Origin of the sequence: Criblamydia sequanensis CRIB-18 (assembly GCF_000750955.1) — a bacterium.
Classification (GTDB): domain Bacteria; phylum Chlamydiota; class Chlamydiia; order Chlamydiales; family Criblamydiaceae; genus Criblamydia; species Criblamydia sequanensis.
In genome coordinates this window covers 57672-173014 of sequence record NZ_CCEJ010000008.1, presented here as the reverse complement: position 1 = coordinate 173014, position 115343 = coordinate 57672, and the positions used below count along the sequence as shown (strand labels likewise).

Annotated in this window: 82 protein-coding genes and 2 tRNA genes (2 of these 84 cut by a window edge); 41 read left to right on the top strand and 43 right to left on the bottom strand. The window is 38.2% G+C overall.

The features are described 5' to 3' along the window. On the bottom strand, positions 1-723 hold the start of the coding sequence (locus tag CSEC_RS08715) for a TrkH family potassium uptake protein (RefSeq protein ID WP_041018053.1). It extends 924 nt beyond the left edge of the window; 723 of the gene's 1647 nt are visible here — the first part of the coding sequence; the start codon lies at positions 721-723; its stop codon lies beyond the left edge, outside the window. A 14-nt stretch (positions 724-737) separates the two neighbouring features. Then, entirely contained in the window at positions 738-2111 is a 1374-nt protein-coding gene (gene trkA / locus CSEC_RS08710; protein ID WP_041018052.1) for a Trk system potassium transporter TrkA, read from the bottom strand. 182 nt (positions 2112-2293) lie between these two features. Between trkA and CSEC_RS08705 the strand changes: the two genes are divergently transcribed. The 4 genes from CSEC_RS08705 to CSEC_RS08690 all read left to right on the top strand — a co-directional run bounded on the left by CSEC_RS08705 (position 2294) and on the right by CSEC_RS08690 (position 8852). After that, positions 2294-7372, top strand: a complete 5079-nt coding sequence (locus CSEC_RS08705; RefSeq protein ID WP_041018051.1) for an RHS repeat-associated core domain-containing protein — start codon at positions 2294-2296, stop codon at positions 7370-7372. Positions 7373-7461: 89 nt separating this feature from the next. Beyond that, a tRNA-Arg gene (locus tag CSEC_RS08700) sits at positions 7462-7535 on the top strand. Continuing rightward, positions 7536-8174 carry an MBL fold metallo-hydrolase gene (locus CSEC_RS08695; protein ID WP_041018172.1) on the top strand — a complete coding sequence of 213 codons (639 nt, stop codon included), beginning with the start codon at positions 7536-7538 and terminating at the stop codon, positions 8172-8174. 90 nt (positions 8175-8264) lie between these two features. Next, entirely contained in the window at positions 8265-8852 is a 588-nt protein-coding gene (locus CSEC_RS08690; RefSeq protein WP_041018050.1) for a peroxiredoxin, read from the top strand. Between the two features lie 46 nt (positions 8853-8898). On the opposite strand, the gene CSEC_RS08685 is transcribed toward CSEC_RS08690, so the two are convergent. The 6 genes from CSEC_RS08685 to CSEC_RS08660 all read right to left on the bottom strand — a co-directional run bounded on the left by CSEC_RS08685 (position 8899) and on the right by CSEC_RS08660 (position 14773). Continuing rightward, the gene (locus CSEC_RS08685) at positions 8899-9300 is read right to left on the bottom strand and encodes a hypothetical protein (protein WP_041018171.1); all 402 of its coding nucleotides are present in this window, start codon (positions 9298-9300) and stop codon (positions 8899-8901) included. Between the two features lie 150 nt (positions 9301-9450). Beyond that, a complete protein-coding gene (locus CSEC_RS08680; RefSeq protein ID WP_041018049.1) occupies positions 9451-10143 on the bottom strand; it encodes a hypothetical protein in 693 nt (230 codons plus the stop codon). Positions 10144-10211: 68 nt separating this feature from the next. Then, entirely contained in the window at positions 10212-11504 is a 1293-nt protein-coding gene (gene eno / locus CSEC_RS08675; RefSeq protein ID WP_041018048.1) for a phosphopyruvate hydratase, read from the bottom strand. 143 nt (positions 11505-11647) lie between these two features. Then, on the bottom strand, positions 11648-12775 hold the full coding sequence (rsgA, locus tag CSEC_RS08670; RefSeq protein ID WP_053331940.1) for a ribosome small subunit-dependent GTPase A: 1128 nt from the start codon (positions 12773-12775) through the stop codon (positions 11648-11650). A 4-nt stretch (positions 12776-12779) separates the two neighbouring features. Continuing rightward, positions 12780-13544 (bottom strand): TrmH family RNA methyltransferase, encoded by a 765-nt coding sequence (locus CSEC_RS08665; protein WP_041018047.1) that lies wholly within the window; start codon positions 13542-13544, stop codon positions 12780-12782. Continuing rightward, positions 13520-14773, bottom strand: a complete 1254-nt coding sequence (locus CSEC_RS08660) for a CCA tRNA nucleotidyltransferase (protein WP_041018046.1) — start codon at positions 14771-14773, stop codon at positions 13520-13522. The genes CSEC_RS08665 and CSEC_RS08660 overlap by 25 nt, the downstream gene beginning before the upstream one ends. A 197-nt stretch (positions 14774-14970) precedes the next feature. On the opposite strand from CSEC_RS08660, the gene mutL reads away from it, so the two are divergent. The 5 genes from mutL to CSEC_RS08635 all read left to right on the top strand — a co-directional run bounded on the left by mutL (position 14971) and on the right by CSEC_RS08635 (position 21293). Further along, positions 14971-16794, top strand: coding sequence for a DNA mismatch repair endonuclease MutL (gene mutL, locus CSEC_RS12785; protein WP_053331939.1), 1824 nt, complete (start codon positions 14971-14973; stop codon positions 16792-16794). 7 nt (positions 16795-16801) lie between these two features. Then, positions 16802-17875: a M24 family metallopeptidase gene (locus CSEC_RS08650; RefSeq protein WP_079978031.1), complete on the top strand. Its 1074-nt coding sequence runs from the start codon at positions 16802-16804 to the stop codon at positions 17873-17875. A 146-nt stretch (positions 17876-18021) separates the two neighbouring features. Beyond that, a complete protein-coding gene (locus CSEC_RS08645; RefSeq protein ID WP_041018045.1) occupies positions 18022-19224 on the top strand; it encodes a hypothetical protein in 1203 nt (400 codons plus the stop codon). A gap of 102 nt (positions 19225-19326) precedes the next feature. Then, entirely contained in the window at positions 19327-20151 is an 825-nt protein-coding gene (locus CSEC_RS08640; protein WP_041018044.1) for a hypothetical protein, read from the top strand. An 86-nt stretch (positions 20152-20237) separates the two neighbouring features. Beyond that, positions 20238-21293 carry a hypothetical protein gene (locus tag CSEC_RS08635; RefSeq protein WP_041018043.1) on the top strand — a complete coding sequence of 352 codons (1056 nt, stop codon included), beginning with the start codon at positions 20238-20240 and terminating at the stop codon, positions 21291-21293. Positions 21294-21295: 2 nt separating this feature from the next. Here the strand turns inward: CSEC_RS08635 and CSEC_RS08630 are convergent, their stop codons facing one another. Together CSEC_RS08630 and CSEC_RS08625 are read right to left on the bottom strand one after the other, a co-directional pair. After that, a complete protein-coding gene (locus CSEC_RS08630) occupies positions 21296-23464 on the bottom strand; it encodes an ATP-dependent helicase (protein ID WP_237559230.1) in 2169 nt (722 codons plus the stop codon). A 35-nt stretch (positions 23465-23499) separates the two neighbouring features. Next, positions 23500-27165 carry a bifunctional proline dehydrogenase/L-glutamate gamma-semialdehyde dehydrogenase gene (locus tag CSEC_RS08625; RefSeq protein WP_053331937.1) on the bottom strand — a complete coding sequence of 1222 codons (3666 nt, stop codon included), beginning with the start codon at positions 27163-27165 and terminating at the stop codon, positions 23500-23502. Positions 27166-27297: 132 nt separating this feature from the next. On the opposite strand from CSEC_RS08625, the gene CSEC_RS08620 reads away from it, so the two are divergent. The 4 genes from CSEC_RS08620 (at position 27298) to CSEC_RS12780 (ending at position 31199) form a co-directional block, all read left to right on the top strand. Continuing rightward, positions 27298-28551, top strand: a complete 1254-nt coding sequence (locus CSEC_RS08620) for an exo-beta-N-acetylmuramidase NamZ family protein (RefSeq protein ID WP_041018041.1) — start codon at positions 27298-27300, stop codon at positions 28549-28551. Positions 28552-28771: 220 nt separating this feature from the next. Beyond that, positions 28772-29065: a co-chaperone GroES gene (locus CSEC_RS08615; protein ID WP_041018040.1), complete on the top strand. Its 294-nt coding sequence runs from the start codon at positions 28772-28774 to the stop codon at positions 29063-29065. A gap of 34 nt (positions 29066-29099) precedes the next feature. Then, on the top strand, positions 29100-30818 hold the full coding sequence (groL, locus tag CSEC_RS08610) for a chaperonin GroEL (RefSeq protein WP_041018039.1): 1719 nt from the start codon (positions 29100-29102) through the stop codon (positions 30816-30818). A gap of 87 nt (positions 30819-30905) precedes the next feature. Beyond that, complete coding sequence (locus CSEC_RS12780) at positions 30906-31199, top strand: FmdB family zinc ribbon protein (RefSeq protein WP_053331936.1); 294 nt, start codon at positions 30906-30908, stop codon at positions 31197-31199. Positions 31200-31204: 5 nt separating this feature from the next. On the opposite strand, the gene CSEC_RS08600 is transcribed toward CSEC_RS12780, so the two are convergent. Then, positions 31205-32029 carry a 50S ribosomal protein L11 methyltransferase gene (locus CSEC_RS08600; RefSeq protein ID WP_053331935.1) on the bottom strand — a complete coding sequence of 275 codons (825 nt, stop codon included), beginning with the start codon at positions 32027-32029 and terminating at the stop codon, positions 31205-31207. Between the two features lie 175 nt (positions 32030-32204). On the opposite strand from CSEC_RS08600, the gene CSEC_RS08595 reads away from it, so the two are divergent. Continuing rightward, entirely contained in the window at positions 32205-33587 is a 1383-nt protein-coding gene (locus tag CSEC_RS08595; protein ID WP_041018038.1) for a Na(+)-translocating NADH-quinone reductase subunit A, read from the top strand. Between the two features lie 145 nt (positions 33588-33732). Further along, on the top strand, positions 33733-35886 hold the full coding sequence (locus CSEC_RS08590) for a YjbH domain-containing protein (RefSeq protein WP_041018037.1): 2154 nt from the start codon (positions 33733-33735) through the stop codon (positions 35884-35886). Between the two features lie 57 nt (positions 35887-35943). On the opposite strand, the gene CSEC_RS08585 is transcribed toward CSEC_RS08590, so the two are convergent. Further along, a complete protein-coding gene (locus tag CSEC_RS08585) occupies positions 35944-45291 on the bottom strand; it encodes a DUF3638 domain-containing protein (RefSeq protein WP_041018036.1) in 9348 nt (3115 codons plus the stop codon). A gap of 109 nt (positions 45292-45400) precedes the next feature. Here CSEC_RS08585 and CSEC_RS08580 point away from each other — a divergent pair, with 109 nt between their 5' ends. After that, positions 45401-46189 (top strand): glycosyltransferase family 2 protein, encoded by a 789-nt coding sequence (locus CSEC_RS08580; RefSeq protein ID WP_041018035.1) that lies wholly within the window; start codon positions 45401-45403, stop codon positions 46187-46189. Here the strand turns inward: CSEC_RS08580 and CSEC_RS08575 are convergent. Both CSEC_RS08575 and mutY read right to left on the bottom strand, forming a co-directional pair. Then, positions 46175-55420 (bottom strand): DUF3638 domain-containing protein, encoded by a 9246-nt coding sequence (locus CSEC_RS08575; protein ID WP_041018034.1) that lies wholly within the window; start codon positions 55418-55420, stop codon positions 46175-46177. The two genes, CSEC_RS08580 and CSEC_RS08575, sit on opposite strands and share 15 nt — an antisense overlap. Before the next feature lie 92 nt (positions 55421-55512). Next, the gene (mutY, locus tag CSEC_RS08570; protein ID WP_041018033.1) at positions 55513-56556 is read right to left on the bottom strand and encodes an A/G-specific adenine glycosylase; all 1044 of its coding nucleotides are present in this window, start codon (positions 56554-56556) and stop codon (positions 55513-55515) included. Between the two features lie 64 nt (positions 56557-56620). Here mutY and CSEC_RS08565 point away from each other — a divergent pair, with 64 nt between their 5' ends. Further along, positions 56621-57037: a hypothetical protein gene (locus tag CSEC_RS08565; protein WP_041018032.1), complete on the top strand. Its 417-nt coding sequence runs from the start codon at positions 56621-56623 to the stop codon at positions 57035-57037. A gap of 27 nt (positions 57038-57064) precedes the next feature. Here the strand turns inward: CSEC_RS08565 and CSEC_RS08560 are convergent, their stop codons facing one another. Both CSEC_RS08560 and CSEC_RS08555 read right to left on the bottom strand, forming a co-directional pair. Then, a complete protein-coding gene (locus CSEC_RS08560) occupies positions 57065-58255 on the bottom strand; it encodes a glycosyltransferase family protein (protein ID WP_053331934.1) in 1191 nt (396 codons plus the stop codon). Between the two features lie 119 nt (positions 58256-58374). Beyond that, positions 58375-58875: a hypothetical protein gene (locus tag CSEC_RS08555; protein WP_041018031.1), complete on the bottom strand. Its 501-nt coding sequence runs from the start codon at positions 58873-58875 to the stop codon at positions 58375-58377. A gap of 524 nt (positions 58876-59399) precedes the next feature. Here CSEC_RS08555 and CSEC_RS08550 point away from each other — a divergent pair. From CSEC_RS08550 to CSEC_RS13030, 3 genes are read left to right on the top strand one after another with little or no spacing between them, the layout of a single operon-like run. Then, positions 59400-61574 carry a GreA/GreB family elongation factor gene (locus CSEC_RS08550; protein ID WP_041018030.1) on the top strand — a complete coding sequence of 725 codons (2175 nt, stop codon included), beginning with the start codon at positions 59400-59402 and terminating at the stop codon, positions 61572-61574. Positions 61575-61598: 24 nt separating this feature from the next. Then, positions 61599-62219 (top strand): RdgB/HAM1 family non-canonical purine NTP pyrophosphatase, encoded by a 621-nt coding sequence (gene rdgB / locus CSEC_RS08545; protein ID WP_041018029.1) that lies wholly within the window; start codon positions 61599-61601, stop codon positions 62217-62219. Beyond that, entirely contained in the window at positions 62207-62872 is a 666-nt protein-coding gene (locus tag CSEC_RS13030; RefSeq protein ID WP_079978021.1) for an NYN domain-containing protein, read from the top strand. The genes rdgB and CSEC_RS13030 overlap by 13 nt, the downstream gene beginning before the upstream one ends. On the opposite strand, the gene CSEC_RS08540 is transcribed toward CSEC_RS13030, so the two are convergent. Then, a tRNA-Ala gene (locus CSEC_RS08540) sits at positions 62863-62935 on the bottom strand. The two genes, CSEC_RS13030 and CSEC_RS08540, sit on opposite strands and share 10 nt — an antisense overlap. A 160-nt stretch (positions 62936-63095) precedes the next feature. Between CSEC_RS08540 and CSEC_RS08535 the strand changes: the two genes are divergently transcribed. The 7 genes from CSEC_RS08535 (at position 63096) to CSEC_RS08505 (ending at position 69877) form a co-directional block, all read left to right on the top strand. Next, positions 63096-64295: an aromatic amino acid transaminase gene (locus tag CSEC_RS08535; protein WP_053331933.1), complete on the top strand. Its 1200-nt coding sequence runs from the start codon at positions 63096-63098 to the stop codon at positions 64293-64295. After that, entirely contained in the window at positions 64292-65422 is a 1131-nt protein-coding gene (locus tag CSEC_RS08530; protein ID WP_053331932.1) for a rod shape-determining protein MreC, read from the top strand. The genes CSEC_RS08535 and CSEC_RS08530 overlap by 4 nt, the downstream gene beginning before the upstream one ends. A 121-nt stretch (positions 65423-65543) precedes the next feature. Continuing rightward, a complete protein-coding gene (locus CSEC_RS08525; protein ID WP_053331931.1) occupies positions 65544-66398 on the top strand; it encodes a sugar phosphate nucleotidyltransferase in 855 nt (284 codons plus the stop codon). Then, positions 66395-67498, top strand: a complete 1104-nt coding sequence (gene rfbG, locus CSEC_RS08520) for a CDP-glucose 4,6-dehydratase (RefSeq protein ID WP_041018028.1) — start codon at positions 66395-66397, stop codon at positions 67496-67498. Before CSEC_RS08525 ends, rfbG begins: the two co-directional genes overlap by 4 nt. Before the next feature lie 8 nt (positions 67499-67506). Then, positions 67507-68052 (top strand): dTDP-4-dehydrorhamnose 3,5-epimerase, encoded by a 546-nt coding sequence (gene rfbC / locus CSEC_RS08515; protein ID WP_041018027.1) that lies wholly within the window; start codon positions 67507-67509, stop codon positions 68050-68052. Beyond that, complete coding sequence (locus tag CSEC_RS08510) at positions 68049-68972, top strand: NAD-dependent epimerase/dehydratase family protein (protein WP_041018026.1); 924 nt, start codon at positions 68049-68051, stop codon at positions 68970-68972. Before rfbC ends, CSEC_RS08510 begins: the two co-directional genes overlap by 4 nt. Before the next feature lie 11 nt (positions 68973-68983). Next, the gene (locus CSEC_RS08505; RefSeq protein ID WP_053331930.1) at positions 68984-69877 is read left to right on the top strand and encodes a glycosyltransferase family 2 protein; all 894 of its coding nucleotides are present in this window, start codon (positions 68984-68986) and stop codon (positions 69875-69877) included. Here CSEC_RS08505 and CSEC_RS08500 read toward each other — a convergent pair. Next, entirely contained in the window at positions 69874-71790 is a 1917-nt protein-coding gene (locus CSEC_RS08500; RefSeq protein ID WP_237559228.1) for an acyl-CoA dehydrogenase family protein, read from the bottom strand. The two genes, CSEC_RS08505 and CSEC_RS08500, sit on opposite strands and share 4 nt — an antisense overlap. A gap of 195 nt (positions 71791-71985) precedes the next feature. On the opposite strand from CSEC_RS08500, the gene CSEC_RS08495 reads away from it, so the two are divergent. Further along, a complete protein-coding gene (locus CSEC_RS08495) occupies positions 71986-72606 on the top strand; it encodes a hypothetical protein (protein ID WP_041018025.1) in 621 nt (206 codons plus the stop codon). 50 nt (positions 72607-72656) lie between these two features. Next, positions 72657-74021, top strand: a complete 1365-nt coding sequence (locus CSEC_RS08490; protein ID WP_041018024.1) for an NFACT RNA binding domain-containing protein — start codon at positions 72657-72659, stop codon at positions 74019-74021. Here CSEC_RS08490 and CSEC_RS08485 read toward each other — a convergent pair. Beyond that, entirely contained in the window at positions 74018-74707 is a 690-nt protein-coding gene (locus CSEC_RS08485; RefSeq protein ID WP_041018023.1) for a response regulator transcription factor, read from the bottom strand. The two genes, CSEC_RS08490 and CSEC_RS08485, sit on opposite strands and share 4 nt — an antisense overlap. 437 nt (positions 74708-75144) lie before the next feature. Here CSEC_RS08485 and CSEC_RS08480 point away from each other — a divergent pair, with 437 nt between their 5' ends. The 3 genes from CSEC_RS08480 to CSEC_RS08470 are packed head-to-tail and all read left to right on the top strand — an operon-like array spanning position 75145 to position 79440. Further along, positions 75145-77886 (top strand): bifunctional acetate--CoA ligase family protein/GNAT family N-acetyltransferase, encoded by a 2742-nt coding sequence (locus CSEC_RS08480; RefSeq protein ID WP_041018022.1) that lies wholly within the window; start codon positions 75145-75147, stop codon positions 77884-77886. 14 nt (positions 77887-77900) lie between these two features. After that, on the top strand, positions 77901-79151 hold the full coding sequence (locus tag CSEC_RS08475; RefSeq protein ID WP_041018021.1) for a tetratricopeptide repeat protein: 1251 nt from the start codon (positions 77901-77903) through the stop codon (positions 79149-79151). Next, positions 79144-79440 (top strand): hypothetical protein, encoded by a 297-nt coding sequence (locus CSEC_RS08470; RefSeq protein WP_041018020.1) that lies wholly within the window; start codon positions 79144-79146, stop codon positions 79438-79440. Before CSEC_RS08475 ends, CSEC_RS08470 begins: the two co-directional genes overlap by 8 nt. A gap of 1 nt (position 79441) precedes the next feature. Here CSEC_RS08470 and rsmD read toward each other — a convergent pair whose 3' ends face one another. The 7 genes from rsmD to CSEC_RS08435 all read right to left on the bottom strand — a co-directional run bounded on the left by rsmD (position 79442) and on the right by CSEC_RS08435 (position 87250). After that, on the bottom strand, positions 79442-80023 hold the full coding sequence (gene rsmD / locus CSEC_RS08465) for a 16S rRNA (guanine(966)-N(2))-methyltransferase RsmD (RefSeq protein WP_041018019.1): 582 nt from the start codon (positions 80021-80023) through the stop codon (positions 79442-79444). A 12-nt stretch (positions 80024-80035) separates the two neighbouring features. Further along, positions 80036-80560, bottom strand: coding sequence for a DUF4864 domain-containing protein (locus CSEC_RS08460; RefSeq protein ID WP_041018018.1), 525 nt, complete (start codon positions 80558-80560; stop codon positions 80036-80038). A gap of 320 nt (positions 80561-80880) precedes the next feature. Continuing rightward, entirely contained in the window at positions 80881-82719 is a 1839-nt protein-coding gene (locus CSEC_RS08455) for a DUF4864 domain-containing protein (RefSeq protein WP_041018017.1), read from the bottom strand. 385 nt (positions 82720-83104) lie between these two features. Further along, on the bottom strand, positions 83105-84148 hold the full coding sequence (locus CSEC_RS08450; RefSeq protein WP_041018016.1) for a tetratricopeptide repeat protein: 1044 nt from the start codon (positions 84146-84148) through the stop codon (positions 83105-83107). Positions 84149-84460: 312 nt separating this feature from the next. Continuing rightward, the gene (locus CSEC_RS08445) at positions 84461-85393 is read right to left on the bottom strand and encodes a DMT family transporter (protein WP_237559227.1); all 933 of its coding nucleotides are present in this window, start codon (positions 85391-85393) and stop codon (positions 84461-84463) included. Between the two features lie 109 nt (positions 85394-85502). Then, complete coding sequence (locus tag CSEC_RS08440; RefSeq protein WP_053331929.1) at positions 85503-86708, bottom strand: MFS transporter; 1206 nt, start codon at positions 86706-86708, stop codon at positions 85503-85505. 92 nt (positions 86709-86800) lie between these two features. After that, positions 86801-87250: a DUF2059 domain-containing protein gene (locus CSEC_RS08435; protein WP_041018015.1), complete on the bottom strand. Its 450-nt coding sequence runs from the start codon at positions 87248-87250 to the stop codon at positions 86801-86803. Positions 87251-87653: 403 nt separating this feature from the next. On the opposite strand from CSEC_RS08435, the gene CSEC_RS08430 reads away from it, so the two are divergent. The 5 genes from CSEC_RS08430 to CSEC_RS08410 all read left to right on the top strand — a co-directional run bounded on the left by CSEC_RS08430 (position 87654) and on the right by CSEC_RS08410 (position 92138). Further along, entirely contained in the window at positions 87654-88373 is a 720-nt protein-coding gene (locus tag CSEC_RS08430; protein ID WP_041018014.1) for a hypothetical protein, read from the top strand. An 83-nt stretch (positions 88374-88456) separates the two neighbouring features. Beyond that, positions 88457-88915 carry a hypothetical protein gene (locus CSEC_RS08425; RefSeq protein ID WP_041018013.1) on the top strand — a complete coding sequence of 153 codons (459 nt, stop codon included), beginning with the start codon at positions 88457-88459 and terminating at the stop codon, positions 88913-88915. Between the two features lie 171 nt (positions 88916-89086). Then, positions 89087-89986 (top strand): MNIO family bufferin maturase, encoded by a 900-nt coding sequence (bufB, locus tag CSEC_RS08420; protein ID WP_053331928.1) that lies wholly within the window; start codon positions 89087-89089, stop codon positions 89984-89986. Beyond that, on the top strand, positions 89961-90857 hold the full coding sequence (locus CSEC_RS08415) for an HvfC/BufC N-terminal domain-containing protein (RefSeq protein ID WP_041018012.1): 897 nt from the start codon (positions 89961-89963) through the stop codon (positions 90855-90857). Before bufB ends, CSEC_RS08415 begins: the two co-directional genes overlap by 26 nt. Continuing rightward, on the top strand, positions 90858-92138 hold the full coding sequence (locus CSEC_RS08410) for an MFS transporter (RefSeq protein ID WP_053331927.1): 1281 nt from the start codon (positions 90858-90860) through the stop codon (positions 92136-92138). A gap of 39 nt (positions 92139-92177) precedes the next feature. Here the strand turns inward: CSEC_RS08410 and CSEC_RS08405 are convergent, their stop codons facing one another. The 11 genes from CSEC_RS08405 to CSEC_RS08355 form a co-directional block, all read right to left on the bottom strand. Next, positions 92178-93641 (bottom strand): hypothetical protein, encoded by a 1464-nt coding sequence (locus CSEC_RS08405; RefSeq protein WP_041018011.1) that lies wholly within the window; start codon positions 93639-93641, stop codon positions 92178-92180. A gap of 403 nt (positions 93642-94044) precedes the next feature. Continuing rightward, on the bottom strand, positions 94045-97005 hold the full coding sequence (locus CSEC_RS08400; RefSeq protein WP_041018154.1) for a hypothetical protein: 2961 nt from the start codon (positions 97003-97005) through the stop codon (positions 94045-94047). Positions 97006-97089: 84 nt separating this feature from the next. After that, on the bottom strand, positions 97090-97497 hold the full coding sequence (locus CSEC_RS08395) for a hypothetical protein (protein ID WP_053331925.1): 408 nt from the start codon (positions 97495-97497) through the stop codon (positions 97090-97092). 138 nt (positions 97498-97635) lie between these two features. Then, on the bottom strand, positions 97636-98556 hold the full coding sequence (gene tatC, locus CSEC_RS08390) for a twin-arginine translocase subunit TatC (RefSeq protein ID WP_041018010.1): 921 nt from the start codon (positions 98554-98556) through the stop codon (positions 97636-97638). After that, the gene (locus tag CSEC_RS08385) at positions 98525-98707 is read right to left on the bottom strand and encodes a Sec-independent protein translocase subunit TatA/TatB (RefSeq protein ID WP_041018009.1); all 183 of its coding nucleotides are present in this window, start codon (positions 98705-98707) and stop codon (positions 98525-98527) included. The genes tatC and CSEC_RS08385 overlap by 32 nt, the downstream gene beginning before the upstream one ends. Positions 98708-98755: 48 nt before the next feature. Continuing rightward, entirely contained in the window at positions 98756-99493 is a 738-nt protein-coding gene (locus CSEC_RS08380) for a CT583 family protein (RefSeq protein WP_041018008.1), read from the bottom strand. Between the two features lie 33 nt (positions 99494-99526). Continuing rightward, positions 99527-100294 (bottom strand): ParA family protein, encoded by a 768-nt coding sequence (locus CSEC_RS08375; protein ID WP_041018007.1) that lies wholly within the window; start codon positions 100292-100294, stop codon positions 99527-99529. Positions 100295-100403: 109 nt separating this feature from the next. After that, a complete protein-coding gene (thrS, locus tag CSEC_RS08370; protein WP_419761213.1) occupies positions 100404-102317 on the bottom strand; it encodes a threonine--tRNA ligase in 1914 nt (637 codons plus the stop codon). Between the two features lie 123 nt (positions 102318-102440). Beyond that, on the bottom strand, positions 102441-103292 hold the full coding sequence (locus CSEC_RS08365) for a GNAT family N-acetyltransferase (protein ID WP_041018005.1): 852 nt from the start codon (positions 103290-103292) through the stop codon (positions 102441-102443). Between the two features lie 5 nt (positions 103293-103297). Then, positions 103298-104518, bottom strand: a complete 1221-nt coding sequence (locus CSEC_RS08360; RefSeq protein WP_041018004.1) for an MFS transporter — start codon at positions 104516-104518, stop codon at positions 103298-103300. Positions 104519-104592: 74 nt separating this feature from the next. Next, positions 104593-105708, bottom strand: coding sequence for a nucleotidyltransferase domain-containing protein (locus tag CSEC_RS08355; protein ID WP_041018003.1), 1116 nt, complete (start codon positions 105706-105708; stop codon positions 104593-104595). Positions 105709-105787: 79 nt separating this feature from the next. On the opposite strand from CSEC_RS08355, the gene CSEC_RS08350 reads away from it, so the two are divergent. The 4 genes from CSEC_RS08350 to CSEC_RS08335 all read left to right on the top strand — a co-directional run bounded on the left by CSEC_RS08350 (position 105788) and on the right by CSEC_RS08335 (position 109649). Then, on the top strand, positions 105788-106234 hold the full coding sequence (locus tag CSEC_RS08350) for a PqqD family protein (protein ID WP_041018002.1): 447 nt from the start codon (positions 105788-105790) through the stop codon (positions 106232-106234). After that, complete coding sequence (locus tag CSEC_RS08345) at positions 106225-107223, top strand: phosphoenolpyruvate carboxykinase (ATP) (protein WP_041018001.1); 999 nt, start codon at positions 106225-106227, stop codon at positions 107221-107223. Before CSEC_RS08350 ends, CSEC_RS08345 begins: the two co-directional genes overlap by 10 nt. Next, entirely contained in the window at positions 107213-107866 is a 654-nt protein-coding gene (locus CSEC_RS08340; RefSeq protein WP_053331924.1) for a glycosyltransferase family 2 protein, read from the top strand. The genes CSEC_RS08345 and CSEC_RS08340 overlap by 11 nt, the downstream gene beginning before the upstream one ends. 91 nt (positions 107867-107957) lie before the next feature. Beyond that, positions 107958-109649: a glutamine--tRNA ligase/YqeY domain fusion protein gene (locus tag CSEC_RS08335; protein ID WP_041018151.1), complete on the top strand. Its 1692-nt coding sequence runs from the start codon at positions 107958-107960 to the stop codon at positions 109647-109649. 63 nt (positions 109650-109712) lie between these two features. Here the strand turns inward: CSEC_RS08335 and CSEC_RS08330 are convergent, their stop codons facing one another. The 6 genes from CSEC_RS08330 to CSEC_RS08295 form a co-directional block, all read right to left on the bottom strand. Next, entirely contained in the window at positions 109713-110210 is a 498-nt protein-coding gene (locus tag CSEC_RS08330) for a ClbS/DfsB family four-helix bundle protein (protein ID WP_041018000.1), read from the bottom strand. A 208-nt stretch (positions 110211-110418) separates the two neighbouring features. Then, on the bottom strand, positions 110419-111216 hold the full coding sequence (locus tag CSEC_RS13235) for a nucleoside deaminase (RefSeq protein ID WP_161780978.1): 798 nt from the start codon (positions 111214-111216) through the stop codon (positions 110419-110421). A 578-nt stretch (positions 111217-111794) separates the two neighbouring features. After that, positions 111795-112337: a hypothetical protein gene (locus CSEC_RS08315; protein WP_041017999.1), complete on the bottom strand. Its 543-nt coding sequence runs from the start codon at positions 112335-112337 to the stop codon at positions 111795-111797. Between the two features lie 188 nt (positions 112338-112525). Then, a complete protein-coding gene (locus CSEC_RS08310) occupies positions 112526-113110 on the bottom strand; it encodes a hypothetical protein (protein ID WP_041017998.1) in 585 nt (194 codons plus the stop codon). A 122-nt stretch (positions 113111-113232) separates the two neighbouring features. Next, the gene (locus CSEC_RS08305) at positions 113233-113766 is read right to left on the bottom strand and encodes a hypothetical protein (protein WP_041017997.1); all 534 of its coding nucleotides are present in this window, start codon (positions 113764-113766) and stop codon (positions 113233-113235) included. A 571-nt stretch (positions 113767-114337) separates the two neighbouring features. Then, positions 114338-115343, bottom strand: the 3' end of a protein-coding gene (locus CSEC_RS08295) for an RHS repeat-associated core domain-containing protein (RefSeq protein WP_041017995.1). It continues 4424 nt past the right edge of the window; only the last 1006 of its 5430 coding nucleotides appear in the window; its start codon lies beyond the right edge, outside the window — the gene reads right to left on this strand; its stop codon occupies positions 114338-114340.

The following is a 115343-nucleotide window of genomic DNA, read 5'->3' as shown; positions in this document are numbered from 1 at the left end:
TTTCCATAAGTTTAAAGCAGTTTCTTTAATCCGAGGGGTCAATGAATCTTTTACAGGCCCAGGCATTTCAGCATGGATAAGCTGTCTTCCACCAAAGCCAAGGGCTGGCAAAACCGCAACAAACAAGACAATTATTCCCATGCCCCCAAGCCATTGGGTGAAGCTTCTCCAAAAAAGGATGGCTTTACTCACAGCTTCAACTCCTGTGAATAGGACTGCCCCGGTTTCCTTCTCAATAACCGGATCAATAGTGCCATAAAAACGGTAAGTCGTATCGTGAACCCCTTTTACCGTGTACTCAATAAGCTCTTCCTGGCCGGTTGCTAAATTAATTTTTTTTGGAAAAAAAGTGGTGGCGCCTGTCGTTGTAAAGCCTGAGACGCTTTCAAAGTAAGCTTGAAGGGGGTCTCTAAGAGTCCCGCTTAAAAGATAAGGAAGGCTTGCGGCAGCGGGTATTAATACCCAGACCGCAACCACCGTGAAAATGGCTTCCCTTCGGTAGAGATTCCCTTCAGACTTTCTTCCTATAAAATAAAATATATAACCAATAGCGAGACAAACCGCAAGCGAGCCAAGAAAAGCGAAGGTTGCGTGAGGCTGCGGGTGGCTTTTCGCTTCTGCATAAAATTGATAGTAAATGGAAAGCAAAAGGGGAAAAATAAGTGAAATGGCAAAAAAGAAAAATATAATGCCGACTATTTTAAAAATATCTTTATAATACATAACAATAAGATCTTTTAAAAAATTTTTTCAATTTCCCCAATGTGCTTTGGACTTGTTATCACAATGACCGTATCTCCGGCCGAGATAATCCTGTTTCCGTTAGCTATCATAATTCTCCCTCTATTTTGAATCATAGCAATCAAAAAGTCCGAGGGCAATAAAGGTCCAAGCTCTGATAGAGGGATGCCGACAATTGGCGAATCAATCGACACGTTGACTTCCATAATTTCCGCTTGATTTTCATATAAAGAAACAAGGGATCTTACCGTGCCTGATAAGATTTTAGAAAGAATGTGGTTTGAAGCCGATATTTTGGGCGAGACGATGTGATTGATGCCAAGTTCGGAGGCCAATGCGCTATAACTTGTATTGGCAAACAAGGCTATGACATTATTGCATCCAATCTCTTTTGCAAGAAGGCTTACCATCAAATTAATTTCATCACTATGAGTCAAGCTTGCAAAAACATCTTGGCTCCCAATTTTTTCAGCCTTTAAAAAACTAATATCTGTGGCATCATGATGGATAATGGCCGCATCGGGAAGTAAATTTGCCGCCTTTTCACACTTTTCTTTGGATTTATCGATAATCAAGACATCAATGTTTTGTTCCTGAAGAAGCTTGCCAAGATAGATTGCAGATTCTGAAGCCCCGGCGATGGCAATGGATTGAATGGATTTTGAAGATATCCCGAAAAAATGATGAATTTCCGAGATAGCGCCCCTTTCGCCAATGAGAGTCACCTCGTCACCCGGCAAAATAAAATCGCTTCCGTGGGGGAAAATAACTTTTTTGGACCCGACTGATAAACCGCTTTGCCTCTCTTTAACTTCTCTTTCGATCAATCCAACAATAACGTTTTCAGGAAGCCTAAGCTCGCTTAAGGGTATATTTTGTTTTTTAAATTTATCCGGGACAACAAGAGTTCTTAATTGAACGGCGCCATGGGCAAAATTTTCTACTAAAACAGAACCCGGCGTCATTAAATATTTTAATATATCCTGAGCTACCAAAAGTTCGCCGCAAATAAAATAATCAACTTCAAAAATACGGCCAAAATCAAGACGGGTTCGGTTCAAAAACCTGGCATCTTTAACCCTTGCAATGGTTCTTGGGTAACCGAGTTGTTTTGCAATAGCTGAGGAAACAAGATTCACTTCATCTTTATCTGTAACGGCAATAAAAAGACTTGGATCCAATTCAAAAAGTTCTTCGAGTAATTGCCAATCTGTTGCTGATCCATGCCTTACGGAAATATCGGATTGTTCCTGTACAGCTTCTGATCGGGCAAGGTCATTTTCGATCAAAATAACATTATGCTCTTCTTTAGAAAGAATATTTGCAATGTAGCTTCCAAGCTCTCCTGCACCCGCAATAACAATGTTCATTTAATTAACCTTTAGACATTACGCAAGAGAAAAGTCCTTAAAAATTACCTATCGCCCTTTAAAATAATCAGGTTTGTAATCAAAAGCTATAATTTTTTTTGCAAAAATAGCACACCTTGCGGATATTAACAATTTCTTATATGATTTTAGTTTCTGATTAATAGTTACTAAGAAATTTGATCATGATAAAAGCTAATAATAAATCTTATTTATACTTACTTATCTCTTTTTTCTTTCTTATGTTTGCCTCCAGGGTAAAAGCAAGTGAGGGAAATCAAGAATTTGTCGGTAGCATTAATCTTATCACAGGCGACTATCTTGAAGCTGAAGCCGATATTTCTCTTAAAGGGCCTTTTCCTTTAGAGCTAAAAAGATTTTTTTTAAATGATTTAAAGGAGACCGCTTCGACCTCTTGGCGCTTCAACCACCCTAACCTTTTTAATGAAGACTCTCTAAACCCGGCAACTGAATCGGGGCCTTTTAAATATGAATTCGAAGAGACAAATAAATTAAAAAAAATCAGCTCTTTTTCAAAAGACTCCTGCTTTAATGAAATAAAATTTCACTATGAGAACGAAGATTGCCTCATAGCCACAGACACTATAGGAAGAATTGTCACCTATCATTTTATTAAAGGCGAGAACGCAAGAACAAGCGATAGCCGGCTCATAAGTAAAGTGGTTTATCCTGACGGTACTTGGATCAAATATCAATATCGAAAGCACCCCAATGAAAGAAAAAATTTGATCACCCGGAAAGAATTTTCCGATGGTCGCTTCATTGAAACAGAATACTATGATGAAAAATACAATACCGTCGGAGAAGATACTGTCTATATCAGTAATCTCGCACGTGATTTTCGAATCGGCCGCGTGAAGCTTCAAAAAGGCCCTGTTGGCACAAATGGAAAAACCGCCATTCTCTCCCGTTTTATATACGAAGAAGACAAAACGATTGTTTATGACGCCATGAATCAAAAAACCGTTTATAGCTATAACTCACATGGCAACATAACAAAAATTGAATCTTTCGGAAGTAAGAAAGAAGAAGTAAACCCTTTAAAACGAAAAATTTTTAATTGGGTCTACGACGATAAGGGAAATGCCAGGCTTGGGAGTTTAATCACAGAAAATGAAAGTGATAGGGTTGTAGACGCTAAAATTTTTAAGCATGACGCTTTTGGCAATGTAATTGAAGAAATAGCTTATGGCAATTTTTCCGGAAAAGTGTCCCTTCCAATTAAGCTTGAAAATGGCATGCCAATTGAAAATGGCATCGAAAAACGCATTAAAAAATGGCGTTATCTAAAGTCAAACGGGAGCGAGCCTCCCCTTCTTGCAGAGGAGATAGATGTCAACGGCATTTCAAAGAAATATTTTTATGATCCAACCCAAAAGTCGTTGATAGCCACTTTTCTTGAAAAAGAAAACGAAGTGCTCATAAGGCAATTCTATAAATATGACGAAGAAGGCCTTCTTATTGAAACTATAACCGATGATGGCAAAAGCGAAAGCTCCTCTGACCTTACAGGCGCAACTGAAAGGCATCTTGTTAAAATAACACCTAAAAAAAGCCATCCCTCTAAAGGGATGCCTGAAGAAATACAAGAATTCGGATTTGATTTTTCAAAAGGGCAGGAAGTTTTCATAAAGAAGACATGCTGCCGATACTCAGAATCCTCTGAATTAGTCTGGCAAGGTGTTTTTAACGACAAAAGCGAGCTTCTTTTGGAATCTTATAAGGAATATGATGCCAATGGAAAGCTTCAAAAAGTCAAACAGCCTGACGGCAAAGAACTTGTCTATGTTTATGATGATTCCGGAAGGCTTCTTTCTGAAACCACAGCAGAGTTGAGCGAGTTTAAAGCTGAGGTAAAAAACCACTACGATGCTGCCGGCAAACTTATTTTATCCTATGAAGTGGATGAAACAGGCGATGTTGTGTCAACCTCTTTTAATTACGATTCATTAGGCCGTAAAATCGAAAGCATCGACACTTACGGGAACAAGACATCTTACTCCTATAACAACCTTGGCTACCTGCAAGAAATTAAACACCCTCCTGTGCCTAATGAAAAAGGAGAGTTGGAGGAGCCGAAAGTTATCCATCACTATGATTGCCTTGGAAATATACTACTGACGATCGATCCGAAAGGCTTTGAAACAAGGACCCGCTATAACTCCTTAAATAAGCCGGTTGAAATTGTTCACCCGGACGGTACAAGAGAATATTTTAGCTATAACCTTGAGGGCCATCTTGTTTCTCAAACAGATAAAACAGGCATCAAAATCTTCACGGAAAGAGATTATTTCGGGAGGCCTACAAGAACTTACTCCGAGACAAGGGCGGGGGTCATTTTTAATGAAAAGCATCATTTTTATAATAGTTTTCATCTTTTAAAAGAAGAAAGTGAAGAGGGAACCAAAGAATATTTTTACGACTTTGCAGGAAGGTTATCGCAAGAGAAAAAAACTCTAAAAAGCGGTGAAATTCTAACCAAAGACTATGTCTATAACCCGCTTGGTAAAATTGTAGAACTTTTAGAGCAATCCAGTGCCGATGAATCTCTTTTTTTAAAAACCTGCTTTGAAAGAGATTTATTTGGAAATGTAACTAAAAAAACCTTTCTTAATCGCTTTTCGGAAGTCATTAAAGAGGAGATCGAAAAAAAACCTGTCAAAAATCAAACCTCTAAGCTTTCTGCAAGAAATCTGCAAGGCCAAAAAACCGGTAAAGAAACTTTTGTCGATGCAACAGGTTCGATCATTTCAAAATCTTTTGATGCCATAGGGAGACTCGAAGAAATTGTAAAAAGAAATTTTGAAGGCAAGGAGATTGAAAAAATCATTTATCGGTACGATCTTTCCGGTAATAAAGTTTTAGAAGAACATGCTTTTTTAGAGTCCGCCAAAAAATTTGTCATACAATTCGAATATGGGCCTTGCAACCGTTTAGAATCTTTAAAAGAGGGAAGTTATGAAAAATACCGCAAAACTTCCTATATCTATAACTCGGAAGGTTTGCTGGAAACTCTCGTTAAACCTGACGGTGTGACGCTGCATTACAGCTACGATGATAAAAATAACCTATGCGAGTTATCTTCATCTGATGGAACCGTTTTGCAGTCTTATCTTTATGATGACGAAAACAAGCTTTACAAAGCGGAAGATCAATCCACCTCTTGCGGTTTTTTAAGAACTTATAATGAAAAGGGAGAGCTTTTAAGAGAAGACTTCTCAACCGGTTTATTCATCAGCCATCAGTATGATTTGGCACGTCGAAAAAAGAAAACGAGCTTCTTTGACGGCACATCTGTCCGATATGACTACGAAAACATTTTTTTAAAAAAGGTAACGCGTCTTGGCAAAAAAGAAGAAGAACAATACATTCATATCTATAACGAGCGATCAAAAGAGGGTTTAATCACGGAAGAAACTTTGCCAAATGGACTTGGCAAACAGGCTTTCGATTATAATGAAAAAGGTCAGCTTTCTAAAATCTCCTCTCCTTTTTTCTCCCAAGAATATAACTATGAAGCCGACTGTCCAACTAGGAAAACAAAAGATTCCTTTGGAGAAACCTACTCCAACTATCAATATGATGCTGAAAAACGCCTGCTATCCCATGAGTGTAAAGAAAAAAAAGAGACCTACAGCTATGACCTTTTTGGCAATTTAATCAAATCAAATGACGCCGAATTTTTGATCAATGAGCTCAATGAACTCTATTCGGATGGAGAGAATCGCTATGAGTATGACCTCAATGGCAATCTCATAAAAATTTCAAATAAAAATGAAGTAAAGCAATTAACCTATGATGCGCTTGACAGGTTAACAAGTATTACACTAAATGAAACAAAAAAATTAAGTTATAGCTACGACCCTTTAAGCCGCCGTTTAAAGACGACCACTTATATTTTTGATGGTTCTTCATGGAACAAAGTAGACACTAAGCTTTACTATTATGACAGCTCGCAAGATATCGGTTTTTGCAACGAGAAAAAAGAAATTAAAGAGCTTTGCATCTTAGGTTTGAACTTCAATCAGGAACAAACCCCTATCGCCATTGAAATCAACGGACAGCCCTTTTTAGCTCTATATGACGAGGTTCTTTCTCTTAGGAATTTAGTCTCCCTCAAAGATAAAACACATACCCAATCTTATAGATACTCCTCCTTTGGCGAACGCATCGTTTATAATGAAGATGGCGTTGAGGATGAACCCCTTACCACCATCGGGTTTCAAGGAAAGCGTCATGATAGCGAATCCGGCTTTATTTTTTATGGCAGACGCTATTACTACCCCAAGATAAAACGTTGGATACACTTAGACCCATCGGGGTTTCAAGATGGATCGAACCGCTACCTTTTTGTTAAAAACGACCCTATAAGGAATAGAGACCATCAAGGCTTATATTCATGGGGTGAATTCTTTAGCGATATTTTCACAGGGATTGCCAACCTATTTACCAAGCTTTTTAGCATAGGGAAAAATATAGCCGAAACCATTCAGACGGAAACCGCTTATTTGCAGCACATGCAGCCTAGTATCACAAACGCTTGTGAACAATTTTTAGGCAAAGGGTTTCTATCGCTTTCAGGCTTCTATGAGCATCCTCCCGAGCTTGGCTCTTTTGGGCATAAAGAAGCTTCAGACAAAGTAAGAATCACTCTTTTAAATGGGATATCGAACATAAGATCCTATTTTAAAGAATCCTTAGAGTTAATCAGCAGCGCCCATGGCGGAACCAATGTCCATTACATCTTCCGGCCGACAGAAGGTTGGTGCTGGGATATGATGAAGGCTCTTTTAATCAAATTCGGATACGTTTCTCCTTACGCAAGAGCTCTTGCTAATACTTGGAAAGAGTTGATTCAGGAGATGGGCGGGGTTGAAAACGGCGGTCTTATTATCCATTATTGCCATAGTTTAGGGGGCGCAGACACAGCCACAGCCGCAAGCCTGCTTACGCCTGAAGAGAAAAAAATGGTAAGGGTTATTTCCTTTGGATCTGCCACAAGAATCTCAGACACCCTTGGATTTGAGAGTGCGACAAACTATATGAGCGTTAGGGACGGGGTCGCTTTTTTTGACCCGATCGGCTGGTTCACAGGGTTTGTCTCACAAGATAAAGATGTTGTTTTTATCGGCTCTTTTTTAGGGATTCCTTTAATTGATCACTCCTTCGGCTCTCCAACCTATCAAAGCGTCATGATCAATTTAGGGGCGGTCTTCATGAAAATGTATGCCTACTCCGGATGACAGCAGCTAACTTATGCAAAAACCCTTAATCAAACTAAGGATTTTGTTGAAAATAAATAAAAAAAAAGCGATCATCAATGATCTTTCACGCACCGGTAGCTCAATTGGATAGAGTACCCGGCTACGAACCGGGCGGTTAGAGGTTCAAATCCTCTCCGGTGCAATGTTTATAGAAACTTTTCCCTCAGGACCCTTTGAAACCAACGCTTATGTTGTAGGCTGTCCGAAAACAAAAGAAGCGGTTATAATAGACCCTGCTCCCGGTTCTGAAAAATCTATTTCCCATTACTTAAAGCAAAACTCCCTAATTCCCAAAGAGATATGGCTCACCCATACCCATTGGGACCATATCGGAGACGTCAAAAAGCTTAAAGCCCTTTATGGGTTGCCTGTTAGAGTCCATAAGCAAGATGCCCCTAACTTAAGAAAACCGGGTGCGGACGGCCTCCCTTTATTTTTTGCAATCGAAGGGGTGGAACCTGATTTTTTTCTTGAAGAAGGCGAAATCCTAACACTCGGCGACATGAAGTGGGAAGTGATCCACACCCCGGGCCATTCCCCCGGCAGCGTTTGTTTTTACTCTAAAGAATCCAAAACGCTCCTTAGCGGAGATACCCTTTTTAAAGGCAGCATCGGCAATCTTTCTTTCCCGACGTCGGATGCCCCCTCTATGTGGAACTCTTTAAAAAAACTGGAAAATCTTCCCAAGGACACAAGATTTTTTCCGGGCCACGGAGAACCTTCAACCATCGAGAGGGAATCCTGGCTAAAAGACGCCCCTCAAATCTTTGGAAACCATTAAACAAAACGGTCGTTCGTCCCTTGCGATTTTTAACTCTTTTCGCTACTCTTTGAACCTAAACATACAAAAAATTTTTAAAGGAGATTCCTCATGTCACTTGTCGGAAAAGCCGCCCCAAAATTCAAAGCGAAAGCTGTCATAGATCATAGAATCGTAGAAGATTTTTCCTTAGAGGATTATAAAGGAAAATACATTGTCTTTTTCTTTTACCCTTTAGATTTCACTTTTGTTTGTCCAACTGAACTCCATGCTTTTCAAGAAGCTGCAAGCGAGTTTGAATCTAGAAATTGTCAAATAATAGCTTGTTCTGTAGACAGCGTCTATTCGCATCATGCTTGGCTTTCTACCCCTAAACAAAAAGGCGGAATCCAAGGGGTTGAATACCCTATAGTTTCAGATATCAGTAAATCCATTTCAAGAGATTGGGAAGTTTTAATGCCGGAAGAAGGCATCACTTATCGAGGCCTTTTTCTTATCGATCGCGAAGGGATAGTAAGACATCAAGTCATTAATGACCTTCCCCTTGGCAGATCTGTAAGTGAAACTCTAAGGATGTTGGACGCTTTAAGACATGTTGAAAAACATGGTGAAGTGTGTCCTGCTAACTGGAATCCGGGATGTGCCAGCATGAAGGCTAGCAAAGAAGGCCTTGAAACCTATTACTGCACCCCTGTCTAGTAGGAAAATTCTTAACCTCTAGTAGGCTTCTTTCATCAGAAGCCTGCTAATTATTTCGAAAGTAATAGGTGAGATAATCATAAAGATCCGATTCGCTGGTAATCATTAAAGAATGGTAAAGAAAACAAAGCTTTGATGCGGCATCCAGCACCCCGACATCTCCCACTCCCGGCAGACAAAAAGCTGTAATTTTTTCAAATTCCTTTTGATTTTCAAGCAGCTTCAGGCCGTAAAAATAATCCTGCAAGCTAAAGCCTTCCTCTTTGACCCTAAAAAATATTAGCTCGTGTTTATAAAGAAGGGCTTGCACAGCAAAATAAAGCCCGATGCTATCCTTGGGAGGGTTTCCTAAAAGTTTCGCAAGGTCATGCAAGCTTTTTAAATAGTAAGCGGTTTTGAAATCACCTTTTTCAGCTTCGCCAAATAAAGCAATCGGTTGAACGGTCATATAAAAACCTTCCTCATCTAATTGAATATTAATTAGATGCAAAACAATCCTAATCTTATTATAACAATAACCTTATTAAATGAAAATTTTACATAAAAAAAAGACAAGTTTTTGAAAAAAACACAAAAACTTGTCTTAGTCCGTTTTAAATTAAGAAACTGCAGGCGCTTCTTCGTTTATTAAGCAAAAGCCCTTAACAAATTCTTCCATATCTTTTTTCAGCTGATCGGCAAGCTCTTTTGTCGTGTAGGTATAAACTTGAACGGTGCCCTTTTCACCTGAATAAACAAGGCCTAGATAAACAATTTTAGCATTGATGGGCTCAAAGGTACCTTCCCATTCTATAAATAAGACATCATTTCCATTAATGTTTTTCATTTCCTGCTTGACGATAGCCGCATCTTTCATACCGGCTTTCTCAGCGTTGAATTTAATCACTTCCGGCATATGCTGCAATTGAACCGGAGTCGTTTCCGGAATGATTAAACCAAAAGCATCTTTGCCCTTTAGTTTTAAAAGGAATTCGGCGTTTGGATTAATTTTATTTTCAAGGATTTCCCACTTATCCTTATTGTAGCTTAAGCAGTATTTGACGTTTTTCCCCTTAAGCACATCTTTTGAGCCTGCTTCATCTTTTGAGAGGTCTTCTTGGAAGACTTCTTTTTTGGGAGCCGGAACAACCTCATTAACTGCAGGCAAAGGCTCAACCGGGATCACTTTTTCATCTGAGGGCTGAACTTTGGTTTCAACTTTTAAAGTTTGCACCTCATCTCCGCTTACCTTAAAGGAAAGGGTAAGCACGAAAAGAAAAACGAAAGCCACTATAAATTTCTTTATCTTCATATGACCACCTTTGGTTTTCGGTAAATCATCTTCTTTATAAGCAAAATTTATGCCATGACTAAATTTTTCTAGTAACGGTTTCCATCCGAGTAAATGGCGCTCTCTCCAAGTTCAGCTTCAATTTCAAGTAAACGGTTATACTTCGAGATTCTTTCTCCGCGAGAAAGAGACCCGGTTTTAATCTGTCTTGTTCCTAAGCCGACGGCTAAATCCGAGATAAAAGTATCGTCTGTTTCCCCTGACCTATGAGAAACAATGGCTCCATAACCATTTTGAAAGGCAAGTTCAATAGCCTCCATTGTTTCTGTCAAAGTACCAATCTGATTCACTTTAATTAAAATGGCATTGGCAGCCATAAGTTCGATCCCTTTTTTTAAAAAGGCTGTGTTTGTGACAAAAAGATCATCACCGACAATCTGGATTTTACTCCCGAGCCTTTTATTTAAAAGGGTCCAGCCTTCCCAATCTTCCTCTGCAAGGCCATCTTCAATGGAATCGATAGGGTATCTATCAACAAGAGATTCCAAATAGCTTACCTGTTCTTCGGCAGTTCTTTGGATAAAGGTTTGATTTTGGTTTTTCTTTTTTTTCTCAAGATACTTTTTAGTTTTTGCATCGTAAAATTCTGAAGCGGCGCAATCTAAAGCAAGCGTCACTTGGGTTTTCGGCTGATAGCCTGCCTTTTTAATTGCTTCTAAAATAAGCTCTAAAGCCTCTTCATTTGATTTTAAATTGGGAGCAAAGCCTCCCTCATCCCCGACCGATGTAATCTCTTTTCTCTCTTTAAGAATCATTTTTAAAGCATGAAAAATCTCGCTTCCCATGCGAATCGCTTCGCTAAAAGTGGCTGCCCCTATAGGGCGTATCATGAATTCTTGAAAATCTAGAGAATTATCCGCATGCGCGCCGCCATTTATAATATTCATCATGGGGCATGGAAGATAACGCGCTCTTAATCCTCCAAGGTAACTATATAAGGGCCTCCCGGAAGCTTTAGCTGCAGCTCTTGCAACACTTAGGGAAACCCCCAAAATGGCATTAGCTCCAAAACGCTCTTTATTTTCAGTGCCATCTTCTTGGATCATCATTCTATCTATCTTCTCTTGCGAAAAAAGCGATTCTCCATTTAATAACTCGGATAGCGGGCCATTAACAATCTTAACGGCTTCTTGAACCCCTTTTCCTAAGTAACGGGTTCCGCCGTCTCTTTTTTCTATGGCTTCATGAGACCCTGTAGATGCACCTGACGGAACAGAAGCTTCTGAAATGTTTCCATTACTTGACTTAAGAATAACTTTTAAGGTTGGATTCCCCCTGGAATCCAGTATCTCGAGCGCCCGTATCGATTCTATATATTCCATATTCTCTTTGGTAAACCTTTATCAAGTTATTAAAAAACTTTACATGTTCATTATGTATTATAATTAATTTTTAAAAATATTTATGTAAATTTATTACAATAAATTAATACATTGACTATAAGAGAGTTATATCCTACTTAAGTTTACCGTCTCTCGTGTTTTTCATCGCAAGACTGAATAAGAGACACATAGGAATCATAGCGAATCGGAGACACTTTCCCTTCTTCTAGAGCTTGAATAACCGCGCAATTAGCTTCATGGGTGTGGGTGCAATCAGGGAATTTGCAAAGATGAGCGAGTTCTTGAATTTCATTAAAATAAGCTTGTATCTCATGACTTTTTAAAGACCAAAGGCCAAAACTTTTAATTCCTGGAGTATCTATAACAAAACCTCCTTCTTCCAAAGGAAGAAGGGTCGCTTGGGTTGTAGTATGCCCGCCTTTTTTAGTCTTCAAAACAGGTTCTCCGACAGGTAAAAAAAGCCCTGTCACCTGATTGATCAAGGAGGACTTCCCAACCCCGGATTGTCCTGAAAAAACAGAGGTTTTGTCCTTCATTACCTTTTTTAAAAGAGAAAGCCCCTCTTGCGTGGCAGCGCTAACAGCGATAAGGGGGATTTTAGCTTTCTCATAAGCTTCCTTAAGAAGCTCAAAAAATTCTTTTTCCCCCTCGTTTTCTTCTTTTTCCAGGAGATCAATTTTGTTTACGACAATAATCGGTTTCATGCCGCCTTTTTCAGAAGCAATGATATAGCGGTCAATGATGGCGGATTTTAAAGGCGGAAGCACGACTGAAACTGTAATTAAGACCTGGTCCACGTTTGATGCAATAATTTGCTCTTTTCTTCTTGAAAGGTTATCTGCCCTTGAAAGAATGGTTTTTCTAGGCTCAATCGAAAGGATGCTTCCTTCATCAGGAGAACTAAGCTCGAATCGAACTAAATCACCGACTGCCACTAAATTTTTAAGCGGTTCGTTATCTTTTTTTAAGCTTCCTCGAAGCTTGCAGCGAAAAAGCTTACCTTCAACATCTACGTCAACCTCTTGAGAGCGAATCGAGAGTACCCGGCCTAAGTGAAATTCTTCCAGAGATTTCATCCTGGCCTCTTGACCTCTCTCTTTACTTTTTTTAAGCTGATCTTGATCGGTTTTTTTAAACTTTGAACGATCTTTCAAAGACATTCTTTTCTTCTCTTGACGCTCTTTTTTTGGCTCTTTGCCAAAATAAAGCTCCTCAGGATCGATCTCATCCATAGGTTTACGCTCTTTCATAGGTTCAAATTTTCCTTAAAGAATACATTAAAATAGCTCCGGCGGCGGCGGCATTTAAAGATTCGACGGCTCTTGAAATGGGGATGGTCACTTGTTTAAAAAGTTTTCGGAGGGTGGGCGCGACCCCTTGCGCTTCATTTCCTAGAACCAGGGCCAACGGTTCTTGGCTACTTAAGGATATGTCCTCAGGGGAAATTCCATTAAAATCCGCTATATAAACCGTAAACTTTTGTTTCTCCAAAAAATCTAAAAGCTCGCTTAAAGATCCTGAAATAAGAGGCATATTAAAAACAGCCCCTTTACTCGCCCTCAACGCCTTATCGTTGAAAGGATCGCAGCTGCCTGTTAACAAAAAGACCGCATCCCAATTTAAACCGGCAGCGGTTCTTATAAGAGCTCCCATATTGCCGGGGTCGCTTACGCGGTCTAAGATAAGAAGCCTTTGGCAGTTAGCGGATGGCATAACTTCATCTAATTGAACTTCAGCCAGGATCCCTTCCGGGGTAATGGTCTGGCTTATTTTTTTAAGGATGGCCTGAGTGATAAGGTAGCAATGACCCTCAAAGTTTTTAGGAAGATCCTCCTCATTTGCGATCATTAAGGATTTGATTTTCCCTTTTTCCAAAAGCTCAAGAACAAGCTTTTTTCCTTCAACCACAACCGCTTTCTCTTTTTTTCTATAAGCATTATCGCGGATTAGCTTGGCGTAGCGCTTGACTTGTTCGTGGTTTAAGCTTGTAATTTCTAAAGGTTTCTTGCTTCTTGCCATATGGGGGTTTTCTTTAGTTGAATCATGACTTTTTCTAAATCTTCGGTTTCTTCAGTAATCGCAATTTTTTCAGCTTCTTTAATCAAATCCCCCATTAAACGACCCGGACGAATCCCTTCGCTTTTAAGCCTTTCTCCTGTTAGCAGGGTTTGATTTTTAGAAGCTCTCAAAATAGGAGCTTTTAATCTTTCTTTAGCTTCTGTGTACTTTTCAAGGGCTTTTTCTCTTTCGCTTTCTTCTTCAAAAGTTAATAAAAAAGAGATAAAAGCCATTTCAGCCTTTTCTTTAGAGAGAAACTCTACCCAAGAAAATAAATCAATCGTTTCTTTATTTTTTATTTTTTGTAAAAGTTCTTTGGCTTTCAAATAACTTTGAAGTGCAAGTAGTGAATCTTTGCCGCATTTTAAATAAAAAACAAGGTCCTCAAATTCTTTTAACGAATAATCCGGAAAAAGATGAGCCAAATAGAGAATAACCGGCATATTTTTTGGCATAAGTGGAAAAGGCTTTACGCGTTTTTTTATTTCCTGTAAGTGAACTTGGCCAAGCGAGGGAAAAATAACCGGTAAAAGCATCAATCGATGCATTTCTATTAAAGCCCAATCAAACCTTGCCGATTTAGCCATTTTTGAAAATTCTTGAAAGATCCGCTCCATCGCAACTGAAGGAAAGAGCCTCTCGGCATTGGCAAGTATTGCCTCTTGCGTTTTGGAGTCTATAGTAAAACCAAATCTTGCAGCGAATCTAAAGGCTCGCACCATGCGGAGCCTATCTTCAAAAAAGCGATCATAAGGGTCGCCGATTGTCTTTATAATGCTTTTTTTTATATCCTCCATGCCGCCGACATAGTCATAGATCTTATGTTCCGATGGGTCATAAAACATACCGTTGATAGTGAAATCCCGTCTGATGGCATCTTCTTTGGGGCTACTAAAAACAATGCTATCAGGCTTTCTTCCATCTGAACCGACATCTGTTCTAAAGGTCGCGACTTCAAAGGGATGGCCTTCTATGATAACTATAACCACCCCAAAAGAGAGTCCTATCACAAGTGTTCTTGGAAAAAGGTCTAGAATCTTTTTTGGAGGGGCATCTGTTGCAATATCAATATCATCCGATTCTTTACCCATGACGTGATCACGAACCCAGCCGCCGGCAAAATAGGCTATGAAGCCTGCCGCATGCAGCTTCTCAATAATTTGAAGTGCAAGGTCGTAGGTGGATGTCATGAATTAAGGCCTTCTATAAAAAACAGTTTATTAAACATCCATAATATCGAAATGATCTCATAAAAGCTTCTCAATTTTCAAAAGAATGAGATGAATTCAAAATCGATTGAAAAATAACAAGTATGTTATTCTTTTCCTTTTTTTTGGCACATCTTATAACTTAACCTTATTCTAATAGTAAAAAAAAATTATTTTTTATGACGCGCGTTAAAATCCTAGATGACACGACTATCAATCAAATTGCAGCAGGCGAAGTTATTGAAAATCCGGCTTCTGTTGTAAAAGAACTCGTTGAAAACTCAATTGATGCGGGTGCAAGCGAAATTATTGTCGAGATCGAAGGGGGCGGAAGAGATCTTATCAGAGTTAGCGACAATGGGTTCGGCATGAATTCAGAGGATGCCCATCTTTCCCTTAAAAGACATGCCACCTCAAAAATAAGAACCATCGATGATTTATTTTTGACTTTAACTATGGGTTTTAGAGGGGAAGCTCTTCCATCGATTGCTTCTATTTCAAAGTTTTCACTTTTGACCAAAACGGACGGCGAACCGGCTTGCTTCATAAGAGTTGAAGGCGGCCATTTAATTCATAGCGCACCTTCCCATAGGGATAGAGGGACAACGATTGAAGTAAGGGATCTTTTTTTCAATGTCCCAGTAAGAAAAAAATTTCAGCGATCTACAAGTTATGACGCTTTGGATATTTCCCGGATTCTGACTAAGCTTTCCTTAGCGCATCCCTCTGTTAATTTTGAATTAAAAAATAATCATAAATTAGAGTTTCGCACTCGTCTAGCTAAAAATGGACAAGAAAAAGATCCCTTAATTCTTCTTGAGGAAAGAGCCAAGCAGGTTTTAAAAGAAGAATTTATAAAAAACAGCCTTTTATTTTCCTATAGAAATGATGACTTATCTTGTTTTGGGTTGCTTGGAAAACCCGAGGATGCAAGATCGACCAAAGGATCGCAATACCTGATCATCAATTCAAGGCCTGTTTATGCTGTCTCATTGTCAGAATGCATTAAGAATGCTTATGGCACTTTGATTGAACATCAAAAACATCCCTCATTTTTAATTCATCTTAATCTTCCGGCCTCTTACCTTGATGTGAATGTCCACCCGCAAAAAAGAGAAGTTCGCATCCGTCTTTTAGACAAAATAAAAGAAGAATTAACAAGGGCTTTTGTATCAAAGCTCCATGGCACAAAACTTGAAAAGGAAGAGCTAAACTATTTTAATAAACAGGAACGTTTCGAAGCTGAAATTGAAAACCTTAAATATGAATTCAAGCCATCTTTTTTAAGCCACGTTCATGAAAATCGAAATAGCAACCAAGAATCCTATGATTGTTTTCAAATAAGCAGCCTCTCCTCGGATGAAGCCCATCTTCCAAAAGAGGATGAAAACTTCGAGTTCAAATTTCCAATAGATCAAAAACTCTCCATCCTTACCCTCTACCCCGGATTTATTGTTTTAGAAGGGGTTTACAAAAACGGCGAAAAAAAAGAAGACAAGGGAATCACAATTGTAGATCAGAAATCTGCGATAGAAAGGCTCTTCTATTTCGCTTTTGAAAATAAAAAACCGCTTGAATCTCAACTTTTTTTAATCCCCCCTATCTTTCATCTGACAAACGAAGAGTGTGTGCTTTTAGAAGAAATTTCTGAGGAGCTTGCCCTTTTGGGGATGACTTTCAATAAACTTGGAAATAATCGGTTTGCTATGGAATCGTTTCCCTCTCTTCTAAAAGAAACCGATTTGAATGATTTTTTAAGAAAGCTTCTTGAAGAAATGGGACAAGGTGAAAAAAACACCCTAAACGATAAATGGACTAAAAAACTAACATGCGAAACTGTAAAATTTTCCAAAATCAATGAAAAAATTTTAACGAAACCGGAAGCTTTATTTATAGTTTCAAAATGTCTTGAACATAGCTTTAATTTCTCGCCCTCAGGAGATTCCATTTTTTTTCCTCTTGGATCTAATGAAACCAAAACTTTCTTTAATTTAAAAAAGTAGAGTGCCAGTGTCTAGGTTCTTCAATAGAATAGAAAAAGCAAGAGAGTTGATCAGCTTTTTAAAAACGGATCTTTTACTTATCGAAGACCCGATAAACCTATATTATCTTACAGGACTTAGCCTTTCTAAGGGTCAATTATTAATTTCAAAAAATAAAACTATCCTTATTGTTGATAATAGATACTTTCTGAATGCTAAAAAGAACTTTCCTTTCGATGTTAGGCTCTCCGAAGAGATAAATTTCAGCCAAACAATTTTAGACACGTTTAAAAAAACAAAAACTATTGGATTTGAAGCGCCCTTAACTTCCTACTCGCATTTTTTAGAGCTAAAAAAAGCTATAAAATCGATGGATAAAACACTTAAACCACTTCCGAATGTGATTTTAGAAAACTTACGATGTCTAAAAGAAGAAGAAGAAATTAAGAAAATAAAAGAAGCCTCTAAGCTAACAGATGAAGGCTTTGATCTTGCGAAAGCTCTTTTGAAAGAAGGCATAAAAGAACATGAGCTCGTGAATGAACTTTTAACTTTTTGGCTTTCCAGGGGAGCTGAAAAAGCTTTTAATCCCATCTTTGCTTTTGGAGAAAATAGCGCTTCCCCTCATCACTTAAGTAAAGACAAGCGATTAAAAAAAGGCGATCTTGTCCTTATAGACATTGGAGCTAAAAAAGATGGGTATTGTTCTGATATGACACGCGTCCTCTTTTTTGGAGAGCCTAAAAAAAAATTGATTTCCGTTTATAACTCTGTCTTGCGCGCCCAAGAAAAAGGGCTATCCTTAGCTAGGCCAAAATACCCCCTTAGGGATTTAAACCAAAATGTAAGAGATGAGCTTGAAAAAGACGGCTATGTAAAATACTTTACGCATAGCTTAGGGCATGGAGTGGGCCTTGAAATCCATGAGTGTCCCTCATTTTCAAGTAAACTTGCTTTAAAAGAAGGGATGGTTCTGACTATTGAACCGGGCGTTTATATTCCGGGTCTTGGAGGCGTTCGTATCGAAGACACGGTTTTGGTTCAAAAGAAAGGAATCCAAACCTTAACTAAATCGTCTAAAGAACTTTGTATTATCGATTAACTTTTTTATAAAAAATATATTTGACAAAAGCTATGCGATAAGACAATTTGTGGTAAATGACACAAGCGAGCGCTAAAGTTTTCGAACTCTCATCAGACAAAGCCTTTTTTGCTTTTTAAGTGAATAAATTTAGGTAGCGTTAAACGATGAAGCTTACTATAACCTTAGGCCTTCTTTTCTTAACCGTTTTCACAGCATCGTTTTTTGTAAAAAGCGAAAAATCATCTTTTAAAAGCCAAGAGATTGCTTCAAGCGATGATTTATTTAGAGATGATGTTTTTGAAAACCATCCTTTGCAAGAAGCGCCTCTTCAGGAAAAGCCCCTTCAGGAAGACCCTCTTCAAGAAAAACCCCTTCAGGAAGATCCTCTTCAAGAAGCTCCATTGCAAGAAGATCCTTTGCAAGAACTTAGAGATGATGGCCCTATGAATAGCGGAAGGCCTCTTCAAGAAGACCCGCTTCAAGAAGCGCCTTTGCAAGAAGCCCCTTTACAAGAACGCCCCATCGCTTCTCTTTTTCCGCATCCCCTAAAAGCTTTTCTTTTTTTTCCAATTACTCTTGAGATCTTTTCTCTTTTTACCCTCTGTGTTGGAACCTATAGACTAGGGAAGCTCCTTTTTTCTCGAAGGACAGGAAAGCTTGCAAGCGTTATCGTTCTCCTTTTTCCGGCCTTTATTCTAAACAAAGACCCTTATATGACTCTAAGCGCTTCCCTAATCACTTGGGGCTTTGTGTTATCATTTAAATCGATGATGCAAAGAAAAGGAGCCTATTCAAGACTTGGGCTCGCTTCCCTTCTCTTTGGATTTGCGAATGCCTTATCTTTAGCCGTTTTTTTTTCACCGCTAACTCTCCTTTTTTTAAAAAAATTCACTAAGCTTTCCCCAAGAAATTTTTTTTGCAAAATGGCCTTTTTAGTCAGCGTATCTTTTTCGATTTTCTTTCTGATCGAAATGTTCGGCTTAAAGAACCATCCCTTTATTGACTCCGGAGATAGAAATATGCTCGTTTTCTTAATAAAACGATTTTTTCTAACCCTCCAGGAGATCGCTTGGCCTATTAGCTTCTCACTTCCTACCCTTAAAAATGAACCTTTTAGAGCGGCAGTCGACTTATTATCTTGGTTGAGCTTCCTTTCCCTAATTCTTGTGACTTTGTACCAAAAGATCATGAAAGCTAAATTAAACCACCCCTTTGATGGGTTTATTGAATCCTTGCTGCTCTGTCTTTTTGTTGGAATCCTTATTTTTCCCCATGAATCTTATCACCTCTTTTTGAGCGTCCCTTTCTTTAGTCTTTACCTAGTCAAAACCTCCTTCTTTAAAGCCCACGCTCTCATTCGTCCCTAATTTTAATTTTTCAAAAATTAGTTTATTACAATTAACTCAATTTAATTGACTTTATTCAATTTAATATCTATGATATTTTTTAAAAAATAACTGGGTAATAAAATGAATAATAACTTAATTAATACCAACATAATTAAAGTAATTCCCATCGATCCTAATACCCCAGGTTTAGAGGTTACCCTCTCTTCCAAAAAAAGAACGATGTACTTATCTATCGATTTTAATAATAACGTTCACGTTCCCCAAGGCGAAGCCGATAGAAAAATCAATGAAGCTCGTATTCAATTGCAAGCTGTTCTTCAGGATGAAATAAATGTAAGAGGTAGAGAGCTTATCTGGAAAAAAGGGGCTAATACAAGTAAAACTGTTCTAACAGACTCTCTTTTCAAGCTTAGACTTAGTGGAAAAGATTACACCCCGCTTACTAAAGATCTTCAAGTCCTTACTCTTAGAAAAGGGCATGCCTTTGGCTTAAGCCCCATAACAAGTCCATTAAGGCTAACAAACGATAAAGTGATCGAAGTCTTAGATAGGATTCAAAGAGTTGGGCTGAGTAAAAGGTACGAAGAAGTTCTAAAAAAGGGACAGCAAACAGAAAAAAGAGATATGAATCTTGGAAATAAATCTGTCTCATTAGTGAATGAGAATGAAGCGGCAGAGGCCCTGGGAGTAAATTTACAAGGAAATCAAGCAGAAGCTCCCAAAAATTGGTTTCTTGGACTCATTGGCCGTATCGGGTCTTTTATAAAGGGTGTTTTTTGTAAAATTGCCGATTTCTTTAAAAGCTTTTTTAAGAAAAATGAAATAAAAGAAGAAAAAACTACACTTCCGGGTCAAATCGATCAGGAAAACCCTTCTGCTGAGGAAGATGCGCCTCCTGAAGGAGAAAATGATAATGATGGTTTTAATACTTTTGTTAAGCATTAACAACCCTTACTAAAGTAAATAAAAAACCCACGTAAATTAAAAAAAGAATTATAATTAAGTAAGTTTTATTTTACGTGAGGTTTCTCATGCAAACCCCTTCTTCTTCCACCCCATTACCTAAACCGCATCCGGTTCCTCTGCATCCTCATCCGATAGACCCGGCCAGGGTCTCTTCCGATGTCAAAAAAACGGCGGCGGCCGAACCCGGACACCTTGGAAAACATTCAGCCATTCCTATTGATTCTGATATCGCAAAAGAACTTGGCAGCCCTATCCCAGCTCACGGCGGACAACTTGATCCGGCCTCTCTTAAGGAAAAAAAGAAAGAGCTTGAGGAAGCAGAAGAAGAGCTTGAAGAGCCAGGCGTTGAAGGTGAGAGGGAAATGTCTACCTTTGAGGTCGCAAAAGCCCTCCTTGCCATGGCTTGGAAATCAGAAACTGTAAAAGCAATTGTCTTTAGCGCAATTACCTTAATTGCCGGAACCGCTTTACTTACAGCTGTTGCCGTCACCCCCTTTACTTTTGGGATCTCAGGCGCTATTGCCGCCATCATTGTTTCAACTGCCTTGATTGGCATCGGGGTTTGCTGTCTCTCCTATGGCATGGTCGCACCAAACTTTGAGGGTGAGCAGGAAATGGACCCTAAAATGGCTGAGAAATTAGATGCCATGCAAAAAACCATTTGGGGAGATATTAATGAGCTAAAAGCTAAAAAAGACGCCGCCCCCTCTTTCAAAAGGCTTTATGATGCTCATCAAGAGATACTTGGTTTAGCTGATGCCCCGGATGAATTTAGCAAAGGGCTTAAATCCCTTGCCGCAAGACAAGAGGAGCTTGATAAAAAAGTCCTTCAAAATAACCCTGAAAAAGAAACTGAACGGCTTGAAAATGAACTTCTAGAACTTCAAAAACGTCAGCTTGAAATCAAAGATCAAGCGGAAGAAAAAGAACTTGATGCTCAAGTTAAAAAAGAAAAGCTAGATGAACAAGCTCGTCTAGAAAGAATCATAGAAGCCCATAAGCAAAAAATCGATCTTCTAAAAGACAAAGCTCAAGATAATGAGTTGGCTGAAAGATATGCAGAAGAAGCAAAAAAAATAGATGCCGATTACAAAGCTCTTTTACTGCCGCACGCTAAATAACTTTATAATTTTTTTAGTTTTGCATACTTAGCCACAAGACTTTTAGGCCGGTTTTCTTTGGCAAATAAAACCTTGTAAGTAAGGCCAAGAGTGCTTTCATAAGACTCCTGAACAATCCCGACGCCAAAATCCTTATGGAAAACAGAATCTCCCGGTTTCAAATCTTCTAAATAAGCTTCTTCAATTTCCTCTACTTGATTTGTCCTCTCATAACTATAAGAAGCCCCTCCTCGGGTAAGGTACATTTTTGGAATTTCCCGGATAAAGCGGCTCGCTCTCTGAGTTCTTAATGAACCGAATAAATAGCGATAAAGAGCGTGAGTCAAGTATAGAGTGTCTTTGGCCCTTGTCATACCTACGTAGAGAAGCCTTCTCTCCTCTTCTAATTCATCATCGCTCTCTCGAGAATTGGCGTGCGGCAATAAATCTTCCTCAAGCCCGATGATAAAAACATGGCTAAACTCAAGGCCCTTACTATTATGAAGGGTCATTAATTTAACTTTTTCTTCTTCAGAAGAGGTTTCATCAAGAGAGGATTTTAAAGTGAGTTCTTCTAAAAAATGTTCTAAAGTTCCGGCTTCATGCATCTCATCCCATTCAATCGCTTTTCCAAGAAGAGCATCCAAGTTTTCTTTTCGATCATCATAAGTCTCTCGCTCTTCCCGTAAATGCTCTAGATAGCGGCCTTCATGAATTGCTGCTCCAACAAGATCCTCCATAGACCTTGTCTTAGCGGTTTCCCTAAGTTTTAAAATAAAATCAAGGTATTCCCTGATCCCGCTTATCTGCTTAGGCGACAATTTAAGGCTTGAATCTTCTCCTTGGAGAGCTCTATGGCAGCTTTCTAAAATGCTGACCTGATTTAATTCAGCAAAAGACTTTAACTTATCTAAAGTCGCCTGGCCTATTCCGCGTTTCGGTAAATTAATCGTTCGGGAAAATGCGATAAAATCGTGATCCGAGGCGGCCATTTTTAAGTAAGCGATCAAATCCTTGATTTCTCGTCTTTGATAAAAGGATAGCCCCCCGACAATAGTATAGGGAATAGCTCTTGATAAAAATTCGTCTTCAAGGGCTCTTGACTGAAAGTTTGTTCTATAGAAAACAGCCATCTCGCCATAGGATTTATCTTCGCTCCGATGAAGTTTTTTCAGCATATCGGCAACAAAGCTTGCTTCTTCCCTCTCATGGTCAGCTGTAAAGAGTTGTATAGGCTCCCCTTTTCCTCGAACCCCTTTGAGCCTTTTGTCATAACGATGGCTATTTTGCAAAATAAGGGCATTCGCAGCTTCTAAAATAGTTTCATAGCTTCTATAATTCTCTTCGATGCGAACCACTTTAGCGCCCGGAAAATCTTCCTCAAAGGAAAGAATGTGGCGCATTGTAGCCCCTCTCCAAGAATAAATCGCTTGGTCGGGGTCGCCCACAACAAAAATATTTTTATGCCTTTCCGCCAAAAGCTTGATGAGCTGGTACTGCGCATTATTCGTATCTTGATACTCATCCACCAAAAGAAATTGAAAGCGTTCCTGATACCTTTCTAAAATAGCCGCATTTTCCATAAACAATTTAACGGGTAGATAGATTAAATCATCAAAATCAACGGCGTTAAAAGATCTCAATCTTTCATCGTATAGCTTCCACACTTTTGATAAATGATCTAAAAGATCCTTATCGCCGGATGGATCTATCGTCTCATAAGAAGACATATTGTTTTTTTCACGGGAAATGGCCGATTTAAAAGCCTTGCTATCATAGCGTTTATCTTCAAGGCCCAAGTCTTTTAAACAAGATTTTAAAACCTTGTCTGAATCCTCTTCATCATAGATGGAAAAATGCTTTGATAGCCCCAAAAGATCTATCGATTCTCTTAAAATGCGAACCCCCAACCTATGAAACGTACTAATCCAAACATGTCTTTTGGTTAGTTTTGTCACGCGGTCTTTCATTTCTTCAGCCGCTTTATTGGTAAAGGTAAGCCCAAGGATTTGACTTTCCGGAACCCCAAGTGAAAGAAGATAGGAAATACGATAAGTTACAGTTCTTGTTTTCCCCGAGCCTGCCCCTGCAAGAACAAGCATGGGGCCTTCGATATGCTTAACGGCAAAAAGCTGCTCTTCATTTAGTTCTTCATCAAAATTGATTTCCATCGGGTCTACACAAACAGTCATTTAAAATTTCTCTTCTTTACTAGAAAGCCCTTAATCTAATCGTTGCAGCATTTTTTCTCGGGGCAATTTTTACAATCCTCGGGCTCAAATGAGGGTTTTTTAAGGTCTCTTCTTTGCTCCGACTCCCGTCTTCCAAGATTCCCGTATCTATGATAATCGACGCTGAGCGCGATTTCCCTTAAATAATTTAGAAGCTCGATTCGTCCGTTGCAAAGAGGTTTTCGAATGAGTATATCAAGCTCTCTATTTTGTAAAAATGTAAGAAAATTATTTATTGGATTTGAAAAAAAGCGCACTTGTTTAAACCCTTTTGCCCTTTTAAGAAAAGAGGCCTCATCTTCAAAGAAAAGATCTCGATTCAAAAATTCATTAAGAGGAAGAATTTTCTGAATAGATCCAAGCATTGATGCCGGCAAGCTGAAAGGCACTTTAGAGTTGCAGCTAAGTTTAGCTCCAAAAGCTAAGAGAAAATCCACCAAGGAATCGCCTTCTAATACTCTAATAATTTGATCTTCCTTAGCGTTATAACGAAGCCAATTATCTTGGCCCCGAAGGTTTGCAGGGTCATGGTCATAGTCAAAATAATAGTTCCAAAAAAAGGAATAGCTTTCAAAAGCAGCTTTAATTTTTTCCTTATCCTCCTTTGAAAAAAAAGACCAGTCGATGCCTTCAAAAAAAGATTTGCAAAGGCCTGTCATTTCTAAACCTTCTTCCGGAAGAGAAGTTTCCTTAATGTGAGCCAGAACAGTTAAAAAATTAGGCCCCCCGGCCTTTATCCCAGGTCCAAAGCTGCTATCTTTAAAACCGCCAAAAGGCTGTCTTTCAACGATAGCCCCGGTGATTCCTCGATTTACGTAAAGATTTCCTGCTTGAATTTTTGAAACCCATTCTGTTTGCTCTCGAATATCCAGACTTTGAAGTCCGGAAGTTAAACCGTAAGAGGTGCTGTTTGCAATTTCTAGAGCTTCTTTAAAATCTTTTACTCTAACAAGTGAAAGAATGGGTCCAAAGAGCTCTGTTTTAAAACTAAAACTATCTTTTTTAACCCCCATTTTTATCCCAGGACTTATAAGCCTTGGATTATCTTTATCTTGAAATGGTTCTAAAACCCACGATTCTCCTTCCTCAAGGGTATGCATAGCTTTTAAAAACTTTTCGCTCGGCTCATTAATGAGGGGGTTGATTTTAGTCGAGGGATTATGAGCGCTTCCAACCGTCAAGCTTTTTACGGCATCTTTAAGCTGACGGATAAAGTTGGGATCGTCATAAACTTCAGCTTCTAGCAAGACAAGGCTGCAAGCGCTGCATTTTTGGCCGGAAAATGAAAAAGCGGACTGGATAATATTCTTTATAGCCAAATCCCTATCGGCAAGCGAGGAAACAATAATCGCATTTTTCCCGCCGGTCTCAGCTATAAGATCCAAACCCGGCCTTAATTTCATAAATAGCTTAGCCGTTTCTGTCGATCCGGTTAAAAGAATAGTGTTTAAATTAGGATCGCGAATTAATTGGGTGCCAACCGGGTCGTCTTCGCAAGCAATGAATTGAAGTACATCCTTTGGAACCCCCGCATCCCAAAATAGTTTGGCAATTTCATAACCCACTAAAATAGCTTCAGGTGCAGGTTTAAACAAAACAGCATTTCTCACAATTAAAGCTGCTGCTATCCCGCCAACTGGAATCGAGCAGGGAAAGTTCCAGGGAGAAGCAATAAGAACATTTCCCTTGGGAAGATACTCGACTCCTTTTAAGCTCATCCACTGCGATCGATTTTTTTGATAATACTCTAAAAAATCGATCGCTTCTGAAACCTCAGCATCGCCTTCAGGAATTGGTTTTGCGGTATCGATAAGCATGGCGGCAATAAGCCGCCCTCTTCTTTTTTTAAATAAATTGGCAGCGGTATGCATGATGACACGAACCCTTTCATCCTCTAAGTTCGCCCATTTTTTTTGAGCCTCTTTAGCAATTAAAAGAGCTTCTTTTACATTTTCCTCATTTGCCAAAGCATAGCTATAAGCTGTCATTGAGGGCATAGAGGGATCTATTCCCTGATTTTGCTTTCGCCCGTCAAAGAGCTCTTTACCCCCGATGACATTGGGAATAGACACGGGAAGATCCTTCTTAAATTTTTCTATTTCTTCTTTTATCCAATCCCTATTTTCACTTACGACCCAATCTACATTTGGTTCATTTATAAAAGGGGCATTTAAGGGTAAAGAATGAATATTGTTTGCCTTATCATCTCTTCTAACCCTATTTGAAAGAAACTCTATAAATTTGTAAGATTCGCGAAAAGAGCCCTCTTGAGCAACCCAGTCTCTATTACCGGCTTTCAAATCAAACAGATGCGTTAAAAAATTGTCAGGGGCTGTATTTTCATCGAGCCTTCTTACAAGGTAGGCTAAAGCATTGACAAAATCCTCTTCTTTTGCAGCCGGGCAATAAAGCAGAATCTCTCCTGCAAGCTTAGAAAGGCTTCTTCTTAACGGGTCTGCCATACCCTCTAGCATTTCAAAGCCTGAAAATTCTTCTGTGCCATTTTCTGCTCTTAAAACAAGGCCTAGGGCAATATCAAAAAGATTATGGCTTCCTATTCCTAAGTGGGCATAAGGGGCATTTTCTCGGCTTAAACCAAGACGCATCATTTTTTTATAATTGGCATCCACTTCTTTTTTGGAAGAATAAGGAGCTTTTGGAAAGCCTTCAATCGCGGATTCTAATTCCTCAAGAGCCATATTAGCCCCTTTTACAAGCCTGATTTTTATAGGAGCGCCTCCTTTTTTAACCCTATTTTTTGCAAAATCGATTAATTCTTCATGAAGGGCATAAGAGTCAGGAAGATAGCTTTGTAAAACTATGCCGGCGGATAAATCTAAAAATTCTTTTTGAGAAAGCACCTCTTTAAAAAGAGCCACCGTCAGATGAAGATCTTTATACTCTTCCATATCGAGATAAACAAATTTATATTTTGTAGATCCATCGGGTAGGATAATTTTATTTTTTTTAGCTTCTGAATAAAGAGCGCTTAAATTTTCTCTTAATACAGCAAGTGTTTTATCCCAGTCTAAGAGGTTGATCTGGCTGTAAATGCTAGATATTTTGATAGAAACACACTCTACTTCTTTTTTCTTAAGATCCTCTAAGTAAGTCGATAAACGTTTTTTAGCTTCTTCCTCGCCTAAAATGGCTTCGCCCAAGTGATTTAAATTGATTTTCACATTTTCTTGTTTTCGAATCCCGATATGCCTTAGAAGAGGCTTTTCTTCACCCGGTAAAATGACCGTTTTTGTTTCTTGTCTTAGCTTTTTTTTGAATAGAGATAGGAAAAAAGAAGGAAAGGTTTTTCCAAAATGGCGAATGACCTGAAGCCCAATTCGTTTGCCAAAATTAAGAAAATTCGGTTGATCAAAACGATCGAGTAAAAAAAGAAGTTGATCAAGAGCTCTTTTATCATTTTTAGATCTAAAAACTTGATCTGTGATTTGCATGACCATCGTTTTCGAAGCTCGGTCTTTGACCATTTTATGAAGCTCTTCTTCTCTTTTTCTTTCACAGTCTGTTTTTAACTCTTCTGAATAAGCTAAGATTTCTTTAGCTAAGGTGACTGCATGATCCATCCTCTCTTCGTCATTTAAGGGCTTTAAATGCAAAAAGTTTAAAAGTTCTCTTGCATGTTTTAAACCGGTATTATTGATCATGATAGCCCTAAAATATAAACCTTTCGTAAACTCTTAGTTGACGGGAATATTAAAAAAGAGCACCTTTTAAACCCAACTTGGTTTAAGCCCGCAACCTCATCCAAAGTCTAATTTAAATAAATAATTTAAAAAATGATTAAAAAAATCACGCTTACGTTTCTTTTATTCACCTTCTTACAACTCAACCGGCCGCTTGAAGCCAAGGCTCATGTCAAACCCGGGATCGAAGTTCTTTTAAAAGAACCCTATATTCAAGAGCTTAAGGGAAAAAAAATTGGGCTCATCACAAATCATACGGCTATCTCCTCAACTCTTGAACACACCCTGGATTTACTAAAGGCCCGCGAAAATGCGATAGGTTTTAAAATACTTGCCTTATTCGCCCCCGAACACGGCCTTGACGGGAACTGTTATGCGTATGAGGATGTGAAAGATTCTTGCAAAATGGAGATCCCGACTTTCAGCTTGCATGGCAAAACAAGAAGACCGACAGAAGAGATGCTTAAAGGGCTTGATCTTCTCATCTATGACATCCAAGATATCGGGAGTAGATCCTACACTTATACAACTACTCTTTTCTACGTCATGGAGGAAGCGGCAAAAAAAAATATTAAAGTCTTAGTTTTAGATAGGCCTAATCCCTTGGGGGGAGAATTAATCGATGGACCCATGCTCGACGAAAACTTAAGATCCATGGTGGGTTATGTTAATGTCCCTTACTGCCATGGGATGACAATCGGTGAGCTGGCTTACTTTTTTAATGAAGAATACCGTATTCACTGCCCTTTAAAAATAATCCCTATGGATGGGTGGAAAAGGTCCATGAGTTTTGAAGATACCGGGCTTACCTGGATTCCGACAAGCCCTCAAATTCCGGAACCTACAACCGTTTTTTATTACCCGACCACAGGAATGCTAGGGGAGCTATCCCTCTCAAGCATAGGCATCGGCTACACCCTTCCTTTTAAAATCGTCGGAGCTCCTTGGATTGAAGCCAAAGCTTTTGCAAAAGCCTTAAACGGGCACCATTTTAAAGGAGTTCGCTTTGAACCTTTTTATTTTAGACCTTTCTTTGGAAAATTCGCTCATCAAAATTGCGAAGGGGTTTTAATCTGCATTACCGATAAAAAAATGTATAAGCCGGTATCCACTCAATTTTTAATTGCCGGAACCTTGAAAAGTCTATATCCCGAACAGTTTAAAGAAGCTCTCTTGGCAAGCCAAAAGAAAAAAGATATTTTTGAAAAAGTATGCGGAAGTAAAGAAATTTATCAAATCATAAGTGAAAAACCCTATATCATTTGGCCTTTAATCACATTCCATGAAAATGAAAAAAAGATTTTCTTAGAAAAAAGAAAAAAATATTTAAACCCGAATTACACTTAAATCCCTTGATGCGAACTCTTTTACCCCTTTAACACTGATAATTTTAAAAGGGAATCTCGCAAGGTTAAATTTTCTAATATCTGATTTGGCACTCTCATCTAATGTTTGCTAAAAGTGCATGGCAAGTTCTTGACATAAAAGGAGCCCCTCTCATAGAATGCCTTCTTAACTTCTCTACTTAATTACAGGATCAAACTTTTACATTTTAAGGAGTCAAGACATGACACATATTAAACCTCTTGGCGATCGCGTACTAATTAAGCGCTCCAAAGCAAAACAAACAAAAGGCGGCATTTTTTTGCCTGACTCTGCTCAGGAAAAACCAAAAGAAGGGGTCGTCGTTGAAGTCGGGCCCGGAAAAATGAATGAAGATGGAAAGCGTGAACCTTTAGTTTTAAAAAAGGGTGATCGAGTCCTCATTTCTCCATATGGCGGAACTGAAGTAAAACAGCCCTCCGATGATGAAGAATATTTGATTATGCGTGAAGAAGATGTTCTTGGAATCTTGAGCTAATCTAATCCCTTAAAAATTAACAGGAGTTTTCCGCATGGCCGCAAAAATGCTACAATTTCGTGATGAGGCTTTAAAATCAATTGCTAAAGGACTTAAAACTTTAGCTAAAGCTGTAAAAGTCACACTTGGCCCAAAGGGTCGAAACGTCGTTATTAAAAAGGGTTTTGGCACACCAACCTCGACAAAAGACGGTGTAACCGTGGCAAAAGAGATTGCCTTAAAAGATAAATTTGAAAATATGGGAGCGCAGCTTGTAAAAGAGATCGCTTCTAAGACCTCTGAGGTGGCAGGCGATGGCACAACCACAGCCATTGTTTTAGCTGAAGCCCTTTTTCAAGCAGGAGCTAAAAACGTTGCCACAGGCGCAAACCCCATTTTAGTTAAAAGAGGCATCGATAAAGCGGTTGATACTCTTTGCGATGCCCTCTCAAAGCTTGCAAAACCTGTCCATTCGTCAGAAGAAATAAAGCAAATCGCAACGATTTCTGCAAATAACGACCTCGAAATCGGTTCTTTAATTTCTGAAGCTATGGAAAAAGTTGGAAAAGACGGGATTATCACCGTTTCAGAAGCAAAAGGCATTGATACAACACTTGATGTAGTAGAAGGCTTGCAGTTTGATAAGGGCTATCTTTCTCCTTATTTCATCACCAATCCCGAGAACATGAGTGTTGAGATGGAAAATGCTTTTATCCTCTTAACAGACAAAAAAATTTCAACAGCAAAAGATTTAATCCCAATTCTTGAACAAATCGGGGAAAAAGGCGGAAAGCTTTTAATTATTGCAGAAGATGTGGATGGGGAAGCCTTGGCTACTTTAGTTGTCAACAAGCTAAAAGGCGGCATGCAGCTTGCAGCTGTTAAAGCGCCGGGTTTTGGAGACAAGCGTAAAGCCATGCTTCAAGACATTGCCATCTTGACAGGCGCGACTGTGATCACAGAAGAGCTTGGCATGAAGCTTGATGAGACCGATTTAAACTCCCTTGGAAAAGCGAAGACTATTAAAGTCACTAAAGAAGAAACCACCATCATTGATGGCATGGGTGAAGAGAAAGCGGTTCAAAATCGCATCCGTGAAATTAAATCACTTATCTCCAATACGACATCCGATTATGAAAGAGAACAACTTGAAACTCGCCTTGCGAAACTTGCAGGCGGTGTCGCAGTAGTTTACGTTGGAGCCGCAACAGAGACTGAGCTTAAAGAGAAAAAAGCTCGGGTTGAAGATGCGCTTCATGCTACAAGAGCCGCCGTCGCAGAAGGGGTGGTTCCTGGCGGTGGAGTAGCTCTTTTAAGAGCTGTAAAATCTCTTGAAGACCTTAATCTTACAGGCGATGAAGCGATCGGGAATGCGATCGTTAAAAAAGCCTGCTTTGCTCCGGCTAGCGCGATTGCTTCCAACTGCGGAAAAGAAGGAAACCTAATCGCAGAAAAAATCTACGAAGGCAAAGGGAACTTTGGCTATAACGGCTTGACGGATGAATTTACAGATCTTCTTAAAGCCGGGGTCATTGATCCGGTACTTGTCACAAAAAGCGCTATTAGAAATGCAGCTTCGATTTCAGGGCTATTACTAACAACCGCTTGCATCATCACTGAAAAACCAAAACCTAAATCCAAATCTCCAAGCATGGCCGGAATGGGTGGTATGGGCGGCATGGGCGGCATGGGTGGTATGGGAGGAATGGGCGGCATGGGCATGGGTGGCATGGGCATGGGCGGCATGGGAATGGGAATGGATGACATGATGTAAAATCAATCCCTTATCACTTTCTTCTTACAAGAAGGCCCTCTAAAAAAGGGTCTTCTTTTATTTAACTACTAAATCCTAGGTGTTAAAATGCCGACTTATGACTACACTTGCGAAAATTGCGGACACAGACTGGAAGCCTTCCAGAAGATAACCTCAGATCCTCTTACCACTTGTCCAAAATGCCATAAAGAGGCTTTAAGACGAGGACCGGGCGGCGGGATCGGCCTTTCGTTTAAAGGAAGCGGCTTTTATATCACTGACTATAAGTCCCCGCCTAAAAGCGACAGCAAAGATTCCTCACCTAAAAAAGAGCCGCAAAGTAAAAATGATTCCCCTAAAGGATGCTGCCCATGCGGAAAAAATAAAAAAGAGTGTTCTTAAAGTTTTTAATTCTTAAAAACGCAAGCCACCCATCCCTCTTTTTCAAGGCTTTCTTGCAGCCTAAAGCCGGCTTTTATTTGCTTTTGAATATATTTCGTCTTATCTTTTTCAAGGATACCTGACGTCACAAGATATATCTCCACCCCCTTAAGCTTTTCTATTTGCGTTTGATGGAAAGCTGTCTTTTGCTCGCTTTCAATCATGTTCATAAACACAAAAAGTGTTTTCTGATTAAGAAGACTATCTAGAAGCCCCTCAAAAGGGGTTAAATGAGCTTCTATGATTGAGTCAAAGTGGTTTAACTTGGCATTTTCCTTAGTGTGAGAAACAGCTTCAGGGTCAATATCAAGAGCGATTACTTTTTTCGCACCCCAGGAAGCTGCAGCAATTGACAAAATGCCGCTTCCCGATCCTATATCTATGCAAAAAGCTTCTTTTAAAGGAAGCTTAGACATAAGTTTTAAGGTAAGCTCTGTCGTCATATGGGAAAGGTCCCCAAATCCGGGCCCGGGAAGCATACTAATTTCGCGGCCGCTTTTTCCAAAATCAATGGGTTGAATTTTTAAAAAGCCGTCTTGATAATATTTAGAATGGGCTTGCCACTCCGATTCCCAATCCACAACCCCGGTTCCCAAAGCTTCTGCTTTAAAAGGATTAAATTTCTCTTTAAGCTCGTTTAATTCAACCTCTTCATTTCTTTCAAAAGCGGTAAATATTTCAACTTCACCTTCTGTTTCAACAACTGCAAAAACAGGCAAATTTTTTGATTCTAAATAAGAAATAATAACGTTCTCGTTTTCAATTGGGATAATTAGTTTATAATGCAACAAAATCAACTTCTCTTTTTAATAAGTTAAGAAAATTTAATCCCGTAATTTTAGCAAGTCAGAGTTAAGGAAGCCATCACGAAATCAAAAAAGGTGGCCTTAAAGCTTCTCTTATTTGCTAAAAAATTCCTTTCTAGATAAGGTTTTTATAGATTTATTTAATCAAAGGGAAGAGTCAATGCATATCAAAATAAAAAAAGGTCTTGATATCCCAATTATTGGAAAACCAGAAGGCTCCATACAAAAACTTCAACCTTCCGGACAATCTTCAACAATTGAGCATTTCAACCATATTGCCCTTGATTTCTCTCCCTTTGACACCCAGTTTGTTCTCTTAAAAAAAATAGGGGACACAGTCAGCATTGGCGAACCTGTAGCTTTCGACAAGAAAAATGATTACCGAAAGTTTGTATCCCCGGCAAGCGGTGTGATCAAGGCTCTTCATAGAGGTCTTAAAAGACGCCTCTTAACCATGGTAATTGAAGTTAAACAGCACGAAGATATTTTCGAACACCCTCCTTTAAATCCAAACCATGCAACAAAAGAAGAGCTTTTAGACCGCCTTTATGAAGGCGGCGCTATGTTTTTTATTCAGGAAAGGCCTTTTTGTCTTCTCCCCTCTAAAGAAAAAAAACCTTCTGCCATTTTTATTAAAGCCTTGGAATCAGCTCCCTTTGTACCCCCTGCAGAATATCAACTTGAGGGCTATGAATCCGAATTTAAACTAGGTTTGGAAGTTTTAAAAAAATTAACAGACGGCAAGGTTCACCTTGTCAGGGCTATGAATGCCGTCCACCCTCTTTTGATCGGTCAAGAAGGCATTACGTACCACACAGCGGAAGGCCCCCATCCCATTTCCAATCCCTCGCTTCATATTCAAAATATTTCCCCTATTAGGTCTGCTGAAGATGTGGTTTGGACTTTAAATGTGCGGGATGTCATTACAGTGGGTTCTCTTGTTGGAAAAGGGAAATATCCAATTGATCGAGTCATTGGAATCGGCGGCCCCGGTATTTTAGAAGGTAAAAGGGGTTACTTTAGAGTTAGAGAAGGCATTCCTGTATCTGCTCTTATTGCAGGCAGGCTCATTAAGCAGCCGATGCGACTTATTTCAGGAGATCCTTTAATGGGTCATAAAGTGGAGCCGGATGGTTTTTTAGGCATTTTAGACTATGCTTTTTCCGCCATCCCCGAAAATAGACAACGTGAGTTTTTACACTTTTTTAGACTTGGGCTAGATAAATACTCCTTTAGCCGAGCCTATGCTTCCGGGCATATGAACCCTGAAAAAACAGAATTTGACTTTACGACAAACATGCACGGGGAACATAGGGCCTTTATTGACTCAACCCTTTATCAAAAAGTTCAACCCCTTAGAATTCCAACCATGCAGCTTGTCAAAGCCGTCATGGCAGAAGATTTTGATCTTGCGGAAGAACTAGGCCTCCTGGAAGTCGCCCCTGAAGATTTCGCGCTTACAACCTTTGTTTGCCCATCCAAAATCGAAATGGTTGAAATCATTAAAGATGGTTTGAGAAAATATTCCAAGGAAATGTCATAAACTTTAGAACGCTTGTAAAAATAAGCTCTCGATTTTTACAAATTGAGAGCCTTTGTCAAAAAGCTTTTCGCTTAAATTTTGCAAACCCTTATTCTGTCCCCTTTTAAAAGGCATTCTTCATTAGACTTCTTTTTCTTAAAGACACATGACAGATAACCGAAGCATAAAATTCATTTTCTGCTTTTTAATTTTAGTCTCTACTTTCTCTTTCTGTAGAGCTGATTTGGAAAGACGAAACTTATTTGATGACTTAACTATAGTTGAGAGCATTAATAAGAGATTATGCTACCGAGTCCCTTTGCACTATAACCATCTTCTGATGGGAGGCTATATCAATATGCCTTCCGCTCGTATAGGGAATGAAGGGGAGCTTGGCGCAGGGTTTGCTTACGTTTCTCCCTATCATATCTATAGCGCTCGCTGCGAATTAAATTACTGGCTTGAAGTTTCTTTAAACTACCGCGTTTTTAAAGGCGTCGATGACCCCGTCCTAACCCCCTTTGGCTTTGGGGATATGTCAGACAAAGGGGCAAATATTAAACTTGCCATTTTGCATCCTGAAGACTCTGATTATGTCCTTCCCGGAATCGCCGTCGGGCTTGAAGACTTTCTTGGCACTAAAAGCTTTGAAGCAAGCTATGTCGCTTTAACAAAAGTATTTGCCAAAGAAGCGATGGAATTGACGCTCGGGTATGGCGGAAAAAGAATAAGAGGTTTTTTTGGCGGTTTTTCCTGGATGCCCTTTAAAAATTATGAGGAATCCTGGATTTATCCGCTCTTTCTTGTAGCCGAGTATGACGCCACACCCTATAAAGACAAAAATATAGAGCCTCACCCCGATGGCAGAGAGAAAAAAAGCGCGATCAATTTAGGGCTTAAATGGCGCGTTTTTGATACTTTTGACCTTTCAGCAAGCTACATTCGCGGCTGCGCTTTTGCTTTTAGCTTATCCACTTTTTATAATTTCGGAATGACGAAAGGCTTTGTGCCGAAAGTGGAAGACCCTCTTCCTTATAGAGCGCCTGTTGTTCATGAACCCATCTCGCAATTAAGACCGGAGGAAGCTTTTAGCCAAGAGCTTGCATATGTATTAAAGTCTCAAGGGTTTATGCTTTTAAAAGTTTCTCTTACACAAGAGCCGCTTGGCCTTGCCACTCTTCGAATTCATGCGGAAAATTTAGCTTATAGCGAGGAAGAGGAAGTAAGAAGGCGCATTTCCTATATTATGGCAAGCTTAGTGCCGGATGGCATCCAAGCCATTACAGTGGTTATAGAAGGCGATGGTTTTGAAGCTCAGGAATACCACTTTCTTTCAGCTTGGCTTAAAGCTTTTCAGTTAGGCGGCATGGGGTTTTACGAGCTTAAAATTCATTCCCCCCTTTTGGATTATAAAGCCCTTCCTCCTTATGCTGAAACTGTAATATTTAAGGCGAATAGGCCCGCCATTTCTTTTTTTGTGCTGCCGGATTTTCACTCCTTTTTTGGAAGCGCTAAAGGAAAATTTAAATATGCCTTTGGAGCAGCCCCCGGAATAGAGGGCTATCTTTCCAACGCTATTTACTATACAGCCCGGGTCGGCTTTCTTTTCGTTTCTGACATCGATAATTTAAAAGATGTCGATCGTTTAAACCCCTCTCAGCTATTAAACGTTCGAAGCGACATCATCAACTACTATAAGCAAAGAGGTTTAACTTTTCAGGAACTCTATTTTCGTAAAATCTGGAATTTGGGAAACGCTTTCTTTTCAAAATTATCTTGGGGTTGGCTTGAAAGAATGTATGGAGGGGTGGCAGGTGAAATTCTCTATTATCCGGTGAACAGCTGTTTTGCCTTAGGGATTGAGGGAGCGGTAGTCAAAAAAAGAACTACGACAGGGTTTGGATTTGAAAAAAAAATAAGGCGCTTAAGAGGTTTTACTCCGACCTACGTCAACTTTATAGGAAATCAAGCTTTTTTCAATCTATATTATGATTGGAAAGGCCCGGATCTTGAATTTAGGATTAAAGTCGGACAGTTTCTGGCAAGGGATTTTGGGGTTCGCTATGAAGTGTCGCGCTATTTTGAAAGCGGTTTAAGAGTAACTTTTTGGTATACAAGAACAAATGGCCATGATGAGATTAATGGGTCCACCTATTATGATAAAGGGGCGATGATTTCCATGCCTTTAGACATCTTCTACACGCAATCTTCAAGAAAACGCTTTTACTATGGAATGTCAGCCTGGTTAAGGGATGTCGGTCAATTTGCAAACACAGGCGGAAACCTATATGACCTCATTAATGACTTACGAGAGTATTAAATAAGCGTTTGAATCATCGGATTTAAATCCGATGATTCAAACTTAAATAAGGACTTTTTAAACAGTGACCATGTGATGGATTAAACTCTGATTAAAGAGCTTTTTCCTCTCGCTTTTCCATGTGAGCGCTTTTCTTATCAAAGCAGCCGCTTTTTCTTTTTCCTCATCATTAGAAAGCAGCTTATCTAATATTTTTTCTTCTTCATGAGTGTAATTTAAATCGCCGTTAAAGATTTTCACTTTAACAATCAGCTCCAGGAAGGCCTCGTTTTTATTTAACTCATCTTCATTAAAACAGTTCTTGCCATCTGCAACAATCCCGAGGTTAAGGTCATAAAGACAGACCTTTCTAGTCCTTTTCGAAGCATCTTGAGATAAGAGAGAATCCAAATAAAGCGCTTGTCTAAAAAAGCGTGCGTCCGTCGACTGATCCCCCATAATGATCGAATAGGTCTTATGGCCATTGGCATCGGTGTCTTCAATGACGACCACTTCATGACAGGTTCTTTGCTCTTTTCCAAAAGGCGGCATATTAGGCAACTCTACAGAACTTTCTTGCCTTTTGAGAAAGTTATTGGTCATTAGTATCGACCCTGATTTGCTCCTTAATAAAGCAGATAACTTCGAAGCATCCTCAAAAGAGCCGCTTCTTACTACCTCGCTTGCTTCAAATAAAGGCACAGGAGATGAGCTTTTATTAAATAACACCCCTGTAACTTTTCCAATAAGAAGCGGTATAGATGCAATTAAAGCAAGGGATAGTGATAAGGCCGCTACAACGCTTCCGATGGCAAGAAGAGCTGCCAAATTAACAAGCCCTGCCGTTAGCATTATGGTTCCCTTAGCCAACCCGGATATTAATCCTCTCGGAGCTCCTAGTTTATTTGCAATAAACCGAATGGGCGCAAGTAGTGCAAGCGGCAACGATTTAAGGAATGAAAAGATACTTTTTACAAAGCGCGAAATATTGTAAAGCACCATGGAAGAAGGGTTTGCCCAGGTGCCGGCAAATGGGTCGAAAGAGTTGCCCCAAAGATCCGGCTTTCTCTTAAAAAGACCGTTTCTATCATAAACTAGAGTATCTTCTTCAACATTCATTTCTTGCTGGACTTGCTGTTGAATCTCGGATTCAGTGCCAAGTATCGTGTTTGAAATTTTCACTTTTTCCGGAAACTTTTCCTTTAAATCTAGAGCTTTTTGTTTATAGGACTCTAAAGCTTCTTTAAGGCTTGTTTTTTCATGAGCGGAAAGAGAGGTGAATTCATCTACCTGTTTAATTAATTGCTTTCTTTCAAGTTTTAGGGCCTTAAGAGTTCGAACTTCCTCTTGAGGGCTTCCATAAAGTTCAATCGCTGAAGTCGGGTTTTTCTCAACAAGAAATTTTCTAAAATCCCTATAGAGAGCGATGACTTGCCTAAATGATCCGGCATAAATGAGCTTGATCATCAACTTTAAGCGAATCTCATTTCTCATTTGCTGGCGAAAAGATCTATAAAGGTCATCAGATTCCCTCTCAGCTTGGTTTTTTAGAGAATGGTTCCTTAAATCAACAAAGGAAAGCTCATCTTTGGTGATTAGATTTTTAGCTTCTTTTGTAATCGCCCACTCAACGCTTTGACCTTTGGTCAGCTCGCGAAGCCTTCCCACCCCTTGAAGCATATCGTCTAGATCCACATGCCGATCATAGGTGCAAAGACCAATCGCTTGCGGGTACTGTCTAATATCCGCCCCAAACATGTGCTTGTTGTCGCAGTAAGTAAAGCGCTCTTTCGGTTTAAGCAAGCTTCTTTCAAAAGGAATAAGCTTAGTTCCGCCTTGAGGGTTAATTTCAAGAGACATTAACTCGTCGTCTTTGAAGAAAACGACCCCTTTTATCTCAGGATTGGTGCTTTTAAAATGCTCGAGAAGCTTAGAGGCTAGCTGTTCATTGCTGATCCCCTTGAAAAGGGAGCCGATATCAATAAGCATTCTGATAAGGGTCTCTTTAGGCAATAAGTCTTTAATGATTTCATCTAGAATTTGTCCGGGCTGATTCGCATTAAGTTCATGAATCGATTTATTATCTTTGCATTTTTGAGAAAGCGTATCTAAAACAAGCTCATCACTTCCTTTATCTGTTCTAAACTCGGCATCCGCTCCATAAATTTCTTTAGGGCCGGGTGTTGCGCTCATCGCTATAATATTTTTAAAGCAGCTTTTTAAGTTTTGAGGGTCGCTCTTTAATTTTTCCGGATACTGCTGGATAGAAGGAGCCACATGCTTTTTAATGTAATAAAAAATAAAGTCGTCATTTTTATTAATTTTTGACAGCCATTTATCAACATCGCTCTTTGTTAAGACAAAAAGTCCCGGCATTCCTTTAGGGAAGTACTTCTCAAAATCCCTATAGGCTTCTGTATCTTTTGGATCTTTTCGCTTTTGCTTGGCTTCATCAACGCCTGCTTTTTGCCAAGAGTCAATGGTACGCCATACTTGATCAAGACACAGCCTGCGGTTAAGATAAGTCTGATAGGTTTTATTAAGGGTTTCATGAGCATTATCATACTCTGAAAGCTCAACGCAAGAATCATTGGCGTCATAAGGCTTCGCATACTCAATGTCAGAGTTAAGTTTGCTTAAACCATAGTGAACTGCTGTCGACTTGGAGAGAGTTTCAACTAGTAAAAGGGTAAGCTCCCCTCTTAGAACTGCAATTTCTTCCTTTTTAGGATGGGCTGCAAGCCAAGGCGGCATGGCGCTTTCTTTTTCCGTCACATACTTGATATACGAATCTTTTTGTTCTTCAGTAATCACCATATAAGGCATTAAGGAAATCGCAAGCTTTTCTTTTTGCGCATGATCAAAAGTCTCTTTCTCAAGGAGGGATTGGAAATTTGTTAGATTAACCACTCCCTTAAATTCTCGAAGAAGTGTTTTATAAATCATCTCAATGGCTTCGACATGCTTTTCGCTAACAGGTTTCGGATCGCCCAAAGTAAAGTTAACCTCATGTCTTGGAGACAAATTGACGTGCCCTTCATCAATATGGGTTTCCGATGCCCTGAAAGTTTTTAAAAGCTCTTGGAAGCAATGAATGATCTCCTCTTCTTGGAGCTCATTTTTATCTATAAGCTCGAGCGCCTCTAAAAATTTAAGCTCGGCAGATTGAATGTTTTCAGGACGGGCATTGACTTGTCTTGTTTCTAGAGCGGCTTGTCTAAGCTCTCGAAGAGTAAAACGAATGTGGTCAAGTGTTAGAGGGCTATTACGGCCATATTCAAAACTATCCGATACCTGTCCAAAGCTTGGACCGACCTGGCCTTTGGTATCATTCGCATTAACCATATAAAGAGGAGACGGCCATAGGTTCACAATTAAGGGAGAGACACCTCTTCTTATCAGCTGCATAAGCTGTGCCAAAATTTTTGACTTTCCGCTGCCTGTGCCAAGCATAGCTATAAGCTGGAGGGCTTTTTCATCGCTATAATTAGCAAAGTCATTTAAAATAGCCACTTGCTTAGCTCTAAGCAAAAGGCCATTTTTTCCTTCGAAAGCAAGATAGAGCCTTTGCAGTTTTGTAGAGCCTTCTCCCAAGTACCCCCTTTGAATGGAAAGGTCTTCAGCAAGTCTATGAATGGCAAGTTCTCTTTCGCCATTCATGTCTTTGGAATCTTTGAGTTTTTCAAGGTTCTCAAGACAATTGGCCCCTTGCGCCACCCTTGATTTCAACGCCAAATAAGTCCCCATTTCAAGATCCAGGTCTTTCGGCAATTTCCCCATAAGGAATAAATTTACCCCTCCATCAAGGGTCACTTTAGGGATTTCTTTACCAAGTAGGGCTAAGTGTCTAAAAGCTCCCTCTTCATTAGAAAGGGTATTGAGAGCTTTTAAAAGCCTCTCTTCTCTTTTTTTAAGATCTTTCTTAAAGCTTTTGATTGTCCCTTCCAGAGTCTTTTGCAAAGTATCCAAGGACGTTTTATTTCTAAGTTTATAAAAAACCTCTTCTTTTGGTTTAGTCGCATAGTAAGCTTCCATCATCTTTTTAACTTCAGCGCTTCTCGCTTTGACAAGAGGATTTTCTTCCAACTCATCAAATTCAAGGGGCGGCGGTGAACATTGGAAGTCCTTTTTGAAAAACTTTCTTATAAGCTTTTCAAAATAAGGGTCTATAGCCCCTTTATCCAAATCCCTAATGGCAGGTGGCAAAGGCTCTTGACTAATAGTTAAGGAAAGCTTCAAAAAGTCTTGAAGAGTTGGTATTTCATTATGAAGAATTTCTTCAGCTTCATTTCCTGTTGAAAAAAGAACTGCGTTAAAAAGAGCGCCTAAATTAGCAAAATTAAAAATACTATTGCCGCCCCGATCTGTTAATTTAACAAGCCTTTGAAATAGCGCTTCTTTTTTCTTGTCAAAATCATCTTTTTTCTGCCAGTAATCAGTTTTATTTCGATCATAAACAAACTCTTTGTAGGCAAGAAGTTCACTTACGGGAGGAAAGCTGCTCGGACTATCCCTTAAAGCTTTTAATAAATTAAAAAAGGCTTTTTGGCTTGAACCCTCTTCTTTTAGAAGGAGGCTTGAGCCTTCCATCAACTTAAGAAGTTTGTGAAGACGCTCTTTATCTTCAGTCGATCCCGACTTTAATATTCCATAGAAAGTCGAAAACCAAACTCTAAAATCTTCTCTTGAGAGCGATAGAGGTTTATTGAACTGGTGTAAAGGTTTTGTAGGCTCTGCTATAAGACTAAAAAAGTCACCTCTATAAACATCGCTTAATAGAGCTTCTTTTTTAGGCTCTAGAGACTGCATCTGATTTTGCAAATCTATTTCTTCAAGTTCGTTTTCCTTGCCGGCAAGTTCACGAAGACGAGATTGCAAAGTTGGAAAAATCTTTAATTGCTGATTCTTTAAGATATCTTTTATAAAAGCCGGGATCTCAAAATCATCGAGCTTTTGTAATTGCTTTTTAAACTCGGCAAGGAGGGTTCTGAGAATGTTTTTTTCTTCTTGAACGGTTAAAAAGCAGTGAGTCTCGTTATTTTTGTTGGCAACATAGTTTTGATAACTTGTTAAAAGCGCTAGAACTTCTTCTTTTTTAGGTTCTTGAATATCGTTAGAAGCGTGTTTTTTTCTATTGATTTCTCCCATATTAACAAGACGAAGAAGTAGGGCCTTTGCTGAAGGATGACCATCTTTTGCAAGCGTCATCGTAATATTTTTGATAAGCTCTTGTTCATTCTCTGTATATCTTGAAAGGCTGTGGGATTGGTTTAGATAATAAGAAGCTTTACTATATTTTTTATTCAAGACCATAAGATAAACGGCGTAAAGACCTTCATGAGCGGAAACAGCTTTTAATCTATCACCCTTTGCAGTTTCTTCAACATCATAGCAAAGGTATTTATTGGTCCCAGTCTCGTGAATTTGAATAGGGCTAAAGGATTGTTCAAAACCAAGCGCCTTAAAGACCCTGCTCTTTTCAGGGATCAAAAACTTTTTCTGACCACTTGCATTTTCTAATACCAGCGCATAAGGCATGAACTCATACGGCTTGCAATTTTGATTGGAAGAAACAAAAAAGCCTGGGATATCTTCAGAAAAAGCCCTTGTCACACCGTCTACTGTCCTAACATTAAAACCGAGTTTTAAACTAGAAAACTCAAAGCGCGCTAGCTGATTTTTTACTTTTGGACTCGCGTAAAACCGTGTGTTTTTTAACGGTTCAAATCTTGTAAAGTCAGGAGCTATAGTTTTTGAGGGTTCAATAAGTTCAAGGTCTTCCTTCGTGATCTTTGTCATATTGAAAACATCAGAAGACCCTTCATAATGGAGGTAAAAAACTTCCCCGTTCTTTTTCTCAACCCTAAAGTGACCTTCTTTATTATCCCTAAAACCCAGGGATTTGGAAAAAAAACCTCGAGTGCTTTGCTGGGGTTTTACGTGGCTCCAGATAATATCATCCGGTTCTAAAAGCTCGCATGGAAGGGTCTCATTAATATGTAAAAGCTTTGAGGTTTCAATAGATAAATAAGTGACTCCCTCTATCTCTCTTTCAATCAAGATCCCATTATCATTTTTGTTTACCCAAACCTTTGAAGTTTTTTCACCTTCATGAATTACAAAATAAGGACTTTCCTTTGAGTAGCTAGAGTGCTTGCGCTTCTCTGAATTTTTATTGTAGCTAACGCCAGTAATCCCTTTAAAAATGGTCTTAAAGAGATTATTATCCGCAATCTTATTTGGAAGATAGGTTAAGAGCTCATCATTTTCATAGATGCACCCTGCTTGAAAGTCAATTTTTAGACCTTGGCTTGGGTCTTCATAGATGGCAGCATCGCCTAATTTCGACCAATTCGCATTTTTCTCTATAAAACGTTCTATGATCGCGTTTAAAATCTCATCTCGTTTTGAATTGGATTTGTTCAGATAGTCAAATAGGGAATCTTTCATGAGAAGCAAAAGATTTTTCGACTCTACAGGGTAGGGGTATTTGTTGCTGAGGGTGGGCAAAATTAAAGAGGTCAGCAAGTCGATTGCAAGCGTATTCGCCTCCTCTCCCCCGTATTTTAACTTAGCTAAAAGATCTTTAGTTGAAAAGAGAGCATGGAGATTGGCAAGCTGCATATAAACTTCGGATTTTTCGACAAACGAATCCGCAAGGGGTAAAATTTCTTCTAAAAGCTCTTCTCGATAGTCTCTTAAAAAGTTAAGGTTTTCAATCCCTACTTCTGTAAAGCGGGGGCCATGCTTAGAATGGCAGTTTTTTACCTCTTCTGCTACCGTAGCAGCTAGATTAACAAAGAATAACGCCGCTTTCAGATTTTTCTTGGTTTTAAAGAAATCAATTTTCTGATGAAGAAAATGAATGACCTTTTTAGCAACTCTCGGGTCATGAAAAAAAGTGGTATTAAGCCTTCCGGGCCTAAAAAAGTGGCAAGCGAAAAGCGCTCTATTTTTCTCATCTTCAAAAAAACCGGGTAGATTATTCTCTGCATGCGCAATAGCTCTAACCACTTCATCCGGTCCGGAAACTGAAATAAGGGCCATTTCCCGTTCAGCTTCCTTAATAAAGTCATACATAAGAGAATTTTGATCCCTTGTGGAGAAGGAATCCTGAATATTTTTTCTTAACTCTCTATCTCCAGTCCACTCGGGATTGCTATAGCCGCTCACGAAACCTGCATCAATTTTTAATGTAAAGCTTGTATAGACCTCATCCCGGTATTTAGTTACTGTTTTTTTATAGAAGAATTCTTCAGCAATTCTGTCGGGAGAGGTTGTAATTGATTTAGAGAATTCAGAAGCGAAAAATATTTGCCTAAAATAATGATAGCTTCTTGGAAGAAGGCGAGGTTTGTCCTGCAAGCGATCGCTTAATAACGCGTGCATTTTTTCTTCTAAGGACGCATTTTGAAGCCCGGCTTTCTTTAGGTTTGCAATGACAATAGGGTTGCTTAACGCTTTTCTTAAGAATCGGCTATAGGCGTTATCCACTTTTTCAAAGTCACTCACTTGAGTGACGTCATGAACTCCATAGTCTTTTGGTATAAAAAGAGATTTTTTCAAGTTTTCAGTAAAAACTGTCGTATCAACAGGAGCCGTTAAATCATATTGATCATTGCAGTAAGATCGAATTTTCTCGATCCGCTCTCTTGCAGTTGGACTTATAAGCAAAACTTGAGGGTTTTGATAAAACTCAATGAAAGATTCAACCGGAACCCTTTCTTGATTTATATTTAAATCATTTTTTTTGAAGCATAATCTTTGAGAAATCGCAAATAGAGCATGAAGTTCAACTTGAGCCTCGGCCGTTAACGTTTTACCATCTGTAGTCTGAGTCGAAAGAAAAATTCTTGAAATTTTGTAAAGGGCTTCTAAGCAGTCATCTATTTCCTCATCCGGCATTTCCCAAAAAGCATCGGCCTTGCTTGGTATTGGAAGGGAGCGTACAGTCGCAATCAAAGCTTGCAATACCACTTCAACCTGTTCTTGAGTCGGGTTGGAAAGTAAAATTGTCTGAAAAGTGTTGTATTGCTTTAAAAGAAAATCTTTTACATCCGATGAAGAAGTTAAATTAACTTCGGATGTTTTCAATATTTTTTTTACACTTAAAGACGGACAACTTGCTTTTCGGGGGCGATCCACAAAATCGTAAGGGGGAACCGGCTCTTTAAATGTAAAAGCTGAAGAAGCAGATCTTGAGTCTTTGTAGCTATAATCATATTTTTCAGCTCTTTTGCCCAAGGATTTTTTTGCTAACCCTTTTGCGCTTTTAAGACCCTCTTTAATATGAATTAGAGTCGCTTCCGTCCTTTGCAGGGTCTGTTTGGTTAGAACTCCTTCTTTAAAGAGCTTTCTTGCTGATCTTGCCTGTTTTTCGGCAATTTCTTTAATAAAAATAGCCTGGCTCTTGCAAAAATGGCTCGTTGAAAAGTCATAACAGGCATCTCTTAAACTATTTGCCGTATAGAAAAATTTAATCCTTTTATAGGTTTTAAGACCTTCCTCAAAAGAAGTCCCCTTCCTTATGCAGTCTTGCCTTAAGCTTGTAAAAAGAGCCTTCATTAAAGAAGTTGTCTCAGACTTTTGCTTTCCCTGATAAAATTCAGGAAAATTTCTAGGGTCGATTTTTCTAGGCTCGGATCCTTTTAAATAGGGAAAGAGGCCTTTATAAATATTGTCAGCGTGGGTGGTTTTATAATACCAATCAAAGGAAAGCTGCATCTCCAAAAGTGATTCGATAAATTCATTTTGGCAAATATCTACTTCGAGAATATTTTCTTTAGTTAAATGCGTTTGAAATTTTGCTTTGCCATGAAAGACAAACCCCGGGTGGTTTTCTATTCCTTCTCCCGTGTTAACCACAGTAAAAGCAAACTTGCCGTTTTTTTGCTTCTCGATGACATAGATCATTTCTTGGGTCATCTTATCAGTCTTAAATCCTCCGGGAAGCCAAAGGGACTGACCGGGTTTTAGAGCTTTTAAGTCTGCAATCGTTTGTTTAGTTAAGTTTTTTAGTTTTGTATTATTGTGTACATCCCTCTTTAGATCGGAAATCAGATCCACATAGCGCTGAAATTGTTCAATATTTGAGAAATCGTAAGCTTCGTCGCTTTCTTGATCCCCCAAATTTTTTAAGGCAGCCTTTAAACAGCTAGTAAATCGGCTAATCTGCTCAGAAGGGGTTGGACAAAAACCCATCTCCAAGTCGCGAATTAGAAAATCCGCCGATTCTAAGGCAAATAATTTCTTATCATAAGTTGCAAAGCTTTCGCCGGGAGTATATTTTATTTCGGAAAGCGATTCTATTTCGGAATCTTGGACTCTAGGAGTTGGATCATTACTTAAGAGGAATTTTTTCTTAGCGGGCTCCATTGAAAGGGGTGTTGGGAAATTGTTTGAAGAAATGAAGCCATCGAACTGCATAAAATTCCTAAAGTTAGAAAAAAATGGATTAATAGTAAACTATATGAATATAAAAAAAATCAAATAATAATCCCTTTTTATTAAGAAATTATAAAACTGGAATGGAATAATGGATTTCAAAAATATTTCTTTTACAATACTAACTAAAAATTCCGAAAAAACAATCAAGGCAACTCTTGAAAGTTTGCAAGACTTTGAGGAAGTGCTGATCTATGACAACGGTTCGACGGATGAAACGATAAAAATCGCCAAAACTTATAATAACACTAAAGTTTTTGAAGGCGTCTTTGAGGGGTTTGGGAAAACTCATAATACTGCAAGCTCCCTTGCAAAAAACGACTGGATTTTCTCAATTGATAGCGATGAAATCTTGTCGCCCGGCTTAATCCAGGAATTACTCAGACTTAAATTAGAAGAAAATACCGTTTACGCGGTATCCAGAAAAAATTTTTATAACGGAAAGTGGATCCATTCCTGCGGCTGGCATCCCGATTTTCAATACAGGCTCTATAATCGAAGAAAAACTTGTTTTACTAACGCCGAGGTTCATGAGCAAATAAAAGTAAACCTTGCCCAAATAAAGTACTTAAGCCAGCCCCTTTTTCATACCTCCTACCAGAACCTGTCTGACTTTCTTAGCAAAATGCAGCATTACTCTGAGCTTTTCGCTAAAGAAAATGCAGGAAGAAAGAGAAGCTCCCCTTGGAAGGCTCTTTTGCATGGCTCTTTTGCCTTTTTTAAAAGCTATTTTTTAAAAAATGGTGTGACAAATGGTTATGAGGGCTTTGTCATCTCTTCTTATAACGGAATAACGGCCTTTTACAAGTACTTAAAACTTTTTGAAAAAAATCAATCCCTTAAGGAAGCTTCTAAAAAAAGCGTTTTAAGCAAAGATTAATTCGTTTAAATGGCTTTGAGTAAATTGATTTCTTCTTTCCGGCTTCCAAACAAGCGATTTTTTAATAATGGCAGCGGCTTGTTTTTTTACAGTCTCATCTTCTAGCATTTTATAGAGGACCTTTTCCTCTTCAAGGCTATAGTTGACATCTCCATTAAAAATTTTAGTTTTTACGATAAGTTCTAGAAAACCGTTATCTCTTCTTAGCTCTTCTTCATCTATAAAATTTTTGCTATCTGCGACAACGCCAAGCCTTAAATCATAAAGAAAGACTTTTCGAGTCCTCTTATTTGCTTCTTCTGCAGTCGTTGTAAGAGCATCTTTCATGAGCTCTTTTCTAAAGAATCTAGCATCGGTTGATTGATCCCCTAAAATAACGGTATAGGCTTTAACTCCATTTTGGTTCGTATCTTGAACCACAATCACCTCATGGCAAATCCTTTGATCCTTACCTAAAACTTCCATGATCGGTTTATCGGCATTCGGCTCAATAAGGGTGACAAAATTATTGGTCATAAGAATCTTATGATTTTTGGTGCCTTTCATAAGTTCCTTTGAGACTTCCAACTCTTTTGAAACGCCAAGGACTTTTTCAGCTTCGAAAAGAGGGACTGAATAATTCGCTAAAGATACCCTTCTAAAGGTATGCCCGGTAAGATTCAGGATAGCGACCCCTCCAGCTAACGCAAGAGCTGGCAGAGCAATTGTCGCGGCAAAAACTAAAAATGCCGCCGCATTTATGCAAGCTGCGATGATATAGATAGGGATCTTAGCAAGCTTCATTAAACCTCTAGAGCCGCTTAAATCTTCAACCATCGCTGCAATTGGCGAAAACGATTCAAAAACAACCGTTTTTAAGAAAGAAAAGATGTTGCCAATAAATCTTGCTATATTAAAAGTCACGGAAGTCGTTTTTGTCCAATTACTATTATAAAGGTCAAAAGAATTCCATCTATAAGACCGTCTCTTGACTCTGCCGGTATTAGTTGCAGTCACATTTTCGATGAAGGCTTCCATCTCAAGAGAAATCTCATCTTGAATTTCGTTTTCTGTTTCTAATAAGGAAGCTCCAAGCTTAACTTTAGAGGGTAGTCTGGATTCAAGTTCAATTATTTTTTGTTTATATGCCTTAAGAGATTTACATAAGTATTCTTTTTCATCCGGACTAAAGGAGTTTATTCCTAAAGCAATTTCCTTGAGCTTTTTTCTTTCTATCGTTAAAGCAAAGAGGGCGCTAACCTCTTCTTGAGCCCCTCCATAAAGCTCAAGGCCTGTAGTCGGTTTTTTTTCTACTAAAAAGCTTCTAAAATCATTATATAAGGCTATCACCTCTTTTTCATCTTCAGCATAGATAAGCTTTAAGATCATAAGATTTCGAATTTCGTTTTTCATCTGTTGTTTTAAAGATCGAAAGAGATCATCTGCTTCTTTTTCGGCTTGATTTTTTATAGATAGATTTCTTAAATCCACGAAAGTTAAAGGTTTTTCACTTATGACATCCTTAACTTCCTTTGTTAAAACCCACTCGACACTTTGATTTTGAGTAAGCTCTCGAAGCCTTCCGACTCCTTGGAGCATTAAATCTAAATCGACATCGCGATCATAAGTGCAAAGACCGATCGCTTCAGGGTCTTGTTTTATGTCAGAGCCAAAGACATGCTTATTGTCACAATAAGTAAAGCGCTCATTAAGTTTTAATTGACTTCTCTCAATGTGAAGACATTGGATATGACCCTTAGCATCCTTTTCAAGGGACATTAAATGATCCTCATGGAAGAAAACAACCCCTTTAAAACTAAGCTGATTCTTCTCAAAATGATCAAGAAGCTTAATGGCAAACTCTTTATTTCCAATTCCCTTAAAAAGAGAGCCCATGTCAATGATCATTCGGATCGGAGTATTTGGAGGAAGAAGCTTCCTAAGAAGCTCTTCCAAAATATCCCTCGGCTGGCTTGAATCTAAAACATGAATTGTTGATGGGTCCGCGCATTTCCTTGACAAGGTGTCTAAAATAAGCTCGTCACTACCTTTATCGGGTCTATAAACAACCTCCTTGCCATAAATTTCTTTAGCTCCGGGCGTTGCGCTCATGCCAATGACAGATCCAAAGCAGCTCTTAAGATTCTGAGCATCGCTTTTAAATTTTTCTTTATATTGCACGATAGTGGGTGCTACGACCTTCCTCACGTAGTAAAAAATTAATTCGTTATTTTTATTAATTTTAGCTAAATGGGTTTTTACATCTTCTTTCGTTAAGGAAAATAAGCGCGGAACTTTTTTAGGAAAGATTTCCTCAAATTCAGCATAAGCGGCTGTTTCTTTTGGATCAGAGCCTCTTTTCCTTGCTTGATCAAGACCCTGTTTTTGTAGTGACGCCACGAGTTTCCATATTTGATCCTCTGTCAATCTTCGGCAAAGGTAATATTGATAGGTTTTATTTAAGGTCTCATGGGGATTGTCATATTCAGCAGTTTCTACGCATGCATCATTCCCTTCATAAGGCTTTATATACTCAATAGTAGGATCGATTTTGCTTAAGCCATAATTAACAGAAGTTGCTTTAGAGAGAGTTTCAGCAAGTAAGAAAGTAATTTCTCCTCTAACTGTTGTGATTTCTTCTCGTTTTGGATGTAGAGACAGCCAATCCGGATCTTCGCACTCTCTTTTTGTCACGTAATTAAGGTACGATTCTTTCTCTTCCTCTTTGATTTCAAGATACCTCGCTAAGGATTCCGCTAATTTTAACTTTACTTCCTGGGTAAAGTCTTCTTTTTTAAGAAGAGCTTTAAAACTATTAAGTTTAACAAGTTCGTTAAAATGCTCTATCAGGGTTCTATAAACCATTTCAATGGCATTGACATGGTTAGCATCAATAGATTCCGGCTCGCCGATGGTAAAGTTTAATTCTTTTTTAGGTGAGGAAGTAATATGCGTTTCGTCCATATGGGCTTCAGACGCTCTAAAAGTTTTTAAAATTTCTTGGAAAAGATTTATGACCCCTTCTTCTTTTAATTTTTCTTTAGAGTAAAGGTCTAAAATTTCTAAAAACTTAAGCTCAAAGCTTTGTATATCGTTTGACTTGGTGTTTAACTGTCTTGCTTGAGAAGGGGCTTCCCTAAGCTCTCTTAACATAAAACGAAGCCGTTCTTTGGATGTATTAATGCTTCTATCAAACTCAAAAGTATCAGCTCTTTGCCCGTTGCTTTTTTCAACTTGAGACTTTGTATCAAGCGTATTTACATTGTAAAGAGGCGAAGGCCATAAATTTAATACAAGAGGTGTCATCTCTCTTCTTAATAACTGCATAAGCTGTGCTAAAATCTTGGATTTACCGCTTCCTGTTCCAAGCATCGCGATGAGCTCTTTTGCTTCATTTTTATACTCAGCAAAATAATTTAAAATATCTACTTGTTTAGGTCTTAATAAAAGACCGTTTTTCGCTTCAAATACAAGATAGAGCCTTTCTAGTTTGTGATGCTTTAAAGAATTGTAGGCTCTTTTCTGAGAAAGGCCTTGAGCAAGCCCATGAAGAGCAAGCTCCTTTTCATTTAGAGACTCTTCGGATTTAGCAATTTTTTGTGCGGCTTTTAGACAGGCTTCTGCTTGGGCATGCCTTGCTTTCATAGCAAGATAGATCCCCATTTCTTTATCTAATTCAGGAGGCAATTTCCCTAGGATATAAAGAGTCATTCCATCCTCTAAAGTCACTTTAGGAACTTCTTTTCCAAGAACATGCAAATGCCGATACGCACATTCATCTATAGATAACGTGTTAAGGCCTTTTGTTAACAAATCTTCTTTTTGTTTCAACTTACGTCTATATTTAACTACAAGCCCGCCTAATTTTTTTTCTAATTTTTCTAAAGAAGCGCCGCTTTTTAAAGTGTAAAGAACTTGATTATCTTTTTTTGCTGCATAGTAAACGTCCATTCGATGCTTCAGCTCTTCAGACTTAGTTTTTGTCAGTTCATCCTCTCCAAAAGGATCAAATGAAAAAGACTCTTGAGGCGCTACTCTATCTTGATCAAAGAAATTTTTCACATACTTATCAAAGATAGGGTCTATCACTTCTGTATCGATATCAAAAGCGCTTTCTTTAATCTCAGCGGGGCTGACTTTAAAAGAAAGCTCAAGAAATTCTTCAAGCTTTGGTACTTCGTTAATTAAAGTTTCCAAGTCATCAGTTTTTTTCAAAGTGGAAACGGCGTTTACTAAAGATTGTTTTTTCGGTCCTGGTAAATGTTTAGAAAGAGCATCCAGTTTCATTAAAAAGCTATCACCGTTGCTTTTCCCAGCCCATTTTTGACAGGGATCTAAACCGTTATATTCAATAAACTCCTTTATCTGTGAAAGAGGAGGAAATTTTGAGGGATAGTCTCGAACTTGTTTCAAAAAGTAAAAAAAATGAAAATGCTTTTCATGTTTTTTAGAGCAAAAAGAAGATCCTTCCATGAGAGTTAAAATCTTGGAAACCTTATTTGCTTTCTCAACATTTTCTTTGGTGTTATTTTGGTATGCTTCAACCAAAATATTATAAAAAGTGGGAACCCAAGTCCTAAATTCACTCCCGGATATGGTTAAAGTCTCATTGAAGTCTTCCAAAGGTTTAAGGTAATTCCCAAACACTTTAAAAAAGTCTCCTTTAATTTTCGAAAAGGAACCTTTTACAGGTGTATTTAAATATTGAGAAAAAAGCTCAATGTTTGGGTCTGAAAAAGGCTCTTCTGCCCTTGTTGTGAGTTCGCGCAATCTAGATTTTAGACAGGATACAATCCCAATTATGCCTTTCAAAATTTTTCCGGAATCAGCCATCTTACTATGACTATCAAAAAAGAGCCTAAGAAGCGATTTCTCCTCGCTTAAGCTTAATCTGCAAGCAGTTTCATTTCGCCTGAGCTTTAGCCATTCTGAATAGCAGCTTCCAACTTCTAAAAGATCCTCCTGACTTATTTTCCCAAGATCATTAGGAGTATATTTTTGAGTATTTTCTCGTTGAATCAAAAATATTCTTAAATATAAAACTCTGGCGCTCGGATGACCATCACTCTTAAGCTTACTCAAAAAGGTTTTTATTAACTCCAATTCTTCTTTCGTATAAGCTTTTACAGTTAAGGCTTTGTTTATATAATAAAGGGATTGCCCGTAATGTTTTTGTAATGCCATTAAATAGGCCGCATAAAGGGCATCATAACTGCTTAAAGGCTTTAATCGATCTCCGGAAGAAGTGGTTTCAATATCATAAGCTAAGGCTCTTGTCCCTTTTTCAGAAGGCAATTCTAAGATGTCAAAAGGCTTTCCTTTCACAGCTCTAAAGTCTCTTTTATTGTTTGGGAGGATAAATTTTCTCTGTCCTTCAGAATTTTCTAATATGAGTCCTAAATTAGAGAGGCCGCAAAAACTTTTGTTTTGATCCGGAGCAATATAAAAACCTGGAAATTCTTTAGAGAATGCAAATCTTTGACCCTTTACATCCCTCACATCAAAGCTAAGGTTTAGTCTCAGGTATTCTATTTGCTTTAAATGGCCATTTTTTGGGTTTACTAAACATAAAATTTGACTCAAGTTTTCTATACCCATCTTATTCAAAACGGGAAAGTGATACGCATCGACTATTTGATAAGGAGAATCATTTCTTGTGATACCTGTTACATTGAAAGTTTTTTCACTATCTTCGGTAAAGTGGATAAGGAAAAAATCCCCATTTTTTCTCTCAATCCTAAAATAACCCTTACCATCCTTAAGAGAGGATTTCCAAACCACATCCTCTTCATCAAGAATATCAACTTTAAGGACGTCACGTAATTTTTGTTTTAATTCCTTAGCATTTACTGAAATACACTTTCTGTTATCGATTGTTTTATAAATAATTATGTCTTTGACTCTTCCTTTTTGAATTTCTAAAAAAACCTTAGACTCTTCCTTACCCTCATAGATGATAAAATTACTAATAACTCCCTTCTGATCGCTATATGGGACAATGTCCGTCACATTTTTGAATACTTTAAGAAAAAGAGGGTGTTCGGAAACAGCTCTTGGAATAGGAAACAAAAAACGATTGTTATTTATAAGATAGCCTGTTGAAAAATCTATTTTTAATAAACCATTATTTGCAGAAAAACAAGTATCTGAAAGAGGATTCCAATCGTGTTCGCCCTCTATAAACCGATTTAGCAGCTTATTTAAGATTGAATCTTTTTTATCAGAGTTAAGAAACTCAAAAAGCCTTTTTTCCAATATAATTTGAGCCTTTTCAGAATCAACCGTGAAAGGGTACGCACTTTGGTCTTCAGGTAAAATTCTTTCAGTCAATAGGTCTAAAGCAAGCAATTCCTTTGTTTCTTCATCTAAAGTTCCTGCTAAAAACGCTTCAATAACTTCACTATTGGAACCCCTTATGTAAGCAATTTGACGATAGACTTCAATTTTCGCCTCAAGCGTTTTAGATAGAGGCAAGACATGATTTTGCAACTCATCTCTGTAGTCTCTAATGAACATTAAGTTTTTTAAACCAAGTTCCTCAAAGCGATTTCTATGTGTTTTGAAAAGGTGGTAAATATGGGGTGTTATAGCCGAAGCTAAATTTACAAAAAATAAAACTGCCTCAATATTATTTTTACTCTTAAAGTAATCAATTTTTTGATGAAGAAAATTAAAAATTTTTACAGCCACTCTAGGATCACTTGTGATCGCATTTTTAAGCCTAAGAGGTCTAAAAAAGTGACTTGCTAAACGAGCTCTTTTAGCTTCATTTTCATATTCAGAAATAGGAAGGGTTTCGTAAAAATCTATTGCTCTTATGATCTCATCGGGTCCGGAAACTGAGATAAGGCCTTCTTCTTGCTGGGCTTCCATTTCTCTTTGAAACATGAGTTTATTTTGAGATAAGCCGGCAAATTCTAGTTTGTTAGAAGGAATTAGCTCGATATTATGAAAAGACCATTTTTCAGCTCTTTTAGATTCAATCCTTTTGGGAGTATTATTATCCCCTTTCATTTTACAATAGTAGTATTTTCCTCGCTGGATGAACTCCATAAATTCTCCTGCGGAAGCTTTAGAGTTAGGAACCCTAAGTTCTGTAGCCAAGAAAATCTGTCTTAGATAGTGATGGCTCTTTGGTAAAAGCCTATCCATATCGTTTATCTCTAACCGATCTTCATGCAGTTTTTTAATTTTTTTCTTTTCAGGTAAAGAATCAAGCCGGTGTTTTTTTAACTGTCTTTGTATTCCAGAGTCGCTTAAACATTTTTTTAAGTATTTTCCATACTTATTCTGCTGCAAATCGCTACGCCAAAAACCATTGGCTAGTTCCCCTTGGTAATACTTGTCAGTAAAATAAAAAAGCGAATTTTTATAGGAAGCTGCAAAATTTCTTTCAGTTTTAGTTAAATCATAAGGGTTTTTTCGACATTCTAAAATTTCTTGTAAACGATCATGTGCCAGAGGGTCCTTTAAATGGACGCCGGCTTTTTGATAAAAGACAATTAAACCTTCGATTGGAAGGACTTCTTTACTTATGTTTAGGTCATTTTTTTTAAAGCATAAAAATTCGGCTATTGCAGTCAATGCATGCAATTCTAAATACGCCTCTGGAGATAGTCCCTCTTTTAAGCAGGTTGAAACAGATAAAAATAGGCGGCTTATTTTATAGAGTGATTCTAAACAAGTTTCTATCTTTTCATCGGGTAGACTATCCCAATAAGGTTTATTTTTATTAGGAATGGGCAAGCTTTTGGTAAGCTTAATTAAAATCTCTTGAAGTAATTTTGAATCCTTTTCATTTGCCCGTTTTAACAACCCCTCTAAAACATCGGTTGCATTTTTTAGGTAGACATCTACGCTATTAATGGGAGGCGCTTCTTGAATCTCTATAAGAAGATTCGCTCTATCCAACTTAAGTGTGGCTTCTGAGGACTTATTGTTTGTAGCCAAACTGCTAAAACTAGGCTGATTTAAGCAATTGAAAGTTTCTATAATAGGTCTTGGTAAAACGTCTGCAAATTGAATGGGAGGCTTAGAAGTTGCTTTTTTCTCTAATTTTTTTCTTTCTTCAAGCCTTCTATTGATTTCTGTAATTAGATTCTCTATTTCCTTTAATTCATGAGAACTAATAAGCCCTTTGTTAAAGAGTTTAAGAGCGGCTCTCGCTTGATTTTGAGCCAAATTTTTTATGAGAGTAGGTTTCGTTCTTAAGCGTTCATTAAAATTTACATTAAGTCTAGATTTCGTCCTTAAGTGTTCATTAAGGTTTACTACAAAGTAATCATAACAGGCGTCTAAGAGGGCGTTATTTTTATAATGAAATTTAATTGTTTTATAAAAATTAAGTCCTTCTTCTTTAGTTGGAAATCCGGTAAGGCATTTTTGCCTTAAGCTTGCAAAAAGAGATTTAAAAGTACAAGTGCCTGCGTTTTGCGAAGTCTCAAAAAATTCAGGGAAAAGATTAAAATCTAATTTCTCAACAGTTCCTCTTAAAGACGAGAAAATTCCTTGGTAGATATTTTTTTCTGAGGCTTCATTTTTAATTTTCCAAATAGGGTAAATTTGAGGCTCGATTAGACTAGAAATAAAATCATTATTTAAAAGGTCCGCTTCCTCTATATCCCTTTTTTTTAGATGGGTTTGATAATACCTTTTTCCATTTTTAAAATAACTTGGATGGTTTTCTAAACCAGCCCCGGTATTTACGATTGTAAAGCTGAATTTCCCATTATTTTGCCTTTCAACGATATAAATCATTGCGTGACCCGGGCGTCCATACCATCCTCCGGGAAAGTAAAAGGATTCACCTTTTTGTAAATCCGCAAATCTATCGGAAAGCTTATCAACTAATTTCTTGTAATTTTTTAAACTATAAGAAAGAGCTACATCCTCTAATTCTAAACTAACCTCTTTTATTTGATTCAAGCATTGCAAATTAAAAGAAGGAACGGTGTTGCCTCTTCTTGCCAATTGTTCAAATACGCTTTCTAATACGTTTGAAAATCTATCAATCGCTTTATGAAAACTCGTACCCTCTAGGGAAGTATCCTTTATAAGAGAATCACTTGTTTCGTTGGCAAAAAGCTTTAAATCAAAGGTTTCAAAACTCTTTGGCTTGTCGTTAAAGGAGACTTCCTCTCTTTCAATGCGAGCCGGGGCGTCTTCTTTAAGAGCCTCCTCATTTCGCTTATATAAATCCGTTGGAAAAAATGAAGGGGACCCTTTAGGAAGAGCACGAGCATCAAAAAACATAAAAACCTTAATAATTTATTAATTTTTAATTTAATAGTTTATCAAATTTTTCTATTTTTTGTAACAATTCTCTATTTAACTTAAAAAATTAATTAATTCTTAATAAAACTTAACAGAACTTTGCGATGTCCTGAAGAAAAGGGTAGTAAGGTTAGTTTTTCAATTTTTTCAAAAACATAATCTTTTGGAAGCTTTTCATAGCTTTTTAAGGTGAAAACTTGGGGGAAAAGAGTGACTTGATGGACGGTAAAAGAATGCTTTTCCTTGGGGAGTACTTTTTTAAAGGCAGCTTTAAAAAAGTACGTGTCTTGAACATACTTTTCAATTTTTGAAGGCAACGTTTCACCTTCAAAGTAGGGAAACTCATAAAGACCGCTCATTATTTCTCCTTCCTTGCAGCGTCGAATGAGAAGGTAGTCTTGCCAAATGAAAAGAAGAGGATGCCTTACAAGCCTTACACTCTTTAATTTCTTCACCTTTACCGGAAAACTTTCTTCACGCCCTTCTCTTCTTGATTGACATCCCGTTTGAAGAGGACAGAGAAGGCATCTAGGTTTTTTCTGGCAAATGGTGGCTCCAAGCTCGATCAGCGCTTCAACAAGAACCTCCGGCTCTTTATCGGGGAGGATATCAAAAGCGAGTTTCTGAAATTTTTTTTGAGTAGTGCCCTTGGAAATATCCTCCTCTATGGCAAAAAAACGGGAAAGGACTCGAAGAGTATTGCCGTCAACTGCGGCGGCTTTCTTTTTAAAGGCGAAGGAGAGGATCGCACCCAATGTATACTCCCCTATTCCTTTAATTTTACAAAGCTCTTCACGAGTATTCGGAAGCTCTCCCCTATAGGCCTCAACTAATAGCTTAGCTCCCTGATGTAAATTACGAGCTCGCGAGTAATACCCAAGCCCCTCCCACTCCTTGATCACTTCTTGCTCGCTTGCATCCGCAAGAGCCTTTGGATTTGGAAACCTCTTCATCCACCGGTTAAAGTAAGGAATTACAGTTATCGCTTGCGTCTGCTGCAGCATCACCTCGGATACCCAAACGGAATACGGGCTCATATTTTCTCTCCAGGGGAGATCTCGCTTATGAGTCTTAAACCATTGAATGAGGGAACTTACGGGAAAAGAATAGGGCATGTCTGGCACGTTTTTTGCTTGATATCTTGATATTAGGAAACAAAACTAAACAAAGTTATAAATCATGGTTGCTAAATCGCTTGCTATTAGAAAATTAAAACATGAGCTCTCTTTTTTAGAAATAGAACTTCGTGAACTTTATCTTCTTTTATTAAAAAAAAATAAGGCTTTAAAGGGAAATGATCTGGAAGAGCTTCACAAAATTCAAACCGAAGAGTCCTCTGTTAGGGAAAATCTTAGGGCCAGACTTAGAGAAGCCGCTTTTCTTTTTATTGAGCTGCTTTATTTTAAACTAAGCGATAAGGCCGAAGGGAAACACTTAAATATTACAGATCTTCTTCATCTTTTACAAAACCCCCTCCTGGAAGAGGATTTTTTAGGAAATTTAGAAAAACCGATCCGCCTATTCAAAGAAAGAATAGATATCATGGAAGCTTGGAATCAAGAGCTTGCCTTAGAAAAAAATATCCCCATTCAATAATTAAGCCATTTGCCCGATGATCGGCAATCAAGGGGTTTTCTTTTGCATAGACTCTAAAATGGGGTCAAGTTCCCTGATAAGGGTTTTAGCTCGATGATCCCAAGTGTGGGCGCGCATGACAGAGTCTCTTCCTTTATGAACGATTTCCTCTCTTTTTTTATGATTGGAAAGGTATTCATTAACAAGGTCATTGACGGTTTCAAAATCCTTATAGGGATATAGAATTAAATCCTTGCCGGATTGAAAGTTGTTCCTTAAGAATTCATTGGAGTCTGTGATCACAAGCGCTTCTGAGGCCATGCTGGATAAAACACGCTCATGAGACCCGTTTCTAATCCAAGGAGATGCATTTAAAATTATTTTACTCTGCTTAAAGATATCAAGCGCTTGTACATAGGGAACAGGTTCATGAACCTGAATATTAGGAAGATTCCCTCCAAGATAATCACTCCATGATTTAGCATCGCCCGGCGACCCAAAGAGATGAACCTTGGCATCCTTGATAGACTTTATTAGATCGACCCGGCTTTTACCTTTTATATACATTTCCATGTCATCAAGAATGGAGATAAAATCAATTTTGCTTGGATCGATAGCTCCTTTTAATTCCATTTGCCGATCTAAGCTATTAACAAGGGCTTGGACATACCACACATCATCTCCAAGCAAGGTCTCTTCAATGGCTTCATCTATGGCATCCCGTATCACTTTAGGAAATCTTTCTTTCCATCTCGTTCTGATATCTTCATAGTCAACAAGCGAAGTTAAAATAGTGACATCATAAGTCCGGTTAGCCTCAAGATCCGGGCTGAGCTCTCTTTCCACTCCATGCGGGACGAAAATCACATTCCGGCATTTGATGCCTCTAAAAAAATCGCGCGAATATTGATCTGTTGTGACAACTATCGTGTTAGGGCTTTGAACGAGAGGAAAAAATTGGTTTTGGGAGTCTACAAGATAAGCCACATGGGGAATTCCGATAAGATCGCAGAAAAAACGCCCCTCATCATCCGGTAACAGCCCATTAAAAGAGAGAGTGCAATCCGGCTTTCTCGTAAATATTTTTTCAAGAAAGGGCTTTGGATTATTCCACTCAGCTTCCAAGACCTCTGTATCCACCCCCTGCCTTACTAAAGCTTCGGCAAGCTTTAAGGTGAAGTGGTGCAATACCCCATATTGGCTTCTTGGCGGCATGAAAAGATCAATCTTTTTAACCATATTATGTCCCTGTATGACTTATTGTCACTCTGCCTTTGGAAAGGGTTATTTTTCAACCCTTTCTCCAAGCAAAACTTTTTTTAGTCTTTTAGACTTCCTTCCGATTTTCAAAAAGAAGTCTATTGCATGGAAATCCAACCGCGCTTCCCTCTTAATTTTTGCGATTTCCGCCCTCTCTTATCTTCATTTTTCTGAGATTTTTTTTCGAGAGGCTCAATTTTTTTTGAAGGGGTCACAATGGTATTGATATGGTTTACAAGCTCGTTTGTCTTTTCAATTAATTGCTCTTGATATTTTTCAGGCATTTTATACATATCTTGAAGCATAGAAGCAAAAGGCTCAGGGATTTGATCTTTAAATTTAAGCAACTGGTCAATCTTGGAATCTAGGTCTTCCCTTAATTTTTTTGCCCTCTCTAAAATTTTTGCTATATCCTCATCAGGCTTAAGCTCTTCTTGCTGAACTTGGGGCAAAACATCAGGCTTAAGCTCTTCTTGAGATTCTTCCGGCTTTTTTCTATCGCTTGTTGCTTTTTTTTTGCGTAAGAGATCTTTTTTACGCTGTTTATCAGCGATTTTTTTGGCTTCATCAAAAATATTTGGCTTATTTTCGTCTTCCACTAAAGCCTCGGGTTCCTCGAAAAGATTTGAGAATGATAAAGGACATAAGAATTCTTAAGCTTAAACCATAAAGCAGCCTTCTCTAATTATAAATAATTTCTTTAAAATCTTCAATTACCCTTCTCTTTTGCTCTCCTATTTTGCCCAAAAAAAGGAGTATTTTTTTCTTTAAGGTAAGTTTTAAATAAGGATTTGAAATTAATAACTATCAGCTGTATAGTTCTTTACGCAAGGTTAAAAAAAAATCAAGAAATTACTCAATGGCGTATTCTTTAGAGAAATTTCTTTTCTTTGATTTATTTTGACCCATTACAATCAATTTGGGGAAACGCGTGGGAAGCCATAAAGCTGCTTCTAAAACTTTTTTTGCTAATAGTCAGCCACTTCCGCTCGCCGTAATCCCTCTTCATCAATCAAATAATAATCTAGTCATTATCGAAAAACGAAACATTCAGAGAATTGAATGTTTCAAATGGTTTCGCTCATGTCTAATAAGATGCATTTAAGACAAGGAAAAGAGAAGAATGGGGTATATTAAGGAATTCGAAAATCAAATCGCCAAACGCGATTTTAATAAAATACTACAGCTTTGGGAAGAGTATTGCGCGTCAGATACTCCCGATTCAGAAGAATTAATCGAAATTTTAAACCTCATCGAAAAAAGTGAGTTTGCCAAAACCTTTGGCAAATTTGCTGAAATGGGTCTTTTTTTATTAGAAAATATAAAAAATGAAGAAGAACACTATAATGCCTTAAAAAAACTTATAGACCTTCAAAATACTAATAGTGAGGCTCTCGCTAAAGTTACCTCCCAAGCTTTAGAGAAGAAATATGGCAGCGATCCTAAGTATCAAGAAAATTTACGCCTTGTCGGCATGCGAGGCAAAACAGACTTCCAAGGCGCCCTTTCAAACTATGACCTTTTAGCTCATATGAAAAAGGGGAACTGCGTTTATCATAACGGCGGATGGGGAACCGGTGAAATCATCGAAGTTTCAGAACTTAGAGAGCAGCTTTCAGTTGAATTCGAATATGTGGCCGGAAAAAAACATATCACCTTCACGAATGCCTTTAAAAGCTTAATTCCGCTTCCCTCAACTCATTTTTTAACAAAACGATTTATGAATCCCGAGGAGCTTGAAAAAGAAGCAAAAGAAGATCCTGTAGGCATCATAAAAATCCTTTTAAGGGATTTAGGGCCAAGAACCGCTGCCGAGATTAAAGATGACCTTTGCGACATCGTCATCCCGGAAAAAGACTGGCAGAGATTCTGGCAAACCGCTAGAGCCAAACTTAAAAAAGATACCCTAATTAATACTCCGACCCAATTAAAAGACTCTTTTAGACTTAGAACTAAAGAGCTTACACATGAGGATAGGCTCCAAAACGAGATTCAAGCCAGGGGAAACATTGAGGATGTCATTCAAACCTCTTACAACTTCGTAAGAGATTTTCCAAATATGTTAAAAAAAGAAGATGTGAAGTCTTCGATTATTGATAACCTGAAAACGCTGCTAACAAACCCCGGTTTAAAACGTTCTCAAGAACTTGAAATCTACATTTTCTTAGAGCAGCTTTTCGGCGAAGACCTGACAGGTTTTAAAACAGTAAAAAACTTCATCAAAGAGCTAAAAGACCCTTTCACGATCCTTGATGGCATAAATATCATTGCATTTAAAAAAAGAATGCTGACAGTTATCCGTGAGGTAAGGGAAGACTGGCAAGACATTTTCTTAGACCTTTTATTTACCCCTCAGCAAGCCCTTATTCGCGACTACATGGCAAAAGAACTTTGCCAAGCAGAAGCTCGGGAAAAATTTAAAGAGCGTTTAGAAGCTCTTCTTGCTAACCCTCTTGAAAGCCCTGAAACCTTCGTATGGTATTTCCAAAAGATTTTAAATAAAGAAATCGAAAATCTCCCCTTCCAAAATAAAGAAGGCGAGGGTCGATTCCTGGAATCTTTCTTGACCCTTCTACACAGAATCGAATCAAGGCCTGAGTACAAAGATCTTACCAAAAAGATGATCGTCATTCTTTCCGGAAAACGTTATGAAACCGTTAGAAAGATTCTAGAAGGAACCTCCATTGAATTTGTTAAGGAATTTTTACTATTAACTTCAAAATGCCACTCTTTTGGGGATCACGACCAAAAAACTTTAAGGTCGCTTGCACATGTAGTGCATCCTAGCTTGTCTACTCACAAAAAAAAGAAAGACCGTGTTTTATTGGATGGCCGTATTGTTTGGACGACAGAAGAAGGTTACAAAAAAACAAGAGATCGTGCAGAGTTAATCGGAACGGTTGAGATCATTGAAAATGCAAGAGAAGTCGAAGCCGCAAGAGCGCTTGGAGATTTGAGAGAAAACTCCGAATATAAATTTGCGGTTGAAAGACGGCGCCACCTTCAATCAGAACTTAAAAGGCTTGGCGATTTGTTAAACCGTGCACGTATTATCTCACCTCAAGATGTTGAAAATGAAGAGGTCGGAATCGGAAATGTCGTGGAGATCGAAAATTCCAAAAACGAAAGGCTCATTTTTACTATTTTAGGTCCTTGGGATGCCGACGCTGATAACAATATCATCTCCTTCCAGTCCAAACTTGCGCAAGCGATGTGCGGAAAAAAACCGGGAGAAACTTTTCATTTTAGAGAAGATGATTTTAAGGTATTAAATATTTCAAGCTTTCTTGAAAAATAACCTTTTTTTAAAAGATATACGTTTATGAAAATTATCCTTGCGACATCGAATTTACATAAAATCCGTGAGTTTAGGGAAATGTTCGCCAATCTATCCGAGATAGATTGGCTTTCTCTTCTTAATTATCCAAATTATAAACTTCCCGAAGAAACGGGAAGCACCTTTGAGGAAAATTCGGCTATCAAGGCGCTCCATGGGGCCTCCCATCTTAATGAATGGGTCTTGGCAGACGATTCAGGGCTTGTTGTCCCCTCTCTTGGAAAAGAGCCCGGCATTTTCTCCAAGAGATATGCTGGTTTGAACGCAAATGATAATGAAAACCGAAAAAAACTCCTTGAAAAGCTAAGCGAGAAAAAAGACATAGAAAGAAATGCTTATTTTCAATGCTCTCTTACTCTTGCTAATAAAGAAGGCGTAAAAAAAACGGTGACGTCAATTGTTGAGGGTTACATAGCTCATGAAGAGAAAGGACGAAACGGATTTGGCTATGATTCGCTTTTTATTAAGCATGATTATAATCAAACCTTTGGAGAGCTTGATCCAAAAGTAAAATCCCGGATCTCCCATAGAAGGAAAGCTTTTGAAAAGCTTCTTCCGACTCTTCATGCGATTCTTCGAAGCGAAAGCGTATCATGCTCGTCTTAATTGATGGCTATAATCTCCTATTCCAGCTCTTAAGTTCCGGTGAAAATTTAAAAGAGGAACGCGAAAAACTAATTGAATTTTTAAGTCAAAGACTCAGCCAATTTTCCTTCAAATCGGTTGTTGTCTTTGATTCCCACTATCGGCCGGGCGAAGCAAGTAAAGCCTACCTTGGCTCCCTTGAAATAATTTTTACAGATGAAAAGGAAACTGCCGATGAGGCTATTCTAGAATTAATAAAGAGGGAAAAGTCGCCTAAAAATTGCCTTGTCGTCACCTCTGATAAAAGGCTTGCATGGAGAGCTAAGGCTTGCCTTGCTAAAACAGAATCTGTTCATTCTTTTTTAAAAAAAATATCCCGCCCAAGAAAATCCGTCCCTAAGAACGAAAAAAAAGAGCCTCTTTTTCTCTCTTTAAAAAAAGAACCCGAGCCTTCACCAAAAAGCGATGAAGAAGCCCTTTTTGACCGCTATCTGAAGGTTTTTGAAGAAGCTTACAAGATGCTTGAAATAAAGACGCCTTCAAGAGCTCAGCGCAAACTCCCTGAGGGAAAAATTAAAAAAAAGAGAGAAATCAAAAAGACATCAGGTGAAATAAATGAAAGTGATTTTGATAGGTGGCTTAGAGAATTTCAGAAAAAAATAAATGGAGCGTAACGGAGTCGAACCGTTGGCCTCAACAATGCCATTGTTGCGCTCTACCAACTGAGCTAACGCCCCAATTTTTTCTCATATATAATAGCTATTTCACACAATTTTAGCAAACTTTCTCTTTCATCTCTTTTTTCTCTTCATGATATTTAGATTTTTCTTGCCAAGAGCAAAAATTTAAGGAAAATAGAGCTCTTTATCTGTTCTATCAAGGGATAGCTTCACATTTATGAAAAAAATCAAACACTTCTCTGAGTTGCCGCGATTGGAAGAAGACCCGATATTAGGCTTGCAAATTTTATTCGATAGGGACTTGAGGAAAGAAAAAGTTAACCTTAGCATTGGCGTTTATAAAGACGATGAAGGAAAGCTTGTCCTCTTGGATTCCATTGCAAAAGCTGAAAAAGCAATTCAACCGAAGCCTAAAAAATATTTGCCGATAGATGGCGACCCTGAATTCAATCATCTTTTCCTGGAATTTTTATGGGGATCAAAAGATGAGGTTGTTCAAAGCCAAAGAGCTTTTGCAATCGAGACTTTAGGAGGTACGGGGGCTTTAAGCTTAATGATAGAGCTTCTCAAAGTCCAAGGCTATAAAGAAATTGCCATCCCAACACCCACTTGGCCGAATCACTGCCTGATTGTTTCAAAATCTAATATTTCCATAAAAAACATTCCCTACTATGACCAAGAAAAATCCGAAATCGATAAAAACTTTTTGACCTCCCTTTCAACTCTAGACGATGAAACTCCTCTTCTTCTGCAAGTGTCTTGCCACAATCCAACAGGGGTTGATCTCGAGGAAAAGCACTGGAAAGAGGTTTTAAGCCTAGTGAAAAAAAAACGGTTATTTCCTTTTTTTGATTTAGCCTATCATGGTTTTAAGCATTCTCTAAAAGAGGATCTTAATCCTCTTAAACCATTTATTGAAGCTAAAATACCCCTTGCTATTGCCTATTCCTTTTCTAAAAATATGGGTCTTTATGGAGATCGTGTAGGCGCTCTTTTTGTGGCAGCAGAAAATGAAGAAGGAAAGCTTAATGCTTTAAGCCAAATTAAAAGATTGATTCGAACGACCTATTCAACCCCGCCCATTCATGGCGGCGAACTTGTTAAATCCTTATTTAAAGAAGATACGCTTAAAACCCTTTGGTTTCAAGAGCTTGAAAAAATGAAATCAAGAATTCAAGCCATGCGGACAACTTTTAAAAAAGCTCTAGAAAATGAAAACCTCCATTCTCTTGCACGCTTTGAAAAGACAGCCGGCATGTTTTTGCTTCTTGACCTAACTCCTGAAGAAGTCCTTTCCCTAAGAGATCGGTTTGCCATTTATTTACCTGAAAACGGCCGCATCAACCTTGCTGCTTTGACAGATAAAAATATGAATTACGTAGTTCAATCGTTAAAAGCCATTAAAAGTGTCTCATGAAAAGAAGACGTCTCTCAAAAGGCCTTTTAGTGCCCTTTATTCTTTTTTTTATGCTTTTGGCCCTGCCAAAAAGCGTAACTTTGAAAATTAAAGATTTCGCATCTTCCGTTGCAAACCCGATTTGGAGCTTGCTTGTCCCTTTGAAACCCACCCTTTCTCAACAGGAGATTGAAAAACTAAAGCTGCAGGAAGAAAATGTCTATCTAAAAAACGAGGTTCAAAAATTAAAGACGATTTTGAGCCATGAAGTAAAAATTCTAAAGCAGCTTTCTTCAAAAAATGAGGGAAACGATTCCCCAAGGGGGATAATCCTCGAAAAAAAAATTGAAGAGGCCCTTTCCTCAATACCGGCTAAAGTATTATTTAGATCGCCCAATTCATGGGGAAGCTCTATTTGGGTGGATGTCGGTGAAGAAGATAATAAAGCTTTCAAAAAGCCTGTTATCTGCCGAAATAGCCCGGTGGTCTCAGGAGAAGCTCTTGTTGGAGTGATCGATTACGTAGGGAACAGACAATCAAGAGTTCGTTTAATAACGGATGCCGGTCTCTCACCTTCAGTAAGAGTGGCAAGAGGGGAGCTAAAAAAACAAATGCTCTTTAATCTTCTTAGCGGCTTTTCCGCTATTTTATTAAGCAAGGAGTGGCCTGATGATTCGGATCAAAGCGAACTTGCTAAATCCATTAAAACAATAAAAGACGCTATTGGTAAAGAGGTCTCAAAAAACACTCTTCTTGCCAAAGGCATTATCAATGGGAGGAGCCTGCCTCTTTGGCGATCGCCCGGGCAAAAATTAAAAGGGTTCGGGTTTAATTACGATTTTAGCGATGAAGAAGGGGAAGCTTTGGATCTTTTTAATGGAAGACTTATTGACGAACCAACAGCTCTTGCTAACGGGTCTATTGTTGAAGCCGGCGATCTATTAATCACAACCGGTTATGACGGTGTTTTTCCGGCCAATCTAAAAGTTGGCATCGTAGATCATGTTTCCAAATTAAAAGAGGGAGATTATTTCTATGAAATTAGCGCTATCCCCTCAGCTTTTGATTTAGACCACCTTGATCTCGTTTTTGTTTTGCCGCCGCAAGGTTTTGATCCGGAAGATCTCCCTCCATTGATAGGGCGTTAGATTTCTTTGAGATAAAGTTTTCAAAAAACAATAGGAAAAAACTCGGTGAGAAAGCCATAATCGCAACCTACGATGAATCTTCTTGGATTCACTACGTAATAAAGTTAACACTGGATTTTCTATGATTGATCTCGCTTCGATACCTGTATTTATCCTCTGCGGCGGACTCGGCACAAGAATTAAAGAGGAAACTGAGTTCAGGCCAAAACCTATGGTTCCGATTGGCTCCCATCCAATTCTCTGGCATATTATGCATCTTTATAGGCGATCCGGTTTTAAGCATTTTGTTTTATGCACGGGTTTTAAATCAGAAGTCATCAAATCCTATTTTATCAACTATTCTTCGATGCATAGCGACTTTACAGTGGATCTGTCGAATAACCATCTCACTATCCATTCAACCCATCATAAAGAAGATTGGAAGGTCACTGTAGCCTATACGGGCGAAGATACCATGACAGGAGCAAGGCTTGCCATGGCAGCTGAAAAATATATAGGTAATGCCCCCTTAGCTGCCGTCACCTATGGAGATGGCTTATGCAACGCAGATCTGAAGCATGAATTAAGCTTCCATGAAAGCCACGGAAAAATTGGCACTCTTTTAGGAGTCCATCCCCCTTCAAGGTTCGGGGAACTAAAGCTTGAGGAAAGTCAAGTCATAGAATTTGATGAAAAGCCGGAATTTAAAGAAAAATGGATCAATGGAGGGTTTTTCTTTTTTAACAAGAATTTTTTCTCCGATTATCTCTCCAAGAATCCCGATTGTATTTTGGAAAGAGAACCTTTGATTCGGCTCTCTCAAAAAGGCGAGCTTTGCATTTATAAACATAATGGATTCTGGGCCTGCATGGATACTCAAAGGGATCGGGACGAACTTAATAAACTTTGGAATCTTGGAAAAGCTCCCTGGGCGCCTTCTTTTCCTTTTATCCAGCAAGAATTTCAATTTAAAGTTGCAAGCGGTGCAGTGTCATGATAGAAGAGATACGTTCATTCTACAAAGGAAAAAAAGTTCTTGTAACAGGTCATACCGGCTTTAAGGGCTCATGGCTCACTTTATGGTTAACCTTGCTAAAAGCTGACGTAACCGGCTTTTCGTTAGGAAATTTAGAAGAACCAAATCTCTTTAGTCTTCTGAAACTTGAAAAAAAAATAGATCATCGAGTCGGAGATATTACTCATTTAGCAGAGCTTGAAAAATTAATCCAAAGCGTTAAACCGGATATCGTTTTTCATCTGGCAGCTGAAGCCCTTGTATTTCCCTCTTTTCAAGACCCTGTAAAAGCTTTTAACGTCAATGCTATGGGCTCTATTAATTTATTGCAGGCATTAAAAGGGTCTGACTCAAAAGCCGCCCTTTTTATCACAACCGATAAAGTCTATGAAAATAAAAATTGGGATTATGGCTATAGAGAAATTGACTCTTTAGGTGGAAAAGATCCTTATAGCGCAAGCAAAGCCATGTCAGAGCTTGCCGTAAGAGCCTATAGAGAAAGTTTTAAAGAATCAATGCCGGCCCTTGCTACAGCAAGAGCCGGAAATATCATTGGAGGGGGAGATTTCTCAAAATATCGCCTTCTTCCCGATTGCTTTAGATCCCTTTCAAGAAAGGAGCCTATTTTAATTAGATCTCCAAATAGTGTAAGGCCTTGGCTTTATGTTTTAGATGCCTTATTTGGCTATCTTTTACTTGGAAAAAAACTAATAGAGCAGCCAAATTCCTTTTCCGATAGTTTTAATTTTGGGCCTTTAGAAATTAAAGGGGTGACAGCAAAAGAGCTTGCTCAAACAGTGATCAACTTGTGGGGAAACGGCTCTTGGATTCAAGACCCTTCATTTAAAGAAAATACAAAAGAGATGAAAACCTTAAGGCTTTCTTTTGATAAAGCGGCTGAGAAATTATCCTGGAAGCCTAGTTTTAGCTGGATCGATGCCGTAAAAGAAACCACACGCTGGTACCGCGAGTTTTATGATAAGGGTGATGTGGAAGAAGTTTCTATAAGTCAAATAGAAAGCTTTTATGAGCAAGCCGCTGAAATTGATTTATCATTTGCAAGAAGCGTGCTTTTAAAATAGGAATTTTTATGATTTTTGAGTCTTTGCCTCTAGAAGGAGCCTTCCTTATTAAGGATCAGCCAAAACTTGATGAGCGTGGTTTTTTCTCCAGAATTTTTTGTTCCGAAGAGTTTAAAAAAAAGGGGCTGCAAGGCAATTTTATTCAAGCAAACCATTCGCAAAGCAAAAAAAAAGCCACCCTAAGAGGTTTGCATTATCAATTACCCCCCTATAGTGAGGAAAAATTGGTTCGCTGCATCAAAGGCAGCATTTATGATGTCATCCTTGATATAAGGCCTGATTCCTTAACTTTTGGAAAAAGCTTTGGAGCCTCCTTATCGCCTTCTAATAATCTAATGATGTATGTTCCTAAAGGGTTCGCTCATGGCTTTTTAACCCTTGAAGAAGATACTGAAATCCTATACCTCGTTTCAATGCATTATTCTAAAGAAAAAGAAAGAGGGATTCGATGGAATGACCCTGCGTTTTCTATTGCTTGGCCCTTTCAACCAAAAGTTGTCTCGGAAAGGGATAGCTCTCATCATGATTTTTCTTCGGACACACATCTGAAATGAAGATTTTATTTACCGGCGGAAGCTCTTTTACGGGGTACTGGTTTATCAAAGCGTTGCAGGAGAAAGGCCATACGGTAGTTGCCCCGCTCTTAAGGCCTCTAGAAGAATACCAAGGACAGCGCCTTGTAAGAGTTAAAAAACTTCAAGATTTTGCGGACGTTCGGACCCATATCCCTTTTGGCAGCCCCTCTTTTAACCAATTAATCGAGGAAGCCGGGCCTTGGGATTTATTTTGCCATCATGGCGCTTTTGTAAATAATTACAAATGCCCTCTTTTCAACTACTCTCATGCTATGGAACAAAATACTAAGAACTTAGAAGAAGTTCTTCGAAAGTTGAAAGAATTTAGCTGTAAACGATGTATTTTGACCGGTACTGTTTTTGAAGCTGATGAAGGGTTAGGAGAAAAAACAAAAGAAGCATTTTCACCCTATGGACTATCTAAAGGGCTAACCTGGCAAATTTTTAGATTCCTATGCAAAAAAATAGGCTTGCCCCTTTCTAAATTTGTAATAGCAAATCCTTTTGGGCCCTATGAAGAAGATCGTTTTACAACCTATTTAATTAAAACCTGGGCAAAAAATGAAGTGGCGGCAGTAAAAACCCCTTTTTATATCCGTGATAATGTTCCGGTCTCTCTTCTATCGCTTTCCTACGCTTATTTTGCTGAAAATAAAAAACACAAATTATCTCCAAGTGCTTATGCGGAACCTCAAAGCGCTTTCGCTTTAAGGTTTGCTTCTGAAATGAAAAAAAGACTTCCCCTCTCATGTCTTCTCACTTTTGCTGAAAAACAAACTTTCGAAGAGCCAAAGAAAAGAATTGCATGCCATAAGGTCATGGATTACAACTTAGGTTGGTCTGAAAGCAAGGCTTGGGATGAACTTGCTAATTGGTATCGTCAAGAATTTCTAAATTAAAAGGAAAAATTATGACAGTCGGTGTCGCTATCATCACACATAATGCAAAAAAGCATCTTCCCTTTTGTCTGCCACCTTTACTTAGATCGGGGCTTAACCCAAAAATACTCCTTGTCAACTCTTCCTCTCAAGACGGGACAGTCGAGGAAGCAAAGCAAATGGGGGTTGAAACGCTTGTCATTCCAAGGGCTGAATTTAATCATGGCAAGACAAGAAATCTTGCCTGTTCTTATCTCAATACAGACATTGTGGTCATGATGACACCCGATGCCTACCCTCAACATGATGATTTTATAGAAAAATTGGTGGACCCTATCCTTCGAAAGAAAGCAAGCTTAACTTACGCTAGGCAATTGCCTCATACCAATGCCAAAACCCTTGAATCATTTGTCCGATATTTCAATTATGGGGAAAAAAGTGAACTTAGGGGTTTGTCCTCTATAAGAAAGAAAGGCAGCACGGCATTTTTCTGCTCCAACTCGGCAGCTGCTTACTCAAAAGAGGCGCTTGATAGCGTAGGAGGATTTCAGGATGTTTTACTTGGAGAAGATACTTTAGCTTGCGCTCATTTAATCCTTAAAGGGCATTCTGTTGCCTATGTTGCCGATGCTATTGTCAAACATTCCCATAGCTATACCTTGAAAGATGAATTCAAAAGAGCTTTTGATACAGGCCTTGCAAGAGCCTCTTACGACTTGCCGAAACTTAAGTCCATCCGATCTCTTGGGTATTTATATTTAATAGAAATGTTAAAATTTCTTAAGAAAGAAAAACCCTCACTCATCCCTTATGGGATGATGCATCTAACCGCTAAAACACTTGGATATCTCATCGGCTCGAAATCAAAGGATGCCCCTCTTTCATTAAAGAAAAGATTGAGCAGCCAAGATTTCTACTGGTCTTAATTTTTTTCTCCGACCCAGATAATGCCTTCTTCAAGCCATTTAGCTTTGTCATCAAGAACCATTTTGGCAACGTTATTTAGTTCACGATCGTCATTATCATCCAATAAGTCAAAACGAGCGGCAATTCTTCTTCTTGCAAGTAAACAGAAGTAATCCGCAAGTAAAATGGCGTCCTTTTTATCCTCTCCCTTATTGGCAAGATAAGCGGCATAAGAGCAAGTCGTCCCCATTACAAAAAGATCCGTTCCTATCTCCATAAGCCTGCCAAGAAAAAGCTGTTTTTTTTCTAAATTTTGCTGATATTTGGCCATCCCTAGGAATAATTTTCTTGAAAGACGTTTAGACGCATTTTCAATGAACCGATAGTGAGGTGCAAGCTTGCCAAGTTCATTGTAGGGTTTGCTATGAAAACTTGAAAACCACTGTTTTGGAACCCAAAGTGCGTAATGGCCAAGCAATTTAAAGCCTGTTTTTACTTTTTCCATAAAACCGGTTTTAGGATTAAGAAGCGGCTTTGCAAGCCTTAAGTGGGGGTCCATGGCTTCTCTTGCTAAAAATAACTTCATGATCTCAGAGGAACCTTCTAAGATCGTGTTGACTCTACAATCTCTAAGGCCTCGTTCAATGGCATAAGGCTCTTCTCCTCTGGCTTTTAGAGAAGTGGCTTTCTCAAAGCCTCTTCCTCCTCTAAGCTGAAGGGTCATATCGGCAATTTTCCAAAGCTCTTCAGTGCAAAAAAGTTTTGCCATAGCAGCTTCGATCCTAATATCCACTTTCTTCTCATCAGCCCATCTGCTTGTTAACCATGTCACAGCTTCCATAGCAAAAGTCGTGGCTGCCATATAGGCGATTTTTTCTCGTCCTGCTTCATGCTGGCCGATAGGAAGCCCCCATTGCTGTCTCTTTTTACCCCAACGCCTTGCAACAGAGAGGCATTGTTTAGCGCCGCCTGTACAAGCAGCAGGAAGGGTCAATCTGCCGACATTAATAGTAGCAAGCGCCATAGCAAGGCCCCTGCCTTCTTCGGCAATTAAATTTTCCTTAGGGATTTTAACGTTTGTAAATTTAATCATTCCGTTATAGATGCCGCCAAGGCCCATAAATTCGCATCTATGGATCACTTCAATACCGGGTGTATCCATATCGAGAATAAATGCAGATATTTGAGTTCTTTCTTTCCCCCCGACTATTTTAGGAGCGGTTTTTGCCATAACCACAATGACATCTGCGATGGTTCCATTGGTACACCATAGCTTTGTTCCATTTAAAATATAGTGAGACCCATCAGAGGATAATTTAGCTTCCGAACTCATTCTTGCGGGGTCTGAACCGACATCTACTTCAGTAAGTGCAAAAGCTGAAATATCCCCTTTTCTAAATCTCGGTAAAAATTTCTTTTTTTGCTCTTCTGTTCCATACATAAGAAGAGGCTGGGGAACCCCGATTGATTGATGAGCTGAAATAAGAACCGCTGTCGCCCCGCAATAAGAGGCGACTTTCATAACTGCTCTATTGTAATTGGTTTGAGAAAACCCGAGGCCGTTATATTCTTTCGGGATTTTCATCGCAAAAACACCCATTTCAGCAAGCCCTCGAATGACTTCTTCCGGAATTTCTCGTGTTTTATCGACTTCATCAGGGTCTAGATGCGTTTCTAAAAAATGAGAAAGCTTTTCAACAAAAGCTTCACCAACTGCTCTGTCTTCCTCGCTTTGAGCGGGGAATGGATAAAGCATCGATTCATCAAAATCGCCTAAAAATAGCTTTGAGCCAAAGCTTGGATTACGCCATTCTTTTTCTCTTGCTTCTTCGGTAACTTCAAGAGCGTGTCTTTTTCCCGCATTAGTTTCTCGCCCGGCAAGTATTGCATCGTCTTCGACATCTGTTGTTTTTTTTCCCATTTTCTGATCCATGAATGAGCCCTTTAGCAATTTGTTTTTAAAAACTCATTAATAATGGGTGAAGAGACACTTTGTAAAGGACAATAAATAAAATTATTTTGAGATTTTTTACAAAAAGCAACTGGCAAAGGCTAATATTTTCAAATAAAAGTACAAAGTGATACCTTACAAGCTCATCAAAATTTTACCAAACCTTAAGGAAATAAAATGCTTGAAACTGAAAAAAGAGAAATAGGGTTACTCGATCGACTTTTCAACCAAGGCTATAATGGATCTACAGGAAAAGCAATTCAAGTATTCGAACTACAAGTTGGTGAATTGGGCCCATACCCTGTTCGAATTTTCCATCCCGATCACAGCGTCATAGCCTCCCTTATAAAAAAAATTGATACGCTTGATTTAACAACGCGAAGAGAAGGCGAAGAAAAAGAAAGCGATATCATTTTTTCTACAATGGGCCGAGGAAATATTATACAAATTTTATTCACAAATGATAAGGCTTATAAAGTTTTTGAAGAATCTCTTCTGTCTGATGGCAACGGCTCTGGCCGTGTATCTAAAACTGCTTTAATTAGAGCGATTCCGGAACTTGCCGATTTGATCGTTAGATCAGAAGATGGCTTAGCGCCTGATCTTGCTGTAAAATATGTAGCAAAAGACATCCCTTCTGTTTCTCGTATTATTGAAATTATTAGCTCGACTCTAAAGATAAGCGAAGGTAAAGAATTTAATGGGATGATTGGGGAAGATCTCTTATGTGATTTTAAAGTCGAAGTTTCATTTGAGGCTTTAAGGGCTTTGGAAAAATATGTAGCCGGCAAGTCTTAAGCGTTTTCTTGTCCTCTTAAAATTTAAAGGCATAAAATATAGAAAAGCCAATGAATAGAAATTCCAATAAGCTTAATTTTTCATGGCTAGACATGAGAAATCAACTTGATCTATTAAAAGAGGAAATAGAGGGTGCCGCTTTTATTTCTATCGAATCTATTCAAGAAGACGTTTTCCTCTTTCACTTAAAATTAAAAGATTCTCAAAAAACCTTCCTTGTTTCTTTAAAAGAAGGTTTTTTGAGGTTTCATTTAAGTAAACGAAAGGGAAAGGAGCTCTCCTTTAGCCATCCTTTAAACCGGCTTATCGATCAAACGCTTAACACAATCAAGTTATCGGAAAAAGATCGTATTTTAACCTTGGAAACCCAAGATTTCACGCTTTATATTTGTCTAATCCCTAAAAGAGGGAACCTTCATTTAATAAGAAGAAACCTTGAAAGATTATATAGTCAAAAGCCAAACCTCCCGCTTTCCATTTCGATTACCTTTATAAAAAATCAAGATAAGTTAGAGCCTCTTCCAAAAGTAAACTTGGATGAGTTTTATCAAATAGCTGAAGAAAGAAACGATTTTGAGCTTAAGAAATTAGAGGCTCTTAAGAGAGTTGAAAAAACGATCACCGGCAAAAGAAAACTCATCGATAAACTAAATAAGGAGCTCAATCACTGCCAAACTTTTGATTCTATAAAACACGAAGCGGACCTTATTAAGGCCAATCTCTATAAAATCGGTAAAAAAGCAAAAGAAGTTGAAGTCTACGATTGGAAAAAAGACGCGACGATAATTCTATCTTTAGACCCTTTAATCCCGCTTAATGAGGAGCTAAAAAAACGCTATGAAAAAGCTAAGCGTTTAGAAAGAGGCATTCCCCAAGTCCTAAAAAAAATAGAGAAAGAAGAATTAGTCCTCTCTCATCTAAAAGAAAACCTTGAAAAGATAAAATCAATTTCTTCCTTAAAAGAGTTAAAAGCCACTCAAAAACCGGATATAAAAAAAGAGCCTGCCATAGAAATTGAATCAAGAAAAGGCGGCGTTTTCAAAAAATTTACTTCAACAGAAGGCTTTGAGATCTTGGTTGGGACCTCCGCTAAAAACAATGACCGGTTAACCTTTACAATCGCAAAAGGGAAAGATCTTTTTTTTCACGCTGCCGGAACATCGGGGGCTCATGTCATTGTTAAAGTAGGAAAGCAACCTCCTGGTCCCTCTACCCTTGATGAGGCGGCTCTTCTTGCCATTCATTTTTCTAAAAATAAGCATTCGGGAAAAAGAGAAGTTTATGAGACGGAATGCAAATTTGTAAGAAAGGCCAAAGGAAAACCCGGAGCTGTTTTTTTAATGCAAAAGAAAACACGTTGGATTAATTACGATGAGGTTCAAGCTAAACTTTTAATAAAAGATTTTAATTCTTAATCTTCTTCTTTAAATCGGTATCCAACGCCCCTGACAGTCTCGATCCATTTAAAATTAGGGCCCAATTTTTTTCTAAGAGCCGCTATATGGACGTCGATATTTCTATCAACAATAAAGGCATCGTCATTTTGAACGTCATCAAGTAACTGATTACGAGTCAAAACTTTGCCTCGATTTAAGACAAGGCGTTTTAAAATACCAAACTCGGAAAGAGTGAGCGCTATCGGCTCCTCGCCTTTTCTTACAAGATAGCGGTCTATTTCTACGACAAAATAGCCGAAATTGACAATTTTTGGAGTTTTTTCTTGTTCTTTAGCTCTTCTTAAAATGGCGCGGACTCTAGAAAAAAGAACTTTTGGGGAAAAAGGCTTTGTCACATAGTCATCGGCGCCAAGCTCAAGGCCTAAAACCACATCGATCTCTTCGCTTTTAGCCGAAATCATAATGACAGGGATATTTTTTAAATCGTCATCATTTTTCATTTTTCGGCAAACATCAAGACCGCTCTGACCCGGGAGCATCAAGTCTAGGATAACAAGGTCCGGCTTTTCTCGTTTAACGGCTAGCAATCCATTAAGACCATCGACTTCAACATGAAGCTTATAGCCCGACATTTCAGCCTGGAGCTTAATAAGTGAAGCAATGTCCTCTTCATCTTCGATCAGTAGGATGGTCGGTTTGTACATAGTTTTATAATTCCTTGTGAGCTTCTAGGAAATCCCTTGCATTACTACAGTTTTGAAATAACACTTCCTAATTTATTTCAACAGTAAAAAAGAATTTCTTAGAACCTTGTTAACTCAAAATAATTATTCTCAAATGATTTGAGTGTAAGCTAATGATTTAATGTCATTTACATAGAGTAAAAGTTAATGAGAGAACTATTTTAAGTCTTTATTTTTTTCATATAAAAACATAAACAATTGCAATCAAATATGTTAACTGCAATACACTATTAAACCATCTTTTCCCATTCTTTTCACCTTTTTTTTAAAAAACAAATCTAAAAGACCCTATTAAAAAAACTTTTTTTATTACAGAGTGGAAATTATCGGGTAATAAAGTCTGAATTAGAACTTCATGAGAAAAATGAAATCTCCGGAAGAAAATATAAAAGAGTGTTATGGAAAATAAATCTAGCCCTGATCAATTCGACCCTTCGCAAAACTTTTTAGAACCCTCGTTCCAGCCGCTTGATCCTCTTTTTAAACCAAAGTCGATTGCTTTAATTGGAGCTAAAGATGACATTGGAAGTGTTGCAAGAACTATTTTGATTAACCTCACCTCCGCTCGGTTTAAAGGGCCTATTTATCCCGTTAACCCTAAACGAGAAGAGGTGTTAGGCCTTAAATGCTACCCCTCCATTGAAAGCCTGCCTATAGCTCCGGACCTTGCAGTCATTGTCACACCGGCTGTTACTGTCCCTAAAATAATTGCTGAACTTGGGCTAAAGAAAGTCCCTTCAGTGATTGTCATTTCAGCAGGCTTTAAAGAAATCGGCAGGAAAGGTGAAGCGCTTGAACAAGAGATAAAAAAGCTGATTAAAGCAAATAACATTAAGCTTATTGGTCCAAATTGTTTAGGCGTGATGAACCCAAGCGCTAATTTAAACGCTACCTTCGCAAAAGGGATGGCGTTAGATGGGTCTATCGCTTTTATTAGCCAGTCAGGGGCCATGTGCACCGCCGTTTTAGATTGGAGTTTTTCAGAAAGAATCGGGTTTAGCAGTTTCGTCTCGGTGGGCTCTATGGCCGATGTGACTTGGGGTGACTTAATCCATTACTTTGGCGATGACCCCAAAACAAAAAGCATCTTAATGTATATGGAATCTGTCGGAGATGCGAGATCTTTTCTTTCAGCTGCAAGGCAAATCGCTTTAGAAAAGCCTATTATTGTCATTAAGGGGGGAAGGTCTCAAGCAGCGGCCAATGCTGCCGCATCCCACACAGGGTCTCTTTCCGGCAGCGATGATGTTTTTGACGCAGCTTTACTAAGAGCCGGCGTTCTTAGAGTTGAAACAATTTCCGAGCTATTTGACATGGCTTCGGCTTTATCAAGACAGCCTCTTCCTAAAGGGAATAAACTTGCGATTATCACAAATGCCGGCGGCCCCTCGGTTTTAGCTGTAGATTCCCTTATTTTAAACGGAGGGGCCCTAAGCCCTCTTGAGGAAGAAACAAAAGAAAAGTTAAATCAATTTTTACCTGCCGCTTGGAGTCATTCTAACCCTGTCGACATCTTAGGCGATGCTTCTTCTGAGCGCTACTTTAAAACCCTAGAGGTCGTTGTTAAGGATAAAACAGCCGACGGCTTGCTTGTGGTTCTATCGCCTCAAGATATGACAGACGCGCTTGGGATTGCAGCGTCTTTACGCCCATTTGCTGAAATAAAAGATAAGCCGATTATCACAAGCTGGATGGGAGGGGATTCTGTAAAACAAGGAGCGAGGCTATTAAATGAAACCGGTATTCCCAATTTTGCTTACCCGGATGATGCCGCCTGGTGTTTTGCTAAAATGTGGAGCTACAGCCATAATTTATCCCTTTTATACGAAACACCGGTTTCTCTTGGAATTGACAAAGAGTGGCTTGCTAAAAGAAAGAAAGGTTTGCAAATCTTACAAAAAGCAATTGATGAAAACCGATCCCTTCTTACAGAGTTTGAATCTAAGGAACTGCTTCAAATCTACGATATCCCGACAGTAAGAACCATTATCGCAAAAGATGAGACGGAAGCTATGAAAGCAGCTTCAGAAATTGGCTACCCGATTGTTGTAAAGTTGCACTCTGAAACCATCACGCATAAAACCGATGTCGGCGGCGTAAAATTAAATTTAAAAAATGAAAAAGAAGTTCAAGAAGCTTTTCTTGAAATACAAAATGGGCTTAAAAAAAGAGGGCTTGAAAAAGATTTTCAGGGCGTAACAGTACAAAAAATGATTTTAAATAAAGGTTTTGAGTTGATCCTTGGCTCGTCTACAGACCCGCAGTTCGGCCCTATTATCTTATTTGGGATGGGAGGGGAAATGGTTGAAATATTTAAGGATAGCTCCTTAGCTTTGCCCCCTTTAAATGAAAAATCAGCTGAAAAATTAATGGAGCAGACAAAAATCTATCAGGCTCTAAAAGGGTTCCGAGGCAAAAAAGCTGTCGATTTGGAAACCCTAAAACGCACTTTAATCGCTTTTTCTGATCTTATCTTGGATTTAAACCGCATCAAAGAGAGTGATATCAACCCTCTGATAGTCACTGAGGAAGGGGTTATTGCCCTAGATGCACGGTTTGTGTTGGAGGATAAGATAGTTAAAGACGAGGATTTACCAAAACCGGCCATTAGACCTTACCCCAAAGAATATGTATCAAATATTACTTTAAAAACAGGGGAAAATGTCCTTCTTCGCCCCATAAAACCGGAAGATGAGTCGCTTCTTGTCACTTTTCATAAGTATCTTGGCGAAGAAAGCATAAGACAGAGGTATTTTTCTTTCCTTAGCCTTGAAAAAAGAGCCTCTCATGACAGGCTTGTCAGGATTTGTTTTAATGATTTTGATCGAGAAATCGCTATGGTGGCAGAACTTATCAAAAATAACCATCCGGAAATTATAGGGGTTGCAAGGCTGTCTCGAAAGCCGGGCTTGCATGAAGCGCATTTGACAATGCTTATACAAGATCCCTATCATGGTAAAAGGCTTGGCTCTCAAATGCTCTCAAACCTTATCGAGATCGCTAAAAAAGAAAAGATTAAAATCATCGTCGCCGATGTTTTAAAAGATAATAGCGGCATGCTCCATATCTTAGGCAAGCTCGGATTTGAAAGGGTATCCAAACCGGCTGAAGATATTCTAAGAATGGTTTTAAATCTATAAAGAGGGCTTATTCCATGCCGGTTTTTTTAGACGAAAGCCTCCCTAAAAGCATGAACCTTATAGATGAAAAGTCATCGCATGATGAAAAAGAAATAAGGAAAGAATTCAATTCGCTAAAAGAGCTTCATCGTTTTGATTTGATTCTTTCAAAATTTGAAAGCTTGCCGCCGAATCAAAAAAAAGCGTTTTTTAGCTACTACCCATTAAGTCTTTTCAACAGAGGACAGTTTGATGAGGCTAAAATTCAGGCTCTATCTTGTTTAAAAGATCATTTAGGCTTATCTGCCAAAATTGAATGCGCAACGCTTCTTGCTAAATTAAATGAAAATGCAAAAGCTAAATCTTTTCTTGGCAAAATTGACCAAAGCAAGTTAAACGGAACTCAAACCTCTTTGCTTATATATGCTTTTCTAGCCTTAAAGGATTATCCGGCTATTGAATCCCTTTTAGGAAGTCTAAAAGAACCTATAAAAGAGGATCCCTTAGTAAAGCTTGCCATAGCTTATTATTTAATGAGGCTTTCTAATAATGAGGAAGCTTTCGATCTAGCTGAAAAAGCAGCTATTGCCCTTCCAAATGATTCGCGGCCCCTAAATTTCTTTAAGAAATTTGAAGGAAGAGAGGATATTATCAAAGGTCAAAAAGCGCTTTATGAAGATTTTTTAAGCCGAGAAAATGCGCCGTTGGAAGCTAAGCTTGATTACCTCCGAATTTTGCTTGAGCTTTCCATCTTCTATTCCAAAAAAGGGAGCGTCAATGACTCTAAAGCCCTTCTTTCCAAAGCTTCGATCTATTTGGCGGAAACGGCGGATGAGGCCTCACAAATTCCGGAATGGTGGCGTTTAAAAGTTCTTTATAGTTATTTGAATAATGACTTGGGAGAAACTGAAAACTCGATCACGACACTTCATAAGCTCAACCCTGCCGAATGGACAGGCTATCATATAAAAGCTCTTTTAGAAGACGAACATAATAATTTCAATGAAGCTTTAGAAACCCTTCAAAAAGCTTTAAAATTCGAGAGCGACAACCCTGAAATTTATGAGCAGCTTGCATTGCTTTTTTTAAAAAACAACCAAATAGAAAAAGCCAAAGAATCCCTCAATAAAGCCATCGAAATAATGCCAAATAGTGCTAAACTTTATTTATTGGGAAATAAAATTGCCTTAAAAGAACAAAATATGAAGGAAGCGGAAGCTTATTTAAATAAAGCCTCTGACTTAACTCCTAAAAAAACAGATAAAGATTCGAATCTAGATGAGTAAAGCAAATTCTCTATGTTTTAAATGCCTCCATTCTATTCAAGAAGAGCTGATCGACGGCAGAGTGCCTTTTAGAGCCGTTTGTCCAAACTGTAAAATAGACATTCACTCTTGCGAAAACTGTAAAAACTATAAAATTGGCCTTCCAAATGATTGCAAGATCCCTTTTACAGAATATGTACGCGATAGGTCAAAGTCTAATCTTTGTGAGGATTTTATTTTAAATGCGGAGGAAACCCGCTCTGACAAGCAAAAAGCCAAATCAAGGTTTGACGATCTATTTAAGGAATAACCTAAGTTTTCCTAAAAATATAAAGAACGCTCTTGCCATATTTACGCTTTTGAACCAAGGGTAAATCAGCTAAGGCCGCTTCATCAAGGAAAGTCTTTTCACCTTCTTCCAAAAACAAGAAACCATTTTCTTTTAAAAGAGAGAGCTTGAAAAGAGATTCTACCACTCTTAATGCCAGAGGCTTCTTTTCCCCGGAATGCCAAACCTCTTCACCATAGGGAGGGTCGATATAAATAATATCAAAACTTAGGGCCTCTTTTGAAAATTGATCCATGGCCTTAAAAGCGCTTGCTTTAATTAAGGACACTTGTTCTTTTAAGTCGAGCTCCAAGCTGTTTTCTTTTAAACAAAAGAAAGCGTCGCGATCGGATTCAACAAAATAAGCTTTTTTAGCACCCCGTGAAAGGGCTTCAAAGCCCATTGCACCGGTTCCGGCAAATAGGTCTAAGAAGACAGCTCCCTCTATGTCATTTTGCAAAATGCTAAAAACAGCCTCTCTTAATAATCCGGTTGTGGGTCTTGTTTTTTTCCCTTTAGGAGACTTCAAAACCCTGTTTTTTAAGTTTCCGGCGATAATTCTCATGAATATCATTTCCTAAAAAAATCGGCCTATAAGCTGTTTGAATAGACCTTGCTTTCTTCTTTTGCAATTCGGATTCTGACATTTTGTGCAAAGATCCGTTTCTATTGCAGGGATAACGACTTCCTTTTCCTTTGGAATTTCCAAGAGTAGAATCGACCTTATTTTCCAGTCCGGGCCTTGCTTTACAAGATCGTATTGAACAATCATCTCTTTATCTTGCTGGCTTGTTAAAAGCCCTTCATATTGAGCTGTTTTTTCAACAATAGCTAACTTTCCGAGAGCTATCGATTGATTTTCATTTAAAACATCATGCGATTTAACAAATTCCACAAATTCATCTATGCCGGTCTCATTTTGAAATTCATAAGAAGTTAAGCTATAGGCTTTATCAATTTTTCCTTTGCGGAGACTCAACCCCCCCCCCCCCCCAGCCACAAGAACTCCGACAGTATCAAAATTTTGTTCCGCTCCAACTGAAATCAAGGGAAGAAAATTTAAAGCGAACAGGAGAAAAAATTTTATGTAATTTTTCAGCATACTTCCGATAGACCGTAGGATTTAAAAGGAGATTTTAATAAGATAGGTTTACCTTAAACTTTCTTGAAATTCAGGTTACTAGACTTTTTTCAAAACTCCATTCAATTGTATTAGCTGCTATTGACATCTTTTTTTGCTAAATCTTTCAAGCATAAGCTTTAAAAGCTTTCAAAATTTATCAAAAAATTTGCAAGGAAACTAGACTATTTTCCAATCAAAACGACTTTCGAAAGAAGTCTATTAAAGAGTTTAATGGCTTTAAGACTTATCGGCAAGCCTCAAGTCTTTACTTCTTTTGGAATGTTTTCTTAAATTTTTCTTTATTTGATCTGGAAAGCGAAAAATTCTTTTTCTCCGTTGAGCAAGAAAATTTCTACCGTATAGTGCCCGGTCGGCCAAAAACCTTCAGGCGAGCTAAAAACAAGCGGCAAAATAACATCGCCGGCATTAGGGAGCAATAAAGAGAAGTGTCTTGTTGGAGATTCTGTCTCTTCATGCTTTAAAGAAATTTCAATTCTTTCAAAAGGCCTGGCATTTTTAAGATTGAGAAGGCCGTAAAGCGGACCTGCAATGGAAGGCAAAATAGAGGAATGACCCTTTAATTTCCCTTCAAATGGGGGGTCTAACCCGATTTTTAAAGAGGTGATAGTGGTCGGAGGTGTTGTATTTGCGCCCGTTTCATTGTCATAGTGGGTTTTCATGGTTAAAATTTTCCATTCACCGCTTTCTTTAACAAGATGGTATTCAACCACTCTAACTTCCCCATTAGGCTCTGAAAATTCTTCCAAAATGATGGCAACATTATTTTCAAAACCTTTGCTTTTGATTTTTCCCTCTGACATTTTTTTAAAAAATGGGTGGGTCTTAAGAAAATCAACAAACTCTGCAAATGAGGTGGACTCTCTAAATTTAGCAGCTGTAAAGTCAACATAAGCTTTATGGAAAGAGCCCATTTTTATGGCATTTTTTTGACCCTGAATGGTCTCTAATACCGGTTGCCAATTAAATACTTTATCTCTTACCGCTTGATTTTCAGATAAAACTTCAAATCCCCAAATCTTCCAATCGCCATCCTCCAAGGCTAGAGTGTAGTCTACAAGATTAGTTTTATTGCCTGTTTTCATGCCCGCTCTTATTTTTCCAAGGCCGCCATCAAAATATTCGTTAAATGCGACGCTGTTGTGTTTTTGGATAAAAGGATAGGCATGAAGAAAAAGGGTAAATTCATCAAGTGAGGTGGCAAATTTAAATCCATTTGAGAGCATCATATAGGCCTCTTCAATTTGACCCTCTTTTATCAGGGAGAGATGCTGGTTTAAAGCGCGGCTTAAAGTTTTGCCATCTATATCAGATGCGCTCTTTCCTTCTGCTTGCGGGTCCACAATATGAATATTATCTACAAGCCAAGCTCCATTTTGATAAAGCATTTCTATCAAAATATGAATTTGGGAGGAAGCTTTAGGCTCAAGTTCAATAGTCGCTTGCCCTTCGTGGATGGCAATATCCCTGATTCTTAGCGCACCCTGATCTTTTAAGATCGGGTATTTTTTTATCAAGTTGCGGTACTGCTCAAGGCTTGCCGAATCCCTTAAGGCCTTTGTTGAATGGTCATAGTAAGCTTTGTCGAGGTCATCTTTTTCAAGGTCTTTGATATAGCTTAAAATCGATTGCCTGATTTTCGCGCTTTCTTTGTCTTCGAAAAGAGTGCCGCTCATATTATCAATAGACCAATCCGACACTTTCCATTCGTCATTTTCTTTAGATAGAAGGTATCTTAGAGTTAAAGCTAACCCTTGCTTATCTGAAAGTGAAACTTCAACAGCGGAATGCTTCGGTGTTTCCTCAACTTTATCGACTTCAACATTTATTGGAAGAGTGATCAAAGGATGGCTTTTGATCGTTTGATTAAAAGCGCTAAGAGGGTATTTTTTTTGAAATTCTTTTGAGGTAAAGGCGTAGTAGGCCTCAGTGTAGTTTTTGTTTTTGATAGCCTCAAGCTGATTTAAAACAAGGCTTGAAGCAGGTGTTTTATTATCCGGTTTTAAAAGTAGAGCAATAAAACCCCCAAAGCAAACGATCAAAAGAGCGAGCAGCCAAAAAGGATATCTGCTTTTCTTTTTTGGGGTTTTTGCCTCTTCTTTTGCAACCGGATCTTCCATACTCTCCACCTCAGGAATTTTTTTTCTATTCCTATTTTGATTTCAAAAAGCACTTCTTTAAAAGCAAATGATTTAGCGTTGAAATCAAGAACTTTAATTACAATACCATTTATGATACACGAGTTAACAACTTTATTTTTTAAAAGCAAATTCTTTATGAGCTTTCATGAGTGATTTTTATTCTTAAGATGAAAGAGCTGAACTGCTGTTTTTCAAAATGATGGATAAGGTTAGACTATTTTGAAATAATGAATTTATTAGACTTCTTTCGAAACTCGCTTTGATTGGAAGAATGGGCTGGTTTTATGCAAATTTTTTGATAAATTTTGAAAGCATAAGATAACCTATTCTTCCAATCAAAGCGAGTTTCGAAAGAAGTCTATTATTAAAATTGAAGATTGTTTCCGTAACTTTCAAGGAGCTCTTCGGCCTTTTTGAAGTTTGTTCTTCTCAAATCTTCATAAATTCTAAGGCCTTTGGCAGCATAGCCTTGGCTGAAATACAGCTTGCCTAATTTAAATTGAGTCTCTTTGTCGTCAGGACGAAGCTTCAAAATAGCTTCATATTCTTTAATTTCCTCTTCCGGCATCTCAAGGTCATGATAGCTATAAGCAAGCTGCGAGTGAATCCAAGGATCATTCGGAGCAAAATGATTTAAGATTTTGAACTCTTCAACGGCCTTGAGAGCGGCATATTGAAATTTTTCTTTTTGTTCATCATCAAATTTGTTGGAAGGAATCCAGCGGTCCTCATCGAAAGTTTCAGTTTTTCGAGGATCGACATATAGCGTTGAAAGCTGAACGTAAGCATTTGCTAACGCGGCATGGACTTCAAGGCTTGTTGGCTCGCACTGAACCACTTTGTGATGCTCTTCAATGCAGCTTTTCAATAAAAGCTCCTTCATGCAATGAAAATCGCGCCAGAAACTTGAGCAGCTGATTTTTTCAAGAGTTGGAGAGATGGCATAAAGCCCAAAAGGGGGCTTAAAGAAAGTGTATTCTCTATCGTGAAGGGCAGACGCAAGCTTTGAGTAAGATGCCGCTAACGCAAAATGATGTTCGGGGATGCCATCCCGATATTTGATGACCGATTTCGCACCTCTTGTATACCTTTCTAAAAAATCCTCGTATTGCTCCGGTTTTTTAGAAATAAAATACATCCTGAGGATAAAGTAGGTGAAGATCGTTAGGAAAACAGCAGAAATACCAAGAGCTACAAGAGAGGATTTCAAAAACCAGGAAAAGAAAATAAGCAGTACGCTAATTTCAACTCCGATTAAAAGCCAAAAGCAAAGGTTTATTAAAAAGAAGTTTTTTGCAATCCGATCAAATTTAGGCAGGACGGACTGTATAACTTTATTTAATTCTTCATGATAGATTTCTTTATTAATGAAGAAGAGGTCCTCTCCTTCAACTCTTGAGGCCACCATTAGCAAGACCTCCTTAAACTCTTATTATTAACGTACAAGTTATTTTAAATCAGGTATTTAAAAAACTTACTTCCAACTAACTCTTGCTTACTTAGCAGGTTATACTTTTTTAGTCATATTGTACAAAGGCTATTTTTGTGAAGAAAAAAATTTGTGTAAATTTCTTAATTACGCATTTCGAAAAAAAAACAAGCTTTTGAAGAGACCGGTCAGGAAGGCAAAGAAGCTAAAGCAATATAAATAACTTTGCTGATTTCTTACATTATTCTTTAACCAAATTTAAAAACATTCCTTCTTCTTTTTTATAAATAATTAAGAAGGAAGTTTTTCCGGTATCTTTTGAAATAGAGGCTCTTTTTGGAGCTCATCCTGATAAAAGACTGTAAGGCCGGCAAAAACAAGAACCATTGAAAAAACAAAAGGCAAAGTAATGGTTTCATTTAAAAATATAAAGCCATTGAGGGCTGCAAAAACAGGCGTTGTAAAACCGGCAAAAGACATAAAGGTGGCTGAAAAGCGCTTCAGTAAAAAGCCATAAAGATTATAGCAGATAAAATTGGAAATAATCATTAGGCCGATAGCAGCCTCAGCAAACGGCAGGAATTCTGTCACAGGAATTGGATCCCAGGCTTCCGTAAAAAAAGAGTGCAAAAGCGCTAAAGCTCCCCCAAAAACCATGCTTAGGCCGTTTACAATAAAGGGCGAGTGGCCTTTCTCATTGACAAGCAATCTTAGCAGGATCCATCCATAAACGCTTGTAATAGTGGCGGCAAGAACAGAAAGTTCAGCCCAGGAAAAAACAAAAAGCTGTCCCGCAAGATCTTCCCCTTGTCCTTGAGCCATTAAAATAGGAACAAAACCAAAAATGCCGACTGCAAATCCAAGCCATTTGCGAGAGGTGAGTCTCTCTGAAAATATAAAATAGGAAAATAGGGCGGAAAGAAAGGGGGACAAACTATAAATGAAACAGGTTTTAAATGAAGTTAGGTACTGCAAACCCCAAAACTCAAAGACATTCGTTAGGTAAATGTTAAAAAAACCAAGCTTTAGGATGGTGGATCCGTTTCTAAAATTACTCCAAAACTTTGTCGGTTCCTTAAAGTAGGCATAAGTCAAAATGCAAATCCCGGCAACAAACATTCGGGAGCCCACAAAGAAAAGGGGGGTAGTGTACTCAAGGCCTACTTTTGCAATCGTAAAAATACTTCCAAAAAGGGCATAAAGTAAAAAAACTAAAAAAATCATCTGTTTGGCTTAAATTTCATTATTTTAAGATGTTAGTATACTGATCCGTCTTCTTTTTTAAAAGAAAATATTTAAAATAAAAATTACTAGACACCTCTTTGAAAAGCCCCTACATAACCAAAGGCTCTTGCAGGGTCTTAGGTTCAGCTCTCGGTAAAAGAAAAGCAGAGGCAATAGCCGGTATAAACAAAAAACCGATTAGAGAAAGAGCTTTTGCAGCGGAATCTTCGCTAAAAAGTTTGGTTAACAGACCCCCGCCTCCTTGACCGATCCCTTCTGCTATAATCCAAACAAGGCCCATTAAAACAGCGCTGACAAGACCCGGCTTCTCGGGGAAGGATTTCAAACCATAGGAAATAGACAACGGATTCACTAAATTTAAAAAAGCCCCCATTAGAAAGATTAAGGGAATTAAAGCAATCAGAGTGAGATGTTTTAAGAAGATAAAACAATAAAAAAGGCTTGCCCCGATACAGGTCGCAGATAAAAGAACAGCCCTCGGTGATTTTTTGTCAGACAGGTAGCCGCTTGGTATCATCATAATAGCGCCTCCCAAGATCGCAATTAAATGCCCTCCCCCGAAGGTTAACCACTCAGGATACCCTCTGTCTCTAAGTAAATCCGGAAGCAAAAAAATAAACGCCCAAACAACTGTTTGATTGGTCACTTGTAAAATATAGAGGAGTCTCAGCCTTTTATTTTTAAAAAATAATTTTAAATCCGCGAGATTGAAAAATTTTGCTTTCCCGTCCTGAGTTTTAGCAGGATTGGAATCCTTTAAATACGCTAAAATAAGTCCTAGAATTAAAAATAAAGGGAGCGCCAAAAAGAGTGTCTTCTCGCTTCCTGCTTCAAAAATTTTTGTATAAACAAGCTGGCTAAAACTTAACCCAAGAGCTCCTCCTGCTGCAAAAAAAGTAATAAATAACCCTTTTCTATCTTGGGTTAAACTTCCAAGAAGACCTGAGGCGGCCGTATGAAAAGCCCCTGAGGCAACACAAACAAAGAAAAGAAGCATGCCTAAGACAAAGTAGTTCTCTGTGCATGCATATAAACAAGGGGCTATCCCAAAAACAAAAGAAAACATCAGGATGGTTTTTCGATAGCCCAAGTCCCCTACAGGTCCAAAAAAAAGCTGAAGGCCTTCTCCTAAAAAAACAGCCAAGAAGGTAATGATTCCGGCGGCCCCAAGGTCTAGATGATTAAGCGTTTTATAAACAGGCCAGATGCCAATCATAAAATCGATTAAAAAATGTCCAAAAAATAAGAGAAGCAAGGGAATAATTGCTTGTTTGAAAGTCAAATTGGCTGACATGGAAAAAAACCTTTAATGAAGACAGAAATTATATCTACTGCAAGGTTATTTTTAAAGAAATTTTTATCCGCAATTAGATAAACTTTAAGGGCTTAGAAACCTAAATGCTCTCTTTCTTTTCCTTCATTTTCTATGATCTCTCTTAAAATTTCTTGAACGAGTATTTGATTGGCTTGAAATAGAGCAGGCGATTCTTTCGAATATTTTTTAAAAATAGGCTTTTCCAGAAGTTTTCGCATCTCTCGAATTTCTTGTCTGGTAAACTTCTCTTTATAAACTTGAAAAAATTTAATCAGGTTTTCTTCTTTTTTTAAGGCCTCATCGAATTTCTCCATGAGGTCTTGCTCGCTCATGACTTTGGAGTTAGTGTTTAGAGTCTTTGCGGCCGCGCTAATCAAAAGGGGCTTTGTTTCATTGGAAAGATAGCTTTTTTTAACAATGATTTTTAAGTCATTCTCTTCCGAGTCGGATTTTTTGACCTTAAAATAAATAAAAGAAACCAAGGCTATAAGAAGGGTAATTAAAATAAGGTTCTTTTTCATCGATCGTCCGTGATTTTGTTTAAACTTAAAAGAGGCAGATATAAATGTCAAAATACTATCTTTTAAACAATTGTTTTTCAAGAGCTTGAAAAGTTAAGAAAATTTCATCTAAGTTTTTCATTTAATATTTTTTCTAATTAAAAAAGTTAAAGTTTTAATTAACTTAACCTTTTATTTCTAACTTACAAAAATAAAAAAAAATTTTTCAGTAAAGATATTTATAGTTTAACAAATATAAAAAAACAATTTTTTTTTTGGATTTAAAAAATTTCTTGCATGAACTTAGACCATTTGCTACAAAGAAAATAGACAAAAGATGGAGGCCTTTCTTTAGTTAGAAAAGCTATGTACTTAAAAAAAAGCTGACAAGATTTAAAGAAAATAACCACTTTGAGGAGTGACTATGAAAAAAATTGATTTTAAAAAAGACTTAAAGAAAATGGCTCTTGCTGGGATCATGAGCGGTGCCATGTTAATAGCTCAGTCTGCTGGAGCAGCCCAAGTTAGCTCTGACATGGATAATTACATAGCTGCAGCTAAATGCGGCGCAGGAAGTTGCGGTTCAAGCCCATCAACTTCTTATAAATCAAGCTGCGGCGGACAGCCAACTTCCTCATCATCTTCTTCTCAAAGAAATCCAAGATTAAATCGCCAAATCGCTGAGAACGACATGATGTTCTCTGATGTTGAAACACAAAAAAGCCAAGAAACCCCCACATCTGTTCAATCTCCAAGCACAACGCAAAAACCTGCAAGCTCAGCATGGCAAAATCAAAAAAGCTGGGAATCCTCTCAAAAACCAAGCAACGGACATAGCTGTAGCGGCAAATCCGGATGTAGCAGTTCAAACGGCAGCTACCAAAATATGCCAAGAACCGCACCGGTACAAGGACAACCACAGAGCTATAACCAAAGATCGTCCAATAGACAAGTAGCCGAATCTGATGGCTACTATTATCCATCACAGCCAAGCGCTTCTTGTGCTGCAAGACCAACTTATTCTCAGCCTTCAGCTTCTTCTTGCGCTGCAAGACCAACTTACTCTCAGCCTTCAACTTCTTCTTGCTCAGGAAGATCTAGCTGCAGAGCTCCAACAAGCGGCAGCGGATGCGCTGGTAAATAATATTTAAGTTACTTTTAAGTGCCATGGAAGTTTTACTTCCATGGCACTTTTTTAATAAATTGGGTTAAAAAAATAGGTCTGTCATGAAAAAAAAACAATTATCCCGTCTAGCTTTAATCGGAATTATGAGCGGTACTTGTGTTCTTTCTCAAGGCAAGTTGTCAGCTAAAGACACAAATCTAGATAAACACTCCGAAAAGCCTGCAGGTACAGTTCTTGATGATGATCCGAATCAAGCCAATATGAACTATCATTTAATGACAGAAGACGAACTTTTGCTAGAATTGAACGAAGAAGGCGAAAAGATCTATAACAGTTTAGACGCCAAAGGAAAAGAACTTGCAAGGAAAGTCGCAAGCCAATATTGCAACGGAACCAATGAATGCAAATATTTGAATGCTTGCAAAACAGACAGTAATAGTTGCGCCGGGCAAGGGGACTGTAAACATACAGGAAAATGCGCTTTTGCCGATAAAAATTTAGCTGTCAAAGTTGTAGCTGCTAAACTAAAGGGAAAGCGTATTAACGCCGTAAAAGAATAGTCCTTTAATACTTTATCGTATCTTAAAACTCTCGTAGAGATTGTTTTCTCTTTTGAGAGTTTTTATTTTTTTCGACCAGCGAAAAATTAAAAAAAATTCGAATGAGTACTTGGTTTAATTCAATTTCTTCAGTATGTTCAGATTTTGAAAAAATGACCCCATTTAAGACTTATGAAAAATAAAGACATACCCAATTTAGGCATCGGAATAGGCCTTAGACCCCCTCACTTTCATGATATTTTCAATAGTGAGCCTATGATCGATTGGTTTGAGATTATAAGTGAAAACTTTATGATCGAAGGCGGGATGCCTTTAAAAAATTTAGAGAGAATTTTAGAACGTTTTCCGGTAGTTCAGCATGGGGTTACCCTAGGCATTGGCAGCCCGGCCCCTCTTGATTTCGACTATCTGAAAAAATTAAAACAGCTTGCAAAGATTACCAAAACCCCATGGATTTCAGATCATCTATGCTGGGGTAAAAAACCGGGCGCCCATTTTCATGATCTCTTGCCTCTTCCTTATCGGAAGGAAGTGATTGATTATGTCGTTGAAAGAGCTCGTATTGTTCAAGACTATCTAGAGCTTCCCTTTGCCCTTGAAAATCTCTCTTCTTATGTTTCTTTTAGAAATGATGAAATGCAGGAATGGGAATTTTACTCAGCCATTGTTGAAAAAGCCGATATTTTCATGATGCTAGATGTGAATAACATCTATGTGTCAAGCCGAAATCACAGCTTTTCTCCAAATGAATACATCCGTAACTTACCCCTTGACCGAGTTCTTCAAATCCATTTGGCCGGACATTCCGATAAGGGGGATTATTTGCTTGATACCCATGACGATTATGTGAAAGACGAAGTTTGGAAATTATATGAGGAAGTTTACCCATTAACCGGCGGTGTATCCACACTTCTTGAATGGGATGAAAATTTTATCAGCTATGAAAAGACTTGCGAAGAAGCAATGAAAGCTAAAAAAATTCAGCAGAAATTCCAGCATCTCAATTTAAAAACCCCTTTAAAAGCAAATGCATCGAAGCGTCGCTATGAAAGAGAGTATATCACCGCCTAAATCCTTAAAGGATTTGCAATACTGGTTTGCATCCATAATCACACGCCGGATGAATAATGGCAGTGAGATCCTAGCTCAATCCCCTTCAGGAAGACCTATTTCAGATGAAGCGGCTTTTTGGATTAATCCAAGCAAAACTTTAGCGCCCTTTCAAAGAATTGAAATCTATAATCAGCAGTATTGGTGGCGGCTTCTTACAATCATGCAAGAAAATTTTCCTGTTCTCACAAGAATCTTTGGGTATTCCGATTTCAATAATTTGCTAGCTGAGCCATTTTTATTGGCCTATCCTCCGAATCATTGGTCTCTTAATAATTTAGGGGATTATTTCCCGGAATGGATTCAAAAGAACTACCATGATAAGGATAAACGCTTTGTTTATGAAAGCGCTTGTCTTGACCTTGCTTTTAATCTATCTTTTGTAGAAAAAGAATTAGCTCCTATCAATTTTATTGAAGCCACACAAGAAGGGGCTGAAGGTCTTCTTACCCAAAAAATTCGCCTGCAGCCTCATTTATTTATCTTGGAGTTTAAATATTCCATCCCCCAATTTCGAGAAGCCATTTTGAAACACCCTCCAGAACATTGGGTCGATCATGATTTTCCGGAGCTAAAAAAGGGGAAACGAGTGTTTGTCGTTTTTAGATCCAAAGAACTGAATGTGGTTTGGAAAGAAATTTCCTATGGAGCCTTTTTCCTCTTAAAGCAATTTGAAAAAGGCAGCTCTATTGAAAATGTCTGCTCCTGGCTTGAAAATCAAGAAGGACCTCTTCTTGAAGAAGCGAAAGAAAACCTTCATTTCTGGTTTCAAGAGTGGACGATTTTAGGCTGGCTTGGTCTTGAAGCTTCTCAAAAGCTATCGAGAAACTAGATGAGTGAGCCAAAAGATGCAATTGAAGGATTAGCTAAAGGTGAAAATAGAGCCCTGCCAAAATCATTTTATGGTTTAAACATAGCCCAATTTTTTGGGGCCTTAAACGACAATCTTTATAAGCTGCTTGTCATCTACCTTTTTATTGACCTCGAAGGGATCGAGAACAGCTATGAAATCTTATCCCTTGCAGGCTCTATATTTGTGATTCCTTTTCTTCTTTTTGCCGCCATCTCAGGCCAAGCCGCGGATAAGCTTTCTAAGAGCCGATTAATTGTCGGAACAAAAGTATTTGAAGTCTTTATCTCTTTGCTTGGTATTCTGTCGATTTACTTACAAAGCAAAGTTTTTTGTTTTATCTCCCTTTTTCTTTACGCTTTTCAAAGCACGATTTTCGGCCCCTCAAAATATGGCATCCTTCCGGAAATTGTTCCGAAAAATTTGCTTTCAAAAGCAAACGGGGTCTTAACAGCCTTTACCTATCTTGCCATCATAGCCGGGACTTTTTTGGCATCTTTCATCCTGGATGTCACGGATCGAAGCTATTTATCAGGCGGTGCCTTTTGCTTAATTTTTTCACTCATCGGCCTGATTGGAAGCTTGTTTATTAAAACGACTTTACCGGTTGACCCTCAAAAAAGGCTAAAGCCTGTTTTCATCGGCGAAATTATTAAAACACTTTTTGATATTAAAGTTTTTCCGCCTCTTTTAACAATTATCTTTGCTTCCAGTTTTTTTCTTTTAATTGCAGCTTTTGTACAGCTGAATCTTATTCCTTTTGCTGTGACAGAGCTAAAATTAACCGATACGGAAGGAGGCTATCTTTTCTTGCTTTGCGCTATAGGGATTGCGATCGGCTCCTACACTATTGGCTGGCTATCCGGAAAAAATATCCTTCTTGCTGCTGTGCCAGTTGCCTGTTTTATGCTTGCCATTCTCTTTTTTCTTTTAGATTTTTTCTCAAACAACCTTATGTTATCGGCTTTATTTATATTTGGCCTTGGCTCAATTGGAGGCATCTATCAAATCCCTCTAGATGCCTATATCCAACTTAAAAGCCCGAATAACCAAAGGGGCGCTGTTATTGCAGCCAATAGTTTCTTAAGCTTTGTCGGAGTCCTGATTGCCTCTTTTCTTGTCTATGCGATCAAGGAAATCATTAATGTTGGACCCGATCGGGGATTTACATTGATTGGGATTCTAACTCTAATCTTTAGCGCTTATTTGGCTAATGTTATTGGAAAGAAAGTGGAAAGGGAAGCTCATCAAGAAGGAAATTAAGCAAGACCCTTTTCTTAAGGGCCTTGCAATAACTAACGATTAGAAAGCGTAAATGACTTCTGTTTTGAATTCAGAATAGCTATGGCTCCAGGGGTTAAAAGGGAATTTTTTAATCCTTGAAGACCACTGCACTCTTGTGTCTACGCTGATATTGTCTGAAAAAGCATAGAGCCCTTCAATACGCCATCCTTTAAAGTTTGTGTTTCCGGCCCCTTCAGAATAAAAATACTGATCGAGCACGTTTCCTGTACCGATACCTGACATATCAGGATCTGGCACGGACTGAGCTTCTACCCACTGGTACATAATTCCTATGGCATAGTCGCCCTTGTTTCTAACTTCGCCGAAGCGAACTCCGGCATACCAAGCAAAGTTCTGTTTGCTGTCTAAGCCAAATTTTACCAAAGGCTCCGCATCCTGGTTGACAAGAGCTGCGGCAAATAACACCGTGGGAAGGTTAAAATTAAGACAAGAAGGCTTCATGTGGTAATAGCCGGCTACTTGTGAAACTACAAACTCAGTGCCTAAAGGATGTCTTTTAAAGCAGCGGTTCCTGCCGTTTTTTCGCCAGTCAATCAAGCTATATTTTAAATCGATTCCGGTTTTTCGAATGTCTAATAAACCCGTTTCAACAACCCAAGCATAATGGTCGGCTCTAAAATCGACAACAAAAGCAGCCGCATGGACATAATACTCACCGACCCAGTCAAAGGAAGTATCGTATTTAAAAAGAATACCGTCAAATCTACTTAAGAATTCTACTTTGGAATCAAATACCTGGTAAAGGTTTCTTCTTCCAATTTCGATGTCAATGGTAGTATCGCACTCATCGTAAAGTCTGAAGCCAAAATAAGCTCTCTTTAAGCAGGTATCCAAGCAAGATCCGCTCCCGAAAAGTTCATTTTTTTGACAAACTATGATAGGCTCGCCGGTAAAGAAATTAACGGTATTTTTACGGCATTCAATCTCATCATCAATCCCTGCTGAGTTATCAAACTGAAGCTGGATAGTTGCCCAATTCCATCTTTGGATGTAATCTAGTCTAAGATTAAACTCTACGTCAAACTTGTTTCTGCCGCGTCTTCTGCCTCGGCTATCAATAGCATTAGGGCCAAAAAGCTGATGACCGTTTAAAGTTTCGGTTTTGCGTCTCCAGTCCATACGGACATCGCCGCTTAAAAGTAGGATCGGCTCATCATCTTCTTTGTCTTTTTCCTCATCGCCCTCTTTGTCTTCTTCAGACTCTTCTTCATCTTCATCATCGCCGGTATCGCGTAATCGATCTTCCTGGCCGTCTCTTCCTTGACCGGATTCACCGCGAACCTCTTTATACTTTCTTTCTCGAAGAGATTGCAAATATTGGGCAAGGGCATCCCAGTCTCTTTCTTCTAATTCTTGATCACGCTGACTGATATCGCCCAAATCATCTGGGTCAGCATAAAGACTTCCTGCTAAAACGCTAAGAGCGATAAAAGCGGGAGCGATTTTTTTTATTAATTTCATTTTAACTCCAAATTTATTACGGCGATGGATTGAAAGCCGATCTGCCAGAAAGATTACGCTTAGAAAATGGCTTTAAGTGGAAATCCATGAGGGTATAAAACGCTTCAAAGTCGGCAAAAAATCAATGATTAGAAGAGAAAATCTTCATGAAAGACTGATTTTTTGTTAAAAATAGCCAAAGTTCGGTAACTTTTTATTCTATTTTTATTAAAAAGTCAATCTATTTGAAATATTGGTTGAAAAAGGTGTGTAAAGCTATTTTTTAATAAAAAAATTTGTTAATAATTTATTTTAAATAATAGCAAATAAACAATTCTTTTCTTTGATAAGAAAACACTTGCGCACGCGTTTTAAAAAAAAGAATTGTGTAGAATAAAAAAAAGATTTTAAGGAATTTTATTTTTTAAATTTGATATTCGTAAGCATTGTAAAATATGCCCCAATCAGGATGCTTTCTTGTACCGTCAAGCCACATTTTCCAGCTGGCCATAGGTTCGCCTTCAATCGCGTAGCGATCCATCCGCCAAAGTTCGAGCTTTCCATTGCCGGGATTTAATACAAAACCAAAATCATTTTGTATCCAATTGGTATCTGCAAAAATGATAGGTCTTGGCATCGCAAACCCTTCGCTTTCCATCAAAAGCTTGATCTTGTCAATAAGATCAAAGGGAAGCGAGGTCTCGCCCTTTACTAAACAGGTTAGACCAAGAATTGTTTCATAAAGCGTTTTGGCGCCAAGAACATTTTCACGTGGAACTTCTTCAACAAGTTTATCTAAAAGGGAAAGGATTTCTTTTTTAAAAGTATCGCTTTCCAAATCCAGCCTTGAAATAATTTTTTGGACTCTATCCCTAAGCTGGTAGATCGGAAAAAGAGGAATCTCTTGAAAAAGAAGGCTATCTATTTTAGCCGCCGATAAAACAGGGATGCCTTTATTTTTTAGACCCATTTCATGATCAATTGTGGTCGCAAGGTGGCTTCTAAAATCCCGGCAGCGCATAGAACCTTTCATTTGACCGAATAATTTTAAAAAATAATGTTTGTAGTTTAAAGGAACCTCCAGTGAAAGTTTTTTCACAAGATACTCCATCATATCTTCATTAAGCATAAGGTTTGCAGCAAATTGTTCCATAGGGAGAATTAAATGGTCCCGAACCCAAGTAAAGGTAAAGTCCCCGTTTTCCCAAGCTTTTTTTAAGCCGCAAAATCCGGGTTTTAATAAAAAAGCGTGAGTCGGAGAATGCATAAGCATCGATTTTCTTTCATTTTTAACAAACGCTTCCATTTGTTTATAAGGAACTTTCTTAAGCGTGTCTGCTATGAAAACAAGCAGTTCCATGGGATTTTCAACCCATCGATTTAAAGAAGATGGGTTAGAGCTTCTTAAAAAGTAGACGCTAACGAGAGTATGCAGGTTTCCCCCGGAAGTATAAACCCATGGTTTTTTCTCAACTTTATCTAGATGCTCAAGAGGATTTTCAATAATCGGCATCCCGTGGGCTCTCGCCATTCGGTGGAAGGCCGTCTCAAGAAATTTATCTGTCCTTATATGGGTCACAATAGCCGTTGTTATTTCAGACAAGACTTCTTGAGCCCCCTTGAAATCAGGCTCATTATGAAGCTCTCTTTCAGCCGCCGTAAAGAAAGCCGCTAAATTTTGGATAAATTCCTGGGGGTCTCTAATTGGCGTCCACTGCGCGCTATTAGACCTTCCATGCTTATAAAGAAGTCTAAAGCCGGCCGGGCTATCATCGTAGGGTCCTTGCGTCATTTCCACCATTTCAGGGTCATATACTTCCTGAAAGTATTTTGGAAAAAGATCGAGGTAGTGATCCAGGAGAAGATCATACATTCCGGCCAAGCGCCTTGCATTTCCATGAGCTTTATCCCTTAGCTCTTCAATAGTTCTAAGCTCATTAACTCTTGTTTGATACTCAACTTTTATCCATTTGGCTTCTTCTTCTCCGGCATGTCGAATCCGGGATTCAAGGGTCTTGACTTGGGTAAAGATTTGCTCATACTCGAGTTGATACTCTTCAACTTTTCGATTTGCTTCATCAAGCCTAAGTTTCAGGTATTGAAAAAGAGCTTCACCTATGCCGCCTTCTTCATCCGGCTTTAAGCCTAAACTTGAGTAAAGATTCCATTTTGCAAATTCAGACTTAGTTTCAGCAAAAGAGGCGAGGGTGTATTCCCAGCATCTTAAAAGAGTGTTATTATGAAGCATTTTGTAGCCAATCTCAGCTCGCTTTAAAGCAGCTTCATAAGATGAGCAAGCTTCTCCTTTTCCACCGCTTCCTTTACTCCCCTGAGGGACTTGCAAAAGCAAACTTCCATGAATCATCCCTCTTGGTCTTTTTTTAAATTCTTTTAGGTCTTCTTCTGTAATCTCATATTTTTTCATGAGGATTCGCTTCAAAATCCCTTCGGCAGAAAAAAACTTAACTCCATGATCATCTTTAAATTTTTCAAAAACTTGGTGAAGATGCTTTTTTAGCTCGCGGATTCTTTCTTTAAGGGCATCCTCTTTATTTAAAACATCCGCAGCTTCAAGACTTGCAATAAGACCCGGGTTTTCAGAAAGTCTTTTTATACCGTCCTCAAAATCATCAGGGAATAAGACAAGCTCATTTAAGCCGCCTCTGCCCGAGCTTGTGCATAAGGGAACTGAATACTCAACCCCTTCAAAAGTTCTTTTTAACCTGCCTGTGCCAAAGAGCTCGCTGATATCTTTCATGAATTGATGAGGCTGCTCATCATGCAAAATAATCGCCGGGGCTGTCGCAAAGCATGAGCCGACAGCTTGCCTTAAATAGCAAAACCAAGCGGCAAGGGCAGCTCTTCTTGCATGGGCATCTGTCACGACTGTCTTATCTGTCAAATTTAAAGTTTGACGAATAATTTCTTCCGCTTGTTTATGTTGATAGGGTTTAAAAATTTTCTGCAGGGAGAACTTCAGCTCTTTATCAGAATCCAAAAGTTCTAATGCTTGGAGGATATGTTTGTTTCGAATGCCTTCATCTTGTCTTGAAGGCCCTAAAGAGTAGAGATGGTTTTTTAGCAGGCTGATTGCCTTTCTTATTATATCAGGCTTTAGAGCCCCTTTTTCATCAATAAGTAAATTGGCAAGCCTTCTTGTTTTTAAAACATTCCTAACAGAGGCGCTATCCATTAAAAGGCTGTAATCCAATCGCCTCGATAAGTCGTCTTGCTCATCAACGATTGTTCTTTGTAAATTATCAGGAACTAATTTGTCTCTATCTTTTCTTTCAGAAGCAGTAAAAGAAAAAGCGGTCTCTAAAAACTTAGGATCGCCAATTTTCGCCACTTTTTTTAAAATGCTGCTTATTTTTTCCTGATTCACTTTTCCCTGAACTTTTTCTTCTATTTTAAGTTGAGAAAACAAATCCGATCAAGCAAGAAGGTAAACAGCAAAACCTTATAAAGCTTAACGATTTTTCCAAATGTAGATTAAATCTTGCTTGTCATGCTCATCTAAAAAAATCCGCCATTCTTCAACCATGAACTCGAATTCCTTCATTAGGCGAAAGAATTTCATATTGGTTAATTCTTCTGTAGAGCCGATATAGTTTAGGAAAATGCGATAATGCTCTTCATCCACGATGAAATAAGTTTTTAAAGAAAACTGACTTCCAAAAGGGGGATTTTTTTTAATAGCATCTCTTACGCTTGCTGGAAGGTAATTGCTTCCAAAATAGACAGGACAAGACATGGAGAGTTTAGAACCGTCATCGAACACGCGAAGGGTCATATCTTTCGAACAAAGGAACACTTGACCCTGTTTTTGAGTCATCAAATCATGAAATATCTTTTTTATATCTTGCTGCGCGTTCATGATCTCTCCAATTATCCTTAACTGGATTAAGAAAGAAAATACTCTTTCTCTAATTTTATTTTAATACAAAAGTTTATTTGTTTTAATATAAAACTTCATTTATTTTTAAATTATTTAATTATTAAAACTCTATTAAGATTAAAAATTAAACCTTTGCTTTAAAAAAGCGTAGAGAAAAGCTAATTCGTAAAAGCTATAAAGGATAAGGGCTAGGATTACCTGAGAGAGAACATCGGGCGGTGTTAAAAGAGCTCCCAAGATGAAACAGGCCAAAAAGCTTAACTTTCGCCACCGATTAAAAAAAGCGTGGGTTATCACCCCTTTTTTAACCAATAAAAGCATGACGGCAAGGGCCTCAAAAGAAATGCCTGCTGCTAAAAGAAGCATGATAGAGAAGTCCATATAAGAGAGGAGAGACCAATAGGATAAGGCCATCGATTCGTTGACTGATAAAAAGTAGGCAACACCCATCGGTAGAATAATTTTAAATCCTAAAAAAACCCCTAGGGAAAAGCAAAAAAAGGAACAAAAAAAGAATGAAACTAGATGCTTTTGGGTATTTCTTTTGAAAGCCGGAGCAATAAAGGTAAGAATTTGCCAAACCCAAAAAGGCGAAGACAACCCAAGCCCTATCAAAATTGAAAATTTAATTGTGATTAAAAAACCATCCAGCGGATGGGTAAGAATAAACACCGGTTTTTTTAGAAAATAATGATAGGTCACACTCCCTTCCGGCTCTAGAACCACTTTACTGCTTTCAAGCTTCCCATTTTTTAAATCTAGGACATGAAAAGATTCGGGAAGATTAAATTCTTGAGATACGGATTCTCTATTAACTATTCTTTCTGTAAAACCCTTTTCAAAGGAAGATGGAAATTCTGCCGGCCATTTGAACAGATCTATCCAATAAGTGGAAAAACTAAATGCTAAGCAAGAAAAAAAAGCCGCTATCAGAAGCGATCGTAAAATCGTTTTTCTAAGCTCTTCAACATGGTCCCAAAAGGGAAGGTTGGCTTGACCTTCAAAATCACTTAGGGTTAGAGTCTTCTCGGGTGTCATAGGAAGCGGCTTCCTTTTCGTCTGTCTGGCAAGCTCTTCTAAACTCGCGAACCCCTTGCCCTAGGCTTTTAGCAATTTCCGGAAGGCGTTTACTGCCGAATAAGAGAAGTGCTATGCAAAAAATTACAATTAATTCAAAAGTCCCTAACATACAAAACCCACTTTTTAAAAGCTCTTTATAAAGTTACTAAAACGTATGCTATTTTTGCTTGATCTCTTTCATAAGGTCTTGAGCAAGTTTTAAAAGATGCTTCTTTTCTTCTTGATTTAGCTTAAATTTTCTTAACTCAAAAGTAGCAAGGATTTTTTGCAAATCATTAGTGATTTGAACTGAAATCTTTTGCTTTCTTTTATCCGATTCTTTTAGGGGAAATAAATCTCTTATGGCAGTTAATATTTCATGCTTGGTCTTGCCGCTTAGCTCTTGAATAAGCTGGCACTTTAAATCAATCGGCGCATCCCTTGCAGCTAATGTGTAAATGGCTTGTCTTGGCATCATTTCAAACTGCTGTTTTAAGTTGGAGGGAATTTTTGAGCAAAATTCGTAATATTGCAAAAAGTTGTATGGCGTTTGCCGGTTGCCGTATAAGGCAATTAGCCATGCCGTAAAAGCCCCTTCCTGGTACCCGGTTAAAATCTTTTGAGCTTTTTTAATTCTCTCCCCGTGCAAAAGTACGGCTTGATTATTGATCGCTTTGACTTCGCTTGAAATAGCAATCAAACGCTCAAGATCATCTTCCTTATAAGAATGAACCTTATACTTATCTAAAATTTCCTTTAGATTCTGCTTTTCAAGAGGGCTTAATTCAGCTAAATGAAAAACCCCGGAAAAACTTGTCAATTCCCCTTTAGAGGAGCGTCTTGCCATCTCTTCAATTTTTACCGAGTTTTCTTTTTTCTTAAGTCTTTCTGCAAGCAAAGTTTCAACTTTGGCCATAATTTTCCTTTTAAATGTAAAGCGGCTTTACAACTAAGCTAATCGCTTAAGAATTTCTTTTGTAACTTCTTTGTAATCTTCAGCAGCTCTCGATCCGGGAGCAGTTTCAAAAAGAGGTTTTCCAAAGATAGAGGCTTCCGAGACATTGATATCTCTTCTGACTTTTGCTTTTAATGCTTTTTTAGGAAATGTCTCTTCTATCACTTCTAAAAAAGTGTCGTTGCTTTTTCCTCTTGAATTCCAAAAAGAGAGTAAAACACCCAAAACATTCAAGGGGTGTCTTTCACTGACATTGGAAATAAACTGGGAAAGCCTTTGAAGCCCTTTGATACTGTAAAATTCGGGGGTGGCGCAAACGAGGGTGTGCTTTGCCGCAATGAGGGCTGATTCTGTCAGCCAGCAAAGAGAAGGCGGCGTATCGATTATAATGGCATCATAAGGGGCATCTTTTAAGATATCCCTTAGCCTTTCGTGTGAGTAACGATCGCTTGCTAAAGGATCTGTCACCTCGACTCTTTCAAGCCAAGTGTCTGCCGGAATAAGATCTAAATTTTTAAAACTTGTCTTCCGGATCACATCGGATAGCTTCTTGTTTGATTTTAAAACTTCCGCCATGCTGTCATGCTCATCGGGATCAAAGCCAAGGCCTGTAGTTAGATTGGCTTGCGCATCAAAATCCACAAGCAAAACATTCTTCTTATGAAATTTTGAAAGAGCGGATCCAATATGAAGGGCTGTTGACGTTTTAGCAGTCCCGCCTTTAAAGCTGCTGACCGCAATGACCGTATTCTTCTTTGTCATATAGAAACTCTTTTAAGACTAACAAATTGTAATAGGATTTACTAAAAAAGCCTCTAACTCACTAAAAAATGAGTTAGAAACCTTTAAGCTAATCTAGAAAAAGTATTGATTATTGAGAAGAATAAGTTGAATTTAAATTTTTTAATCTTCTTTCTTCAATAAGCTTAGCGACAAACGAATCAATATCGATTTCGCCATGAACGACATTATCTCGTGTTCTTAAAGCAGCCGTCTTATTCTCAAGCTCTTTATCACCGATAGTTAAAATATAATTGACCTGATCAAGCTGAGCCGACCTCACCTTTTTTCCAACCGATTCGCTTGAGTCATCCACTTCCACAAGAAATTTATGCTTCTTTAATCTGGCCATTAAGTCATTGGCGTAATCGATATGCCTATCGGCTACTGTCAAAATTCTAATTTGCCTTGGCGATATCCAAAAGGGGAATTTTCCGGCGAAGTGCTCAATTAAAATCCCGAAAAATCTCTCCAAGGATCCAAAAAGGGCTCTATGGATCATAACGGGTCTTTTTCTTGTGCCGTCTTGGGCTGTGTATTCGATGTCGAATCTTTCAGGAAGCGCCATGTCAAGCTGAACCGTACCGCACTGCCAGGTTCTACCAAGAGCATCCTTGATATGGAAGTCAATTTTAGGTCCGTAGAAGGCCCCGTCCCCTTCATTAATGCGGTAGACGCGGCCTGAGTCATCAAGCGCCCCTTTTAAACCGCTTGTAGCCACTTCCCACTCTTCGTCTGTTCCAATAGTGCCGGATTCAGGTCTTGTGGAAAGCTCTAATCGGTATTCAAGGCCAAAAGTGGAGTAAAGAAGGTCGGCTAAATTTAAAACATTCAAGATTTCCCCTCGAATATCTTCCGGCTTCATGAAAATATGAGCGTCATCTTGGTGGAAGCTTCGGCATCTAAATAACCCAGAAAGAGAACCGGATGGCTCAAATCTGTGCACGTTGCCAATTTCAGCCACTCTTAAAGGAAGCTGTCTGTAGCTATGGGAGTCGGATTTATAAAAAAGAATGGCACCGGGGCAATTCATGGGCTTAATGGCAAATTCCCTGCCTTCAATTTCAGAGGTGAACATATTTTCTCGATAATTCTTCCAATGACCGGAACGCTCCCAAAGCTCTTTACTCATTAGGGTAGGCGTTTTGATTTCTATGTAATCGCGTTCATGGAGAAGCTCTTTAATAAAACCAATGAGCGAATCCCAAATTAAAAGGCCTTTGGGGTGGATAAATGGCATTCCAGGGGCTTCTTCTTTCAGAGAAAAAAGATCAAGTTTCGGCCCTACGACTTTATGATCGCGCTTTTTTGCTTCTTCTAAGAGCGTCAGGTAATCTTTTAGTAACTTTCTGTCGGGAAAAGTAATCGCATATATTCGAGTTAAAACTTCGTTGTTAGAATCACCCTTCCAATAAGCCCCTGAGGTTTTAAGCAATTTTAAAGCTTTTATTTTACCTAAGTTATGTAGGTGAGGGCCTCGGCAGAGATCAAAAAATTCCCCTTGTCGATAGCCGGTTAACGCATCTTCCGGGTTAAACCCGTCAATCAATTCAAGTTTATAGGGATTTGAAGAGAAAGCTTTTTTCGCTTCATCCTTAGAAGAAAACGTCTCTTTTTGAGAAACATAATTTTCTTTTACGATCGCTTCCATTTCCTTTTCAATTTTAGGAAAATCGTCTTCGGAAAGGTTAAGATTTGCAAAGTCGTAGTAAAACCCATGCTCGATCGGGGGTCCAATGGTCGGTTTGGCCTCAGGGTAAAGGCGAAGTATCGCTTGCGCAAGAACATGGGCCGACGTATGCCAAAAAACTTCTTTACCCTCTTTATCCTCAAAATTAAAAAACTGAACGGCATCTCCCTCTTTTAAAGGCGTCGATAAATCCTTTAAAAGGCCATTGATATGAACGGCAACCGCCTCATTGGGATTTTTTAAATTTAGCTGATCCGCTAGATTCTTAGCTGTGGATCCTTCAGGAAGGTCCAATTTTTTATCTTTGTGGATGATCTGCATGGCAACGAAATTCCTATTATTTTAAAGGCAAAAGTTTAAACGATAAGGCATTATTTACCGAGAAGAAAATAAGCTTTTTTTCAAATTAATTTTAGGTTTATTAAAAAAATCTATGGGTTATTCGCCAAAACATAAGGCCAGATGGCCAACTTTTTGACAGCCAAGCGATTCGTATAGTTTTTGAGCCGGAATATTTTCTTTTTCTCCGGTAAAAATAATGAGCTTTCGAAGTTGTAAATTTTCTTTACAGTCATGAATTAAACGGTTCATTAAAGCTCTTCCATGCCCTTTTTTTCTCTCGCTTTCAACTGTGTAAACACCGCCGACTGTTCCGATTTGATTAGTTTTAGCATTGATTTCGGCAATGCTTAAAAGTCTATTTTCTTCAAATAAGCCCCAAACAAGACTATTCTTAACCTTATTACCGTATTCGTAAACCCTTTCTTTTTCTGAAAGAGAGGTCGGCAACCCCTGTTCCTCAAGATAATCCATTCGAAGAAGTTTCCAATCTTGATAGTCTTCTAAAGAAAGCGCCCTGGCTTTTAGAGAAGGGTGCCCTTTCCATTCCTTTAAATTCAAAGTGTAATTGACTTCTTTGCAAAAGTAATTTTCTTTTTTAATCACACCGATTGATTTTAGATGTTCCCAAAATAGACTTCCAAAAGCCCACTCTCCAATCAACCCTTTGATTGGGATTTTTTCCTCTTCGCAACTTTTTAGAATAAGCTTAAATAGCGGATCGACAACTTCTGATTGAACAAGAAGAGTGCCGCCTTTTGTCAAACAAAAAACAGCGATAATCTTATCCTCATCCAAAACCATTTTGAAATTTCCTGAAAATTGGCTTTCACCAATATCTGGGCCCATTCTTTCCAAATTTCCTATAAGAAAAACGGCAGAGTCTTCATATTTATTTAAAAATTTAAGAGCTGTTTCTTGGTTATTATTCGTGATTCTTTCAATTTGCATAGATTTTAAGCCAATCGGTAGTAGGAATAAATCATAGTTAATAGAGCAATCATTGCTGCCGCAACTAAAATCGCTTTAGATGAGACAAGAAGTAGAAAACCTCCAAAAAGGCAAATAATCCCGTCGCCTAAAACTCTTAAGGAATGCTGGACGCCTAACACTTCTCCCTGAATTTGATCGGATGCCGAATCAGAAATTTTTACCGTTATCAATGTGACGGCAAGCCCAATCACAAGTCCGCTGACCCCAAAAAAGAAAAGCATAAGGTAAGGAAATTCTGTAATGATCATCAATAAAAGCAAAAGAGAAAACCCAAAAATTGAAAGAATGATAGGCTGTCTATTAGAGGGGCTATTGGTAAAATATTTAGGTAAAAAGCCATTGCCTAAAGCCAAGCCTATGCAAAGAATCCCGTTATAGTAGATAAGGTCTGCTGGACTTAAGTCCCATTTTAAAGTCAAAAAAACAGGCCCAAATTCATAAAAGATATCGACCGCTATCGTAAAGCAAGTGGAGAGGATCATTAAAAGTTGCAAAGTTTTATTTTTGAAAAGATTTTTAAGTCGATTGTAGAGGTTGATTCTTGTCCAAAAACTTCTCATTTTGCTTGGGGTCACCGTTTGTCCTTTTAAAACAACTCCCGCAAGAGCGGTTAACGCCAAAAGAAGAAGGCTTGTAAAATAAAAAGGGGTAGCTGTTGTAAAAGACTCCGATATGTTTTTATCGGTTAAGAGACCTCCAAAAAAAGGGCCTATGAGGTAGGCAATAGAGGCTGCCGCATTGATTTTACCAAGGGTTTTCTGCTTGGATATGGCTTTGATGTCTGTAGCCATAGCCCTTGCAATGGCAATGTTTCCTTCCATAAGGCCTGCGCCAAACCTTGAAGCGATAAGGAGCCAAAGAATGTGTTTCGAAATGGCAAATCCGGTCAATAAATTAAAGAAGGCAGATACCACAAGGCTTGCCGTTAAAAGCTTTTTCCTTCCGTAATCGTCTGAGAGAGCCCCCAAAATAGGCGAGCCAACAAACTGGCCTAAAGGGTAAACCGCTAAAGTAACGCCAAGATAAAGAGCTTGAGCCGTAGCGGTTGCATTCTCATCTAAAATATCGTAATCCGGGTTAAGAAATAAGGCCGGGAAGATTAGATAAGGCATTGAAATCCCAAGAAAACCTAAGAAAACAATTAGAAGAATGACAAAAAATTGTTTTTGGGGATTAACCGTCATCTTAAATAATCTCTAATAAAAAAAAGAAATAGGCGGGGGAATCACCAACTTTATAACTTAATAATTATAAAGAATCAACTTCTTAAAATAACAAAGAATTTTTTTCGGATAAAACTAATAAACTCTTTTGAGTTTTGAATATTTCTTGATTTAAGAAAGACATTCACGATTTCTTTTGCAAGACTGAAAAAACCTTTTTTAAAACGTCTTCTCTTTAGGGCATGCGTCCAAATGACTCCCCATTTACCCTCAAGCCCTCTTGGATTCTGGTAAAAACGATACTCTCTTTCTTCCTCTTCTGTAGTGGAAGAAAATTGTTGAATAATCGTTGTATCCAAATCTTTTATGTAATTTTCTTTTAAATAAAAGAGAGCTTTCCAAACGGGAATCTTTAATCTATAAGATTCGCAAAGTTTAAGCACCCTCTCCCAGTCAAACTTCTTCTTGGAATTTAAAATAGTGCAAGCATCCAAAACCCATCTTAAGGAGGTGACAGGGTTCCATCGCAAGCCATGAATGCAGGTTTGGAAAAATAAATCCTCATCCGAAAGTAAATAAGGCTCAATTGACCCTCTTAATTGAACTTTTTTAGATAACTGCCAAAAACTTGCATCTTCTTTTTCTCCAACAAGTTCTGTGACTAAGGCTTGATGAAGATCGATTGCTATCTTTTCCTCATTTGTGAAATTTACTGCATGATAGAGTTTAAATGAGGTAGCGCTTAAATTTTTTTGCTTGCCATTCGACCATCCATTTTCTTGCAGCACTTGAATTGCAAGCTCAAATTGATCTCGTTTTACCATTAAATCAAAATCATTCATGGGTCTTAGGGCAAAATCCTGATAGGTAAGTAAAAGAGCCGGGCCTTTAATAAGCAAAACAGGGATGTTTTTATCCTGAAGTTTTTTTATAATCCCTTCCCCATGGTAAAATAATCTCTTATTCTTTGCCCATGTGTGAAGATAAACGCCCTTTAAACGCGACATTAACGGGTGTTGATACTTTAAATGATGAAGCCGATGCCAAATCAGAGGTAAAAGCCTATAGGAAGCTTCATCGATATCTTCAAGATTTTTTTCTTTTAGCCATTCCTCCCATTTTTCTATGGATTGATTCGGAATCAAGGCTGCATCAAGAAGAAGCTTTTGATGTTTATTCGGTAACCAGCCATCAACGATAGTATGAGACATAGAATATATAATTTTTTGTTGAGATGATTAAGCAGGATGGATTATATTCAAATTTTTGATTTCAAAAAGAAAAATCTATATGAATAATCATTCTTACAAGCTCAATTCCCAATTTGTCACCTACGAAGTGCTAGAAGGGGAAGCTGTTGTTGTGAATTTGCTATCAGGGATTTATTATAGCTTAGATAATGAGCAAACTTATGTTTGGGAACGTCTCATGGAAAATTTTTCCCCGGAAGCTATCGCTTACGCTCTTTCCAATAGATTTTCTCACCCTTTTAATGAAATCGCACCCCTAGTTGACGCTTTTGCAAGCGAGTTAGAAAAAGAAAACCTGATTTATAAAAGCTTTGAAACTTCCGAACCTGAAGTAAAGTTATTACCCTCTGACTTTGCTCCAAAGAATCTAATGCCCCTACAAAAATTCACAGAGATGAAAGAGCTTCTTCAATTAGACCCCATTCACGAAGTGGATGAACAGGGTTGGCCTTATCCGATGCCTTTAAGTGAATCCGCATGTCGTTAAACGAGATCTTTAATAGGTTTCAAGAAGATTGGAGACAGTCAAAGCAATCCACTTCAAAAAAAGTCACAATTAAGATTGCTGGTAAGACTATCCATCTTCATTTTTCAGATGAAAATCTATCTTGCTTGCTCACTCAAGCCCTTAGCCACGTTAAAAGCGATTGCCTTGAAGATGGCCTTAACATTTACGTTTGGGATAGAAGTCAAACAAGTGGCGACATTCCAAAATTACCATGGTCTTATGATCAATTTGGCTCCCATGGCGAAATTTGCTCTTACTCTGAGGATAATTTTTGCATTGCTTGGCAATATAGTTCGGGCATTTTAAGTTTTCTTGATAAAAAAGAAAAACGGGCTCTTTATTGGATCCGAAATAGAAAAGAGCTTCCCATTTGGGACTTAAGCAGCCCATTCCGATCTATCCTTCAGTGGTGGTTTGAAGCCATGGGGTTTACGATGTGTCACTCGGCAATCGTTTCAAAGAAGCGCGGTGTCATGCTTGTGGGTAAAGGAGGGTCCGGGAAATCCACAACTTCTATGGCTTGTGTAAAAAAAGGGCTGGATTATCTAGGGGATGATTATTGCCTTACTTATGTAGAGAAGGGCAGCGTTAAAGCGTTTAGCCTTTATAATAGCATGAAGCTGACCCCTAAAAGCCTAAATTTCTTTCCCGATCTTGCTAGTCTAAGCCCCTCCTTTGAAAAACAACTTGTTTTTTTAGATCCTGTTTCTTGTAAAAATCAATGTTTTATTCAATCGTTATTTGTGCCTAAGATTACTCATGCTCCAAAAACTGAGATTTTACCGATCACTAAAAGAGAGGCGCTATTAGAACTTTTCCCAACCTCCTTTTTTCAACTGACTTATCGGCAAAGAGAATCGTTTTCACGTATGTCTGCTTTAGTTAAAACAGTAAATTGCTATCAATTGGGTCTCGGGGATGATTTTAAAGAAGGAGTTTTAGAGCAATTGGAGGCTTATGTCAATTAGTGTGATTATCCCGGTTTTTAACGCGGCTTGTTATATAGAAAATGCACTTCAATCGATCTATCAGCAAACTTTAAAACCTTTAGAAATAATTGTTGTAGATGATGGCTCAACCGATGATCTAAAAAGCGTCTTAGAAAAACATAGTCCCTCTATTCAATATCTATATCAAGAAAATCAAGGGCCAGCTTCTGCTCGAAATGCGGGGATTCAAAGAGCTAGGGGTGATTTTATTGCTTTTCTTGATGCCGATGATGTGTGGCAAAAAAAAACCCAACAGATTTTATATAATGAGCTTTCTAAAAATCTTGAACTGGATGGCTGCTGGGGAAAAATCCAGGTTCAAATCTTAAAGGAAAATACTTTCATCGACAGCCATACCCCCCAAAAAGCGCCAAGCTTTGCCTGCGCTCTTTTTCGAAAGGAAGCTTTTGAAAAAGCTGGTTTATTAAACCCGGAATACCGGCAAAGCGAAGATGTCGAATGGTTTTTAAGGGCTAAAAATATGGGTTTAAATTTCCATTTTATTGAAGATACCCTTTTATATTACCGGCTTCATAAGACCAACATCACAAAAAATGTTAAAGAAAACCAATTCTTTTTGATGAGAGCGCTTAAAAGCTCCACGAATTCAAATAAAATTTAACTATTACAAGTGCTTCTTAAAAAAAAAAGGATTTCCTCCTTAATTAATGGGATTTCTGCTAAAATTATCGAAAAAAAATTGGTGTTTTAGCATGGAAGAACCGCAAGTTTCCGATAAGTCAATTTCTAGAGATTTCATTCGTCGAATCATTGATGAGGATGTACAAAATAAGCGCTACAATAAGATAGTGACTAGGTTTCCTCCTGAACCGAATGGATTCTTGCATATTGGCCACGCCAAATCCATTTGTTTAAACTTTGGCATTGCAGAAGAATTCAAGGGGGCTTGCCACCTTCGCTTTGACGACACAGACCCCACAAAAGAAGATACGCGCTACGAAAATTCCATCCAGGAAGATATTCGCTGGCTTGGCTTTGATTGGGCCCCCAACCTTTTTAATGCTTCCGATTATTTTGATGAGATGTATGAGTATGCTGTCGGGCTTATCAAGGCTAAAAAAGCTTACGTCTGCGGGCTTACGGAGGAAGAAATTAGAGAGTATAGGGGGACTGTGACAACCCCGGGCCGTATTAGCCCTTTCGCAAAACAGTCCGTTGAAGAAAATTTAAGCTTATTCGAGCGTATGAAAGCGGGAGAATTCCCTGACGGTTCTTACGTTTTAAGAGCAAGAATTGATATGGCCTCGCCTAATATGAAAATGCGAGACCCTCTTCTCTACCGCATTCGTCATGCCCACCACTATAAAACGGGAGACAAGTGGTGTCTTTATCCCATGTATGACTATGCACACCCAATCTCTGATGCCATAGAAGGGATTACCCACTCCATTTGCACCCTTGAATTTGAAAATAACCGCGAGCTCTACGACTGGGTTTTAAATAATATCGATTCCAAGTTTCCCTATAAGCCGCATCAATATGAGTTTGCAAGGCTTGATTTGCAATACACTGTAATGAGTAAGCGTAAACTTCTTCAGTTAGTTGAAAATAAGCACGTGAGCGGATGGGATGACCCGAGGCTTCCAACGATTGCGGGATTAAGAAGACGCGGCTGTACCCCTGAAGCTATTAAACAATTTTGCGAAATGGTGGGTATTGCTAAGGCCAATAGCTCGGTTGAAATGTCTCAATTAGACTTTTGTCTACGCGATGATTTAAATAGCAAAGCCCCTCGCGTGCTCGCTGTCTTAAGGCCTTTAAAAGTCATTATCGACAACTACCCTGAAGATCAAGTGGAAGAGTTGGAAGCGTCTTACTGGCCTCATGATATCCCAAAAACGGGTTCTAGAATTGTTCCTTTTACAAAAGAGCTCTACATTGAGCAAGATGATTTTCTTGAAAACCCGCCTAAAGACTTTTTTAGACTAGCGCCAGGGCGAGAAGTTCGTCTTCGCTACGGGTATTGCATCACTTGCACGCATGTGGATAAAAATGATGCCGGCGAAATCATAGCTGTCCACTGCACCTATGATCCTGAAACCAAAAGCGGCGGCTCGCCTATTGGCCGAAAGGTTAAAGGAACGATCCATTGGGTTTCATCCAAAGCGATCAAAGGGGAAGTTCGTCTCTATGATAGACTCCTCTCCGAACCCCATCTTGGGACGGATAAGGATTTTCTATCCTACATCAACCCAAAATCTTTAGAGGTTCTACCCAATTGCCGATTAGAACCTTCTTTAGAAAAGGCAGTCCCCGGAGACCGCTTTCAATTTGAGAGACAAGGCTACTTCTTCGTGGACCCTATCGATTCAAAACCTGGACACCCGGTCTTTAACCGTATTGTCACCCTAAAAGACTCCTGGGCCAAGAAACAAACCGCTTAAACGATACGCACTTCGAGAGACTCTTCTCGCGAAGTGCCCTCTTTGTTCCCTGTAGAACTTCACTTAAGTTAATCCGGACTTTTTTATAAGCTGTATAGCTCTTTTATAGGGAGCTACGGTATTGACTTGAATCCATTTACGAAGGGGCCACTTTTTTCCAGAAACTAGCGTACACCATTCCCAAACCCCAATTTGATCTAGCTGACCCGTGGGTTCTTCGATCTGAATAATTTCAATAATTCTTGAGACAGTTTGCTTAAAAACTTTTATCTGGTCATTTGAGGCATACTTTTGATAGAAGTCTTTGGCTATAGCCACATAATCCCAGGTGGTGAATCCATTTCCTGGCATTTCGGGGTCTTTGCCTTTAACGCCCTCTTCGTACCAACGAATCAAATTTTTACCCCAGCCAATTTGATAGGCTAGTAAATCAGCGGCGCTTACCTTTCCACCGGTTCCTTCAATCACCTTTAAATGCCTATCTGAAGGGGGGATACTCGTTATAATTTTTACTAAACGATCGCTTTCGTGGAGAATATCTTGAATTAATGTGGACTGCATTTTTTGATAAGAAAACTTTTTTAGGGTAAAAATCAGCTTAAAGACGCCTTTTCTAATATAGTTTATTTATGGGCCCTCGTGATAAAATTTTCAAACCGGAATTTAATATTTTGCTATCACCTTTGTCAATTATTGAAAGACATCGGATTAAAGTAAAAAAGATGAATCCATTCTTAATTTTGTTGGATTTAAAAAAATAACTACTTTTTTAATTGATTTCTTCCCTTTTTAATCTGCTCGTTAAATTTGTCATATATCCCCCATACACCTTTAATCTAGGTTGGGCTTTTTTATTGATATCAAGAAGATGGGCGTCCGGATTACTTCCGGCCTCATGAGGGGCGCCATAAAAAACTTGAGAAATTCCGGATTTAATGATGGCGGTTGAACACATGGCGCAAGATTCAGCATTAGCGTAAAGAATGCAGCCTTCAAGCTTTTTCTTTCCAAGCACCTTACAGGCTATTTGGATGGCTTCTATTTCCGCATGGGCGATGGCAAGCTGTTTTGTATTGGCTTGGTTATGGGCCGCAGCTAAAATATTATTTTCAGAATCCGTGATGACGGCTGCAAAGGGAGGATTCCCTTCTTGAATGCCTTTTTCAACTTCTTCGTAAACCAAGTTCATAATTATTTCTTGTTCTTCGGATAAAATGTAATAGGATTCATTTTCATTAGAAGAAAGAAGAAGATCGTCGATCACATCCATACCTATTTCAGGGATTTTTCGATCGGAATCTAAACAATCCTTGATAGTAAGAACAGCGCTTCTAATCTCATGAGGTAATTCTTCCGAAGGCGCGTTTTCTCCAGGCCAAGAGCAATCCCTTGTTGTTTTGTCGGGCCATCGAGAATAGGCGATCCATAGCCCCTCAGAAGTTCTATGCAAGCAGGAACCAATTGCACCCCGGTATTCAATAAAATAGCGAGCCACTTGATTCCAAGCTTCCCTATACTCGTTTTCCCTGCCAGGTTTAATATACCCTTGATAAATGACTGCGAACATTTGTTTTGAAGATTCCTATATTTGAAGATTTCTTTTTAGAAAGCTCATAATGAGTATTTCTGCTTTCTCTTTCTTAATTTTACGTTGAGTCTTAAGACATTATCAAAGCTTATCCTTCAATTGAATAAATAAAAATGAGATTCTAAAAAGATCGATTTAAGGAAGCTCATCCGACAAATCAAATATGACTTTGTAAAAAGCACATCGTTATTAAAATTCAGTATTTACGTTTATAAGAAGTTAACCTGCCCAGAGCATCAAACGGTCAATGGAAAGGCAAGTAAATTAGGATATAACCAGGAACACCTTACAAAATGGAACTATAGAGAGTTTCAATTGAAAATTAAGAGATGAATGCCTGAATGAACATCTATTTCTCCACTTGAAAGATGCTGAAAGGAAAATTGGGAATTAGCGAAAAGAATACAATGAGGTTAGACCTCATAGTACCCAAAAAGGAATGACACCAAAAGAAATGATGATGGCTGAAAAAGCTTTAAAAGTGACTGGAACTTCTATTTAAAATTGGTAAAATAAAAGGGGCAAGGTCAGACTCATTTGCCTAATGTCTTTATGAGTTATTTTATCTTCGATTGGTGAAAAACTATCTGACATGCCTGATCGTAGGATTCTTTCTCATCAACTTTGGCAGGTCCAAAAGGATTTAATTCATCTTCTGCAACAAAATAAAGATTTCCTTTATACATTTCACCTGCGCAGTAATCCGGATAAAAAAGTTGTTTTCCTTCTTGTGAAGTGGGATAAATATTAAGCGTTAGATTTTCAGGCAAAAAAGGCGAGTTATCTAAATATGGTATCAGTTCGACATTATTGTTTATTTCATTAATGTATTTCATAGAAATTTCGATTAAAAGTCTTCTTAATTCATTTCTGGAAAGAACTCCATGGTGTGAGAAGTTAACAATTGAATCTTTTGTATGGTAAAGCATTTTAACACCAGATCCGTATAAAAGCAGTCCATATTTGTTTTGAACTTCATTAACAAAACGATTATTCATATCTTGAGCTAATGCGATATATTCAAGTTCATCTTCTGAAATACATAAATGTGAAACAAAAATAAAACTCACAGCAAAAAGAATAAGTAAATTGTGTTTCATAATTTATCTCCTTTTGATTTGTCTTAATGTTCCGGTAATAGCACTACAATAAGTGGGGCTATTAAAGCAGTGATCTATAGGAATTGTCCAAGGTGATTTAAAATATGCTTCATTCAATTTTCATCGTTTTTTTAAAAAGCAATCTGAGGTGCGAAAGTAGAATAGAGCTAATCTTGTATTCATAAAACTCAATTGCTATTTTGTAGGAGCTCATTTTTTTTATTATTTAGTTTTTTATCTTCATACTGTTGAAAAACTATCTCACGTGCCTGTTCATAAGATTCTTTTTCTTCAAGTTTGGAGGCCCCTAAAGGATTCATCTCATCGTCGGCAACAAAATAAAGGTTTCCTTTGAACAGTTCCCCTGCACAATAGTTGGGATAAAAAACTTCATCTGCATCTTTAGACATTACATAAATATTAAGACTTAAATTTTCCGATAAAAAAGGATAATTATCCAAGAATGGTCTTAATTCAAGATTATTGTTTATTCTATCTAAATATTGGATTGAAAGTTCAATTAAAAGTTTTCTTAATACATCCTTGGAAAGAATTCCATAATGGGTAAAGGTGAAAGATAAGCCTTTTACATTCTCCATTAATTTTCCGCCAAATCCGGTTAAAAAAAGCTTATGTTCATTCTGAATTTTGCTTATGAAAGGTTTATTCATCTCTTTAACTAATTGAATATAATCAGGCTGATTCTCGCTCAAGCACAAATGAGAAAAAAAAACAAAACTCAAAACAAAAAAAATAGATAAAGATTTTTTCATGATTTAAACCCTTTTATACTCTCTGAATGTTCCTTTAATAGCGCTTTTATAAGTCTTACTTTTTAAAGAATGGTCTATTGGCAGCATATAGTTAGATTTTAATTCAATTATGGTGCCTTGGCTTAAAGCTGACCTTCATTTATTTTTCGAATCGCTTCTTCATATGTTTCTTCTTCAACAACTTTGTGAGTTCCAATAGGTGTGAACTCGTCATTCGACAAAAATCTAAGCCTTCCATAACAAGAAGAAGCAGCTGTATAATCAGGGAAAAGGTTCATTTTTCTTTTAGCAGAGTAGAGAGAAACGCCAATCCAAACATCATTCGGTGTAAAGGGGTAAACTTCTAAATAGGGTAAAAGCTCACTATTTCTATTGATTTCTTGAAGATAAAGTTCAGTGAGATCAACTAAAAGTTTTCTTAATTCATTTTTAGATAAAATATGTTGATTGCAATATTCAAGATCAATTACCAATGCACAGACTTTAGGTTCTAATCCACCGCCACTTCCCAGATATTTTAAGCCATATTTTTCTCTAACTTGTTCAATAAATTTATGCTCACTTTCCTTAATTAAGGAGAGATGGGTCGAAGGTTCATTAGATTGAAGCCATATTAGGTTTATTGATAATGTAAGGATAAGGGATAAAAATTTCATATTACTGCTTTTTGTGTTGTGTTTCAATTTTTCAATAATTTAGTTTTTATTTTTTGATTCCTGAAACCTATCTCACATTCTTTTCTTAGAATTCTTTTTAAATGTGGCAGGGTCGAAAGAATGTAATAAGTCTTCAATAAAATAAAGACTTTCCAAATGCATTCCTCTACACAGTTGATCCGGATAAAAATTTTGAGTTACTACTTGAGAAGTGAGATAAATATTATCCATTAAATTTAATGGCAAAAAAAGAGAGATATCTAAATATGATCTCATTTTGACAATATTGTTTATTACTTTAATATACTTCATAGAAACTTCGATTAACATTCCTATTAATTCATTTTTGGAAAGAATTAGTGATGGAAGAAGCAAATAATTACATCTATTGATGTTGTAGAACATTTTTAAACCAGATCCAAATAAGATTACCCATAGTCGTTTTGAACATATTAATAAAAGAAATTATTATACCACTTGATAACGAGGTATTGTCAGACTCATTGTTTGATGTGCGCATGAGAAACAACAATAACATTCATAATTAAAAAAAGTAATTTAAATTTTATATTTACCTACTTTTAAATTGTCTGAATGCTCCTTTAATTGCACTCCAGTAAGTTGGGCTATTAAAACTGTGATCGACAGGAATTAACCAAGGTGATTTCAACTCCATGACAGTTCCTTGTCTACAAGCCATGTCATAGCCAGGAGTATCATTGTTGGGAACTAGGTCATTACTAACGTAATGTTGAACGTAACAACAGTTTTTAATGTCAATGAAAGCCGCGGGAGCTATTGCAATTACAATAATTCTTTTTCTTAATTCGTCAGGATACGACATTAATGCGTTTCTAGTATGAATAGCTCCTTGACTATGACAGTAATGTAAAATAAAACCTTTAGGACCTATTTCGTCAAATCGTTTATCCCAGTGTTCTCTAAGCTTTTTGGAAGGATTTGTTTCAACATATTCTGTATTCAATCTACATTCAAATAAATTTAAAATTGTTCCATGACAATTATTATATACTCCAGAAATGCAATAACCCTCACAGCATTCCTTTAAATAGTCCAACGTATTCATAAAATCAGCATGTGTATTATTAATTCCATTTATAAAAGTAATAGCCCTATCTTTAAAGGATATACCTTCAATTGAATCCTCTCTGGAAAATGTTCCATTGCTATTTATGTACCCCATTCCTGGTTTTTTGCTTTCCTCAAAAAGAATAGATTCATAATCAAGAAAAACTAAATTATTAGGGCCTGCTTCATTCATTGCTTTGGTAAAGCAATCCATCTTCATAATAGAGTTAGAAGGGTAATCTTGAGAAATATCAGTTAAGAAATCTATATTATTAAAATAGTATTCTCCAAAGTAGCCGTAGGCATCAAAGATGGTCAAAGGCTGGTTTTTGACATACGCATAGAGGTTGGGTCCGTCATAGTCTCCAAGGGGATCTTTGGTTATCCAGCGGCCTTCTTCAGGGTCATAGTATCGTCTACCGAAGAATATAAGTCCGGATTCAAGGTCTAAGCGTTTGTTTGAGTAACCCCAAGGAAGGCATTTGATA

Excerpts from the sequence above, each read along its gene's own strand:
- CSEC_RS08660 (WP_041018046.1), bottom strand. The coding sequence starts at position 14,773 with ATGACATCCACCTACGACCTTGCACTTCAAATTATTGAGAAGCTGCAT.
- CSEC_RS08665 (WP_041018047.1), bottom strand. The coding sequence starts at position 13,544 with ATGGCAAGAAGCAAGAAACCTTTAGAAATTACAAGCTTAAACCACGAA.
- CSEC_RS08590 (WP_041018037.1), top strand. The coding sequence starts at position 33,733 with ATGACAGATAACCGAAGCATAAAATTCATTTTCTGCTTTTTAATTTTA.
- CSEC_RS08470 (WP_041018020.1), top strand. The coding sequence starts at position 79,144 with ATGAGTAAAGCAAATTCTCTATGTTTTAAATGCCTCCATTCTATTCAA.
- rfbG (WP_041018028.1), top strand. The coding sequence starts at position 66,395 with ATGATAGAAGAGATACGTTCATTCTACAAAGGAAAAAAAGTTCTTGTA.
- CSEC_RS08310 (WP_041017998.1), bottom strand. The coding sequence starts at position 113,110 with ATGAAAAAATCTTTATCTATTTTTTTTGTTTTGAGTTTTGTTTTTTTT.
- CSEC_RS08630 (WP_237559230.1), bottom strand. The coding sequence starts at position 23,464 with ATGACTGTTTGTGTAGACCCGATGGAAATCAATTTTGATGAAGAACTA.
- CSEC_RS08315 (WP_041017999.1), bottom strand. The coding sequence starts at position 112,337 with ATGAAACACAATTTACTTATTCTTTTTGCTGTGAGTTTTATTTTTGTT.
- rsgA (WP_053331940.1), bottom strand. The coding sequence starts at position 12,775 with ATGAAAGAGCGTAAACCTATGGATGAGATCGATCCTGAGGAGCTTTAT.
- rfbC (WP_041018027.1), top strand. The coding sequence starts at position 67,507 with ATGATTTTTGAGTCTTTGCCTCTAGAAGGAGCCTTCCTTATTAAGGAT.
- CSEC_RS08440 (WP_053331929.1), bottom strand. The coding sequence starts at position 86,708 with ATGTCAGCCAATTTGACTTTCAAACAAGCAATTATTCCCTTGCTTCTC.
- CSEC_RS08410 (WP_053331927.1), top strand. The coding sequence starts at position 90,858 with ATGAGTGAGCCAAAAGATGCAATTGAAGGATTAGCTAAAGGTGAAAAT.
- CSEC_RS08340 (WP_053331924.1), top strand. The coding sequence starts at position 107,213 with ATGTCAATTAGTGTGATTATCCCGGTTTTTAACGCGGCTTGTTATATA.
- CSEC_RS08435 (WP_041018015.1), bottom strand. The coding sequence starts at position 87,250 with ATGAAAAAGAACCTTATTTTAATTACCCTTCTTATAGCCTTGGTTTCT.
- CSEC_RS08355 (WP_041018003.1), bottom strand. The coding sequence starts at position 105,708 with ATGTCTCATACTATCGTTGATGGCTGGTTACCGAATAAACATCAAAAG.
- CSEC_RS08575 (WP_041018034.1), bottom strand. The coding sequence starts at position 55,420 with ATGTTTTTTGATGCTCGTGCTCTTCCTAAAGGGTCCCCTTCATTTTTT.
- CSEC_RS08595 (WP_041018038.1), top strand. The coding sequence starts at position 32,205 with ATGCATATCAAAATAAAAAAAGGTCTTGATATCCCAATTATTGGAAAA.
- CSEC_RS08615 (WP_041018040.1), top strand. The coding sequence starts at position 28,772 with ATGACACATATTAAACCTCTTGGCGATCGCGTACTAATTAAGCGCTCC.
- CSEC_RS08425 (WP_041018013.1), top strand. The coding sequence starts at position 88,457 with ATGAAAAAAAAACAATTATCCCGTCTAGCTTTAATCGGAATTATGAGC.
- CSEC_RS08625 (WP_053331937.1), bottom strand. The coding sequence starts at position 27,165 with ATGATCAATAATACCGGTTTAAAACATGCAAGAGAACTTTTAAACTTT.
- CSEC_RS08375 (WP_041018007.1), bottom strand. The coding sequence starts at position 100,294 with ATGACAAAGAAGAATACGGTCATTGCGGTCAGCAGCTTTAAAGGCGGG.
- CSEC_RS08635 (WP_041018043.1), top strand. The coding sequence starts at position 20,238 with ATGCAAACCCCTTCTTCTTCCACCCCATTACCTAAACCGCATCCGGTT.
- CSEC_RS08640 (WP_041018044.1), top strand. The coding sequence starts at position 19,327 with ATGAATAATAACTTAATTAATACCAACATAATTAAAGTAATTCCCATC.
- CSEC_RS08305 (WP_041017997.1), bottom strand. The coding sequence starts at position 113,766 with ATGAAATTTTTATCCCTTATCCTTACATTATCAATAAACCTAATATGG.
- CSEC_RS08335 (WP_041018151.1), top strand. The coding sequence starts at position 107,958 with ATGGAAGAACCGCAAGTTTCCGATAAGTCAATTTCTAGAGATTTCATT.
- CSEC_RS08395 (WP_053331925.1), bottom strand. The coding sequence starts at position 97,497 with ATGAACGCGCAGCAAGATATAAAAAAGATATTTCATGATTTGATGACT.
- CSEC_RS13235 (WP_161780978.1), bottom strand. The coding sequence starts at position 111,216 with ATGTTCGCAGTCATTTATCAAGGGTATATTAAACCTGGCAGGGAAAAC.
- CSEC_RS08330 (WP_041018000.1), bottom strand. The coding sequence starts at position 110,210 with ATGCAGTCCACATTAATTCAAGATATTCTCCACGAAAGCGATCGTTTA.
- CSEC_RS08580 (WP_041018035.1), top strand. The coding sequence starts at position 45,401 with ATGGATTTCAAAAATATTTCTTTTACAATACTAACTAAAAATTCCGAA.
- CSEC_RS08585 (WP_041018036.1), bottom strand. The coding sequence starts at position 45,291 with ATGCAGTTCGATGGCTTCATTTCTTCAAACAATTTCCCAACACCCCTT.
- bufB (WP_053331928.1), top strand. The coding sequence starts at position 89,087 with ATGAAAAATAAAGACATACCCAATTTAGGCATCGGAATAGGCCTTAGA.
- CSEC_RS08445 (WP_237559227.1), bottom strand. The coding sequence starts at position 85,393 with ATGATTTTTTTAGTTTTTTTACTTTATGCCCTTTTTGGAAGTATTTTT.
- CSEC_RS08455 (WP_041018017.1), bottom strand. The coding sequence starts at position 82,719 with ATGGAAGATCCGGTTGCAAAAGAAGAGGCAAAAACCCCAAAAAAGAAA.
- CSEC_RS08510 (WP_041018026.1), top strand. The coding sequence starts at position 68,049 with ATGAAGATTTTATTTACCGGCGGAAGCTCTTTTACGGGGTACTGGTTT.
- CSEC_RS08695 (WP_041018172.1), top strand. The coding sequence starts at position 7,536 with ATGTTTATAGAAACTTTTCCCTCAGGACCCTTTGAAACCAACGCTTAT.
- CSEC_RS08525 (WP_053331931.1), top strand. The coding sequence starts at position 65,544 with ATGATTGATCTCGCTTCGATACCTGTATTTATCCTCTGCGGCGGACTC.
- CSEC_RS08430 (WP_041018014.1), top strand. The coding sequence starts at position 87,654 with ATGAAAAAAATTGATTTTAAAAAAGACTTAAAGAAAATGGCTCTTGCT.
- CSEC_RS08530 (WP_053331932.1), top strand. The coding sequence starts at position 64,292 with ATGAAAAGAAGACGTCTCTCAAAAGGCCTTTTAGTGCCCTTTATTCTT.
- CSEC_RS08505 (WP_053331930.1), top strand. The coding sequence starts at position 68,984 with ATGACAGTCGGTGTCGCTATCATCACACATAATGCAAAAAAGCATCTT.
- CSEC_RS08460 (WP_041018018.1), bottom strand. The coding sequence starts at position 80,560 with ATGCTGAAAAATTACATAAAATTTTTTCTCCTGTTCGCTTTAAATTTT.
- CSEC_RS08475 (WP_041018021.1), top strand. The coding sequence starts at position 77,901 with ATGCCGGTTTTTTTAGACGAAAGCCTCCCTAAAAGCATGAACCTTATA.
- CSEC_RS08680 (WP_041018049.1), bottom strand. The coding sequence starts at position 10,143 with ATGAAGATAAAGAAATTTATAGTGGCTTTCGTTTTTCTTTTCGTGCTT.
- rdgB (WP_041018029.1), top strand. The coding sequence starts at position 61,599 with ATGAAAATTATCCTTGCGACATCGAATTTACATAAAATCCGTGAGTTT.
- CSEC_RS08385 (WP_041018009.1), bottom strand. The coding sequence starts at position 98,707 with ATGTTAGGGACTTTTGAATTAATTGTAATTTTTTGCATAGCACTTCTC.
- CSEC_RS08685 (WP_041018171.1), bottom strand. The coding sequence starts at position 9,300 with ATGACCGTTCAACCGATTGCTTTATTTGGCGAAGCTGAAAAAGGTGAT.
- CSEC_RS08415 (WP_041018012.1), top strand. The coding sequence starts at position 89,961 with ATGAAAGAGAGTATATCACCGCCTAAATCCTTAAAGGATTTGCAATAC.
- CSEC_RS08500 (WP_237559228.1), bottom strand. The coding sequence starts at position 71,790 with ATGGATCAGAAAATGGGAAAAAAAACAACAGATGTCGAAGACGATGCA.
- CSEC_RS08620 (WP_041018041.1), top strand. The coding sequence starts at position 27,298 with ATGATTAAAAAAATCACGCTTACGTTTCTTTTATTCACCTTCTTACAA.
- groL (WP_041018039.1), top strand. The coding sequence starts at position 29,100 with ATGGCCGCAAAAATGCTACAATTTCGTGATGAGGCTTTAAAATCAATT.
- CSEC_RS08560 (WP_053331934.1), bottom strand. The coding sequence starts at position 58,255 with ATGGTTAAAAAGATTGATCTTTTCATGCCGCCAAGAAGCCAATATGGG.
- tatC (WP_041018010.1), bottom strand. The coding sequence starts at position 98,556 with ATGACACCCGAGAAGACTCTAACCCTAAGTGATTTTGAAGGTCAAGCC.
- CSEC_RS08495 (WP_041018025.1), top strand. The coding sequence starts at position 71,986 with ATGCTTGAAACTGAAAAAAGAGAAATAGGGTTACTCGATCGACTTTTC.
- CSEC_RS08690 (WP_041018050.1), top strand. The coding sequence starts at position 8,265 with ATGTCACTTGTCGGAAAAGCCGCCCCAAAATTCAAAGCGAAAGCTGTC.
- CSEC_RS08705 (WP_041018051.1), top strand. The coding sequence starts at position 2,294 with ATGATAAAAGCTAATAATAAATCTTATTTATACTTACTTATCTCTTTT.
- CSEC_RS08490 (WP_041018024.1), top strand. The coding sequence starts at position 72,657 with ATGAATAGAAATTCCAATAAGCTTAATTTTTCATGGCTAGACATGAGA.
- mutY (WP_041018033.1), bottom strand. The coding sequence starts at position 56,556 with ATGCCCTATTCTTTTCCCGTAAGTTCCCTCATTCAATGGTTTAAGACT.
- CSEC_RS13030 (WP_079978021.1), top strand. The coding sequence starts at position 62,207 with ATGCTCGTCTTAATTGATGGCTATAATCTCCTATTCCAGCTCTTAAGT.
- CSEC_RS08485 (WP_041018023.1), bottom strand. The coding sequence starts at position 74,707 with ATGTACAAACCGACCATCCTACTGATCGAAGATGAAGAGGACATTGCT.
- CSEC_RS08405 (WP_041018011.1), bottom strand. The coding sequence starts at position 93,641 with ATGAAATTAATAAAAAAAATCGCTCCCGCTTTTATCGCTCTTAGCGTT.
- mutL (WP_053331939.1), top strand. The coding sequence starts at position 14,971 with ATGACGCGCGTTAAAATCCTAGATGACACGACTATCAATCAAATTGCA.
- CSEC_RS08360 (WP_041018004.1), bottom strand. The coding sequence starts at position 104,518 with ATGACGGTTAATCCCCAAAAACAATTTTTTGTCATTCTTCTAATTGTT.
- CSEC_RS08480 (WP_041018022.1), top strand. The coding sequence starts at position 75,145 with ATGGAAAATAAATCTAGCCCTGATCAATTCGACCCTTCGCAAAACTTT.
- CSEC_RS08450 (WP_041018016.1), bottom strand. The coding sequence starts at position 84,148 with ATGGTGGCCTCAAGAGTTGAAGGAGAGGACCTCTTCTTCATTAATAAA.
- CSEC_RS08550 (WP_041018030.1), top strand. The coding sequence starts at position 59,400 with ATGGGGTATATTAAGGAATTCGAAAATCAAATCGCCAAACGCGATTTT.
- CSEC_RS08365 (WP_041018005.1), bottom strand. The coding sequence starts at position 103,292 with ATGCAAATTGAAAGAATCACGAATAATAACCAAGAAACAGCTCTTAAA.
- CSEC_RS08645 (WP_041018045.1), top strand. The coding sequence starts at position 18,022 with ATGAAGCTTACTATAACCTTAGGCCTTCTTTTCTTAACCGTTTTCACA.
- eno (WP_041018048.1), bottom strand. The coding sequence starts at position 11,504 with ATGGAATATATAGAATCGATACGGGCGCTCGAGATACTGGATTCCAGG.
- CSEC_RS12780 (WP_053331936.1), top strand. The coding sequence starts at position 30,906 with ATGCCGACTTATGACTACACTTGCGAAAATTGCGGACACAGACTGGAA.
- CSEC_RS08350 (WP_041018002.1), top strand. The coding sequence starts at position 105,788 with ATGAATAATCATTCTTACAAGCTCAATTCCCAATTTGTCACCTACGAA.
- CSEC_RS08380 (WP_041018008.1), bottom strand. The coding sequence starts at position 99,493 with ATGGCCAAAGTTGAAACTTTGCTTGCAGAAAGACTTAAGAAAAAAGAA.
- CSEC_RS08565 (WP_041018032.1), top strand. The coding sequence starts at position 56,621 with ATGGTTGCTAAATCGCTTGCTATTAGAAAATTAAAACATGAGCTCTCT.
- trkA (WP_041018052.1), bottom strand. The coding sequence starts at position 2,111 with ATGAACATTGTTATTGCGGGTGCAGGAGAGCTTGGAAGCTACATTGCA.
- CSEC_RS08535 (WP_053331933.1), top strand. The coding sequence starts at position 63,096 with ATGAAAAAAATCAAACACTTCTCTGAGTTGCCGCGATTGGAAGAAGAC.
- CSEC_RS08345 (WP_041018001.1), top strand. The coding sequence starts at position 106,225 with ATGTCGTTAAACGAGATCTTTAATAGGTTTCAAGAAGATTGGAGACAG.
- rsmD (WP_041018019.1), bottom strand. The coding sequence starts at position 80,023 with ATGAGAATTATCGCCGGAAACTTAAAAAACAGGGTTTTGAAGTCTCCT.